The 114,071-nt window shown below is 67.6% G+C and carries 109 protein-coding genes, 3 tRNA genes and 1 pseudogene (1 of these 113 running past the window's edge); 52 read left to right on the forward strand and 61 right to left on the reverse strand.

All coding sequences use genetic code 11. From position 1 onward, the window contains the following. Positions 1–125: 125 nt before the first annotated feature. Positions 126–302, reverse strand: a complete 177-nt coding sequence (locus ABD210_RS01315) for a hypothetical protein (RefSeq protein WP_344107661.1) — start codon at positions 300–302, stop codon at positions 126–128. Positions 303–532: 230 nt separating this feature from the next. Between ABD210_RS01315 and ABD210_RS01320 the strand changes: the two genes are divergently transcribed. From ABD210_RS01320 to ABD210_RS01335, 4 genes are all read left to right on the forward strand, one after another. Further along, complete coding sequence (locus ABD210_RS01320; RefSeq protein ID WP_344107663.1) at positions 533–1,828, forward strand: NsdA family TPR-like regulatory protein; 1,296 nt, start codon at positions 533–535, stop codon at positions 1,826–1,828. A 25-nt stretch (positions 1,829–1,853) separates the two neighbouring features. Continuing rightward, entirely contained in the window at positions 1,854–2,393 is a 540-nt protein-coding gene (locus ABD210_RS01325; protein ID WP_344107666.1) for a GNAT family N-acetyltransferase, read from the forward strand. 79 nt (positions 2,394–2,472) lie between these two features. Continuing rightward, on the forward strand, positions 2,473–3,378 hold the full coding sequence (locus ABD210_RS01330; protein WP_344107669.1) for an oxygenase MpaB family protein: 906 nt from the start codon (positions 2,473–2,475) through the stop codon (positions 3,376–3,378). Between the two features lie 112 nt (positions 3,379–3,490). Further along, on the forward strand, positions 3,491–4,699 hold the full coding sequence (locus tag ABD210_RS01335; protein WP_344107672.1) for an ROK family transcriptional regulator: 1,209 nt from the start codon (positions 3,491–3,493) through the stop codon (positions 4,697–4,699). Between the two features lie 82 nt (positions 4,700–4,781). Here the strand turns inward: ABD210_RS01335 and ABD210_RS01340 are convergent, their stop codons facing one another. The 6 genes from ABD210_RS01340 to ABD210_RS01365 all read right to left on the reverse strand — a co-directional run bounded on the left by ABD210_RS01340 (position 4,782) and on the right by ABD210_RS01365 (position 11,167). After that, entirely contained in the window at positions 4,782–5,378 is a 597-nt protein-coding gene (locus ABD210_RS01340) for a ParA family protein (protein WP_344107674.1), read from the reverse strand. Between the two features lie 146 nt (positions 5,379–5,524). Further along, complete coding sequence (locus ABD210_RS01345; protein ID WP_344107676.1) at positions 5,525–6,487, reverse strand: ABC transporter substrate-binding protein; 963 nt, start codon at positions 6,485–6,487, stop codon at positions 5,525–5,527. Then, positions 6,481–8,442 carry an ABC transporter permease subunit gene (locus tag ABD210_RS01350; protein WP_344107678.1) on the reverse strand — a complete coding sequence of 654 codons (1,962 nt, stop codon included), beginning with the start codon at positions 8,440–8,442 and terminating at the stop codon, positions 6,481–6,483. Before ABD210_RS01350 ends, ABD210_RS01345 begins: the two co-directional genes overlap by 7 nt. Then, complete coding sequence (locus tag ABD210_RS01355) at positions 8,442–9,497, reverse strand: quaternary amine ABC transporter ATP-binding protein (RefSeq protein WP_344107680.1); 1,056 nt, start codon at positions 9,495–9,497, stop codon at positions 8,442–8,444. Before ABD210_RS01355 ends, ABD210_RS01350 begins: the two co-directional genes overlap by 1 nt. A gap of 245 nt (positions 9,498–9,742) precedes the next feature. Continuing rightward, positions 9,743–10,201 carry a group II truncated hemoglobin gene (locus ABD210_RS01360; protein ID WP_344107682.1) on the reverse strand — a complete coding sequence of 153 codons (459 nt, stop codon included), beginning with the start codon at positions 10,199–10,201 and terminating at the stop codon, positions 9,743–9,745. 36 nt (positions 10,202–10,237) lie between these two features. Further along, a complete protein-coding gene (locus ABD210_RS01365) occupies positions 10,238–11,167 on the reverse strand; it encodes an aminoglycoside phosphotransferase family protein (protein WP_425552601.1) in 930 nt (309 codons plus the stop codon). A gap of 55 nt (positions 11,168–11,222) precedes the next feature. Here ABD210_RS01365 and ABD210_RS01370 point away from each other — a divergent pair, with 55 nt between their 5' ends. Beyond that, a complete protein-coding gene (locus ABD210_RS01370) occupies positions 11,223–11,987 on the forward strand; it encodes a hypothetical protein (RefSeq protein WP_344107688.1) in 765 nt (254 codons plus the stop codon). A 37-nt stretch (positions 11,988–12,024) separates the two neighbouring features. On the opposite strand, the gene ABD210_RS01375 is transcribed toward ABD210_RS01370, so the two are convergent. The 10 genes from ABD210_RS01375 to ABD210_RS01420 form a co-directional block, all read right to left on the reverse strand. Next, positions 12,025–12,702, reverse strand: coding sequence for a class I SAM-dependent methyltransferase (locus ABD210_RS01375; RefSeq protein WP_344107690.1), 678 nt, complete (start codon positions 12,700–12,702; stop codon positions 12,025–12,027). A 42-nt stretch (positions 12,703–12,744) separates the two neighbouring features. After that, a complete protein-coding gene (locus ABD210_RS01380) occupies positions 12,745–13,572 on the reverse strand; it encodes a siderophore-interacting protein (RefSeq protein ID WP_344107692.1) in 828 nt (275 codons plus the stop codon). Between the two features lie 169 nt (positions 13,573–13,741). Further along, positions 13,742–14,464 carry a cation diffusion facilitator family transporter gene (locus tag ABD210_RS01385; RefSeq protein ID WP_344107694.1) on the reverse strand — a complete coding sequence of 241 codons (723 nt, stop codon included), beginning with the start codon at positions 14,462–14,464 and terminating at the stop codon, positions 13,742–13,744. Then, on the reverse strand, positions 14,461–14,790 hold the full coding sequence (locus ABD210_RS01390; RefSeq protein WP_344107696.1) for an ArsR/SmtB family transcription factor: 330 nt from the start codon (positions 14,788–14,790) through the stop codon (positions 14,461–14,463). Before ABD210_RS01390 ends, ABD210_RS01385 begins: the two co-directional genes overlap by 4 nt. A 201-nt stretch (positions 14,791–14,991) precedes the next feature. Then, the gene (locus ABD210_RS01395; RefSeq protein WP_344107698.1) at positions 14,992–15,408 is read right to left on the reverse strand and encodes a VOC family protein; all 417 of its coding nucleotides are present in this window, start codon (positions 15,406–15,408) and stop codon (positions 14,992–14,994) included. Between the two features lie 48 nt (positions 15,409–15,456). Then, positions 15,457–16,593: an endonuclease gene (locus ABD210_RS01400; RefSeq protein WP_344107700.1), complete on the reverse strand. Its 1,137-nt coding sequence runs from the start codon at positions 16,591–16,593 to the stop codon at positions 15,457–15,459. A 430-nt stretch (positions 16,594–17,023) separates the two neighbouring features. Next, the gene (locus ABD210_RS01405) at positions 17,024–17,857 is read right to left on the reverse strand and encodes a carbohydrate ABC transporter permease (RefSeq protein ID WP_344107702.1); all 834 of its coding nucleotides are present in this window, start codon (positions 17,855–17,857) and stop codon (positions 17,024–17,026) included. Next, positions 17,854–18,828 carry a carbohydrate ABC transporter permease gene (locus tag ABD210_RS01410; protein ID WP_344107704.1) on the reverse strand — a complete coding sequence of 325 codons (975 nt, stop codon included), beginning with the start codon at positions 18,826–18,828 and terminating at the stop codon, positions 17,854–17,856. The genes ABD210_RS01405 and ABD210_RS01410 overlap by 4 nt, the downstream gene beginning before the upstream one ends. Before the next feature lie 4 nt (positions 18,829–18,832). Continuing rightward, positions 18,833–20,095, reverse strand: coding sequence for an extracellular solute-binding protein (locus tag ABD210_RS01415; RefSeq protein ID WP_344107706.1), 1,263 nt, complete (start codon positions 20,093–20,095; stop codon positions 18,833–18,835). 299 nt (positions 20,096–20,394) lie between these two features. Then, positions 20,395–21,177, reverse strand: coding sequence for a PrsW family intramembrane metalloprotease (locus tag ABD210_RS01420; RefSeq protein ID WP_344107708.1), 783 nt, complete (start codon positions 21,175–21,177; stop codon positions 20,395–20,397). Between the two features lie 102 nt (positions 21,178–21,279). Here ABD210_RS01420 and ABD210_RS01425 point away from each other — a divergent pair, with 102 nt between their 5' ends. The 3 genes from ABD210_RS01425 to ABD210_RS01435 all read left to right on the forward strand — a co-directional run bounded on the left by ABD210_RS01425 (position 21,280) and on the right by ABD210_RS01435 (position 23,047). Next, entirely contained in the window at positions 21,280–21,705 is a 426-nt protein-coding gene (locus ABD210_RS01425) for a PASTA domain-containing protein (protein WP_344107710.1), read from the forward strand. 76 nt (positions 21,706–21,781) lie between these two features. After that, positions 21,782–22,207, forward strand: a complete 426-nt coding sequence (locus ABD210_RS01430) for an SRPBCC domain-containing protein (RefSeq protein ID WP_344107712.1) — start codon at positions 21,782–21,784, stop codon at positions 22,205–22,207. Positions 22,208–22,219: 12 nt separating this feature from the next. Continuing rightward, the gene (locus ABD210_RS01435) at positions 22,220–23,047 is read left to right on the forward strand and encodes a carbon-nitrogen hydrolase family protein (RefSeq protein WP_344107714.1); all 828 of its coding nucleotides are present in this window, start codon (positions 22,220–22,222) and stop codon (positions 23,045–23,047) included. A 180-nt stretch (positions 23,048–23,227) separates the two neighbouring features. Here the strand turns inward: ABD210_RS01435 and ABD210_RS01440 are convergent, their stop codons facing one another. After that, positions 23,228–23,425 carry a hypothetical protein gene (locus ABD210_RS01440; protein ID WP_344107716.1) on the reverse strand — a complete coding sequence of 66 codons (198 nt, stop codon included), beginning with the start codon at positions 23,423–23,425 and terminating at the stop codon, positions 23,228–23,230. A gap of 226 nt (positions 23,426–23,651) precedes the next feature. On the opposite strand from ABD210_RS01440, the gene ABD210_RS01445 reads away from it, so the two are divergent. Continuing rightward, positions 23,652–24,629, forward strand: coding sequence for a helix-turn-helix domain-containing protein (locus tag ABD210_RS01445; protein WP_344107718.1), 978 nt, complete (start codon positions 23,652–23,654; stop codon positions 24,627–24,629). Between the two features lie 38 nt (positions 24,630–24,667). On the opposite strand, the gene ABD210_RS01450 is transcribed toward ABD210_RS01445, so the two are convergent. Together ABD210_RS01450 and ABD210_RS01455 are read right to left on the reverse strand one after the other, a co-directional pair. Next, on the reverse strand, positions 24,668–28,354 hold the full coding sequence (locus ABD210_RS01450) for a S8 family serine peptidase (protein WP_344107720.1): 3,687 nt from the start codon (positions 28,352–28,354) through the stop codon (positions 24,668–24,670). Positions 28,355–28,598: 244 nt separating this feature from the next. Then, positions 28,599–28,682: transfer RNA gene (locus ABD210_RS01455), tRNA-Leu, on the reverse strand. A 233-nt stretch (positions 28,683–28,915) separates the two neighbouring features. Between ABD210_RS01455 and ABD210_RS01460 the strand changes: the two genes are divergently transcribed. The 6 genes from ABD210_RS01460 (at position 28,916) to pknB (ending at position 36,476) form a co-directional block, all read left to right on the forward strand. After that, positions 28,916–29,734, forward strand: a complete 819-nt coding sequence (locus tag ABD210_RS01460; RefSeq protein ID WP_344107722.1) for an FHA domain-containing protein — start codon at positions 28,916–28,918, stop codon at positions 29,732–29,734. 10 nt (positions 29,735–29,744) lie between these two features. Then, positions 29,745–30,227 carry an FHA domain-containing protein FhaB/FipA gene (locus ABD210_RS01465; RefSeq protein ID WP_344107724.1) on the forward strand — a complete coding sequence of 161 codons (483 nt, stop codon included), beginning with the start codon at positions 29,745–29,747 and terminating at the stop codon, positions 30,225–30,227. Positions 30,228–30,237: 10 nt separating this feature from the next. Continuing rightward, entirely contained in the window at positions 30,238–31,626 is a 1,389-nt protein-coding gene (locus ABD210_RS01470) for a PP2C family protein-serine/threonine phosphatase (RefSeq protein WP_344107727.1), read from the forward strand. Next, complete coding sequence (locus ABD210_RS01475) at positions 31,623–33,020, forward strand: FtsW/RodA/SpoVE family cell cycle protein (protein WP_344107730.1); 1,398 nt, start codon at positions 31,623–31,625, stop codon at positions 33,018–33,020. The genes ABD210_RS01470 and ABD210_RS01475 overlap by 4 nt, the downstream gene beginning before the upstream one ends. Beyond that, positions 33,017–34,474, forward strand: a complete 1,458-nt coding sequence (locus ABD210_RS01480; RefSeq protein ID WP_344107732.1) for a peptidoglycan D,D-transpeptidase FtsI family protein — start codon at positions 33,017–33,019, stop codon at positions 34,472–34,474. Before ABD210_RS01475 ends, ABD210_RS01480 begins: the two co-directional genes overlap by 4 nt. Positions 34,475–34,601: 127 nt before the next feature. After that, entirely contained in the window at positions 34,602–36,476 is a 1,875-nt protein-coding gene (gene pknB / locus ABD210_RS01485; RefSeq protein WP_344107734.1) for a Stk1 family PASTA domain-containing Ser/Thr kinase, read from the forward strand. A gap of 549 nt (positions 36,477–37,025) precedes the next feature. Here pknB and ABD210_RS01490 read toward each other — a convergent pair. Together ABD210_RS01490 and ABD210_RS01495 are read right to left on the reverse strand one after the other, a co-directional pair. Next, on the reverse strand, positions 37,026–37,643 hold the full coding sequence (locus ABD210_RS01490; RefSeq protein ID WP_344107736.1) for an aminodeoxychorismate/anthranilate synthase component II: 618 nt from the start codon (positions 37,641–37,643) through the stop codon (positions 37,026–37,028). A 38-nt stretch (positions 37,644–37,681) separates the two neighbouring features. Then, positions 37,682–38,452 (reverse strand): DUF881 domain-containing protein, encoded by a 771-nt coding sequence (locus ABD210_RS01495; RefSeq protein ID WP_344107738.1) that lies wholly within the window; start codon positions 38,450–38,452, stop codon positions 37,682–37,684. A 125-nt stretch (positions 38,453–38,577) separates the two neighbouring features. Between ABD210_RS01495 and ABD210_RS01500 the strand changes: the two genes are divergently transcribed. Continuing rightward, on the forward strand, positions 38,578–38,841 hold the full coding sequence (locus tag ABD210_RS01500) for a cell division protein CrgA (protein ID WP_344107740.1): 264 nt from the start codon (positions 38,578–38,580) through the stop codon (positions 38,839–38,841). Between the two features lie 258 nt (positions 38,842–39,099). Next, positions 39,100–39,708, forward strand: coding sequence for a hypothetical protein (locus ABD210_RS01505; protein ID WP_344107742.1), 609 nt, complete (start codon positions 39,100–39,102; stop codon positions 39,706–39,708). Positions 39,709–39,754: 46 nt separating this feature from the next. Here the strand turns inward: ABD210_RS01505 and ABD210_RS01510 are convergent, their stop codons facing one another. Further along, positions 39,755–40,000, reverse strand: coding sequence for a hypothetical protein (locus tag ABD210_RS01510; protein WP_344107744.1), 246 nt, complete (start codon positions 39,998–40,000; stop codon positions 39,755–39,757). 384 nt (positions 40,001–40,384) lie between these two features. Between ABD210_RS01510 and ABD210_RS01515 the strand changes: the two genes are divergently transcribed. The 3 genes from ABD210_RS01515 to ABD210_RS01525 all read left to right on the forward strand — a co-directional run bounded on the left by ABD210_RS01515 (position 40,385) and on the right by ABD210_RS01525 (position 42,835). Then, the gene (locus ABD210_RS01515) at positions 40,385–40,918 is read left to right on the forward strand and encodes an EXLDI protein (protein WP_344107746.1); all 534 of its coding nucleotides are present in this window, start codon (positions 40,385–40,387) and stop codon (positions 40,916–40,918) included. A 160-nt stretch (positions 40,919–41,078) separates the two neighbouring features. Beyond that, positions 41,079–42,047 carry an ATP-binding cassette domain-containing protein gene (locus ABD210_RS01520; RefSeq protein WP_344107748.1) on the forward strand — a complete coding sequence of 323 codons (969 nt, stop codon included), beginning with the start codon at positions 41,079–41,081 and terminating at the stop codon, positions 42,045–42,047. After that, positions 42,044–42,835, forward strand: coding sequence for an ABC transporter permease (locus ABD210_RS01525; protein ID WP_344107750.1), 792 nt, complete (start codon positions 42,044–42,046; stop codon positions 42,833–42,835). The genes ABD210_RS01520 and ABD210_RS01525 overlap by 4 nt, the downstream gene beginning before the upstream one ends. Positions 42,836–42,899: 64 nt before the next feature. Here the strand turns inward: ABD210_RS01525 and ABD210_RS01530 are convergent, their stop codons facing one another. Continuing rightward, entirely contained in the window at positions 42,900–43,583 is a 684-nt protein-coding gene (locus tag ABD210_RS01530) for a pyridoxamine 5'-phosphate oxidase family protein (RefSeq protein WP_344107752.1), read from the reverse strand. Between the two features lie 67 nt (positions 43,584–43,650). On the opposite strand from ABD210_RS01530, the gene pdxR reads away from it, so the two are divergent. Genes pdxR through ABD210_RS01545 form a run of 3 tightly spaced genes read left to right on the forward strand, consistent with a single transcriptional unit; the run spans position 43,651 to position 46,740 of the window. Further along, positions 43,651–45,021 carry a MocR-like pyridoxine biosynthesis transcription factor PdxR gene (pdxR, locus tag ABD210_RS01535; RefSeq protein ID WP_344107754.1) on the forward strand — a complete coding sequence of 457 codons (1,371 nt, stop codon included), beginning with the start codon at positions 43,651–43,653 and terminating at the stop codon, positions 45,019–45,021. A 21-nt stretch (positions 45,022–45,042) separates the two neighbouring features. Beyond that, positions 45,043–46,161: a hypothetical protein gene (locus tag ABD210_RS01540; RefSeq protein ID WP_344107757.1), complete on the forward strand. Its 1,119-nt coding sequence runs from the start codon at positions 45,043–45,045 to the stop codon at positions 46,159–46,161. A gap of 39 nt (positions 46,162–46,200) precedes the next feature. Beyond that, positions 46,201–46,740, forward strand: a complete 540-nt coding sequence (locus ABD210_RS01545) for a DUF2231 domain-containing protein (RefSeq protein ID WP_344107760.1) — start codon at positions 46,201–46,203, stop codon at positions 46,738–46,740. Between the two features lie 58 nt (positions 46,741–46,798). Here the strand turns inward: ABD210_RS01545 and ABD210_RS01550 are convergent, their stop codons facing one another. The 3 genes from ABD210_RS01550 to ABD210_RS01560 all read right to left on the reverse strand — a co-directional run bounded on the left by ABD210_RS01550 (position 46,799) and on the right by ABD210_RS01560 (position 50,152). After that, on the reverse strand, positions 46,799–47,701 hold the full coding sequence (locus tag ABD210_RS01550) for a glycoside hydrolase family 43 protein (protein ID WP_344107762.1): 903 nt from the start codon (positions 47,699–47,701) through the stop codon (positions 46,799–46,801). Between the two features lie 92 nt (positions 47,702–47,793). Next, positions 47,794–50,025, reverse strand: coding sequence for a family 43 glycosylhydrolase (locus ABD210_RS01555; protein WP_344107765.1), 2,232 nt, complete (start codon positions 50,023–50,025; stop codon positions 47,794–47,796). After that, positions 50,015–50,152, reverse strand: a complete 138-nt coding sequence (locus ABD210_RS01560; RefSeq protein WP_344107767.1) for a hypothetical protein — start codon at positions 50,150–50,152, stop codon at positions 50,015–50,017. The genes ABD210_RS01555 and ABD210_RS01560 overlap by 11 nt, the downstream gene beginning before the upstream one ends. A 124-nt stretch (positions 50,153–50,276) precedes the next feature. Between ABD210_RS01560 and ABD210_RS01565 the strand changes: the two genes are divergently transcribed. After that, the gene (locus ABD210_RS01565; RefSeq protein ID WP_344107770.1) at positions 50,277–51,278 is read left to right on the forward strand and encodes a LacI family DNA-binding transcriptional regulator; all 1,002 of its coding nucleotides are present in this window, start codon (positions 50,277–50,279) and stop codon (positions 51,276–51,278) included. A 212-nt stretch (positions 51,279–51,490) separates the two neighbouring features. On the opposite strand, the gene ABD210_RS01570 is transcribed toward ABD210_RS01565, so the two are convergent. Beyond that, positions 51,491–52,648, reverse strand: a complete 1,158-nt coding sequence (locus tag ABD210_RS01570) for an FAD-dependent oxidoreductase (RefSeq protein WP_344107772.1) — start codon at positions 52,646–52,648, stop codon at positions 51,491–51,493. Positions 52,649–52,752: 104 nt separating this feature from the next. Here ABD210_RS01570 and ABD210_RS01575 point away from each other — a divergent pair, with 104 nt between their 5' ends. Further along, the gene (locus tag ABD210_RS01575) at positions 52,753–53,376 is read left to right on the forward strand and encodes a TetR/AcrR family transcriptional regulator (protein ID WP_344107774.1); all 624 of its coding nucleotides are present in this window, start codon (positions 52,753–52,755) and stop codon (positions 53,374–53,376) included. A gap of 575 nt (positions 53,377–53,951) precedes the next feature. Here the strand turns inward: ABD210_RS01575 and ABD210_RS01580 are convergent. Both ABD210_RS01580 and ABD210_RS01585 read right to left on the reverse strand, forming a co-directional pair. Continuing rightward, the gene (locus ABD210_RS01580) at positions 53,952–54,689 is read right to left on the reverse strand and encodes a rhomboid family intramembrane serine protease (RefSeq protein ID WP_344107776.1); all 738 of its coding nucleotides are present in this window, start codon (positions 54,687–54,689) and stop codon (positions 53,952–53,954) included. Positions 54,690–54,821: 132 nt separating this feature from the next. Further along, positions 54,822–55,364: a peptidylprolyl isomerase gene (locus tag ABD210_RS01585; RefSeq protein ID WP_425552602.1), complete on the reverse strand. Its 543-nt coding sequence runs from the start codon at positions 55,362–55,364 to the stop codon at positions 54,822–54,824. A gap of 254 nt (positions 55,365–55,618) precedes the next feature. On the opposite strand from ABD210_RS01585, the gene ABD210_RS01590 reads away from it, so the two are divergent. Further along, positions 55,619–56,443: a DUF5324 family protein gene (locus ABD210_RS01590; RefSeq protein ID WP_344107779.1), complete on the forward strand. Its 825-nt coding sequence runs from the start codon at positions 55,619–55,621 to the stop codon at positions 56,441–56,443. 101 nt (positions 56,444–56,544) lie between these two features. On the opposite strand, the gene ABD210_RS01595 is transcribed toward ABD210_RS01590, so the two are convergent. Both ABD210_RS01595 and ABD210_RS01600 read right to left on the reverse strand, forming a co-directional pair. Then, entirely contained in the window at positions 56,545–56,868 is a 324-nt protein-coding gene (locus ABD210_RS01595; RefSeq protein ID WP_344107782.1) for a hypothetical protein, read from the reverse strand. A gap of 464 nt (positions 56,869–57,332) precedes the next feature. Then, on the reverse strand, positions 57,333–57,812 hold the full coding sequence (locus ABD210_RS01600) for a methylated-DNA--[protein]-cysteine S-methyltransferase (RefSeq protein WP_344107784.1): 480 nt from the start codon (positions 57,810–57,812) through the stop codon (positions 57,333–57,335). A 162-nt stretch (positions 57,813–57,974) separates the two neighbouring features. Here ABD210_RS01600 and ABD210_RS01605 point away from each other — a divergent pair, with 162 nt between their 5' ends. The 4 genes from ABD210_RS01605 to ABD210_RS01620 all read left to right on the forward strand — a co-directional run bounded on the left by ABD210_RS01605 (position 57,975) and on the right by ABD210_RS01620 (position 62,434). Next, entirely contained in the window at positions 57,975–58,817 is an 843-nt protein-coding gene (locus tag ABD210_RS01605) for a DUF4328 domain-containing protein (RefSeq protein WP_344107787.1), read from the forward strand. A 205-nt stretch (positions 58,818–59,022) separates the two neighbouring features. After that, positions 59,023–61,038 carry a DUF4328 domain-containing protein gene (locus tag ABD210_RS01610; RefSeq protein ID WP_344107789.1) on the forward strand — a complete coding sequence of 672 codons (2,016 nt, stop codon included), beginning with the start codon at positions 59,023–59,025 and terminating at the stop codon, positions 61,036–61,038. A 155-nt stretch (positions 61,039–61,193) separates the two neighbouring features. Then, positions 61,194–61,973, forward strand: coding sequence for a sugar phosphate isomerase/epimerase family protein (locus ABD210_RS01615; RefSeq protein WP_344107791.1), 780 nt, complete (start codon positions 61,194–61,196; stop codon positions 61,971–61,973). Positions 61,974–62,215: 242 nt separating this feature from the next. Next, positions 62,216–62,434, forward strand: coding sequence for a hypothetical protein (locus ABD210_RS01620; protein ID WP_344107793.1), 219 nt, complete (start codon positions 62,216–62,218; stop codon positions 62,432–62,434). 58 nt (positions 62,435–62,492) lie between these two features. Here ABD210_RS01620 and ABD210_RS01625 read toward each other — a convergent pair whose 3' ends face one another. The 4 genes from ABD210_RS01625 to ABD210_RS01640 all read right to left on the reverse strand — a co-directional run bounded on the left by ABD210_RS01625 (position 62,493) and on the right by ABD210_RS01640 (position 68,397). After that, entirely contained in the window at positions 62,493–63,527 is a 1,035-nt protein-coding gene (locus tag ABD210_RS01625) for an S-adenosylmethionine:tRNA ribosyltransferase-isomerase (RefSeq protein ID WP_344107795.1), read from the reverse strand. After that, positions 63,524–64,243, reverse strand: coding sequence for an SDR family NAD(P)-dependent oxidoreductase (locus ABD210_RS01630; RefSeq protein ID WP_344107797.1), 720 nt, complete (start codon positions 64,241–64,243; stop codon positions 63,524–63,526). The genes ABD210_RS01625 and ABD210_RS01630 overlap by 4 nt, the downstream gene beginning before the upstream one ends. Before the next feature lie 193 nt (positions 64,244–64,436). After that, entirely contained in the window at positions 64,437–66,659 is a 2,223-nt protein-coding gene (locus ABD210_RS01635; RefSeq protein WP_344107799.1) for a discoidin domain-containing protein, read from the reverse strand. Positions 66,660–66,831: 172 nt separating this feature from the next. Next, entirely contained in the window at positions 66,832–68,397 is a 1,566-nt protein-coding gene (locus ABD210_RS01640; protein ID WP_344107801.1) for an FAD-binding oxidoreductase, read from the reverse strand. A 115-nt stretch (positions 68,398–68,512) separates the two neighbouring features. On the opposite strand from ABD210_RS01640, the gene ABD210_RS01645 reads away from it, so the two are divergent. From ABD210_RS01645 to ABD210_RS01655, 3 genes are all read left to right on the forward strand, one after another. Then, positions 68,513–69,139, forward strand: a complete 627-nt coding sequence (locus tag ABD210_RS01645) for a TetR/AcrR family transcriptional regulator (protein WP_344107803.1) — start codon at positions 68,513–68,515, stop codon at positions 69,137–69,139. Continuing rightward, positions 69,136–70,677, forward strand: a complete 1,542-nt coding sequence (locus tag ABD210_RS01650; RefSeq protein ID WP_344107805.1) for a glycerol-3-phosphate dehydrogenase/oxidase — start codon at positions 69,136–69,138, stop codon at positions 70,675–70,677. The genes ABD210_RS01645 and ABD210_RS01650 overlap by 4 nt, the downstream gene beginning before the upstream one ends. 124 nt (positions 70,678–70,801) lie before the next feature. After that, on the forward strand, positions 70,802–71,989 hold the full coding sequence (locus ABD210_RS01655) for a DUF4328 domain-containing protein (protein WP_344107807.1): 1,188 nt from the start codon (positions 70,802–70,804) through the stop codon (positions 71,987–71,989). On the opposite strand, the gene ABD210_RS01660 is transcribed toward ABD210_RS01655, so the two are convergent. Both ABD210_RS01660 and ABD210_RS01665 read right to left on the reverse strand, forming a co-directional pair. After that, positions 71,986–72,744 carry a protein phosphatase 2C domain-containing protein gene (locus tag ABD210_RS01660; protein WP_344107810.1) on the reverse strand — a complete coding sequence of 253 codons (759 nt, stop codon included), beginning with the start codon at positions 72,742–72,744 and terminating at the stop codon, positions 71,986–71,988. The genes ABD210_RS01655 and ABD210_RS01660 overlap by 4 nt on opposite strands. 8 nt (positions 72,745–72,752) lie before the next feature. After that, a complete protein-coding gene (locus ABD210_RS01665; RefSeq protein WP_344107812.1) occupies positions 72,753–73,658 on the reverse strand; it encodes an NAD-dependent epimerase/dehydratase family protein in 906 nt (301 codons plus the stop codon). A 90-nt stretch (positions 73,659–73,748) separates the two neighbouring features. Here ABD210_RS01665 and ABD210_RS01670 point away from each other — a divergent pair, with 90 nt between their 5' ends. After that, positions 73,749–74,360 (forward strand): pentapeptide repeat-containing protein, encoded by a 612-nt coding sequence (locus ABD210_RS01670; RefSeq protein ID WP_344107814.1) that lies wholly within the window; start codon positions 73,749–73,751, stop codon positions 74,358–74,360. Between the two features lie 110 nt (positions 74,361–74,470). Here ABD210_RS01670 and ABD210_RS01675 read toward each other — a convergent pair whose 3' ends face one another. Further along, positions 74,471–75,118 carry a VanZ family protein gene (locus tag ABD210_RS01675; protein WP_344107816.1) on the reverse strand — a complete coding sequence of 216 codons (648 nt, stop codon included), beginning with the start codon at positions 75,116–75,118 and terminating at the stop codon, positions 74,471–74,473. 512 nt (positions 75,119–75,630) lie between these two features. On the opposite strand from ABD210_RS01675, the gene ABD210_RS01680 reads away from it, so the two are divergent. The 3 genes from ABD210_RS01680 to ABD210_RS01690 all read left to right on the forward strand — a co-directional run bounded on the left by ABD210_RS01680 (position 75,631) and on the right by ABD210_RS01690 (position 77,287). Continuing rightward, positions 75,631–76,131, forward strand: a complete 501-nt coding sequence (locus ABD210_RS01680; protein WP_344107818.1) for an SseB family protein — start codon at positions 75,631–75,633, stop codon at positions 76,129–76,131. 318 nt (positions 76,132–76,449) lie between these two features. Then, positions 76,450–76,806 carry a VOC family protein gene (locus tag ABD210_RS01685; RefSeq protein ID WP_344107820.1) on the forward strand — a complete coding sequence of 119 codons (357 nt, stop codon included), beginning with the start codon at positions 76,450–76,452 and terminating at the stop codon, positions 76,804–76,806. Between the two features lie 76 nt (positions 76,807–76,882). Next, a complete protein-coding gene (locus tag ABD210_RS01690) occupies positions 76,883–77,287 on the forward strand; it encodes a VOC family protein (RefSeq protein WP_344107822.1) in 405 nt (134 codons plus the stop codon). Between the two features lie 47 nt (positions 77,288–77,334). Here ABD210_RS01690 and ABD210_RS01695 read toward each other — a convergent pair whose 3' ends face one another. The 4 genes from ABD210_RS01695 to ABD210_RS01710 form a co-directional block, all read right to left on the reverse strand. Further along, positions 77,335–77,982 (reverse strand): class I SAM-dependent methyltransferase, encoded by a 648-nt coding sequence (locus tag ABD210_RS01695; RefSeq protein WP_344107824.1) that lies wholly within the window; start codon positions 77,980–77,982, stop codon positions 77,335–77,337. A 511-nt stretch (positions 77,983–78,493) separates the two neighbouring features. Further along, on the reverse strand, positions 78,494–79,225 hold the full coding sequence (locus tag ABD210_RS01700; protein ID WP_344107827.1) for a VOC family protein: 732 nt from the start codon (positions 79,223–79,225) through the stop codon (positions 78,494–78,496). A gap of 525 nt (positions 79,226–79,750) precedes the next feature. Further along, a complete protein-coding gene (locus ABD210_RS01705; RefSeq protein ID WP_344107829.1) occupies positions 79,751–80,581 on the reverse strand; it encodes an alpha/beta fold hydrolase in 831 nt (276 codons plus the stop codon). 347 nt (positions 80,582–80,928) lie between these two features. After that, complete coding sequence (locus ABD210_RS01710; protein ID WP_344107831.1) at positions 80,929–81,147, reverse strand: hypothetical protein; 219 nt, start codon at positions 81,145–81,147, stop codon at positions 80,929–80,931. 367 nt (positions 81,148–81,514) lie between these two features. On the opposite strand from ABD210_RS01710, the gene ABD210_RS01715 reads away from it, so the two are divergent. The 4 genes from ABD210_RS01715 to ABD210_RS01730 all read left to right on the forward strand — a co-directional run bounded on the left by ABD210_RS01715 (position 81,515) and on the right by ABD210_RS01730 (position 84,732). Further along, positions 81,515–81,901, forward strand: a complete 387-nt coding sequence (locus ABD210_RS01715; protein WP_344107833.1) for a hypothetical protein — start codon at positions 81,515–81,517, stop codon at positions 81,899–81,901. 343 nt (positions 81,902–82,244) lie between these two features. Then, positions 82,245–82,403 (forward strand): hypothetical protein, encoded by a 159-nt coding sequence (locus tag ABD210_RS01720; protein WP_344107835.1) that lies wholly within the window; start codon positions 82,245–82,247, stop codon positions 82,401–82,403. Positions 82,404–83,373: 970 nt separating this feature from the next. Further along, positions 83,374–83,592 (forward strand): hypothetical protein, encoded by a 219-nt coding sequence (locus ABD210_RS01725; RefSeq protein WP_344107838.1) that lies wholly within the window; start codon positions 83,374–83,376, stop codon positions 83,590–83,592. 456 nt (positions 83,593–84,048) lie between these two features. Further along, the gene (locus tag ABD210_RS01730; RefSeq protein ID WP_344107840.1) at positions 84,049–84,732 is read left to right on the forward strand and encodes a tyrosine-type recombinase/integrase; all 684 of its coding nucleotides are present in this window, start codon (positions 84,049–84,051) and stop codon (positions 84,730–84,732) included. Between the two features lie 94 nt (positions 84,733–84,826). On the opposite strand, the gene ABD210_RS01735 is transcribed toward ABD210_RS01730, so the two are convergent. From ABD210_RS01735 to gyrB, 6 genes are all read right to left on the reverse strand, one after another. Further along, positions 84,827–84,899 (reverse strand) — tRNA-Ala (locus ABD210_RS01735). A gap of 10 nt (positions 84,900–84,909) precedes the next feature. Next, positions 84,910–85,041, reverse strand: coding sequence for a DLW-39 family protein (locus ABD210_RS01740; protein ID WP_425552603.1), 132 nt, complete (start codon positions 85,039–85,041; stop codon positions 84,910–84,912). 33 nt (positions 85,042–85,074) lie between these two features. Beyond that, positions 85,075–85,148 (reverse strand) — tRNA-Ile (locus ABD210_RS01745). A 106-nt stretch (positions 85,149–85,254) separates the two neighbouring features. Further along, on the reverse strand, positions 85,255–85,965 hold the full coding sequence (locus tag ABD210_RS01750; RefSeq protein ID WP_344107842.1) for a DUF3566 domain-containing protein: 711 nt from the start codon (positions 85,963–85,965) through the stop codon (positions 85,255–85,257). A gap of 305 nt (positions 85,966–86,270) precedes the next feature. Next, entirely contained in the window at positions 86,271–88,922 is a 2,652-nt protein-coding gene (gene gyrA, locus ABD210_RS01755) for a DNA gyrase subunit A (protein WP_344107844.1), read from the reverse strand. 81 nt (positions 88,923–89,003) lie between these two features. Continuing rightward, a complete protein-coding gene (gyrB, locus tag ABD210_RS01760) occupies positions 89,004–91,085 on the reverse strand; it encodes a DNA topoisomerase (ATP-hydrolyzing) subunit B (protein ID WP_425552604.1) in 2,082 nt (693 codons plus the stop codon). Between the two features lie 271 nt (positions 91,086–91,356). Here gyrB and ABD210_RS01765 point away from each other — a divergent pair, with 271 nt between their 5' ends. The 3 genes from ABD210_RS01765 to ABD210_RS01775 are packed head-to-tail and all read left to right on the forward strand — an operon-like array spanning position 91,357 to position 93,115. Then, the gene (locus ABD210_RS01765; protein WP_344107848.1) at positions 91,357–91,983 is read left to right on the forward strand and encodes a hypothetical protein; all 627 of its coding nucleotides are present in this window, start codon (positions 91,357–91,359) and stop codon (positions 91,981–91,983) included. Further along, positions 91,980–92,570, forward strand: a complete 591-nt coding sequence (locus ABD210_RS01770; RefSeq protein WP_344107850.1) for a hypothetical protein — start codon at positions 91,980–91,982, stop codon at positions 92,568–92,570. The genes ABD210_RS01765 and ABD210_RS01770 overlap by 4 nt, the downstream gene beginning before the upstream one ends. Then, on the forward strand, positions 92,567–93,115 hold the full coding sequence (locus ABD210_RS01775) for a hypothetical protein (RefSeq protein ID WP_344107852.1): 549 nt from the start codon (positions 92,567–92,569) through the stop codon (positions 93,113–93,115). Before ABD210_RS01770 ends, ABD210_RS01775 begins: the two co-directional genes overlap by 4 nt. A gap of 1 nt (position 93,116) precedes the next feature. On the opposite strand, the gene ABD210_RS01780 is transcribed toward ABD210_RS01775, so the two are convergent. From ABD210_RS01780 to dnaA, 6 genes are all read right to left on the reverse strand, one after another. Beyond that, positions 93,117–94,460, reverse strand: a complete 1,344-nt coding sequence (locus ABD210_RS01780) for a hypothetical protein (RefSeq protein ID WP_344107854.1) — start codon at positions 94,458–94,460, stop codon at positions 93,117–93,119. 56 nt (positions 94,461–94,516) lie between these two features. Then, complete coding sequence (locus ABD210_RS01785) at positions 94,517–95,203, reverse strand: DciA family protein (RefSeq protein ID WP_425552606.1); 687 nt, start codon at positions 95,201–95,203, stop codon at positions 94,517–94,519. Further along, a complete protein-coding gene (gene recF / locus ABD210_RS01790; protein ID WP_344107857.1) occupies positions 95,196–96,338 on the reverse strand; it encodes a DNA replication/repair protein RecF in 1,143 nt (380 codons plus the stop codon). The genes ABD210_RS01785 and recF overlap by 8 nt, the downstream gene beginning before the upstream one ends. A gap of 1 nt (position 96,339) precedes the next feature. After that, a complete protein-coding gene (gene gnd, locus ABD210_RS01795; protein ID WP_344107860.1) occupies positions 96,340–97,257 on the reverse strand; it encodes a phosphogluconate dehydrogenase (NAD(+)-dependent, decarboxylating) in 918 nt (305 codons plus the stop codon). 46 nt (positions 97,258–97,303) lie between these two features. After that, the gene (gene dnaN / locus ABD210_RS01800) at positions 97,304–98,449 is read right to left on the reverse strand and encodes a DNA polymerase III subunit beta (protein ID WP_344107863.1); all 1,146 of its coding nucleotides are present in this window, start codon (positions 98,447–98,449) and stop codon (positions 97,304–97,306) included. Positions 98,450–98,957: 508 nt separating this feature from the next. Next, positions 98,958–100,538, reverse strand: a complete 1,581-nt coding sequence (dnaA, locus tag ABD210_RS01805) for a chromosomal replication initiator protein DnaA (protein ID WP_344107866.1) — start codon at positions 100,536–100,538, stop codon at positions 98,958–98,960. 611 nt (positions 100,539–101,149) lie between these two features. On the opposite strand from dnaA, the gene rpmH reads away from it, so the two are divergent. The 6 genes and pseudogenes from rpmH to rsmG all read left to right on the forward strand — a co-directional run bounded on the left by rpmH (position 101,150) and on the right by rsmG (position 104,544). Beyond that, positions 101,150–101,287 carry a 50S ribosomal protein L34 gene (gene rpmH / locus ABD210_RS01810; RefSeq protein WP_077018336.1) on the forward strand — a complete coding sequence of 46 codons (138 nt, stop codon included), beginning with the start codon at positions 101,150–101,152 and terminating at the stop codon, positions 101,285–101,287. A gap of 38 nt (positions 101,288–101,325) precedes the next feature. Continuing rightward, the gene (rnpA, locus tag ABD210_RS01815; protein ID WP_344107870.1) at positions 101,326–101,673 is read left to right on the forward strand and encodes a ribonuclease P protein component; all 348 of its coding nucleotides are present in this window, start codon (positions 101,326–101,328) and stop codon (positions 101,671–101,673) included. Continuing rightward, a complete protein-coding gene (gene yidD, locus ABD210_RS01820) occupies positions 101,670–101,981 on the forward strand; it encodes a membrane protein insertion efficiency factor YidD (RefSeq protein ID WP_344107872.1) in 312 nt (103 codons plus the stop codon). Before rnpA ends, yidD begins: the two co-directional genes overlap by 4 nt. 66 nt (positions 101,982–102,047) lie before the next feature. Continuing rightward, positions 102,048–102,968 (forward strand): annotated as a pseudogene (gene yidC / locus ABD210_RS01825) (membrane protein insertase YidC); the annotation flags it as partial. A gap of 366 nt (positions 102,969–103,334) precedes the next feature. Beyond that, positions 103,335–103,856: a Jag family protein gene (locus ABD210_RS01830; RefSeq protein ID WP_425552607.1), complete on the forward strand. Its 522-nt coding sequence runs from the start codon at positions 103,335–103,337 to the stop codon at positions 103,854–103,856. 52 nt (positions 103,857–103,908) lie between these two features. Then, entirely contained in the window at positions 103,909–104,544 is a 636-nt protein-coding gene (gene rsmG, locus ABD210_RS01835) for a 16S rRNA (guanine(527)-N(7))-methyltransferase RsmG (RefSeq protein ID WP_344107874.1), read from the forward strand. Between the two features lie 586 nt (positions 104,545–105,130). Here the strand turns inward: rsmG and ABD210_RS01840 are convergent. Further along, positions 105,131–105,694 (reverse strand): hypothetical protein, encoded by a 564-nt coding sequence (locus ABD210_RS01840; RefSeq protein WP_344107876.1) that lies wholly within the window; start codon positions 105,692–105,694, stop codon positions 105,131–105,133. A gap of 622 nt (positions 105,695–106,316) precedes the next feature. Between ABD210_RS01840 and ABD210_RS01845 the strand changes: the two genes are divergently transcribed. Then, a complete protein-coding gene (locus ABD210_RS01845) occupies positions 106,317–107,252 on the forward strand; it encodes a ParA family protein (protein WP_344107878.1) in 936 nt (311 codons plus the stop codon). Positions 107,253–107,768: 516 nt separating this feature from the next. Further along, on the forward strand, positions 107,769–108,716 hold the full coding sequence (locus tag ABD210_RS01850; RefSeq protein ID WP_344107880.1) for a ParB/RepB/Spo0J family partition protein: 948 nt from the start codon (positions 107,769–107,771) through the stop codon (positions 108,714–108,716). Between the two features lie 1,401 nt (positions 108,717–110,117). On the opposite strand, the gene ABD210_RS01855 is transcribed toward ABD210_RS01850, so the two are convergent. The 5 genes from ABD210_RS01855 to ABD210_RS01875 all read right to left on the reverse strand — a co-directional run. Beyond that, positions 110,118–110,891 carry a class I SAM-dependent methyltransferase gene (locus ABD210_RS01855; protein WP_344107882.1) on the reverse strand — a complete coding sequence of 258 codons (774 nt, stop codon included), beginning with the start codon at positions 110,889–110,891 and terminating at the stop codon, positions 110,118–110,120. A 76-nt stretch (positions 110,892–110,967) separates the two neighbouring features. Continuing rightward, the gene (locus tag ABD210_RS01860; RefSeq protein WP_344107884.1) at positions 110,968–111,324 is read right to left on the reverse strand and encodes a DUF3817 domain-containing protein; all 357 of its coding nucleotides are present in this window, start codon (positions 111,322–111,324) and stop codon (positions 110,968–110,970) included. Then, entirely contained in the window at positions 111,321–112,364 is a 1,044-nt protein-coding gene (locus ABD210_RS01865) for an SURF1 family protein (RefSeq protein ID WP_344107886.1), read from the reverse strand. The genes ABD210_RS01860 and ABD210_RS01865 overlap by 4 nt, the downstream gene beginning before the upstream one ends. Before the next feature lie 7 nt (positions 112,365–112,371). Continuing rightward, positions 112,372–113,319 (reverse strand): D-alanine--D-alanine ligase family protein, encoded by a 948-nt coding sequence (locus tag ABD210_RS01870; protein WP_344107888.1) that lies wholly within the window; start codon positions 113,317–113,319, stop codon positions 112,372–112,374. A 129-nt stretch (positions 113,320–113,448) separates the two neighbouring features. Then, on the reverse strand, positions 113,449–114,071 hold the 3' portion of the coding sequence (locus ABD210_RS01875) for an aminotransferase-like domain-containing protein (RefSeq protein ID WP_344107890.1). Its footprint extends 688 nt past the window's final position; 623 of the gene's 1,311 nt are visible here — the last part of the coding sequence; its start codon lies beyond the right edge, outside the window; its stop codon occupies positions 113,449–113,451.

The raw sequence follows: 114,071 nt of genomic DNA on the forward strand, positions 1-114,071 counted from the left end.
AGTGCTCCGGACCGCACCTCGGGTTTCGTCCGGGGCTGAGGAGTGCCCCGGACCTTCATTTCGCTACTCCTGGACGTGAGGAGACCCCAGGAGCAACAGCCGGGTCTGAGGAGGACCCGACGGGCTCAGTTGTCCGTGATGTCCTGCGGCCCGAGGATGTCGTTCGTGACCCGGAGACCGGCGAACCGCCTCCGCATCGCCTGCTCGTAACGCGCGGCCAGCGGCGCCTCCGCGACGTACTGCGCGATCACGTGCTCGCCGAACCAGACCCGAACTCTGCGCCGGTGCTGTCTCGACGTCATCTCCGCGATTGTCACTACTTGCTCACCCCGTAACTCTCAGGCCTTGCAACCAGTTGGACTTACTGGTTGTCATGGCAGTAATGGTGCACAGACCGAGCGTGACCGCTCTAGGACCTGGACCGGACCTTTCCCGGACCTCTTCAGGACCTCTGGCGGACAAAGGAGGTCTGCACCTTGTCGTGAGGCATTCAGTCGAGACAACGTCTGACCTGACGTGAACGGGAGGAACGATGGCGGGGAGGTATACGCCAAGAACGGTTCTTGCGCACCTGATCCAGCGCCGGAACCAGACCTACTCCGAGATCGTCGCCGAGTTCGTCGAGCTGGGTGGAACCATCACCGAGCGGCACCTGCGGCGCCTCGCATCGGGCGAGCGTGCAGGCACCACTCCACAGACCCGGCGCACCCTGCAACGCATGTTCGGCAAGCCGGTCGAGGAGCTTCTCGCCCCGTACGTCCCCGAGCAAGCCGGGCAGATGGTGCCGGCGTCTGCCTCGAGTGGACGGATCACGACAGGTAATGAGATGGAGGTTCTCGACATGGCTGCCAGCCGTGCGCGGGCATTCGCCCTCGCGGCCCAGACCGGTCTCGGTAGCGAGGCTATGGAACAGGTGTACGACGATGTGAGACACGTTGCGAAGGCCTACCCGCAGCGCCCGCTACCGGAGATCCTCGGACAGCTCGTCGAGACCCAGGACCTTGTCTTCGCACTGCTGGAGAGCCGGCAGCGCCCGGAACACCTGCGGCAGCTCTACTTCCTCGGCGGCGTGACCGGTGGTCTGCTCGCCAAGGCGTCCCACGACCTCGGCAACCCGCACGCCGCCCTGACCCAGGCCAGGACGGCCTTCCTCTGCGCCGACAACGCCGACCACCACGGGCTGCGCGCCTGGGTCCGCGGCCTGCAGTCACTGGTGTCCTACTGGGCCGGCAACCCGCACGACTCGGTGCGCTATGCCCAGCTGGGCGCCGGCTACGCCGAGCAGGCCAACAGCACCACCAGCGTCTGGCTTCCCGTCAGCGAGGCCCGCGCCTGGGCCGCGCTGGGCAATGCGGACGCCACCCGGGCCGCGCTCGAGCGGGCCGAGAACGCGTGGACCTCGGTCCAGGACGACGATCTCGACGAGATGGGCGGCCTGTGCACCTTCGGTCGCAACCGGCAGCTGTACTACGCGGCCGACGCGCTCGCGTGGTTGCCGGGTGAGGTGGACACCGCCGAGCGGTACTCCCGTCAGGCAGTGGACGCCTACACCGACCAGTCGCACCCCGAGTGGGCCTTCGGCGACGCCGCCGGCAGCCACGCCGCCATGGCCATCACCCGGATCGCGAACGGTGAGCTCGACGGGGCGGCCGACGCGATCGCGCCGGTGCTGGGTCTCCCGGCCGAGCGCCGGATCAACGGTGTCGTCCACTCGGCCCGCCGGGTGCACCAGGCCCTGCGGCAGTCCGGCCGGGCCGACGATGCCCGCGAACTGCAGGAAGAGATCGAGACCTTCACCCGGACCCCGATGCAGTCGTTTCCCCGCTAGACCTCAGGTCGAATAACCTCCACGAATGGATCCACTCATCGGCGACGGCACCAGCCTGCGCGAGTTCCGGCTCGACGACCTGGAGGCCTACCTCGCCATCGTCGGTGATGACCGGGTGACCAACTGGCTGTCCTTCGACAGCCGCGACCGGGCCGCCGCCCAGAAGGCGCTCGGCAACCTCGTCGAGCGCGCCCAGCACGAAGATCGTCCGGACTATCTGCTCGCCGTCACCCGCCCTGACGACGACCGGATGGTCGGCTTCGTCCGGCTCGGGCCAACCGGCGTCCAGGCCGCTCACCTCGGCTATGCGATCGCCGCGGACCACTGGGGACACGGTTACGCCACCGACGCCTGTCGAACAATGCTCCGGTTCGCCTTCGAAACGCTGGACCTGCACCGCGTCAGTGCCGCGATCGGCCCGGAGAACCTCGCCTCGATCGCGGTCGTGAAGCGTCTCGGCTTCACCTACGAAGGCCGCATCCGCCACCACGTCTTCACCAACGGCGGCTGGCGCGACTCCCTCCTCTATTCCCTCCTCGCCGACGAATGGGCCGGCAGAGAGTAGCGGTTCACGCCTCTACCCGGGTCCGGTGTCCTCGGACGTCCGTTGACGGGGGGCTTGGAGTGGTGGGCAGACTGGTTTCATGGCCGCCACCATTCCACCGCTGACCCAGGGCATGCTCGAGCCGCTGAGGGACGGGCTGGCCCGGATGATCCTGACGAAGGTCGCGGGACCGGATCCGGGGTCCGAGCGGGCGCGGGTTCACAACACCCCTGGCCTTAGGTGGTTCGAGCCGGACCGGCCGATCCGGCGGGTGCACGGAGACGCCTCGATGTTCGCGGGCGGACTACGCGCTCTGCTGCTCCAGTCGCTGCACCCGCTGGCGATGGCAGCGGTCTCGGCTCACTCCGGGTATCGCGGCGACCCGTGGGGCCGGCTGCAGCGGACCAGCTACTTCCTGGCGATCACGACGTACGGGGCTGCTCAGGACGCTGAGGCGGCGGTCGAGCGGCTGCGTGCAATCCACGAGCGGGTTCGGGGGACCAGCCCGGACGGGCGGCCCTATCACGCGTCGGATCCGCACTTGCTCAAGTGGGTTCACGTGGCCGAGGTGGACAGCTTCCTGGCCGCACACCAGCGGTATGGCGCTGCGCCGCTGGACGCCGCCGAGCGGGACGCGTACGTCGAGGACATGGCTCGCGTGGCTCGCCGACTTGGTGTCGTTGACCCGCCAACGACCGAGGCGGAACTCCAGCAGACCTTGGAGGAGTACCGGCCCGAACTGCGGGGAACCACCGAGGCAAGGCAAGCGGCACGCTTCATCCTGGTCCATCCACCGGTGCCGTGGGCCGTGCGTCCGGCGTACGGGGTGTTGACGGCGGCTGCGGTCGGGCTGCTGCCGCGGTGGACCCGGTGGCCGCTGCGGTTGCCGTATCTGCCACTCGCGGAGAACACGATGGTGCGGGCGGCCGGCGAGGGGCTGACTCGAACGATCCGCTGGGCGCTGGCCTCGCCGACCCTGGCAAATGTCGACATATCACCCAGTTGAGACCCGGCTTGAACGGCTGCGCGACGGGCTGATCCTGCGTCACCGGCCGCTCACCCCGGACGCGTGCCCTAGTTATCCGGCGAGTGAAGCTTCCAGGCGGTAGTTTGCTCTCATGCCGAAGCCGAACCGTCCGCTGCCGTTGGGTACGCCGGCGGGGGTCGAGGTGCTGACCAAGATCCTCACCCAGGGGCCGATACCGCGGGTGCAGATCGCGCGGCGTACCGGGTTGTCGCAGGCCGCGGTGACCAAGGCGGTCGCGCCGCTGATCGACGCCGGGTTCGTCACGGACCACCCCGCGGTGACCGAGGAGACGGTTCCGGGAAGATCCGAGCTCGGCATCGGGCGGCCTGTCAGTCCGCTCACAGTGGTCGCCGACAGCGTCTCCGTGATCGGGCTGAAGGTGACACCGACCGATCTGATCGGGGTCACGACCGACTTCAAGGCGGGGATCCGGGCGGTCCGGCACCGGCAACTGCCGGACACGTCGGTCGGAACCGTCCTCGAGCGACTCGCTGACCTGGCCTCGGAGCTGATCGGAACGCTGGAGGACAAGACCGATCCGGCCGGGCCGTTGGTCGGGATCGGCGTCGCGGTCTCCGGCGACGTGGACGCCGGACACGGCTACGTGCGGGATTCGCCGTTCATGGGCTGGCGGAACGTGCCGGTGGCCGAACTGCTGGGCGAGAAGTTGGACGTACCGGTGGTGGTCTCGAACGACGTCCGTGCGCTGACCGTGGCCGAGCACTGGTTCGGCGTGGGCGTGGATGCCGACTCGTTCGCGGTCGTGACGATCGGATCCGGGGTCGGCTGCGGGCTCTACGTCAACGGTGAGGTGGTGCAGGGGGCGCATGGCGTCTCAGGCGAACTGGGACATCTGCCGTTGGCGCCGGGCAACCTCGTCTGCACCTGTGGGCGTCGTGGTTGCGTTGAGACCGTCGCCTCGTCGGATGCGATCCTCGCGCGGATCAGGGAGACGACCGGACAACCCGAGCTGGATCTCTCGGGGGCGATCCAACTCGCTCACCGCGGTGACGCGCACGCGAGAGAGGCCTTCGACCGGGCCGGTGAGGTGATCGGCTCCGCGCTGGCCGCGATGGTGAACCTGGTCGGACCGGAGCTCGTGGTGATCGCCGGCGAGGGTGTGGCGGACTATGACCTGTACGACCAGCGGATGCGGCAGACGTTCGCGGAGCATGCGTTCGGTGCCGCGGGCGACTGCCGGTTGATGCTGCGCTCGCACACGTTCGACGACTGGGCTCGCGGCGCGGCCGCCACGGTGATCCGCTCCTACGTCCGCGGCGAATCTCCCTTCAAACGCTGACCATGCAATGAGCGGGCAGTGACCGGGCAGGGCTCAGCGTCCTTCCACCTATGAGGCTGGAAGGACGCTCGAACGAGCCAGGTCAGCTGCGGGCGGCTGCCAGGATCTTGCGCCAGACCTTGCGGTAGGCCTCCAGGCCGTCCTCGGCAAGTGGGCCCATCGGGCCGGCCGTGATCGACACCCGTTCCGGGATCGTGCCCCAGACCGGGATGCCCTCCTCGGCGTACTGCTGCATGGCTTCGGCGTAGCTGCGGGTATAGGTCCGGGCCGAACAGATCACCAGACCGACCGGCGTCCCCTTGGGGACCAGGTCCAGCACCGCCTTCACCCTGGGTGTCTCGACCCCGCCGATCCGGGTCGGGATGAGGACGATCCGGGCGCGCTCGAGGGCCTTGTTCAGGAGCCGCTCGTGCGACGGCGGCATGTCCACCACGCCGATACCTTCCGGCGGCACCTTGTCCAGCGCTTTGGTCAGGAGGCGCTCGGTCGGCGCCTCGGCGATCTCGATCCTGGCCAGGTGCTCGTCGTCGGAATTGTCGACCCAGTCGGCAGCGCTGCCTTGTGGATCCGCGTCGACCAGGGTGGCCGTGCGACGGTTGGAAGATGCCAGCGCGGCCAAGTACACCGACGTGGTTGTCTTCCCGACCCCGCCCTTCAGTGCAGCTGTCACGATGATCATGAAACCGACGCTACCCGGTTTTGTCCGAATTCCGGCGTGTCGTCGGCGTTGCTAAAGCGCGCCGTGATAGTTGCCGACGGCCTCGACCAGGCTCAACCCGAAATCCAGGCCGTCCCCTCGCCTCCGCGCGGGGACGGCTCCGGGGCCTACTTCCCGAGCCAGGCGTCGACCTTCGGCTGGTTGTCCTTGACCCACTTCGCGGCGGCGGCGTCAGGGGTCAGCTTGTCCTCGGCGATGTACTTCGCGACCTGGTTCTGGTCGGCGTTGGTCCAGTTGAACTTCTTCACCAGCTCGTACGCCGGGCTGCCGGAGTCCGCGAACTTCTTCGACACGATCTTGTCCAGGTCGTACGGCGGGTAGTCACAGGCGACCTTCTGCGGATCGGTGTCGCAGCCGGCCTTGTACGGCGGCAGGTCGATCTTCACCATCTTCAGTTCGTCGAACAACCACTGCGGCTCGTAGAAGTAGGCCAGCAAGGGCTTCTTCTGCGCCTCGGACTGGCGGAAGGCCTGGATCAGCGAGGTCTCGCTGCCACTCTGGACGACCTTGTAGTCGAGTCCGAGGTTCTTCACCAGCGCCTCGTCGTTCGTCACGTACGACGGGTCGCCGTCGAGCAACTGCCCCTTCCCGCCGGACTCGGAGGTCTTGAACATCGCCGCGTACTTGTCGAGGTTGCGCCAGTCCTTCAGGTCCGGGTACTTCTCGACCATCCAGGGCGCCACGTACCAGCCGATCACACCCTTGACCCCGGTGGATCCGGCCTCCACGGCGACCTTCTGCTCGGTGATGTACTTCTTCTTCAGGTCCTCGTGGCCCCAGTTCTCCAGGTTCGCGTCGATCTCCCCGGTGCCGAAGCCCTGCCAGGCGATCTCCTCCTTGAGGTTCTTCTTCACCACCGTGCAGCCGAGATCCTTGGTCGCCACATAGGCGACCACGGCCGCGTTCGCCTCGTACCCGACCCAGGGGCTGACGGCCAGGTTGAAGGTGCCGCAGTCCTTACCGCCGGCGGCCGGTTTGTCTGCCTCGCCCACCTTCGCCCCGCCACAGGCGGTCAGGGCCAGCGCCAGGGCGGTCAGCACCCCAGCTGAGCGGAGCTTCTTGGTCACCACAGGTTGTCTCCTCTGACTGTTCCTCTGAACTTCCGTGTACGCCGGGCCGCGGCCTGCGTGATCCGGTCGAGCATGACACCGACCAGCACGATGGCGAGCCCTGCGGCCAGTCCCTTGCCATACAGCTCGCTCTGCGCGAACCCGGCGGCCACGTCGTACCCAAGTGCACCAGCGCCGACCAGGCCACCGACGACCACCATCGACAGCACGTAGATCAGGCCCTGGTTCACGGCCAGCGTGATCGCCCGGCGCGCGACCGGGAGCTGCACCTTGCTGATCACCTGCCAGGTGCTGGATCCGACCGAGTTCGCCGCCTCCACCGTCGCGACCGGGACCGCTCTGATGCCATCGGCAACGATCTTGGTGGTCACCGGTACGGCGAACACCACCGCGGCCGCGATCGCGGTGAACCGGCTGGTGCCGAACAAGGCGAGGAACGGCACCAGGTAAACGAACGGCGGCATCGTCTGGCCCGCGTCGAGCACCGGCCTCACCCAGCTGTCCACCCGGTGGTTCCGCCCGGTCCACACGCCCAGCACCAGCCCGACGGCGACCACCACGACCGTCGCGAGCAAGGTCGCCGCGAGCGTCACCATGCTGTCGTGCCACACTCCGGTCGCGACCAGGAGGACGAGGCAAACCGCTGCGGGCACGGCAGCACGCCAGCTCCCGAGCAAGGCGGCCAACGCCACGATCACCGCAGCCACGAGCCACCAGGGGGACTCGGTGAGGAGTGCCTCCAGCGGGTTGAGAATCCCGTTGGTCACGGCGTCGCGTACGCCATACGTGAAGCCGCCGAAGACGTTCTGCACCCAGTTGGTCACGTCGTCCGCCGCCGCGGCGATCCGCGGGCCGAGGTTGATGTCGGTGGGGAACTCGGCCGCCCAGACATAGGTCCGGGAAAACCAGACCGCGACGAGTGCGGCCGCAGCGCCTGCGCCGAGGAGCACCTTGCGCCGCACACTCGCAGTACGCCAGGGTCTGTCGCCGGCCGCGGTGGTCACGCGGTCGAGCACGATCGCGAGCACGACGATCGCCAGGCCGGCGTTGAAGGCCGCGCCGACGTCAAGCGTCTGCAGCGCCTTCAGCACGGTCTGGCCCAGGCCGGGCGCATCGATCAGAGCAGCCACGGTCACCATCGACAGTGCGGCCATGATGGTCTGGTTGATCCCGACCACGACCGTACTGCGGGACATCGGCAGCAGGACCTTCACCAACGTCTGCCCGCGCGTGGATCCCAGCGATCGCGCGGCCTCGACGCTTTCGGACGGCACCGAGCGGATCGCGTGCGCGGTGAGACGCACGACGGGGGGCGCAGCGTAGATGAGGGTGGCGATGGTCGCGGCGGCCGGGCCGATCGCGAAGAACAGCGTCAGCGGCGCAAGGTACACGAACGTCGGCAGCGTCTGCATCAGGTCGAGCACGAGCGTCGCGACCTTGAACGCGCGGTTCGACAGACCTGCCCAGATGCCGAGCGGGATGCCGACGAGCAGCGACAGCAGCACGGCCGCGAGAGTGAGCGAGAGCGTGTCCATGCTCTCCTGCCACAGCCCCTGCAGGCCGACGAACGACAGCCCTGCCGCGGCCAGCAGCGCCACCTTCCAGTTCCCGAAGGCCCACGCCAGGTACGCCGAGACCGCGACCACACCGAGCCACCCGATCACGGGCACAGGACGCCCGTACGACGGCTGGGCGAGCACGTTCTGCAGGACCATGACGAGGTGGTCGACAGTGATCCGGATCCCGTCCAGAACGGCGTTTCCGCTGCCGAGGAAGTCCCGGTGGTCGGTCAGCCACCGGTGCAGCCCGGTGGTCTCCTGACCCCCGATCGTGAGCGTGTCGATCCCGCGCAGCACGAACCACGCGGCCACCCAGGCGACCAGCAGCACGCCGATGACCACGACCCGCCGCGGCCGGCGGACGCGGATCTCCACCGAGCCGGTGATGGAGGCCATCAGGCGTCCGCGACGACGGCGAGGATCTCCTCGTCGCCGATCACGCCGAGCAGTTGCCCGTCAGCCACGACCTTCACCGGGCGGTCCGACTCGAGCACCAGCCTGGTCGCCTCGCGGACGAGCACGTCCGGGCCGAGCTCAGGGCCGTCCAGCTGTTCCCCGGGGCGCGGCTCCCGGACGATCCAGCGCAGGGTGAGCACGTCGGCCCGGGGGAAGTCGCTGACGAAGTCCCGGACGTAGTCGTCGGCCGGAGCTCCGACGAGCTCGTCGCCCGTGCCGAGCTGGACCGCGGCGCCGTCGCGCATGAGCAGGATCCGGTCGCCCAGTTTGAGCGCCTCGGACAGGTCGTGGGTGATGAACACCATCGTCTTGCCGACCTCGCGGTGCAGCCGGACCACTTCGGTCTGCATCTCCCGGCGGATCAGCGGGTCGAGCGCGGAGAACGGTTCATCGAACAGCAGCACGTCGGGGTCGTTGGCCAGCGCCCTTGCCAGGCCGACACGTTGCTGCATGCCACCGGACAGTTGTTCGGGGTAGAACTGCTCGTTGCCGGTCAGGCCGACCAGGTCGATGACCTCCTGGGCACGGCGGCGGCGGTCCGGCTTGCTCTCGCCACGCACCTCCAGACCGTAGGAGACGTTGTCGATCACCTTGCGGTGCGGCAACAGGCCGAAGTGCTGGAACACCATCGAGAACTTGCTGCGCCGCAGCGTCCGCAGCCGCTTCTCGTCGGCCGCGCGGAGATCCTCGCCCTCGAACACGATGCTGCCGGCTGTCGGCTCGATCAGCCTGGTCAGGCAGCGGACGAGTGTGGACTTCCCTGATCCTGAGAGCCCCATCACGACGAACACCTCGCCGGGCGCCACGTCGAAGCTCAGGTCGCGGACCGCCGCAGTACAGCCGGTCTTGGCCAGTAACTCCGCGCGCCCGAGCCTCGCAAGATCCGCCCGGTGTGGAACGCGAGCCGGCTTGGGACCGAAAACCTTCCACAGCCCCTGAATCGACAGCAGCGCCTCAGACTCCTGTGAATCGGGGTACTCGAGCTGAGCGGTCACAGTGGTTCACCCTCGCATCCCCGTCCACCGGGTTAGTCATGAACCGCGACAATATCGAAACCCAGGATCCACAGTTCCCCCACGGTCTCTGACACTTCAAGCTTTACCCGCCCCAAACACCCCCAACACCACCACCAACCCCAGCAGACCACGCCACCAACACCACCCACAAGCCGCGCACCACAGCCAGACCAGGCCGGCGCACCACCAACCCGCAGCCGCGGGGGGCGCCACGCCGTACCGGCTCAGGGTTGGTACGGCGGCGCCTCGCCCCAGCCCCAGCGCGGCACCGGCGCCTTCGCCGGCGGGGTCGAGCCCGGCTGGGAATTCGCGAGGGCGATCCGGGTGCCCCACTCCACGTAGGCGACGAAGGCCGACCGGAACTCCGGATCGTTCGGCAACCCGGCAGGATCAGCACTGGCCGCGATCAACACCGCCCACCGGGCCCGCTGCTCCTCCGTCAGGGCCAAGCCAAGATGGTGCGACAGCATCGCCGGATATCCGCCCAGCTCTTCGGTGTACCGCTTCGGTCCGCCGAACACCTCGCCAAGCCAGGTCGCGACGTGCTCCCGGTGCTGGTCGCTCATGTGCGCGAACACCGGCGCCAGCAGCGGATCCTCCAGCACCTTGTCGTAGAACACCTCGGTGAGCCGCCGGAACGCCTCCGCCCCGCCCGCCCACTCGTACACCGTCGGTGTCGTCATCCCCAACCTCCTCAAGATTGCAGGGTAATCATGTAATCAGGTGGTCGGGTCCATCAGGGCCTCCGCGATCGCGACCTGGACAGGCTCGATCCGGTGCTCACCGTCCTCGAGGTCCCACAGCACGTTCTGCAGGATCCGCCCGAGCGTCCAGCCGACGGCCCGTTCGCGATCGAGCCCGAGCACCCCGACCATCAGCTCGAACCGCCGCCGGATCGCCTGCGGTAGATCCCCGGTCGCGACCAGGTCCTCCCACCGGTTGTTCATCGCCGCGAACAGCTCGAAGCACGGATCACCCGCCAGCGGTTTCGGGTCGATCACCAGCCAGGGTTCGCGGTCAGCGGCGAGCACGTTGTCGTAGTGGAGGTCCCAGTGCAGCAGGCGATCGCCCGACTCGGGAAGCAACTCGACCACCCGCGCCACGCACCGGCGTACGAGGGACCGCTCGGCGGGATCGCCCAGCAGCGGGATCATCCGAGGAGCCTCTTCGACCATCGCGCCGGCGACATCAGCCAGTCGCCGCAACTCGGGCGGAGCCTGTACTGCGGTCAGCCGGGCGAGGAGTTCCGCCAGAATCCGCGTGGCCTCAACGTGGTCGGGTAGCGACGACAGCGACTGCGGGTGGAGGCGTTCGAGCAGCAGCGTGGCGGTCGAGGGGTCGTCTTCGAGGACCCGGACCACGCCGTCACCGTTCCACGTGCGCAGACCGACGGCCTCCCCGACGTTCTCGTCGTTGAGCGGCTGCAGCTTCAGCATCGCGCCTGTCCCGTCCTCGCGAACCACCGGCAGCACGAGCGACGCAGCGCCGTACAGGGACTCACCGGCAAGCGTGAGCGTCCACCTGTCGAGGTAGCCCGCGGCAAGCTCGGGCAAGGAGTTCAGCCACGGCAGCGCACTCGCGTCCTTGCTGTGGGTCTCGATCAACGCGGCCGGTACGGCGAACTCGGGCGACACGGGGCTCCTCGACATGGCTGACGAATCCCGACAGTAGGACGTCAGGCGATTGTGTGCTTGGGTTTTCCCCGTGAGTTCAGTGGAAGCGCCCGATCCCGTGGGCGAAGTAGCCCGCCGGCATCGCCGGGCGCAGGTTGCGGTGGCGCTCGTCTATCTCGGGATCCCGGTGGCGCTTCTGGCGGTGACTGTGTGGATCGGCAGCGCCAGGACGCCGTTCGCCTGGCCGGCTGTGGCGTTCCCGCTCGCGTTGCTGGTGCTCGGGTGGTTCCTGCGCGGTCGGCATCGCTATCAGACGGGTCGGTGGACCGCCGTCGGTGCGTTGTTCGGCGGGATCTCCGTGCTCTACACGGCCATCTACTCCTTCGTGCTCGACGTCCCCGCACTCACGGTCGCTCTCGCGATCGGCACCGTGTTCGGAGCGTTCCTGGGCGCGTTCCTCGGGCTGTCCGCCCAGCGCGCGATCCTGGCACCGGTGCTCCCGGACCTGGCGACCACGCCGTACGAGCCGGTCTTCAATCTTCGCGGCATGCTGTTGACCACACTGACCATCGGGACCACCTCGGTCACGGTGCGCGGACGGACGGTCCGGGCGCGTGGGATCCCGGGCGCGGGCCGGCGGACCTATCCGCTCACGGCGATCACCGGGGTCTATCCGGCTTCTTTGACCGGATCCGAGCGGCTGAAGTTCCCGATCGCGCTGCCGGCGCCTCCGATCTCGTCGGCCGGACCGGCGATGATCCTGCAGGCCCAAGGCGAGGACTGGGTGCTGCCGCTCGACCAGGGCCCGGCCATCACCGAGTTTCTCAACCGCCGCATCTCCGCCGCCAAGTCCTGACTGTCAGCCGCGCGCGGGCCGTCAGCCGCGCGGTTTGTCAGCCGGCGCGTTCGTCGGTCCAGCGCATCGCGAGAGCGAAGCCGAGGTCTTCGTACTCCGCGCCCGGGAAGACGCTGTCGTAGACCTCGCGGAACTGCCGGCGGGACAGGTAGACGTCGCTGAGCAGGTGTTCGAGCCAGGGCTTGCTGTGCCAGAAGCGGAGCTCGAACCAGGCGTCGCGCAGGCCGATCCGGCGCACCTCGGCGGGGAAACCCCAGACGGCGGGCCAGGTGTAGACCTCGCGGGGAGGCGTCGGGTAGAGGTCGCAGACGTTGTCGACCAAGGCGACCGTGCCGCCTGGGCGGACCAGGGACTTCAGCTGGTCGAGGCCAGCCCGGTAGTTCGGGAGGTGGTGCAGCATCGTGTGGCTGTAGACGAGGTCGAACCCGTCGTCGTCCAGCTCGAAGAGGTCGGCGACGCGGTACTCGACGTTCGGACGGGGGCGTTTGGCGCGGGCGATCGCGATCATCGGTTCGCTGAGGTCGACGCCCAGGACGTGGTCGAAGTCGTCCGCCAAGCGCGCGGCCGCCAGGCCCGAGCCGCAGCCGACGTCGACGGCTCGTTCGCCGGTGAGACGAAGGCTGGTGATCCAGGAGCTGTTCTGGCCGGGCTGCAGGCTGACAAAGCGGTCGTAATCCTCGGCGAACCGATCGAAGAGCGCTGGATCAGCAGTCATGGTCCGTACGACGCCGCAACTGCGCGGATGGTTGAGGTTGTTCTACGCGGAGGCTTCGCGTTCCTTGCGGGCGGTCTCAGCCTTCTCGGCCTGCCAGCCGTCTTCGTTCTTGCCGAGGCGCCAGTAGCCGGACAGCGAGACCTGGGCACGCGGGAGGGCCCGGTCGGTGAACAGGTGCTTGCGGAGGCGGGCCACGAAGCCGGCCTCGCCGTGGACGAAGGCATGCACAGCGCCGGGCGGGAACTCGAGCCCCTCGACGGCCGCGACCAGGCCGTCACCGCGGGCGGCAGTGGTCCCGGCCCGGTGCAGCCAGGTCACCTCGACGTCGCCGGTACCGCTGAGCTTCTGCTCCTCCGTTTCGTCCTCGACCTCGACGAACACCTTCGCGTGCGCGCCCGCCGGGAGCACCTCGATCGCGGCAGCAATCGCCGGCAGTGCGCTCTCGTCACCCACGAGCAGATGCCAGTCCGCCGCCTGGTCCGGCGCATATGCACCGCCAGGGCCGTTGAACCACAGCTTGTCGCCCGGCTGCGCGTCAGCCGCCCAGGGACCCGCGACCCCTTCGTCACCGTGGTGCACGAAGTCGATCGTCAGTTCGTGGGTCGCCTCGTCCCAACTGCGTACGGTGTACGTCCGCATGGTCGGCCACTGCTCCGAAGGGAACTGCTCCCGGACGACGCCCAGATCCAGCGGGTCCGGGTACGTCACGCCGGCCTGGGGGAACAGGAGCTTAACGTAGTGGTCGCTGGTGCCGTTGTCCGCGAAGTCGTCGGAACCGAAGACCACCCGGATCATGTGCGGGGTGATCCGCTCCGTCCGGCGCACGACCGCCAGCTTCGCCCGGCGGCTACGGGGTGCGGGGTTGCTCACGCGACCACGGTTCCTCTCAAACATCAGCGGAGTTGTTAGGTAAACCTAAGTCAGGCTAACCGACACGCCTAAACGCAGTACGCCATGCTGCCCGACAGCGGCGCCAACGAGAGCCGGGATCACGCGATTGCGCTGCAGCTGGAGGCATTCAACCCAGCTGAGCTTGCTGCTAGTCCGCGCAGCAGCCGTCGTCGCAGGTCGGGGACTTGTCAGCGCCGGACTGAGCGGGCGCGCAGCAGCCCTCACCGCGCCAGGACTGAACGCCTTCGCGGACTGCGACGGCTGCGATCACCAGTCCGGCGACGGGATCGGCCCAGAACCAGCCGAGGGTCGCGTTCAAGACCAGCCCGACCAGCAGCACCGCGGACAGATAGGTGCACAACAGCGTCTGGGTGCCATCGGCAACCACTGCGTTGGATCCAAGAGCCTTGCCGGTACGCCTTTGCGCGAACGACAACAGGGGCATCACCACCAGCGAGGCGATCGCCAGGCCGATCCCGATCCCCGAGGCGTGGGCCGAGCTCTGGGTCAGCAGAGCGCGCACGGACTCCACCGTCACATACGCGGCGAGCCCGAAGAAGGACAGCGCGATCAACCGCAGAGCACGACGCTCGCGGGTCTCGGGTAGCGGGTGCCGGAACTGCCACAGAATGATCAGCCCGCTAGCCACCTCGACAACCGAATCAAGCCCGAACCCCACCAACGCGACCGAGCCCGCCACCGACCCCGCCGAGATCGCGACGCCGGCCTCGACCAGGTTGTAACCAACACTCGCCCCCGCCAACCACTGCGCCCGCCGACCAAGCTGTTGTCGTCTGGCTCCGGCAGTCCGGTCCGAAGAGACCAGAGGTAGGACTGGCGGTTGGTTGGCGGCGAGGGACGGCTCGTTCATCTGCAGTCGCCCTCGGCGTCCGGGCGGCAGCAGGCGGGGTCGACGGCGAGCACCACCCTGAGCAGTTCGTCGAGGGCCGTACCGAGGCTCGGATCGGCGAGCTCATAGCGGGTACGACGCCCTTCGGGTTCCCCGACGACCAGCCCGCACCCGCGCAAGCAGGCCAGGTGGTTCGACAAGGACTGCCTGCTGACGCCGATCCGCTCAGCCAGGTCGGCCGGATAGCTCGGCCCCTCGTGCAGCACGAGCATCACCTGCGTCCGAGTCGGATCAGACAACGCATTCCCGAACCGCGCCAACACCTCACCCCGACTGATCGTGTCCACAACCGGAGACAGTACATCAGCCGATGTATTCAACGGAAGCTGTACTCCGCGCCGAAGAGGCCGGTGTCTACAGACCTGCTCGACCGCAGCGCAGCGCACGGCGTCATAGCCGCGGAGCGAGCCACCCACAGCCAGGTCGGCGGCCCGCTGCGACAACTTCTCGTCGAGCTCGATGACGTCCGGGGCAGCTCTGGTCGGAGGTCAGGTGGCGAAGACCTGGGAGTCGTCGGCGAAGGCTTTGAATTCGAGGGCATTGCCGGCGGGGTCGTGAAGGAACATGGTCCATTGCTCGCCTGGTTGGCCCTCGAAGCGGAGGTAGGGGTCGATGACGAAGGTCGTGCCGGCCGCGCGGAAGCGGTCGGCGAGGGCGTGGAAGTCGGGGATGGTGAGGATCAGACCGAAGTGCGGGACGGGCACGTCGTGGCCGTCGACCGGGTTGTGGATCGCTTGCGGGCGGGCCGGCGCGAGGTGGGTCACGAACTGGTGGCCGCTCAGGTTCCAGTCGATCCAGCTGTCGGAGCGGCGGCCGCGCTCGCAGCCGACCACGGAGCCGTAGAACTCCGCGGCGGCGGCGAGGTCGTCAACCGGCATGGCGAGGTGGAAGCGAGGCAGATTCATGCGCTCAACTTATTCGCCCGGCCGCTCGCTTCGAAGCAGTGTCCACGATCAGGGCCAGATCGAGGCGACCCACTCCGGGTGGTCGATGAACGGGTTGCGGTTGTGCTGCCAGGTGTCGTAGATGACCTGGTTGCGGCGTTTCTCGAAGGCGTCCGGCGGGTCGGCCGCGCTCCAGGCCTTGAGCACGGAGAGCTTGCCGATGTACGGCGCGCTGCCGTTGTTGACCGAGTTGTTCGGCTCCAGATCGGCGAACCCGTCGCCACCCTCGTACCGCACGGCCATGTAGAAGATCATCCGTGCGACATCGCCGCGAACCGCCGCCCGCGGCGCGAACGAGTCGCCGTCGGCCGTGCAGCCGGGGCACTCGGTCACCGCGGTGCCGCCGTTGTCGAAGTCGAGGTTGCCACGCGAGGCGTTCACCGAGACGTCCTCCGGCCGGAGGTGGTGCACGTCCGTGCCGGGGCCGGTCGCAGTACCGAAGTCGCCGTGTGATTTCGCCCAGACGTGTTCGCGGTTCCAGTCGTTGACCCCGCCGCCGTTGGTCGTCTTGCTCTGCGAGCGGCCGGAGTACAGCAGGATCACGTTGTTCGCGTTGGCCGGGTCCTGGTCGGTGTCCTTCAGCGCGTTCCAGACCTGGTCGTAGGTCAGCTTGGTCTGGCTCGAGATGATCGTGTGCAGAGCCGACTTCAGCGCCGCGCCGGTCTTGCCCGCGGCGTTCGCGTAGTAGTCGCCCGGGTCAGGGGGCGTGCCGGGACCACCCGAGCCGCCACCGCTGAACGCGGTCGGATCCTTGAGTCCTGGATGCGAGAAGTACGCCGTGAGCGTCCCCGTCACGGTGATCTTCGTGCCGAGCAGTCCGGGGTTGGTCTGCAGCCCGTACTGCGCTCGGAAGGTGGCGGGGATCTGGACGTAGAGCATGGCCGACGTGCTCGTCTGGCTGCTCGAGTCGGCCAGTGCCAGCGCGGTGTCGCTCGGGAAATTGCTCCGGACCACCGTGTTGGTGGCGGTCGGCTGCCCGACGACGTAGCCCTCGACGGTGGCGACTGACCCGTCCTGGCGTGCTAGCGCGGTACTGACAGGAATGGTGGCGGTGGTCGCGGCGGTCGACGGCGTTACTCCGAAGGCGAGCAGCGCGAGGATCAGGCCGACGATCAGGGTGGGTCGCGAAGCACGAAGAAGTGGCACGGCGATTCTCCCAGGGGCGGTTGGGAACCAATGCGTCGCAGGCCAGTCTGCCCGCCCGTGGCGTCCATCGAACGTGAATGCCGGCAAAAGTTGTCCGACGATCAGGCGAAGCCCAGCTGTCAGGTGTGGTCTGGGCAGTTGAGTCGGTGGGGCGGCGGGCGCGTGCTGCGCGGGCCGCCCCACCTAGGTGTCCGGGCCCCCATCAGGCCGCGACTGCTGCCGTGACCTGCTCGCCCTTTCACCAGCGAGGCGCTACTGGCGGGCAGCACCTCACCGACCGGTGGGAAGGGACGAAATGTCCCACTCCAGGGTCTGGCGCGATGCGGACGCCGCTACGGACCGTACTCAGTTCGGAACGGATTGTCCATGGGTTCCGGAGGCCGTCTCACAGTACTGACGGGTTACTGATTCAGCAGCTGATCGTGTCGGACTAGCCCTTCACTGCGCCCGCGGCCACACCCGTGGTCACCCGGCCCTGCAGAACAAGGAAGATCAGCAGCACCGGCAGCATGAACAGGGTCGCCGCGGCCATCGTCGCGCCCCAGTCCGTGCCGAAGGTGTTGCTGAACGAGGACAGCCAGACCGGCAGGGTGCGCTGGTTCTGCTCCTTGATGATCAGCAGGTTCGCGAAGGCGAACTCGTTCCACGCGGTGATGAAACCGAACAGCGAGGTGGACAGCAGCCCGGGCGCGAGCAGCGGGAACACGATCCGCCGGAACGCCTGGAACTGGTTGCAGCCGTCGACCTGCGCGGCCTCCTCGAGCTCGATCGGGATCGCGTTCAGGAAGCCGCGCAAGGTCACGATGGTGAACGGCAGCGTCATCATGAAGTAGATCAGTGTCAGCATCGGCAACTTGTCCAGCATGTTCGTGTCGCGGGCGATCACGTACATCGGGATCAGCAACGCTTCCCATGGCGTCATCTGGGCGACGAACACCATCAGGATGAACGCCTGCCGTCCCTTCCAGCGCATCCGCCCGACCGCGAACGCGGCCAGGCACGCGACCACGAGAGCCAGCAGGACGCCGCTGATCGCGACGAACGCGGAGTTCCGCCAGAAGAGCCAGAACCCGTCCGCGTGCACCGCGGTACTGAAATGGCTGAAGGTGATGTTGGTCGGGAGGAACGACGGGGTCTCCGCCTGGATGTCCTTCGTCGGCTTGAAGGCCGTCAGCACCATCCAGTAGACCGGGAAGACGGAGAACGCGAAGACGCCGAGGGCCAGGATGTTCAGCGTGATCCTGCGGCTGAGGCGGGTCCTCACAGCTCACCTTCTTCCTTGAACATCTGCCGGAAGTAGGCCAGCAGCACCACGGTCAGCAGCAACACCGTGACCATCGAGATCGCCGCGCCCAGGTCGTAGCGGTTCAGCGACTGCGCGATCTGGTACGCGTAGACCGGCAGCGTCAGGGTCGCGTTGCCCGGGCCGCCCTGGCTGATCGCCCAGATCTGCACGAAGCACTTGAAGATCCAGATGATCTCCAGGCACAGGATCAGCCCGAACATCGGCCGCAGGATCGGGAAGGTGATCAGCCAGAACGTCTTGAAGCCACCCGCGCCGTCGATCTGGGCGGACTCGTGCAACTCCTTCGGCACGGTGGTCATCGCGGCGTACAGCGTCAGCGCCGCGAACGGCACGGACTGCCAGACGATCAGCACGACGATGATCGCGAAGGTTGAGGTGCCGTGCGCGAACCAGGCGTACCCGTCGTACTGCTTGAAGCCGAGCGCCACGAGCACCCAGTTCACCACGCCGAGCTGGGACTGGAAGAGCCACTGGAACACGGTCGTCGCCGCGATCACCGGGATCGCCCAGGCGAGCACCAGGCCACTCATCACGGCGAACCGCATCCACTTGCCGAGGGCCCCGATCAGTACTGCGACCAGGGTGGCCAGCACCAAGATCAGGCCGACGTTGATGGCGGTGTAGACGAAGGTCCGGCGGACTACGTCCCAGAACATCTGGTCGGTGAGGATCTTGCGGTAGTTGTCGAACCCGACGAACTCGGCGCCGCCGCGGATCAGCTGGCCGATGCCGAACTTCTGGAACGAGATCAGCAGGTTCCGGACCAGCGGATAGGCCAGCAGGTATGCCGTACCGAGGACGGTCGGCGCGACCAGCAGGTAGGGAAGGACTCGCACCCACAGGGGTCGCCCCCGCCGGGCCGGGACCGGCGTACCGGTCCCGGGGGCGGGGGCAACAGCTGTGGTGGTTTCTGCTTCAGCCACAGCCATGGTTCTACTTCGAGTTCAGGGCCTGGGTGATGATCTCGTCGGCAGCCTTCGCCGCGGCGGCCGGGTCACCGCCGGTCAGCACCTTGGTCTGGTACTCCTTGATCGGGTTCTTCGCCTCGACCGCGGCCCAGTTCGGCGAGTTCGGCGTCGCCTTGCCGTTCGCGGCACCGGCCGCCATCGCCGCCGTACCCTCGTCCGAGCCGACGGAGGACGCCAGGCTGGTCCGGTTCGGCACGTACTTCATCGTCTTGGCCAGATCGGTCTGCCACTGCTCGCCGGCCAGGTCCTTGATGAACGTGTACGCCGCGTCCTGGTTCGCCGAGGCCTCCGGGATGATCAGGTCGGACCCGCCGGTGAAGACAGCACCCGGCTTGTCGGCGGTCTTGCCCGGGATCGGGAAGAAGGCCAGCTTGTCCTTCAGCGCCGGGTTCGCCTGCGCGATCAACTCGGCCGCCCCCGGGACCGCGATCATCTGCGCGACCTTGCCCTGCGCGAACACGTCGGTCTGGGTCGGCTTCGCCTCGTCGGAGTCCTTCGGGCCCTTGCCGAGTGCCTGGAGCTGCTGGTAGAAGTCCATCCCCTTCAATGCCTCGGGGGTCTCCAGCGCGCCCTTCCAGGTGTCGCCGTCCTTGACCGCGAGGTCGCCGCCCTCGTCCCAGATGAAGCCGGACAGCACGTAGAAGTTCTGCCCGGGCAGGTAGATGCCCTGGTTGCCACCGGTGTTCACCTTGGCGGTGTCGGCCAGCCACTCCTCGCGGGTCTTCGGCGGGGTGGTGATGCCGGCCGCCTGGAACAGGTCCTTGCGGTAGACGACGACCCGGTTAGCGGCGTAGTACGGGATGCCGTACTGCTTGCCCTCGTAGTTGCCCGGTCCGGCCAGACCCTCGATCCAGTCGTCGCCCTTGAGGTCGGACTTCTTGTCGGTCAGGTCCTTGACGCCACCGCTGGCCGAGTACTGCGCGACCTGGGTGTTGCCGACCTCGATCACATCCGGCGCATCCTTGCTGGCCAGCGCGCCGATGATCTTCGGGCCGATCCCGTTCCACTCCTGGATCTGGACGTTGGCCTTGATGTCGGGGTGCTTGGTGGCGAAGTCGTCGGTGAAGCGCTTGAGGAAGTCGTCGGAGACGCTGCCCTTCATCAGCCACACGTCGATGGTCTTCGGACCTGCGGCGGCGTTCGTGTCGCCGCCGTCGGAACCACACGCGGCGAGCGCGGTGAGGGAGAGAGCCGCGACTGCGGCGACGGCAAGGGAACGGAACTTCATCGGATCACCTCGGGCGGAGTAGCCGGATCAGGCTCCGGCTGACTGGTATGAACCTGTCGTTCAGTGGCGCATAGAATTGCCCAGTTTCCGCAGACCCGTCAATAGTTCAGTAGGTTCCGTTACTAAGTCGTGAGAGCGTGTTCTTGGGGTAACCTGCCTGAAACCTTCCGTTTTCAGAGCACGACTCGCACCAGTCGTTGCACATCACGCAATAGACCAGTCGGCTCACTGGTAAAGAATTCAGCGGACCAGTGCAGCGCACAGGTAAGCGCTCGCCCAGCTGGGCCGGCGCGGAAGCGTCAGGCCGGGACGCTGCTGTCGAGGCGCTGAGCCCGCCTGAGGCCGATGACCAGAAGACCGATCGAGATGACGCCGACGATGGCGTAGGTGACCCAGCCGCCGATGCCGTCCCAGGCGGTGTGCAGCGCGACGGCCAGCGCGTACATGCCGAGAAAGCCGAGGAATCGCCTGCCGCTCGGGGCGACAGCGAATCGCCAGAGACCCCAGCAGGCGATTCCGGTCCAGGCGGCGTGACCCGCAGGGGAGAGCAGGCCGCGGATGAACAGCGTCTGCTCGGCGGCTCCGATGTTGCCACCCGATTGGATCAGGGCGACGAACGCGTAGCCCATGGTTTCGAGCACCGCGAATCCCGTCCCGACGGCGACCCCGATGACGATGCCGCCGGCGATCGAGCGGTACCGGTGGCCGAAGAACAGCACCAGGACGACCGGGACCACCAGCTTGGCGGCCTCCTCGATCAACCCGACGCCGAGCATGGGGAGCGCGCCGAGCTTGCGCATCGCGTCGTACTCGACCAGGCCGGCCACCACTACGCCGACAACGCCGCCGAACAGCAGCGAGACGCCGAGGGTCGGCCCGTCGATCAGCCACCGGCCGGAGCGGCCGTCGGCGAACAGGACGAAGGTCAGCGGGACGACGAGGGCACCAAGAAGGATCATCGTCGGGACGAGATTCGGGTTCCTCGTGTCAGTCACCACGGCGAGCACCAGTAGGTAGAGCCCGCTGCCGATCACGAACGTGCCGAGCCAAGCCCACCTGCGCAAAACCTGCTGAGCAGTCATGCCACCGATCCTCCACCCGCCCGTCGCCGGCCGCACCGGGATGGCGAGGCGTGTCGTCAAGGCTCAGTTGCAGCTTGTCTGGTGCTGAGTAAGGTCAGCTAGATGAGGCTGGCGCTCTGCGGTGTGGTGTTGCTGGCCGCAGGTTGCGGCGGTGCTGGGCCGGTCGCGCAACCGACTGTGACGGTGACCGACGTTCTGCCTTCGTTGAACGCCTCCGTTGGCCCCGGCACCCTGCCATCGCTTCCGCCGCCGTCAGTCACAGCCGGTACTACGGTCCGCCCGCCGCAGGCGACTCCGGCGCCCAGAGTGGGCGTGGTCCCGAACGTGGTCGGCGTGAACCATCAGCTGGCGCAGGACACGATGCAGGCGGCGGGGTTCTACTACCTGACCGAGGAAGATGCCTCAGGCAAGGGACGCTTGCTGGTCAACGACCGCAACTGGGTGGTCGTGTCGCAGATCCCCGCGGGAGGCACCACCACGTCCCTCGACACCAAGATCACCCTCCGCTCCAAGAAGGTCGGCGAGTAGGGCGGACCGGCGTACGGTGCATCTCGGGCGGCAGCCGGCCGTTGCGGTTCGGAGCCGGCGGCCCGAGGATGACGCCATGGGCTTCGAGGCGATCGTGCACGAGTACGACCTGCGGTGTGGGGCGGAGCAGGCTTTCGAGGTGTACGTCGCCGGGCAGTGGTGGCATCCGAAGTACACGCCTGACCCCGGCTCGTTCGAGAAGCTGACGATCGGGCCGGAGTCGGTGGTGCTCACGCACAGGGGACTCGGCGAATTCGTCATCGGCCAGGTGGTGGAGTCCTCGCCGCCCAGCCGGCTGGTCTACACCTCCACGCTCGCGCAGACGCCGGAGTGGCCGAGCGAGATCACTGTGGCGTTCACCCCCGGTGCGGACGGCTGCCACATCGGCTTCGAGCACGGCGGGTGGAACGACGGCAATGCGGCGGATCGGAAGAAGTTCAGCGACTGGCCGGAGATCCTGGATCGGTTCGTGGCGCTCGCGGATTCTGTCGGCGGGTCCTGAGACCGTTGGGCGATGACGGGGATTCGCATTGCCATTGCTCAGCCTGAGGTGACCGCCGACGCGCGGACGAACGGGTCCACGGTCCGCAAGCTGATGCGGAAGGCGGCCGCCGGGAAGGCCCGATTGGTGCAGTTCCCGGAAGGCCTGCTGTCGGGATACGCGAAGGAGCAGATCCAGGACTGGGCCGACGTCGACTGGCCCGCGGTTCGCGACGAGCTCGAGCAGATCATGGCGCTCGCCGCGGAGCTTCGTCTGTGGGTCGTGCTGGGCTCCGCGCATCCGTTGACACCCCCGAACCGCCCGCACAACAGCCTCTACGTGATTTCGGACCAGGGTGAGCTCGTCGACCGCTACGACAAACGGTTCTGCTCGCAGACGGAGATCACCCGGTTCTACAGCCCGGGCACCGAGCCGGTGGTGTTCGACGTCGACGGCTACCGGTTCGGCCTGATGATCTGCGTCGAGATCAACTTCCCGCACCTCTTCTCGGAGTACGAACGCCTCGGCGTCGAGTGCCTGCTCCTCTCGGCGTACCCGATCGACTCGGTCTTCGAGGTCAAGGCCCGGGCCTACGCCGCGATCAACTCCTACTGGGTGGCGATGTCGCTGCCGGCCCAGACCAACCACCTGATGCCGTCCGGACTGATCGCCCCGACCGGCACGTATGACGCCCTTCTCTCGGACACCGACCTCGCGATCGCCGACCTCGACCGAGACGCCCCCGACCTTCACGTCCCCCTCAACCTCGCCCGCCCGTGGCGCGCCGCCGCCCTCAAAGGCGACATCTACCGCACCCGCCGGGTAACAGACCCCCGCTCCGCCAACCGCACGACCACCTGAGTGATCCCGGCTACCGCTACCGGCTTCTTCGTCCGGTAGCGCCGAATTTTGCCGCCAGCGGCCGAAGAACCCGGCAGCCAACGCCCTCGGCGCGCCCGGGTGGCTCGACCGCGGATGGAAGCCCTTGAAATAGCTCGACCGCCGGCCCTGACTGCCGGCGGTCGAGCTTTTGGTGGGCGGTCAGCGGGGGCGGAGGCGGGTCAGTAGCCGGGCAGCGGGGGCTCGGTGGCGGCCGGTGCGGGTGGTCAGAGCGGGTTGGGCGGCGTGGCGGGGGTCGCCCCGGTGCGGGGTGGTGTTGCCGGCGCCCAGCAGCAGCCAGGCGGCGAGCGCGGCGGCGGCAACCAGCCCGGCGACACCGGCATAGTCGGTCCAGTTCATGGTGTTCTCTCTCGATGGCGGCTCGGGCGGGAGGTCGCGGTTGCGTCGTTCACCGGTAGTGACGGGGACCTACGGGTTTCGTGATGGCACTCCGGTGCCACGAGTGCCAGCCCGCCCGGCTGACGCAGCTGTGCCGGAGCCCGAGCCGATCGATGGACGAAAATGCTCGCCACCGCGCCGGATCGCCTGCTTAGGTTGTGCTCCGAGCACGGGGAGGTGACGCACGATGCACGACGGGTCGATGCTGGATGCCCGCGAGGAGCAGGCCTACCGACTGTTGGTCGGACTGTCCGTCGCCAGGTCGGCGGAACTGGCGGAGGTCGCGAAGCTGTCGCAGCAGGAGGCGGACGAGGTGCTGCAGCGGCTGCAGGCGAAGGGCCTGGTCGCTGTCCAGCCGGGCGAGGAGCCAGTGTTCCGGCCGCTGCCGCCTGACGTCGCCCTCGGTACGACGCTGCTCCGGCGGCAGGAGTCGCTCGAATCGGCACGCAAGACCGTCGCTTCGCTCAGCGAGGAGTTCCGCGCGAGTGCGAGCCGCCGGGACGCGCACCACCTGGTCGAGGTGATCGTCGGCGCCACCGCGCTGCGGGACCGCCTGCGCGACCTGCAGAACTCGGCCCGGGAGGAGATCCTGTGGTTCTGCCGGGCCAACCCGCTCGCGATGCCGGGTGCGGAGAACACAGAGGAGTACGGCGCACTCAGCCGCGGCGTACGGTATCGGGCTATCTATGAGCGGGCGTTGCTGGAGACGCCCGGCGAGCTCGACACCATCGCTGAGGGGGTCAGCTGGGGTGAGGAGGCTCGGACGCTCGCGTACCTCCCGGTCCGCCTGGCGATCGTCGACCGAGCTACTGCCATCTGTCCCCTGGTCAGGGATGACGAGTTGGGGATAGGAGAGCCAACAGCCGCAGTGATCGGCCGGGGCCAGCTACTCGACGCTCTGCTCGCACTTTTCGAGACTCACTGGGAGCAGGCGACTCCGGTGCGGCTTCAGTCCGATGCGGCGCCGGATCCGGAGGGCCTGGACGACTCCGAGCGGTTCTTGCTCTCCCTGGTGGTTGCAGGAGTGCCGGACAAGTCGATCGCGTCGCAGCTGGGCATCAGCCGCCGTACTGTTCAGCGCCGCCTCGACCGGATGATGTCCCTGGCCGGTGTGGATACACGCACCGGCCTCGCGTTCCAGGCGGCCAGGCGTGACTGGTTGTAGGAAGGCGCGGGCAGGTTCCACCTACCCGCGCCCAGCTACTACTTCAGCCCGTAGGCCCGGATGACCGTCTGGCTGATCTTGTTGCCTGCGTTGTCGCCGGCAACTACCCGCAGGGACACCGTCCCCTTGCCGGCCGGGACCATCGCGACGTAGTGGCCACGAGTCCCGACCGCGATGATCCGGCGCCACGTCTTGCCCTCGTCGAACGACACCTCGGCCTGCAATGAGGTAGAGCGAGGCGCAGCGGCTCCGGCCTGCTGGTGCACGTTGAACCCGACCAGATGCGGCCGCGCCGTGACCCGCCCGGTCAGATCAGTCGGCACCGAGTAGTCCACCTGCAGCAGCGGCAGCGCCGTAGTCGCCGACGTCGTCTTCGAGCGGAAGTCCCAGACCGTGCGAGTCCTGGTCCCCCAGTTCCACTCACCCTCGGGATCCACGCGCTCCGTCGACAGCTCCAGCTTGTACGCCGAGTCGGCGCCGCTGGTGATCACGTCCTGCCAGGCGTCGGGGAGCTCCGCCACGACCTTGCCGTCCTGCGAGAGCACGGCCGAGGCAGACGTGGTCTCACCGAGCGTGTAGTGCCCGGCCGCATCCACGAACGTCGGCACGCGCAGCGACAACCTGTCCGCGGTCCGGGTGGACACCACCCCCGGCGCAGCGGCCGGGCGGACCACCGGGCCGAACCAGGTCTCAGTGGAGGACCCGGGCTTGTAGCTGCGCGGTACGGAGGTCATGCCGCCCGCCAGCGGGTTCATCGAGTCCCAGGTGAAGAGGTGGTTCACCCGGTGCTGCCAGAGCGAGTCACCCGAAGTCACCCACTCCTCGCGCACCTTCGGGGTCTGGACGAACCGCTGCGAGTCGTTCCAGGAGTATTCCTGCCACGGCCGCCAGCCGAACCGCTGCTCCTTGGCCCAGTTGAACCCACCGTTGTCCGCGTACGCCGTGGTCACCCGCGAACTGTTGGCGGCAGTCACCTTGTAGGTGATCTTGCTGGGGATCTGTCCGGCCGAGACCTGCTGCACGTCGTACAGGTAGGGGCTGGAGGTGGTCAGCGTGAGGTCGATCGTGGCGCGACCGGCCCGCGCACGGTCGATCAACTTCTGGCCGTCCTTGGTGGTGGTGACCATCGCCGGGATCGGTTCACGGTCGCCGGTAGGGTTCCAGACGGTCCACGCCGACCAGTCCGGCGGCCGGACCAGGATGACTCCGGCTGCACCGGCCTTGGCGGCCGCGGCAATCTGCTCCTGCTCGCTGCCGTCCTCGCTAGTGGCCAGTACTGCGATGGCACCCTTCACACCGCGCAGGTCCGGACCGGCGGAGACCAGGCTGAACCGCTTCTTGGCCTCGAATGACGGGGACTGGTGCAACAGGTTGATGTCCAGCGGCCCGGACACCCCGGCGACGGAGGCCTGGACCAGCGGCGCGACCAGTTGCCAGCGAGACGAGAACTCGAAGCTGCCTTCGGCCACAGGCTTGGTCGGCGTGACCAGGACCTGCTTGACGGTGCTGAAGTGCATCACCCCATGGCTGATCGTGCGGCCGTTGCCGTACACACGGTGCACGTAGTAGCTCAGCACAGCCTGCTGTTCGGACGGCTTGGGCGTCTCGATCGTGATCGGAGCCGCCTTGCGAGCGTCGATGACCACCTCGATGTCCTTGGTCACGGCGATGTTGGGATCCGTGAACAGGCTCACCTTCTCGTCCTGCGGGTCGTTGTTCTCCACGATCGAGTGCAGCAGGTAGGTGCCTTCCTCGACCTCCGCCTTGTACGTCCCGCCCTCGGGGATCCAGGCGAGGGTGTCGGACCGCGAGTTGTCGCCGAACAGGGAGACGACCGGCACCCCGGCCGGCTGGCCGTCGAGGCCGACCGCGCGCAGCGTGACAGTGTGCCTCGGCCCCTGCCGCAGCGCGCCGACCGCGGTGTGTGTGACGACGCCATTGGGGCCGGTGGCAACGATCCAGCCGCTGTGCAGGCCGCGGTCGAGCTTGGCCGGGTCCAGAGCCACCGGTACGTCGGCGCTGCCGCTTGCGGGCACGGTGATCGTGCTGGGCAGGCTGAGCGCGTCCGTCTCCGGCTGGTGCGAGTCGAGGTTGTCCACGCCGACCGCGAGGTTCAGCGTCACCGGCGCGGTCGTGTCGTTCTTGTAGGTGATCGTCTTCGTCGAGGCGCCTGTCGTGGTCTGCAGGCCGAAGTCGGCGACACCGGTCGCGTAGACCTTCTGGCCAACAGCCCGGGCGACGTCGACTCGCCCGGCGCCCTGGGCATACACGCTCAGGTCCGTGGTCGTCTTGGCCGTGCTGACGAGCGCGTCCTTCAGGCGATCCGCCTTCCAGTCCGGGTGCGCCTGGGCCAGCAGGACGGCAGCGCCCGCGACGTGCGGCGCGGCCATCGAAGTACCGGATGCGGCCGTGTAGAGGGCGTCGAGCGGCTGGCCCATCGCGGTGCCGGCCGCGCGGGCGGCGACGATGTCGACGCCGGGCGCGGTGATCTCCGGCTTGAGGCCGTCGTCGCCGAGGCGCGGGCCGCGGCTGGAGAAGTCGGCCAGGGCGTCGTTACGGTCGACCGCGCCGACGGTCAGGGCCGAGGCCGCCGCACCGGGAGTGCCGATCGACTGGTCCATGCCCTCGTTGCCCGCGGACACGACGAACAGCGTGCCGGACCGGGCGGTGATGTCGTTGACCGCCTGGCTGAGCGGGTCGGTGCCGTCGGTAGCGCTGCCGCCGAGGCTCATGTTGACCACCTTGGCGCCTTGCGCCGCGGCCCACTCCATCCCGGCGATGATCGAGGACTCGTAGCCCATGCCGTCGTCGCCGAGCACCTTGCCGATCAGCAGGTCAGCCTTGGGTGCGACGCCCTTGCGGGTTCCGCCCGCGCCGGCGCCGGTCCCCGCGATGGTCGCGGCGACGTGCGTGCCGTGGCCGAAGTGGTCGACCGTGCCGGTCGGGCTGCCGGAGAAGTCCACGGCCTGCTTGACCTTGCCTGCAAGGTCGGGATGCGTCGCGTCGACACCGGTGTCCAGTACTGCGACGTCCACGCCGGCGCCTTCGTATCCGGCCTGCCAGGCAGCGGGTGCACCGATCTGCGGCACGCTCCGGTCCAGCACCGGATGGACCTTGCCGTCGAGCCAGACCTTGGCGATCCCGGTGTTCAGGGTCCGGGCGTTCTGGGCCGGCTTGATGGTCTTCCACAAGGCGGGGAGTTCGTCCTTGGTGGCGGTGATCGCTGTGGCGCCGATCGACGGGAGCTGCCTGACAGACGTAGTACCGGCCAGCGACTGGGTCCGCGCAGCGGCCTGATCGGAGTACCGGACGATCAACGGAAGGCTGCTCGCCGCTGAGTCTCCGAAGCCGTCCGCTATCAGCTCGTTCACATCGAACAGGTCCGCATCCAGGACGCCCGTAGAGATATAGGGCACAGCGTCACTCGGCAACACCCGCAGGCCGCCGTCCACCTCGATCGTATGGAATGCGATCCCCTCCCGCCCGGGCGCAGGCTGCACACTGGCGGCCTTCTTCCCGCCACCGGCATCGCTCACCTCCACCACGTCGCCCGTGATCAGCGTGACCTTGGCCGACTTCCCTTGTACTGCGGGCGCCGGGCCGGCGGTGGTCCCGGCCGAGGTGGTCGAGCTTGCGGGTGGAGCGGCGGCCGCGGGGACCACCGCGGTACTGCCGAGCGCGAGGACAGCCGCGAGGGTGGCGGCGCGTTTCACGGATGAGGACATGGGTCGGATCTCCTTCGAGAGGCAGGGGGCAGGCACCTCTTCCGAGCGAGTCTGCAGCCCCGACCCCGTCCGGCGCCCTGTCCACCCCTGCCGTCCCTGCGCCATGTCCCAACCACGCCACCCGGGCACCGCCCGGGATCCTCCGAAAGGACGAAATCCGAGCCTGGCAAGGCCACCGATCAAAGTGGCCCTGGACAAGCAAAAACTCCCGGTCAGAAAGACTGACCGGGAGTTCGAGACGCTGTGCGCGAGGGGGGAGTTGAACCCCCACGCCCTTTCGGGCACACGGACCTGAACCGTGCGCGTCTGCCTATTCCGCCACCCGCGCGCTGGTCACTTAGAGCGAGAAAAACCCGCCACCTGCGACCGAGGGAAAACATTAGCACGGCCTACGGCAGACTCTGACATTGCGGGTTGGTTCGAACCTCCCGATACGATCGATCGTCGTACCAGTGTGTCCACCGGGCTGGTGGGCACGGCGTGCGGCGAGCCTGATGGAGGCGCCGGACGGCAAGCACCATCGTTGGCCCCAGCCGACGACCCGACCGTAGAGGAGGACGCGTGCGACCGCTGCAGCGGTTTGAGCGACGCCTCGAGGGCATCGTGAGCGGTGTCTTCGCGCGCGCGTTCAAGGGTGACGTGGAGCCGATCGAGTTGGCCGCGGCGCTCAAGCGTGAGATCGACAACACCGCCCGGATCCTGTCCAGGGACCGTCGCCTGGTGCCGAACCACTTCACCATCGAGCTCGGCCCCGGTGACTTCGAGCGGCTGAATGCCTACGGACGAACCCTGAACAACGAGTTGGCCAACGAACTGCGCGACCACGCCGACATCCAGCGCTACACCTTCTCCGGACCGATCGAGATCGAGTTGACCCAGCAGGACGACCTGCCGACCGGCAAGTTCCGCGTCGTCAGCGCCACCGTCAGCAACCCCCAGCGCCGCCGCCCGCCCGAACCGCAGCCGTTCGCGCCGGACCCGAACGACGGCCAGACCGTGCTGCAGAGCGCGCCGGTCCCGCCGCCCGCCGCACCGCCGGTACGCCAGGGCCACCCACAGGTGATGCTCGAGGTGAACGGGCGCCGGCGTCCGATCAACCCACCGGGCGTCGTGCTCGGCCGCGGCACCGACGCGGACATCCAGATCAACGACCCGGGGGTCTCCCGCCGCCATGCGGAGATCCGGTTGATGCCGGAAGGACCAGGAGGTGTCAGGGTGGTCCTGGTCGACCTGGGCTCCACCAACGGCACGCTGGTGAACGGGCGCCGGGCCGCCGAGGCCGAACTGACCGACGGATCGACCGTGAGGATCGGGAACACCACCATGACGCTGCGCCTAGCGGACGAGCCGATCGCCCAGCCGCCGAGCAGCGGGTGGTGACTGACCTTCCATGTCGGAACTGACACTCACCCTGATCAAGTTGGGGTTCCTGGCCCTGTTGTGGATGTTCGTCCTAGCGGTCCTGTCCGTGATCCGGTCGGACCTGTTCGGCGCCAAGGTGGACAGCCGCGCGCTAGCCGCGCCGGCCGCGCCCACGGGCCGCACCCCGAAGGCGTCGAAGCCCGTCAAGAAGAAGAAGGGCCAGCCGGGCTCGGTGACGATCGCCGACGGCCCCCAGGCCGGCGTCGGCGCGACGCTGACCTCCGAGCCGGTCGTGATCGGCCGCGGCTCGGACTGCCAGATCCGCCTCGACGACGACTACTCCTCCACCCGGCACGCCCGGGTGTTCCAGTCCGAGGGCGAGTGGTGGGTCGAGGATCTCGGCTCCACCAACGGCACCTACCTGGACGGCCAGCGGGTCACCCGTGCGGTGCCGGCCGAGATCGGCGGTTCGATCCGCATCGGTCGTACGACGCTGAACATCGCGAAGTAGGTCGCCGCCCATGACCTTGTCGCTCGACTACGCCGCACTGTCCGACGTCGGACGGGTCCGCCGCAACAACGAGGACTCCGCGTACGCCGGCCCACACCTGCTGCTCCTTGCCGATGGCATGGGCGGAGCCGCCGCGGGTGAGGTGGCCAGTGCGGCTGCTGTCCAGGTGATCCGGCGGCTGGACAAGCCCGGCATCAGCGGCGCGGACATGATGGAGGCCCTCGCCGGCGCGGTGCACCGCGCGAACGAACGGCTCTCCGAGCTGGTCGAGGAGGATCCCGAGCGCGAGGGCATGGGGTCGACCGTGACCGCCTTGCTCTTCGACGGACAGCAGCTCGGCCTCGCCCACCTCGGCGACTCCCGGGCCTACCGGATGCGCGACGGGCACCTGGAGCAGCTGAGCCACGACCACACGTTCGTCCAGTCGCTGGTGGACGAGGGCCGGATCTCCAAGGAAGAGGCCTTCACCCATCCGCACCGGAACCTGATCCTCCGGGTCCTGGACGGCCGGCCCGACTCCGACCCGGACCTGGAGATGCTCGACGTCCAGGCCGGCGACCGGCTGCTGCTGTGCAGCGACGGACTGCCCGACTACGTGAGCGACCAGGTGATCGCCACCTCGATGTCGGACGGTACGCCGGACTCGGTCGTGGTGGACCTGATCACCCATGCCCTCGAGGCCAACTCGAACGACAACGTCACCTGCATCGTCGCGGATGTGGTCGAAACCGCACCGGCCAGCGGCGATCAGCCCCAGCTGGTCGGGGCAGCTGCCGAGCTCGCGCAAGGTGGCACCGGACGGACCGAGCCGACCATCCCTGTCGGGGTGCACGGCGACGGGGAGGGTGGCGGCAGCGGGCACTTCGATCCCGAGGAGCTGCGGTACGCACCGAGGCCACCCAAGCGGTTCCTGTGGTTGCGGCGACTCGCTGCGCTCGTGGTGGTGCTCGGGTTGATCGTCGGCGGCGGCTGGTTCGCCTACAGCTGGACGCAGAACCAGTACTACGTGGGCACGAACGGCGACTACGTGGCGATCTTCAAGGGTGTGGACGAGCAGATCCCCGGCCTCAACCTGTCCAACATCTACGAGATGCAGACGTTGCAGGTCGACAAGCTGCCGACGTACAGCCGTGAACAGGTGGAGGGCACGATCCAGGCAGACAATCTCTCGGGCGCCCGCACGATCGTGACCGAGTTGCAGCGGACCGCGGACGCGTGCGCGGCCAAGAAGACGACCCCCAGGCCCACCACGACTCCCAAGCCGAGCACACCGCCCGCGTCGGGCAAACCGGTCTCGACACCAGCCAAGCCGCCGACCAGCACAGCGACGGTCGCGCCGTCCAGCCCGGCCTCGACGCCGAGCGGCACCAGCCCCGACGACTGTGACGGGGTCCGATGAGCATCGCGTCGACCTCCGTCATCCAGATCATCCCGCGCACCCGGCGCGGGGTGGAGTTGATGCTGCTGATCGTGGCCATCGGCGTCTCGGTCGGTGCCTACGTCAACATCGGACTCACCGTCCAGGGCAAGGTGCCGGCGAGTACCGGCTACTACGCCGCGGGAATCGGCCTGCTGGCTGTGATCGCGCACATGACCCTTCGCTACCGCGCCCCGTACGCCGATCCGGTGCTGCTGCCGTGCGCGGTGCTCCTGAACGGTCTCGGGGTCGCGATGATCCACCGCATCGACCTGGGACTGGCCGCGACCGCACAGGCCAACGGAAGAACCCCGAGGTCACCGGCGGCTCCACAGCAGATCACCTGGACCGCCGTCGGGGTGATCCTCTTCCTCGTGGTCATCCTGGTGGTCCGGGACCACCGCCGCCTGCAGGCCCTGACGTACACGGCGGGTCTGGGCGGTCTGGTGCTGCTGGTGCTGCCGCTGGTCCCCGGCCTGGGTGTCGACCTGAACGGCGCGCGGATCTGGGTCCGCCTGCTCGGGATGTCCTTCCAGCCGGGTGAGTTCGCGAAGCTTGCACTGGTCATCTTCTTCGCCGGGTACCTGGTGGTGAAGCGGGATGTGCTGACGCTCGCCGGGCACCGGTTCCTCGGGCTGGACCTGCCGCGGGCCCGCGACCTCGGACCGATCCTGATCGCCTGGGGCGTCAGCCTCGGCGTGCTGGTGTTCGAGAAGGACCTCGGCTCCTCGCTGCTGTTCTTCGGGTTGTTCCTGATCCTGCTCTACATCTCCACCGAACGGGCGGGTTGGCTGCTGATCGGTGGTCTGCTCTTCGCCGGCGGCGCGTACTTCGCGTACCAGACCTTCGGACACGTGCACAAGCGGGTCGAGGACTGGCTGAACCCGTTCAACGAGGTCGGCGGGCAGGTCGCGACCGGCCTGATGGGCCAGGCCTGGGGCGGGGTGCTGGGCCGCGGGCTCGGCCAGGGGCACCCGGAGCTCACCCTCTTCGGGCAGAGCGACTTCATCATCTCCTCGTTCGGCGAAGAGCTCGGCCTGACCGGGATGATCGCGATCATCCTGGTCTACACGCTGATCGTGGAGCGGGGCCTGCGGACCGCGCTCGGCTGCCGGGACATCTTCGGCAAGCTGGTCGCCGCGGGCCTCGCGATGTCGTTCGCCCTGCAGGTGTTCGTCATCGTCGGCGGTGTCACCGGACTGATCCCGCTGACCGGTCTGACCACGCCCTTCATGGCACTGGGTGGTACATCGCTGGTCGCCAACTGGGCGATCGTCGCGCTGCTGCTGCGGATCAGTGACCAGGCCCGCCGACCGCAGACCCCCGCGGCTCCGGTATCCGACGACACGATCGCAATGGCGGTGCAGAAGCAGTGAACTCAGCTATCCGACGACTTGCCGTGGCCGCGATCATCATGATGCTCGCGCTGATGGCCAACTCGACCTACCTGCAGGCGTTCCGGGCGAGCGATCTGAACGCCCGCAACGACAACCGCCGGGTGCGCGACTCCCAGTTCTCGGTGAACCGTGGCCCGATCCTGGTCGGCAGTACGCCGATCGCGCAGAGCAAGCCGATCAACGACCAGTTCAAGTACCAGCGGACCTACCCGGTCGGCGGCGGCGCACCCTACGCACCGGTCACTGGGTACTACTCCTATCTCTACGGTCGTGGCGGCCTGGAGCTGACCCAGAACTCACAGCTGAACGGGTCCGACCCGTCGATGGCCTTCCGCCGGGTCGTCGACGTGATCACGGACCGGCGCCAGCAGGGTGCGAGCGTCACGACCACCCTGAACGCCGCGGCACAGCTCGCGGCGTACGGGGCGTTGGCCGGTAAGAAGGGCGCGGTCGTCGCGATCGAGCCGAAGACCGGCAAGGTGCTCGCGATGGTGAGCCGGCCTTCCTACGACCCGAACGAGCTGGCCGGCCATGACCTGACCAAGGTCAGCGCGGCCTGGAAGAAGCTCAACAACGACCCGAACCGGCCGATGTCGAACCGGGCAGCCAAGGAGCTCTACCCGCCGGGCTCGACGTTCAAGCTCGTCACCGCCGCGGCCGCGTTGTCGAGCGGCAAGTACACCCCGCAGACCACGGTCCGATCGCCTGCCCAGCTGGATCTGCCGCAGACCACGGTCAAGCTGCGGAACGAGAACGGCCAGAACTGCGCCGGCAGCGACAACGCGACGCTGACCGTTGCGTTGCGCAACTCCTGCAACACCGCCTTCGGTTCGGTCGGCCTCGACCTCGGCGCGCAGGCGCTCCAGCAGCAGGCCGAGAAGTTCGGCTTCGGTGAGCGGCAGCTGCCCGAGCTGGGCGCCGTCGCCAGCCAGTTCCCCCAGGACCCGAACGCGCCGCAGACCGCGCAGTCCGCGATCGGCCAGTTCGACGTCCAGGCCACGCCGCTGCAGATGGCCATGGTGGCGGCCGGGATCGCCAACGGCGGCAACGTGATGAAGCCCTACCTGGTCCAGAGCGTGAAGACGGCGGACCTGAAGACGGTGTCCGACACGAAGCCTGAGTCGCTGCACCAGGCGGTGTCGCCCGAGGTCGCATCCCAACTGACCCAGATGATGGTCGACGTGGTCCAGAACGGCACCGGCAAGCCGGGCCAGATCAACGGGATCCAGGTGGCGGGTAAGACCGGCACCGCGCAGACCTCGCCGTCGCGGCCGCCGTTCGCCTGGTTCACCGCGTTCGCGCCGGCGAACGACCCGAAGATCGCGGTCGCGGTGATGATCGAGGACGCGAACGTCGCCCGCAACGACATCGCCGGCGGCACGCTCGCCGCGCCCGTCGCCAAGAAGGTGATGGAAGCGGTGCTGGGCCAGTGATGACGATGCGATATAACCCGGTGACGGTACGTCGACCGACCGGGGGCCCATGTGTGGCCACCGCTACCGTGGGCAAATTGAGTGTGTTTCGGACAGGTTTGATCCGCGCAGGTTGGAAGGCAGAGGAATGACATCGCAGGCACGTCTCGTCGGCGGTCGCTACGAAGAGGGCGAACCGCTGGGTCGAGGGGGCATGGCTGATGTCCGCAAGGGCATCGACAACCGGCTCGGAAGAACGGTCGCGATCAAGCGGCTCCGGGTCGATCTGGCGAGCGACTCCACCTTCCAGGCCAGATTCCGGCGTGAGGCCCAGTCGGCCGCGTCGCTGAACCACCCGACCATCGTCTCGGTCTACGACACCGGCGAGGAGCCGGACCCGAACGGTTCCGGCATCACCATCCCGTACATCGTGATGGAGTACGTCGCGGGCAAGACGCTGCGCGACCTGATCCGCGAGGGCCGCAAGATCATGCCCGAGCGCGCCCTGGAGATCACCTCCGGCGTGCTCGAGGCGCTCGACTACAGCCACCGGGCCGGCATCGTGCACCGCGACATCAAGCCCGGCAACGTGATGCTGACCCCGCAGGGCCAGGTCAAGGTGATGGACTTCGGCATCGCCCGGGCCGTCGCGGACACCTCGTCCACGATGACCCAGACCGCCGCGGTGATCGGTACGGCGCAGTACCTCTCGCCGGAGCAGGCTCGTGGTGAGACGGTCGACGCGCGCTCGGACCTGTACTCGACGGGCTGCCTCCTCTACGAACTGCTCGTCGGCCGGCCACCGTTCGTCGGCGAGTCACCGGTGTCGGTGGCCTACCAGCACGTCCGGGAGGAGCCGGCACCGCCGTCCTCGTTCGATCCGGACATCCCGCCGGAGGTCGACGCCGTCGTACTGAAGGCGCTCACCAAGAACCGGGACCACCGGTACCAGAGCGCGTCGGAGATGCGGCAGGACATCCACCGGGTGCTCTCCGGGCAGCAGGTGACCGCGCCGATGGCGGCGGTCGCCGAGACCCGCGCGATCCCGGCCACCGCGGTCGCACCGGCCGCAGCCGCGGCAACCCAGGCCTACGGACGGCCGCCGGGCGACATCCAGCCGCCCGACGACGGCATGGACGAAGCCGAGGCAGCCCGGGCTCGTCGCAACCGCGGACTGGCCTACTTCCTGCTCGGCCTGGCGATCGTTGCCGTCGCAGTCGGCGCGTACGCGATCATCACGAACATGGGGAACGGCAACAATGCCGGCCCGACGGCGCCCGTCCAGGTCGCAGTACCGAGTGTGGCCGGCAAGTCGGTAACAGAGGCAACCGCTTTGCTTGCGGCGAAGGGGTTGAAGCTCAGCCAGACGTCGGCGGCCAGCGCCGAGGTGGCCAAGGGCCTGATCATCAGCCAGAAGCCGGGCCCGAACGCGATGGCCGACAAGGACTCCACGGTCGCCGTGGTGGTGTCCGCGGGACCGAACACCTTCTCGGTGCCGGACGTGATCGGCAAGTCCGAGTCGGAGGCGCGAGACCTGCTGACGAGCTCGCCGGGCAACTTCCAGGTCGCTTCCAAGTCGAACACGGTCGACAGCCAGTCGCCGGCCGGCACCGTGGTCAGCATCAGCCCCGATCCCGGCGGTCAGTACGCGCCGGGCACGAAGTTCACCCTGACGGTGTCGACCGGCAGCGTGAAGATCGCGGTTCCGGACGTCACCACGCAGATCCAGGACGACGCGACCAAGACGCTGAAGGACCTCGGCCTCAACGTCGGCTACAAGCAGGACAGCTCCGACCCGAACGCGGTCGAGGGCACCGTGGTGAAGCAGAGCGTGAAGCCGGGGACCAAGGTCGACAAGGGCACCACGGTGACGCTGACGATCGCGGTGAAGCCGCCGACCCCGACCCCGACGCCCACCCCGACCGACACTCCGACCGACCCGAACAGCCCGCCCATCACCATCGGCGGCGCCCCACCCAACGGGGGTGCTCCCGCAGGGGGGAACAGCGGGAAGAACGGCTGACCCAGCAGCACGAAGGACCGCGGGATTCTTCCCGCGGTCCTTTGTCTACGCCCCATCCGTTGCGCCCCATCCGTTGCGCCCCATCCGTTGCGCCCCATCCGTTGCGCCCCATCCGTTGCGCCCGATCCGTTGCGCCCGGCCTGTTGCGCCCGATCTGTTGCGTTCGGCCCGTTGCGCCCCGATCCGTTGGCGCTAGGTCCATTGCGCAGATCCGTGTGCACTAGAAGTACAGCCGGAGTGTTGCGGGGACGGGCCCGGACTGCCAGCGGTCCCGAAGCGGCGACCTTGAACACCAAACAGGGACCGCGGACACGAAATAAGGTGTTCAAGGTCCCGACTACCTGTCCCAGGTCCCCACTCTTGGTCAGGGCCGCACCCACCCAGCCCTCCGCGGCCCCCTGCCGAAAGGCATCATCACGAACCACGGCTGTCGTACTAGATTCGTGAGCGCTAGGTCCGTGAGCGCTAGGTCCGTGAGCGCTAGGTCCGTGAGCGCTAGGTCCGTTGAACTAGGACCGTTGAGCTAGGGCTTCCTCGCCGGGCCGGTGGTCAACTGACGACGGGCGCCATGCCGGCCGAGCGGGCGACCGCGCCGGCGTCACCGCAGATCTCCAGCCAGTTGGCGAGCATCCGGTGGCCGCCCTCGGTCAGCACCGACTCCGGGTGGAACTGCACGCCCTCGACCGCCACGTCCCGGTGCCGCGCGGCCATGATCACGCCGGCCTCGGTCCTGGCCGTCACCTGCAGGACGTCCGGCACGCTGTCCTGCTCGATCGCCAGCGAGTGGTACCGGGTCGCGGTGAACGGCGACGGCAGCCCCGCGAGCACACCAGCGCCTTCGTGGAAGACCTGGCTCGTCTTGCCGTGCAGGAGTTCGTCCGCGCGGCCGACGACCCCGCCGTACGCGACGCCGATGGCCTGCAACCCCAGGCAGACGCCGAAGATCGGCACCTCGCCGCCCTTCTCCTTGACGATGTCCACGCACGCCCCGGCCTCTTCCGGCGTACCGGGGCCTGGCGAGAGCAGGACGCCGTCGTACTCCGCGACCTGGTCAGGGGTGACCTCGTCGTTGCGCAGCACGGTGGTGTCGGCCTGCAACTGCTGCAGGTACTGCACGAGGTTGTAGACGAAGGAGTCGTAGTTGTCGACGACAAGGATCCGCGGCATGCGGTCCATTCTTGCAGGTCAGGCTGAGCCCACCGGCCCTACCGGCCGCTGGTACTCGGGCTGACCGTCGGGGTCTTCTCGAAGCCCGGCACGGTCGCGCTCTGCAGGTCTAGGGTGCCCTCGTACGCCGGCATCGCGATCGTGGACTGGTTCTTCACCTCGTACCCGAGCTGGAACTTCACTACATAGTCCTGCAGGTTGTCGATGTACTGCGAGTCGCTCAGCGCCTGCTGGAGCTTGCGCTGGTCGCCGATCGCGGTGATCCGGTACGGCGGCAGGTACGGCACGCCGTGCAGGACCACCGAGTTCCCCACGCACTTGATGCCGGTGGTCGAGATCACCCGGTGGTTCTGGATCGAGATCGCGTCGGCACCGCCGGCCCAGAGCGCGTTCACCACCGCTTGGATGTCCTGTTGGTGGATCACCAGCCAGTCGGCGTCGACGTCCGGGTTGTCCTTGACCACCTCGGGCGGAGCGTCCTTCAACGTGACGGTGAGTCCGGGACCGGTGACCGGCGTCGTGCCGACCTGCTCGGACAGGTCCTTGAGTTGGCTGGCCAGCTTCGTCGGGATCGAACCCTGCTGGGCCTGCAGTTTCTCGATGTCCTGCGTCAGGGCCGCGTGCTGCCGGGTCAGGCTCGCACTGCGACGGCTCTGTTCCTCGATCAGGCCCGCGAGCGTAGTGTTCCGGCTAGGGCGCAAATCGGTGCCGCGGGCATTGGTGGCGCTGGTCGCGAAGAGCAGACCCGCGCAAAGCAGCGCCAGCGGCGCAAGCGCGCGCCAGAGCGAAATACGCCGCAGCCTGCTCACCCGTAACCCCTTGCTCCTGTCTGCACTACGCTAACCGAGGCCAGACCCAGTGGTGTGGCTGGTGCCGGCCTCGCGAACCGAGGCGACACCACTCACCTTAGTGTCCGCTACAAGGAGTCGAAGTCGTGCCCGAGTCGAGCAGCCGCAACAAGAAGAAGTCCTCCGACAAGGTGAAGGTCGAGAAGACTCCGAAGAAGCCGCGCACCACCAGCCGGGTCTGGGTGGCCCCGCTGATGCTGGCCTGCTGGCTCCTCGGACTGGCCTGGCTGGTCGTCTTCTACGTTGCCGGTACGAACATCCCGGTGATGAACGACCTGGGCAACTGGAACCTGCTGATCGGCATGGGCCTGATCGCGGTCGGTTTCGTCGTCTCCACCCAGTGGATCTAGTCCCGGCACCGAATTACATGGGTGGAGTTATCCACACGGGTATCCCCAGCTGTGCACAGCTTTCAGCGCGGTTTTCCCCAGGTTGCCCCCAGGTTTTCGACCGAACAGGTCCGAGAGAGCACGAATCTGTGGATAAAGAAGGTTTGATCACCGCGTTGTCCACAACTGGGGAAGATCGAGGCGTCGACCGCCCCGGCCACCGGGCGTAACGTCGAATCCGCCGGTCACCCCGGCCGGGGAGACAGCGGAGGTCTCGTGATGTTCGTTCAGGTTATTCAGGGGCAGGTCTCAGACGCCGAGCAGGTGCATGCAGCGCTCGATCGCTGGGTGGAAGGGCTCGCGCCGGACGCGAGCGGTTGGCTCGGCACCACGGCCGGAGTCACCGACAACGGCCAGTTCATCGCCCTGGCCCGCTTCGATTCGGCGGCGGCCGCCCAGGGCAACAGCGAGCGGCCTGAGCAGGACAAGTGGTGGAGTGAGTTCTCCGCCCTCTTCAGCGAGGACGCCACCTTCCACGAGAGCGACGACGTGGTGGCCGATCTCGTCGGCGACCCGAACTCGGCCGGCTTCGTCCAGGTCATGCAGGGCCGCGGCACCAACCCGGACCGGGCCCGCGAGTTGATGACCGAGGACTCCGGCAAGTGGGCGGACTTCCGGCCCGACATGGTCGGCAGTATCGCGGCGATGTACGACGACGGGGACTACACGATGGCGATGTACTTCACCTCCGAGGAGGAGGCCCGCGAGGGCGAGAAGAAGGAGCCACCGGCCGAGATGAAGGCGCAGATGGACGAGCTGAACTCGCTCGCCGTCGGCATGCCGTCCTTCTTCGACCTCAAGCACCCCTGGTTGTACTCACCCCGCTGAGCCGGGAAGGAGCTGAGCCAGCCGAGCCGCGAAATCCGGCGGGAAGTCAGGGTCGAGGCCGGGTCGAGGCCGGGTAGGCGCTCGACCGTGCGAGGGTGGCCAGCTGCGCCGCCCAGGCGATGCCCTCCGCCGCGCTCTCCTGATCGGGCCAGCTCCGATACATCGGCGACATCAGCTGGGACGACTCAACGCTGACCAACGCATACCCGAGCTCCAGTGCGTCGGCCCAATCACGCGCGGTATGCGACGCCCGTTGACCTGCACCATGCAACGCAATCACCACCCCACCCATGACCACGAGGTTCGACCGGCCAGCCCCATCCGACTCCCGTGCTCGACACGCCGCTATCCACCCGACTTCCCGGCTCGACCCGCTGGCCAACCTTCACTTGCCTGCTCGACTCGCCGTAGCGGAGGCGGCGGGACGGCGGGTCAAGCCGGGAAGTGACCGCACAACGGCGCGTCAAGCCGGGAAGTGGATGCACAACGGCGCGTCAAGCCGGGAAGTGGATGCACGAGCCGCGCGTCGAGCCGGGTAGTGGATGCTCGAGCCGCGCGCGTGATGGCCGAGTCCGTTACCGGGGACCACGGCGGCCGGCTTGGTTGAGGTTCGTGGAAATGTATGTAGACATGTACGTAGTGACCTACGTATAGTTCTACGTAGGAGGAGAGAGACATGCCGAACAAGACGATCTACGTTTCCGACGACGACCTGGCGCTGTACAAGCGAGCCCAGGAGATCGCCGGGAATCTGTCCCAAGCCATTTCGACCGCGCTCCGGCGGTATGTGGAGCTGGAAGAAGGCCGACTCGAGGGCTTCGACGAGATCACCGTCCGGGTGGGTCGCGGTGCGGGCCGCAAGCAGCGGTTCTCCGGCGTCCTGCTCGCCGAGGGCGGCCGGTCCAACAAGAACGGCTACGAGGCCTTCAAGGTCTTCCGCAGCCGGACCGGGAAGTTCGTCCTGCACGCCGACCGGCGCCAGCAGTACAGCAGCGTCACCACTGTCGACGGTGAAGAGCAGAACCACTCCGGCTGGCGGAGCTGGATCGGCAGCCTCAGCAGCAACCAGACCTGGAGCATGGCGCAGGGCGAGGCCACGCTGCACGTCGTCGACACGGTCGAGGACCTGCGCGAGCTGATCCCGGCCGACCTTTACACGCTGGTCGAGGAGGCGGCTGACCAGCCCACCGTGGAGGACCTCGACATCTGACCCGTCCACCAGCCACCAACTGAACAACGCTGATCCCGCCATCGGCGGCTCGTCGATCGAGCCGGCCGGCTGGATCAGTACGCCCTGAACCTCCTCCTCCTCCAAGTCCCTTTGGCCACCCTGGGTCAGGTTCACCCTGCCCGAAAACAAGCGAGGAACCATGAACAGCTCAGCCCCCGCGATCGACGTCCGCGGACTGCAAAAGTCCTACGGCGACAAGGTCGTGCTCGACGGCATCGACCTGAACGTTGCCGAAGGCACCGTCTTTTCCCTGCTCGGGCCGAACGGCGCGGGCAAGACCACGGTTGTCCAGATCCTTTCCACCCTGATCACGGCCGACGCCGGCGAGATCCGGGTAGCCGGGCACGACCTGCACCAGAACCCCGAAGCGGTCCGTGCGGCGATCGGCGTCACCGGCCAGTTCTCCGCGGTCGACGGCCTGCTGACCGGCGAGGAGAACCTGATCATGATGGCCGACCTGTGCCACCTCGGCCGACGCGAAGGGCGCCGCCGGGCAGCCGAGCTGCTGGAGCAGTTCGACCTGGTTGAGGCCGGCAAGAAGCTGACCATGACGTACTCCGGTGGCATGAAGCGCCGGATCGACCTCGCGATGACCCTGGTCGGCAGTCCGCGGATCATCTTCCTGGACGAGCCGACGACCGGGCTCGACCCGCGCAGCCGGCACAGCATGTGGCAGCTCATCCGTGAACTGGTCGCCGGTGGTGTCACGGTCCTGCTGACCACGCAGTACCTGGACGAAGCGGACCAGCTCGCCGACCAGATCGCCGTACTGGACCACGGCCAGTTTGTTGCCCAAGGCACTCCGGCCCAGCTGAAGCGGCTGGCACCGGGTGGGCACATCCGGCTCCGGTTCAACGCGCCGGAGGAGTTCGCGCTGGCCGCCCAGGCGCTGCCGGTGGGTGCCCGGGACGACGACGCGCTGGTCCTCCAGGTGCCGAACGACGGGAGCGTGCACTCATTGCGCGCCCTGCTGGCCCGGATCGACGACGCCTCCCTCGAGGTGGACGAACTGACCGTCCACACCCCCGACCTGGACGACGTGTTCTTCGCCGTCACCGGTCAGCCGATCGCCAACGAGAACACCAACGAGAAAGTGACGAGCAGATGAGCACCGTTTCCTACCCGATGGCCGACACCGCCACGATGCTGCGCCGGAACTTGCGGCACGCCCTGCGCTACCCCGGCTTGTCGCTCGGCGCCCTCGGGATGCCGGTCATCATGATGCTGCTGTTCGGCCTCGTCTTCGGCGACACCTTCTCGGCTGGTCTCGGCGGCGGGAAGGGCTTCGACTACATCGACTTCCTCACCCCAGGCATCCTGCTGATGTCAATCGCGTCCGGGACGATGTCCCCCGCGGTCGGCGCCGCCATGGACATGACCGAGGGCATCGTCGCCAGGTTCCGGACGATGGCGATCTTCCGGCCGGCCGTTCTGACCGGACACGTGCTGGGCAACGTGATCCTGACGATCGTCAGCCTGGCCCTGGTGGTTGGCTTCGCCATCCTGATCGGGTTCCGCCCGAACGCGTCGCTCGTGGACTGGCTGCTGGCGAGCGGGTTGCTGGTCGCGCTGACCGTCGCCTTGACCTGGTTCGCGATCGCCCTGGGCCTGACCAGCAAGACCGCGGAGGGGGCGAGCAACATCGTCCTGCCGATCAGCCTGCTGCTGCCCTTCCTGAGCAACACCTTCATTCCGCTGGAGTCGATGCCGAGCGGCATCCGCTGGTTCGCCGAGTACCAGCCGTTCACCGTGATCATCGACACCCTGCGCCACCTGCTGTTGGGAATGCCGATGGACAGCGGCAACGGCTGGCTCGCCATCGCTTGGTGCATCGCCATCGCCTTGGTCGGCTACTTCTGGGCACAGAAGAGCTACAACAAGGGCACTGCTGCCTAGAACCACAACCTCGACGGGCTGGTGCAGCGGCGGTTGAAGCCGCTCACCAGCCCGTGAGAGCAATTCAAGAAGGGGCGCCGAGGAGGCTGGCCCGGGTGCGGACGTGGGCGGGGACGAGCAGATCGCAGTCGTCCTTGTTGACGGGCTCGTCGGCGACGACGCGGAGCGGGATCACGCCGGTCCAGTAGGGCAGGTCGAGGTCCTCCTCGTCGTCGTTCGCCTGGCCCGCCCGGGTCTTCACCGAGGCCTCGGTCAGCGACAGCGCCAGTACGGAGGTCTTCGCCAACTCCTTGCGGTTCGGCGGCCGGCTGCCCTTCGACCGGCCCGGCACCAGGTGGTCGACGATCACGTTCAGGCCGTGCAGCTTCTCGTCCGGGTCGGTGACGACCCGCGGTGTCCCGAAGATCACGGCCGACCGGTAGTTCACCGAGTGGTGGAACGCGGACCTGGCCAGCACGAGTCCGTCCGCGTGGGTGACGGTCACGCAGATGGTCTGCCGCGGCGCCGCGACCACGCTCCGCGCAGCCACCGAGCCGTGCAGGTAGAGCGTCCCGTCCGGCCCCTTGTCCAGATCGATCCCGTACGCCGTGGGCAGGACCACGGGGTCTCCGCCGACGATCACACCGAGGTGGCAGAACATCCCCTCACGGAGCACGTCGTGCAGCACCTCGCGGTCGGAGGCGGCACGCTCCTTCGAGCGGCGCAGGGAGGTCCGGTCGGTGGGCTGCAGTGGCGTCGTGACGGTCATGGAACCAGCGTGACGCGGTAGTGGCATGCTGGCACGATCCATTCCCGCACGAATCAGGTAGTCCACTTTGGATAGCTCGCTCCCACTCGTGCTCCGCCGGGGCGGTGCCGGGCCACTGCATCTCCAGTTGGCCGAGCAGTTCCGGGCCGCAGTGCGTGACGGGCGACTCCGGGCCGGCCATCGGCTGCCGTCCACCCGCGACCTTGCCCGTGAGTTGGGTGTGTCGCGGTCGGTGGCGCAGGCGGCTTATGACCAACTGCACGCCGAGGGATGGATCGCGGGACGGACCGGTTCGGGCACCTACATTGCGGACGTAGTACCGCTGCAGTCTGTTCAGCGGCGGCGGGTCAAGCCGGCGGTCGAACCGGACGAGCGGTTGTTGTCGCTGCGGCCTGGCATCCCGTTCATCGGTGCGGAGCCGGACGCCGGGTGGCGTCGTGCTTGGCGGGAGGTGTCGGCGCAGGTTCCGGCGCGGGGGTACGAGGACCCGGCGGGGATACCGGCGCTGAGGGCGGCGCTGGCGCAGCATGTCGGCCGGGTGCGCGGGATCGCGTGCGGGCCCGAGAACCTGCTCATCACCAACGGGACCACGCACGGCTTGCGCCTGCTGCTCGCTGTCACGCGGCGACCGGGTGAACGCATCGCGATCGAGGATCCGGGCTATCTCAGCGCCGTCGCCGCGGCGCGCGATCGCGGGCTGGCGGTGGTCGACATCCCGGTGGACGCCGATGGTCTGCGGGTTGCCGAGCTCGGTCCGGACCTGTCCGCGGTCTACGTGACGCCGTCACACCAATACCCGTTGGGCGGGCGGCTACCCGTTGCCCGACGCAACGAATTGATCCGCTGGGCAAGGAGCACCGGCGCGACGCTGATCGAGGACGACTACGACAGCGAATTCCGGTACGACGTGGCGCCGTTGCCCGCGCTGGCTCAACTGGACCTCGACCGGGTGGTCCACCTCGGCACGCTGTCGAAGATGCTCAGCCCCGCCCTGCGGCTGGGCTGGCTCGTCGCCGCGAGCCCGGTGGTGGATCGGTTGGCGGCGCACCGCGCAGAGTCGGGGGACTGGCCGGGCTGGCCGATGCAGGCGGCGCTCCTCGCGATGCTGCGGGACGGGTACCTCGACCAGGTGGTCAGGCGAGCACGCCGCCTGTACGCCGAGCGCCGCAACTACACCTGCTCCGTACTCTCGCAGTACGGGCAGATCATCGGCCAGGACGCCGGCCTCCACATCACCCTGCTGCTGGACGAATCCGTCGACGACCACACCATCGCCGCGCGCGCCCGGGCCGCCGGCGTGGTGGTCGCCCCGCTCTCCGACTACCGCCGGACCACCCCCGGCCGTCCGGGTCTGGTGATCGGCTATGCCACGCCGTCCGACGCCGATCTCCACCGAGCGCTCCACCTCCTCGCCCAGGTCCTGAAGGATCGGGCCTAGCGAGATGGGTACCTCCCCCTCGTGGAAGAGGAAACCGCCGACAAGCACGTGCTGACAGTCGGCCTGGTCGCGGCGCCCGGGCTACCGCGCGACCTGGCCGACGGCCTGGCTAGCCGGCTGACGAAGCAACTGGCCGAGCACACGCCGGACGTCGAGTGGCGGGTGGATGTCCTGACCGAGCCACTGGCCGGCGCGGCCGCGATGGATGTGGATCTCGTCAAGGTCGCGCGGGAGCACCTGGTCGACCAGGACTGGCAGTTCGCGGTCTGCCTGACCACGCTGCCGCTACGCATCGGTCGACGGCCGGTCACCGCCTATGCCAGCGTGCCGCTCGGCGTCGGGGTGGTGTCGGTACCGGCCTTCGGTGCGGTGGAGGTCGAGGACCGGGTCGCCGAGGCGGTGGTGCGCCTGGTAGAGGGTCTCGCCAGTGACAAGGGCACCAATACGCGCAACAGCGAGGGCGGCCGGAGTCGCCGGGCCAGACTCGGGGTCCGGCTGCGTGACCTGCGCCAACTGTCCTCGCCGGTGGGATACCCGGTCACGGACCGCGATACCGTCCGTTTCGTCACCGCGACGGGCCCCGGCAACCTCCGGCTGCTGCTCGGAATGGTTCGCGCCAACCGTCCCTGGCGGCTTATCATCGGTCTGTCCCGAGCACTGGTCGCCGCCCTGGGAACCGGAGCGTTCGGACTCACTTCACCCGCCATCTGGCGGATCGGCGATGCGATGAGCTGGCCGCGACTGCTCGCGCTGGGGTTCTTCTCGGTCTCGGCGATCACGATCACGCTGATCGTCGCCCATGGCCTGTGGGAACATGCCCGCTCACCCGTGGCCCGTGGTCGCGTCCGGCTGGTCAACGTCGCGACGACCACCACCATCGTGCTCGGCGCCCTGACCCTGTTCGCGGCACTGCTGGTGATCACGACCTTCTGCGACACCGCCCTGCTGCTCGATCCGGTCCTGGAACGAGAGCTGGGCCATGCGCCGACCACGCAGAACTATCTGCGCATCGCCTGGCTGGTTTCGTGTATGGCCACCCTCGGTGGTGCCCTCGGCGCGGTGGTGGAGAGCGACCTGACCGTGCATCAGGCGACCTACGGGTATCGCGCCCAGAACCACTCCGAAACCGAACGCGGGTAGTACGCGCATGTGACGAGGCGTCAGGGGTACAGACCGCACGTGGTTGACCAGCCTGTCCCGGACCGGATCACCGACCGACGCGCGAAAGTGCCGCGGACGGCAGCTCTTGCCGGCCCGTACGGGCACCCCTACCACCCGATCCTCGTCACGGTGCCGATCGGCGCGTGGGTGGCGAGCCTGGTGTTCGACGTCGGCTCGAAGGTGGCCGGTCAGTCCGGCTTCCTCGCCCGCGGGTCGCTGTGGTTGATCGGCATCGGGCTGATCGGTGCGGTGGTGGCGGCGGTCGCCGGGATCATCGACCTCTTCTCGATCCCGGCCGGTACCCCGGCGTTCCGGACCGGCCTGCTGCACATGAGCCTCAACTTCGCCGTCATCGCGATGTACTTCGTCAACTGGCTCTGGCGCAACAGTCTGTCCGACAAGGACGTCGTCCCACCGGGTCCGCTCGTCTGGTCGATCGTCAGCCTCGCCCTGCTCGGCATCTCCGGCAACCTGGGCGGCAAACTTGCCTTCCGCTACGGCGTCCGAGTCGCCGACGAAGAGACCCAGTCAGAAGGCTTCCGTCGGGGCGACGAGTAGGCCGATGCCCGACGCCCGGCGGCAATGTCTGGACGGGCCAACAGTGCTCGGTCGGGCGTCAGGGGTGGGAGGGGTTGTTGTGGAGCGGGGGTTGGACGTGGGGGGTGTCGGCGGTCCAGCTGAGTTCGGAGAGCCACATCGTGCGGCCGGGCGGGTCAGAGCCGACCGCGGCCGGGTCCCAGGCGTGGTAGACGAACCAGTAGCGGTTGTCTTTCACGAGCACCATGTTGTGGCCCGGGCCGGCGGCGTCGTCGGATGAGGTGAGGATCGGGTCGCCGGACTTGGTGCAGGGGCCTGCGGGGCTGGCGCAGAGTGCGTGGCCGACGGCGTACGAGGCCTTGTCGTAGGCGTTGGCGGAGTAGAAGAGGTGGAACTTGTCCCCGCGCTCGACCATGTACGGCGCCTCGACGAGGTCGCCCTCCCAGGGGAGTGTCTGCTTGATCAGTCTGGCGATCTCGCCGACCAGCGAGACGCCGTCGGGGGACAGGCGCGACGCGTAGATCCAGGTGTCGACCCCGATCGCGTTGCCGTCGTTCTTCCAGTAGAGCCAGCGCTGCCCGGTCGAGTCGGTGAACGGGCTCGCGTCGATCGAGCCGCCCTCGTTCTCCTGACAGATCAGGGGTTTGCTCGACTTGTCGACATAGGGACCTTCGGGCTTCGACGCGACCGCGACCCCCACACACTGGCGATGCGACTCGTCGTGGGAGGTCGTGTAGTACATGACGTACCGATCAGCGGCCTGTACTGCGACTTCGGGTGCCCACACCTTCCCCGGCGAGGTCCACGCGGGCAGAGCGGGCAAGGCATCGCCGACCTGCTGCCAGGACACCAGGTCGGCGGATTTGAGCGTCTGGATGTTGCCGAGCGGGCCGTTCGTCGCGAACGCGTAGTACGAGTCGCCGACGGCGATCACCTGGGGATCGGCGAAGTTGTTGTCGTACACAGGATTCGTGAAGCCCATAGTCGCTCCCTCAGGGGAATCAGCGCTGCCGGGGTCACCGCCACCGCAACTGGTCAACGCCAGCAACAGCAGCAACCCCGGCCAGCGCAACATCACTTGCTCGTGTAGAACCGCAGGTAGTCGAAGGTTGCGACCGGCGGCGGGTTGACGCCGGTCTGGTCGCCGTGTGCATACAGGCCGAGCTTGGGCGTCACCCCGGCCGGCAGTACCCACGAAGCACCCCAGGTCCAGTTGACGCCATCCACGCTGGTGCCGGCGCGATAGACGTGCTCACCCGCAGCGTTGCGGTGATAGGCCAGCCGCATCCACATCGTCGGAGCGGGCCGCCCGATGGCCGCACCGCCATAGCTGGTCGCTCCGTCGGCTCGCGCCACCAACTCCCGGCCGAACTCGGTCTGCCGCGTCCTCCAGATCGACACGTCCCCGAGCCGGGCGAAGTCGTTGTCGTTGAGATACGCGATCATCCCGGCCTGCTGGTAGTTGCGGATGTCGCCCTCACCGACATCAAGGTGCAGCTTGGTCTCCGCGATCCACCTGTCACCGGCGGGCGTGTCGTGGAAGAGCAGCCCGGCGTTGTTGCCCGACCCGACCAGATCCGTGTTCTGCAGCGGCCAAGACAGCTTGCCATCAGCAACAACCGCCTTGCTGTCCGGCCGGACCCAGGTCCACCCGGCGCCCAACCCATTGCCGTCGAACTCATCACCCGCCAGCAGCTTTCCAGCCTCCGGTACGGCGGCCAACCGGCGTACCGGGTCTGCCACAGCACGCACCGTCAGGTTGTCCACCTCAGCGGACCCCAGCCAACTCACTGGCGCAGACCGCACCTTCAACCCCGGTACTGCGAGCTGTGCTTCGGCATAAACGTCGCCGAGCCCCGCGTCATTCAACCTTGCAGTCACAGTGGTTCCGGAGACCTGCACACTGAGCTTGTTCCAGCCAGTCCGGTTGAAGTCGGCAGGGAGAGGTGCACTCCCAGTACGCCCGCCAGCCACGATGCTGACCTTGGTCGCCGAGACAGTCGCGACCACCGAGCCGCCGAGCACGGTCGTGAAACTGGAGCCGAGCCGGACATCGGCGTCCACCCGGAGCGAACCGCCCGGCGCCGACTGCCGCGTGGTTGCCGCGCCGGAGATGGAGGCGGTGGGGCCACCAAGCGAGTCACCAGCTTGCCTGGTCGCACCACGGAGTCCGCCTGCCGGGTCCGTCGAGTTGATGCCCGCGGCCGAGCCGGTGGCCGGAGCAGGCTGCGGCGTGTCGGACGGACCGAGTCCGGCGCGGGTCCGTGGCCAGCCGTCGATCCAGTCGATCCGGTCGATCAGCATCGGCCGGCGGTTGATGCCGAAGGGATCGGTCAGCCAGGGCGTGCCGCGATCGATGGCGTGGTAAACGATGTGGTCCTGCCCGGCGGCGTCCGTGATGAACGCGTGGTGCCCGGGACCGATCCACTTGTTGCCGTTCTGCGTGATCACGGTCGTGCCGCCGACCCTCGACTCGTTCAGGCTCGCGCCGTCCTGGTCGACGAAGGGACCGCGAGGCGAGCGGGACCGCCCGGCGAAGACCGAGTAACCAGTCGTCGGGCCCGCGCAGCAGTTCATCGACGAGCCCATCAGGTAGTACCAGCCGTCGCGATACACGACGTAGGAGCCCTCGTAGCGGTCGCCGACGGTCACCTGGGTCGGCGTACCAACCGAGTGCAGGCCGTCGGGCGACAGTTCGGTGACGGAGATGCCGCCGTAGAAGCCGCCGGTGTAGAGGTAGCGCTTGCCGTCGGCTGCGGTGAGCATGGCCGGGTCGATCGTGCCGAAGTAGCCGCCGTTGCCGTCTGGCTTCGGGGCGACGACCGGTCCATCGGTGGCGGTCCAGGGACCGGCCGGCGTCGGAGCGGTGGCCACGCCGATCGCCGGGTCACCGCCTGGATTGGCGAGGGTGTCGGTGACGGTGAAGTACATGACGTACCGGCCGCCGAAGTAGCGGATGTCCGGTGCCCAGAAGAACGAGCCCGGCGCGGCCCAGGCCGGCTTGGTGGTGTCGTTGAAGACCGTGCCGAGGTACTCCCAGGAGCTGAAGTCCTTGGTTCTCGCCATGTGCATCAGCCCGAAGGGGCCATTGGCAACAAGCGGGTCGGAGGTGGCGTACGCGTACCAGTAGCCGTCTCGGCCCTGGATGATCGACGGGTCGGCGAAAGCGTCGGCGAAGGATGATGAGATCGGGTTGAGCGTGGTCACCGGTGGCTGCGGCGGCGCGGCGGCGGTGGTCGAAGTACCGGCGACAGTTGTTATGACAGCCACAGCGAGCGCTGCGGCCAGGAATCTTCTAGGAGGCACGGGCGGAGTCCTCTCGGAACTGGATCAACGTTTTGATGCCGCTGCGGGCGACACCTTCGATGACATAGCGCTGGACGAAGATGTAGAGGATGAGCACCGGCACCGAGGCAGCGGTGGGGCCGGCCACAAAGTCCTCCAGCTAGGCCCTTACAACGTTTAATCTGGAGTTCTACAACGATTGACATTGGCTGTAAAGGGCTGGCGTGTCGTGGGCGTGGCACACTCGGGCTTCAGATCAGGAGGGAGTTGCGATGGCGACCAGGCTGAGTGACGTAGCGGCACGCGCCGGGGTCTCGGTGAAGACTGTCTCCAACGTCATCAACGACTACCCGCACATCACCTCCCACACCCGGGCCAAGGTCCAGGCCGCGATCGATGCACTCGACTACAAGCCGAACGTGAGCGCCCGGTCGCTGCGCAAGGGCCGCTCGGACTTCATCGCGCTGGCCATCCCCGAGATGGCCTCGCCGTACTTCGCCGAGCTGGGCGCCGCGATCAGCCGGGCCGCGAAGAAGCGCGGGATCACCGTGCTGATCGACCAGACCGAGGGGGAGGCCGCGGCCGAGAAGTTCATCCTGGACGGGATGCGGGGGCAACTCATCGACGGGATCATCTTCTCGCCGATCACCACCGCCCCGGCCAGGATCGGTGCCGCCGACACGGCGAAACCCCTTCTACTGCTGGGCGAACGGCACGCGGGCGGCAACCTCGACCACGTCGCGGTGGACTCCGTGCAGGCGTCGTTCGACGCCACGACGCATCTGATCTCCCTGGGCCGGCGCAGGATCGCGGCGATCGGTGTCGGTGGTGGCGCGGGCACCGGATCCGTTCGGCGCAGGGGATATCGGAAGGCGTTGAAGGCCGCAGGGATCGAGCACGACCCTGCCCTGGAATTGGCCGGGACGGGGTATCACCGTGAGGACGGCGCCGCCTCGATGAGAGACCTCCTGGCTTTGCCCGAGCCGCCGGACGCGGTCTTCTGCTTCAACGATCTGCTGGCCCTGGGCGCCTTGAGGACGCTGGCCGATGCCGGCTTGTCCGTGCCGGGTGATGTCGCGGTCGTTGGCTTCGACGACATCGAGGACGGCCGCTTCCACTCGCCTTCGCTCACCACGATCTCGCCGGACAAGGAGTGGCTGGCCGAGAACGCTGTCGCGGTGCTGCTGGACCGAATCTCCGGGAGCGGTGAGGCCGACCGCCGCGACCTCATCGTTCCGTACACGCTGAAAATCAGGGAATCCACCAGCGGCTAGAGCACCGCCGCGCAGGCGTGGAGGTTGGCGGTGAAGGTGGCGCCTCTCGTCACGATCAGCTGGCGCGTCCTTGCCGGCCGTGCAACCGGATCCGAAGTAGTGGTTCACCAGGTTCGAGAGGCCGGGTGGAAGGTGCTCCCGCCGTGCTCGAAGGTGAAGCCGAGCCCGCCGTCGCGTAGTACGGTCAGTCCTCTGTGGTGCCGGTGGCGTCTTCAGCGGTGGCCGATGGCGGCCAACTGCTCTGCCAGACCGCGCCGGAACCGCGGCAGATACGACAGCAGGTGGAGTCCCGCGTTCCGGGCCGGCTGGATGACCGCAGGCGCTGTCGCCAATTTGGTCAGCCGGTGGGCCAGAGATACGACTCGAACGGCCTCGGCCCTGCTGTTGGTGGCGTACTCGTCGAGCTTGTTCTCATCGCCACTGGTCAGCGCTTCGGCGAGAGCGTCCCCAAGCGCAACGGCGTCGCGCAGGCCAAGGTTCATGCCCTGACCGCCGGCCGGGCTGTGCGTATGCGCGGCATCACCGGCAAGCACGATCCTTCGGTCACGGTACCGGTCGGCGACCCGCTCGTGGATGCGGAACCTGGATCCCCACACCACCTCGGTCACCCTGGCGGTCGTCTCCTGCGGTCCCCGAGTGTTGAGCAGGCGCTGCGCGTAGGCGACATCCGGGTGTTCCGGCGCCTCTTCCACCTCTGCGACCAACCTGAAGCTTCCGTCCGGCAGCGGAGCAGCCACGAGCAGGCCGGGCCTGGAGAAGTACAGCAGGACCTCATCCTTCGGCAGGCCGCCCTCGATCCGGACGTCGGCCAGCGTGAAGTTCAGCGGCAGCGTGTCGCGGCCGTCGAAGCCAAGGCCCGCCTCGTCACGGATCTTGCTGTTCATGCCGTCGGCCGCGACGACGTACTGCGCCTGGATGACCTCGCCGCTGTCCAAAGTGACCTCCGCCCCGTCGGCGGTCTGCTTGACCCCGGCCGCGACGTACGGGCGGCGGACCGAGCCGCCCAACTCTTCGAGCCGATCCAGCAGCACCTGCTCGGTCACGTTCTGCGGAACCATCAGGACGTACGGATAAGCCGTCGGCAGTCCGTCGAACCGCACCGGCACCAGCGTGCGGTCGCCGTCCGCGATGTTGAACTGCTCGACGTGCAGGCCGAGCTCGGTCAGCCGCTTCGTGACACCCAGCTGCTCCAGCAGCTCGAGGGTCCTCGGGTGGACCACCGATGCGCGCGAGGTGTTCGCGCCGGCCGCCTGCCGATCGATCACGGTCACCTCGCGACCGTGCTGCACCAGCGAGACCGCGACCGCCAGGCCCACCGGGCCCGCGCCTACCACCAGCACCTCGGTCCGCTCCGGGATTCCGTTCATCATGCGACTCCTTCTGATCAGGTCAACAATTGTTGGCCAACGCTTGTTGACTTGACTGTAGGCGCGTCGGTTTCCCATGTCAACGCTTGTTGACCTACGGTTGGCCCATGACAGCAGCAGCTCGTACGCCGGGTGCCGGAAGCGCGGGGGATTCCGCGGTGCCGGCGCGGAGGTCGGACCAGACGCGGGCGGCGATCCTCACCGCGGCCCGGGAGCGGTTCGCCGCGGACGGGTACGAGCGAGCCACGATCCGGGCGATCGCCACCGACGCCTCGATCGACCCGGCGATGGTGATGCGGTACTTCGGCAACAAGGAGAAGCTGTTCGCCGCGGCCGCCGAGTTCGACCTCCGCCTGCCCGATCTGTCGGAGTTGCCCCGCGACCAGCTCGGCGCGGCGTTGATCGAGCATTTCCTGGATCGCTGGGAGGGCGACGACACCCTGATGGCACTACTGCGGGCCAGCGTCACCAATCAGGCCGCCGCCGACCGGATGCGTCAACTCTTCATGGGGCAACTCGGGCCCGCGATAGCGAAGCTGACCGGCGGCGGCCCGGACACGGCAGTTCGCGCCGGCCTGGTCGCGACGCAATCGCTCGGGCTTGCTCTGTGCCGGTATGTGCTGGCTCTCGGCCCCGTGGCCGAAATGCCGCGCGCAGCCGTCGTCGCTTGGCTCACCCCGACCATCCAGCACTACCTGACCTCGCCGGACCCGACTACCTCACCGCGCTAACGCCTTACGTCCGAAGAAGTGCCGGGCAGGACCCCCTGTGCCCCGCGGTCGTTCGGACGCAAGGCGGGGAGTCGCGGTGCGCCGGCGTGCTCGGGGTGCTCGCGGTGCTCGGGGTGCCTGCGTCCGAAGTACTGCGGGTCCTGCCCCGCGGTCGTTCGGACGCAAGGCGCGGGTCCGGGTGCGCCGGGGTGCTCGGGGTGCCTGCGTCCGAAGTACTGCGGGTCCTGCCCCGCGGTCGTTCGGACGCAAGGCGCGAGTCGCGGTGCGCCGGCGTGCTCGGGGTGCTCGCGGTGCCTGCGTCCGAGGTACTGCGGGTCCTGCCCCGCCGTCGTTCGGACGCAAGGCGCGAGTCGAGGTGCGCCGGCGTGCTCGGGGTGCTCGGGGTGCCTTGCGTCCGAGGAACTGCGGGTCCTGCCCCGCCGTCGTTCGGACGCAAGGCGCGAGGCGGAGCGCGCCGGCGTTAGCGCGGAGCGCGCCGCGGGAGCGCTCGGTTAGCGCGGAGCGCGCCGCGGGAGCGCTCGGTTAGCGCGGAGCGCGCCGCGGGAACACGTCGGTTAGCGCGGAGCGCGGCGGCGTCAGGTGCGGGCTTTGCGGCGGCGTTTGGTGCCCTGGAGGAAGAGCCAGGCGACGGCGGCACCGGTGACGAAGCCGCCGAGGTGGCCTTCCCAGGAGATGTTGGGGATGGTGAACGAGATCACCGCGGTGATGGCGACGTAGGCGAGGATCCAGGTCACGTCGAGGCCCCGGGCCCTGCTGATCACGAGCAGGGCGCCGACCAGGCCGAGCACCGCACCGGATGCACCGAGGGTCGCGCCGCCGGGGGCGCTGAGCAGCCAAACGGCCACGCCGCCTCCCAGCGCGGACAGCAGATACAAGATCGCGAACCGGACCCGGCCGAGCATCTGCTCCAGTGGTGGACCCACCTGGTAGAGCATGAAGAGGTTCGAGAAGATGTGGAAGATCTGCACGTGGGTGAAGGCCGACGTGAGCAGTCGCCACGGTTCGGTGTCCACCAGGGCCGGGACCAGCACCAGGTCGTTGACCACCCGGCTGCTGCCGGTGCGCACGGCAATGAAGACCAGCACGTTGATGGCGAGCATCGTCAGCGTGACGATCTGGGCGTTGCCGCGCGCGACGCCACCCAAAGACGTCCGGGTGCGGGGGACCGACTTCACGCCCTCGTTGAAACAGGACGGGCACTGGAACCCGACTGCCGCGCTGTTCATACAAGCCGGGCAGATGGGCTTGTCGCAGCGCTGGCAGCGGACCCCGGCGGGCCGATCCGGGTGCCGGTAGCAGACGGTCTCGGTCACGCCGTGGTCCTCCCCAGTCGTTGTCCGGCCAAGTCGTGCTCAGCCGGGTCGGTGCTCGGCCGGGTCATGTTTGGCCGACCGGTCGCGACCGGTCGTCGGGGCCGGCCCCGAGCAGGCCGGCCCAGCGGTGGATCAGCTGTTCTTGCGCTCGATCTTGACGCTGTTGATCACGATCGGCTCGATCGGCCGGTCGCCCGGCGCGGTCTTCGCGGTCGCGATCGCGTCCACGATCTTCTTGGACTCGTCGTCGGCGACCTCGCCGAAGATGGTGTGCTTGCGGTTCAGGTGCGGGGTCGGGACCACGGTCACGAAGAACTGCGAACCGTTGGTGCCGCGGCCGAACTGGATGCCCGCGTTCGCCATCGCCAGCAGGTACGGGCGGTCGAACTGCAGGTCCGGGTGGATCTCGTCATCGAAGGCGTAGCCCGGCGAGCCGGTGCCGGTGCCGAGCGGGCAGCCGCCCTGGATCATGAACCCGTCGATCACCCGGTGGAAGCCGAGGCCGTCGTAGAAGCGCTCGTTGCTGGGCTGACCCGTCTGCGGGTCGGTCCACTCCTTGGTTCCCTCGGCCAGGCCGACGAAGTTCTGCACCGTCTTGGGCGCGTGGTCGGGGAAAAGCTTGATGACGACGTCGCCCTTCGTCGTCTCCAGCGTCGCGAACAGTTCTTCGGCCACGAGACACTCCTCATCGGTTACGGCTTACGGCATCGATCCTGTCACGAGTCCCCAACCCGGCCACAATCGCCCGGCCGGACCGGCCCGGTCGGGCTTCATTCGGCCTGATCTGCTCGGCCCCGGCCGTTTATCGGCTGGGTACGTCGTACGATGCAGACGAAGCCGGATTTGTCCAGAGCCGTACCAGGTCGTCCATACCGCCGATGGGCCAGCAGAGTGGTCGTACCGACGCGGACGACCACCGAGGAGGAACCGTGGGTTTGTTGAAGTCCAAGGGCCGGGTCGAGACCGCGAAGGATCGGGTCCGGCCACTCGCCGAGTCGGCATCGCAGAAGGTCGGTCCGGTCGCCGGTCAGGTGCGGGACCGCCTCGCACCGGCAGTGGGCACCGCACGGGAGAAGGTGTCGCCGTACGCCGAGAAGGCCGTCGAACGCGGCGCGACCATCGCGAGCGCCGCGGTCGGGAAGGCCGGACCGGTGCTCGACGAAGCGCTGAGCAAGGTCGGTCCCGCGACCGAGCACGCCGCCGAGAAGGCGCGTGAGCGGCTGAACGACGACCTGCTGCCGAAGGTGACCGCCGCACTGGCCACGCTCGCGGCGGCCGCCGAACCGGTCGTCGAGGAGACCAGCCGCCGGGGCAGGGCCACCAAGGCCGCGCTGAAGGGCGAGATCGACGCACCGAAGAAGAGCCACAAGCTCCGCAAGGTCGTGCTGTTCCTCGGCTTCGGCGCACTCGCCGCCGCGGCCGTGAAGAAGCTGCTCACCCCGCCGGAGCCGGCCTGGCAGTCGACCCCGACCAGCGGCCGCGACTACAGCTCGGCCCCAGCCGGTACTACGTCGCGCCCCGCCGCCGACAAACCGGCCGATTCCGCGACGACGGCCGCGAAGCCCGACACCAAGACGGACACGTCGACTTCCAACGGGAAGACCGACGACGCGGACGCCAAGGCCGCCGACGGCCAGCCTGCCGACGGTCCCGGGGCCACGACTGACGAGGCGAGGACGACGTCGAACGGCGCCGCCAAGAAGGCGACCGGCGGCCAGCGCCGCTCGACCCCGTCGAAGCCGACCGACTCGTGAGCCGGTCCAACTGAACCGGCCCGAACACCGCAACGGCGAAGGCCGCGATCCCCTCCAGGGATCGCGGCCTTCGTCATAGCTGCCGCACTCGGTCCCAGCGGTCAGCTGGGACCGAGGCCCTGGTCTTCGTCGGCCGGGGCGCGGGTGGTCGTGATGCGGCCGGCGGACAGCAGCTGGGTCGCGTAGCGATGGGTGATGCAGGGATAGGTTCCGCCACACTCGCGGCAGACGGCATCGTTGCGATGCAACCAGGGCACCACCCCGAAGCGCTTGATCCAGGTCAGGGGCTCGCGGTCGGGCGCATGCACCCGCAACGCCGACCGGGCGGTGTCCTGGATCTCGGGCGCGGACCACTCTTCGGCACTCTTGTCCATCAGCTCGCTCAGGTCAGGGCTGGGCGAGGGGCTGGACGGCGTTCGGCTCATCTCGTTGGTCTCCGGGGGCAGGCAGGGGTCAGGGCGATGGGTACTCAGCGCTGCTACGGCAGCGGCGGACGGACCGCTGTTGCCGGACCACCTGGCCCGGGTTTCGGAGACGAACCCTTGGAAGCTGGCGGCGCTGATCGAGGAGGGCGGCTGCTGGTTTCGGGGATGCGGGTGGTCTCGGGCGTGCTGGGGGGTGGTGATGCTGTGCTGGACCGGATCAGACCGACGGGTGCGGAAATCGTGTCAGCCTGATCGCTCACCGCGACATTAGCGCTTGGATGGCCCTTTCCGGCCACCGCCCTCGCCGGTCAAGTACTGCCTTGGCAGGCAGTTGCCGGTCAAAAGGTCGCTGGGCAGGAGGTCGCCGGTCAAAAGGTCGCTGGTCAGGAGGTCGCTGGTCAGGAGGTTGCCGGTCAGGAGGTTGCTGGTCAGACAGTTGACGATCGCGTCCGGCGGTTTGTCGGTCAGGACCAGAGGGTTTCGAAGCTGACGCGGGCCTCGAGCTCGAGCAAGTGGCGTTTGCGAGGGATGCCGCCGCCGAAGCCGACCATCTTGCCGCCGGCTCCGACCACCCGATGGCAGGGCACGATCACCGGGATCGGGTTGCGGTTGCACGCCACCCCGACCGCGCGGGCCGCGCCTGCATCGCCGACCGCCTTCGCCACCTCGCCGTAGGTGTGCATCTCGCCATAGGGGATCTGGCGCAGCCGGCCCCAGACCGCGTGTTCGAACTCGGATCCGCCGGGTACCGACAGTGGCACGGTGAACTCCGTCAGCTCGCCGGCGAAGTACGCCTTGAGTTGTTCTTGCGCCTCGACCAGCAAGCGGTCGCGCTCGAGCTCCGGCTCGACGTCGACCGCCCCGAACCGCACGCAGCACAGACCCTCCTCGTCCACAGCCAAGGACAGGTCACCGATGGGCGAATCGATCACGGACCAGCGCATGGGTCCATCCTCCGCCCCGGCACCGACACTTTTCACCCGCACTCAATGTCCTCGCTCGATCACATCGGGTTGTGCTATTTGTGATGCGTCCGCCTCACAACGGCGGCGGATTCCGCCCGGTCGCTCATCCCTGGCACCGGGCCCGGCGAACGCGGGGTGCACGTGACCGGTCCTTCGGCGTACGAGCCGAACGCGTACGGCGTACCGGCGTACGGGGAGCAGGCGAACGGGGAGCAAGCCAACGCGGAGCAAGCCAAGCGGCTGGGCGGGTCCCATCGGATGCCGAGCCGGCCTCCGCAGCCACCGCTGGACCGGTGGTTCACCTCCGAGCAGGCGATGGGCCTCGGCGCGTCGATCCTGATCGGCGCGGTCACGGTCACGAGTTGGGCCACCGCCTGGTCCGACTGGTACTCCTACGAAGTGGTCCGGGCCTACCGCGACGACCAGGACAAGCTCGACCAGGCCGATCTCATCTCGGGGTCGTTCGGGATCATCGCCGCGCTCGCGCTGTTCGCGGCCGCGGCGGTGTTCGTCGTCTGGCTCTGGCGGGTCCGGTGGAACGCGGAGATGTTCTGCCGCGGCGAGCACAGGTTCACCCGGGGCTGGGTGCTCGGCAGCTGGATCGTGCCAGTGGTGAACCTCTGGTACCCCAAGTGGGTGGTCGACGACATAGTCGCGGCCAGCGACCCCCGCACGCCGCCGCAGACGGTCAACCTGCGAACCATCCCCGGCACGCCGCTGGTCTGGGCCTGGTGGATCACCTGGGTGGTCGGGCTGGTGCTCGACAACGTGGCGCAGCGAAGTGCGCTGGACGGTGCCCCGCAGCTCGCCGAGCTGCGCACCAACGCGGCGCTGTCCAGCATCTCGGCCGTCAGCATGACGGCAGCCGCCGTGCTCGCGGTGCTGCTGATCCAGCGGGTCAATGACCTGCAGATGCAGCGGCCGTGGACTCCTTGGTGGGCCTCGGATCAGGCTCGGCCGCCGTTCAAACCGCCTGCTCTGTAAAGCGAACCGTCACGGACCGTTCGGTCCGTCGTTACAAGTGGTGATGGGCGTACGAAAAGAACTCGTTAAGTCGATACCCTCCGTGCTGGGACTGACTCCACACGGGTACTTACTTCGTGGTATCAATGTGGCTCGGTCACGCGGGGGCAGGATTCGACCGAAACGCCGAACAGACGGAGTTCCAGCAACGCGAGGGACGCACGACGTGAGCCACCCGCAACCAGCACCGCTGTTTTCGCCTGCCGAAGAGCAGGAGGAATGGCAGCCGCACTCGGCCGAGGAGTTCCAGGAGGTCGGCCTCGTCGGCCGGATCGCGATCGGGCTGCTCGGCGCCTCGACCGTGACGCACCTGCTGTCCACCTGGTCCGACTGGAACACCTACGGCGTCGTCCACCAGTACCTGGGTGGCGGGCTCAACGTCGACGACGCGGACCTGAACCGCGCCGACGCGATCGCCAAGATCACCGCGATTCCGAACGTCATCATCTCCGTCACCGCCGCCGTGGTCTTCGTGATCTGGCTGTGGCGGGCCCGGGTCAACTCCGAGGTCTTCTGCCAGGCCGACCATCGCCACGGCCACGGCTGGGTGCTGGCCAGCTGGTTCTGCCCCGGACCCAATCTCTGGTACCCCAAGCAGATCGTGGACGACGTCTGGCTGGCCAGCGATCCGAAGACGCCTGTGTACGCCGACGACCTGCGCCGGCTCGGGAAGCCCCTCCTCACCAAGGTGTGGTGGTGCACCTGGGTCGGCGCTCTCGCGTTCGACGTGGTGATCCGCCGGTTCCTGATGTGGATGGAGGCGACCGTGGGGTCGCTGCGCGGGATCGCGTTGGCCGGCACGGCATCACTGGTGCTGACCGCCGTCTCCGCGGTTGCCGCCACCATGGTGATCCGCAAGATCACCGCGATGCAGACCAGCCGCGAGTGGGTGCCGTGGTGGGACCAGCGCGCGCCGAAGCTGACCGCGGTGCCGACCTACGCCGCGCTCACCGCAGGCCCGAGCTCCGCGGACGACGACACCTCCGAGCAGCAGGCGATCGCCGAGCCGATCGCGATCGCTCCCGCGCTGCGACTGGAGCGTCAGCCCGAGCCGCAGCTGCAGCTCGCCGGCGGTGGCGCCGAGGAGGCCCCGCCGCAGTGGAGCCCGTTCGCCGCCGTCGTCGAGACCTGGCAGGACAACGGCCCGGCGACCCAGCAGTTCAGCCCGGTGGAGTCCTGGCGGGAGGACACCGGCGCTGCCGAAGAGACCAGCTACCAGCAGTCGGCTTCCGCGCCGGAGAGCCTGACCTGGTCCACCCCGGCGAACCCGTACACGACCCCTTCGAACGACGACCTGCTCTCGGCTCCGCTGGACAGCTGGCAGGCCGAGACCGTCGCGCCGGCCTCGCTCTCGCTGGTGCAGACGGAGTCGTACACGCCGTCCTCGTACGAGCCGGCCGAGCCGTCGTGGGCGAGCTCCTACTCGGAGCCCTACTCGTACCAGGGCTCGTCGGACTACCTGACGTCGTCGGAACCGGTTGAGTCCGCACCCGAGCCCGAGCCGGTTGTTGCGCGCGCCGGTCGCCGGGCCGCTCGGGTCGCGGTGGACAGCCCCTCCACGATCGTCCAGTCCGCGGTCCCCTCCTCGTACTACGAGCAGGCGCCGGCGCTCCCCGAGCAGGACGACTTCCTGACTCCGTCGAAGCCGCTGCCGCCGGTCCCGTCGTACGGGCCGGAGCCGTCGTACAACTCCTCGGAGCCCACCTACGCACCGGATCCGACGTACGCCGCGTATGACGCTCCGGCGGTGTCCCCGACGTACGAGACGACGTCGTACACCTCGGACTACTCGGACTCGTCGTACCAGCGCTCCTCGCAGGAGTCGACGTACAACCCCGAGACCAACTACAGCTCGTACGAGTCGTTCACCTCGTCCGAGCCCAGCTACGACACGTACAGCTCGTCCTACGACTCGACGTCCTACTCGCCGAGCTCTTACCAGAGCACGGACTACGGCACCGAGAGCTACGACACCGCGTACAGCCCGAACTACACCCCCGAGTCGTACAGCAGCAACTACTCGACCACGGACTACAGCAGCAACTACTCGTCGGACCAGCCGTCCACCGAGTATCAGTCGCCGTACTCGTACGAGCAGCAGCCGGCCGAAACTCCTGAGAACGCCAAGGACGACTCGGAGACGACGGCTCCCCGCACCCACCCCCGCCGGCGCTGGGTCTGACCCCCTCCCTCCAGCCCCGCCGGCACCCTCCAGAAGGCCTGACCCCTCCCCCCGGGGTCAGGCCTTTCAACGTTCCGGGCGGACGGGCGCCGAACGTCCACGACGGGTGGCAAGCGCTTGCAGCGATAGCTGGGATCTGCCTAGTCTGAGCACCGATGACCAACCTCGCCTTCTCCACTCTCGGCTGTTCCGGCGCTTCGCTCGACACCGTGCTGAAGCTTGCCCGGAGCAACAACATCAAGGGCCTCGAGCTTCGAGCCGCGAACGACGAGTTCACTCACGTCGGTCTGTCCGCCGCCGAGCGACGCGAACTCAAGGCCCGGATCACCGATGCAGGGCTGGAGATCCTCGCGGTCAACAGCTACGTCCACCTCTGCGGCGTCGAGGAACAACCCCTCGACCAGCACCTGGAACTCGCCGCGGAGCTGGGCGCGCGTGGGGTCCGAGTCTTCCTGCGTGACGATGATTCAGGGACTGCGGTATCCCCCACGCCAGGGGAGCTCCGCGCGATGGACCGGGTCCTGGCCGCACCCAATGACGTGCACGTGCTCCTGGAGACCCACGACTCGCACTCCGCGGCCAGCAGGATGGCCGCCTTCTGCAGGTTGCTGGACGCCGAAGTGCCCGATCACAACGCCAAGGTGATCTGGGACAGCGCGCACACCTGGAGCCACGGCGAGACCCCGGCCGAGTCGCTCGAACTGCTCGAACCCTGGCTCGACTTCGTCCAGATCAAGGACACCGACTCCGCCCGGGACTACAGGCCGGTCGCGATCGGCGCCGGCGACTACCCCGTCCAGCAACTCCGGCAGGCCTTGCAAGGCAGGAACTACTGGCTCTCGCTCGAGTGGGAGCTGAAGTGGCACCCCGAACTGCCGCCGCTCGACGAGGCACTGCCGGCCACCTGGAACTGGATCTCCGGCGAGCAGCAATAGCTGACCCGAAGCCCCGCCCGACCGTGCCCGGTCTGCGATACAAGGGCTGTTGAAAAGCAAATCAATTCGGGCCTAGGCCACAATCTTGCGTCGGTCCGGGGTCGGGCATGACGTTGGGTACCGGTCGCTCGTCTAACCGGGTGGCGTCCCAACGGGGGACCTTTGCAGGTAAGGACATTCGTGATGGAGAGAAGTCTTTTTTTCGGCGCGGCCGTCACCGTTCATCCACAGGCGGTTTTCGGGTGGCGATTGCAGCGGTGGTGGGCGCGATGAGTCCCCGGGCCGTGGACAAGCGAGCCCGCCCGGGCAATGAGGGTGCACTGGTGGTCCAGGGCGAGATCGCGCTTCCGGTCGAGCCGGGGGGTGTGGTGGCGGCCGGGCCGTCTGCGGACCTCGCCGCGGTCGGGGCAGTGGAAAGGCCGGGCGAACAGGTGTCTGGCGCCGACGAACCGGCTGAATAGCACGGAGCTGGCAGGCGTGATGCTGGAGCTACTCCCCGGACAGACTCCGGGGAGTAGCTCAGCTCCGGAGCATCAGGGCGGTGTCGCCGAACTCGTGCCAGAGATAGCGCCGCTCGAGGGCTGCGTCGTATGCATGCTGCACGACCTCGCCACCCACCACGGATTCGAGCAGCAGAAGGTGTGATGCCTCGGGCGCGTGCATGCCGGTGATGAGGCCGTCCACAACTCGCGCCGGGCGATCCGGACCGAGCACCAACTCGGTCCAACCACCACCAGCGGCAACCGAACCGTCCAGCGCAGCAGCTGATTCGATCGCCCGTACTGCGGTGGTTCCGACAGCGATCACGCGACCGCCGTTCGCCCTCACCCAGTTCACCAGGCGCGCTGTGTGTTCCGATACGTCGTACCGCTCGGGCAGAGGTGGTTCGTGGCTCTCCTGCGAGGACACACCACAGTGCAGGAGGATCGGCGCGAACAGCACGCCGGCCGCAGCGAGCTGACTCACCAGCTCGAAGCTGAAGGGCCTCCCCGCACTCGGCATCTCCGCACTGCCGGGCTCTCGCGCGAACACGGTCTGGTAGAGCGCCAACGGCCACCGCTGCCCGACGTACTTGTAGGTGATAGGCCATCCATGCCTCCGCAGATACCCGACTACATCCGCCACTGGTGGCCGCGCTCGCCACAACCTGCTCTGCTCTGGAAGGTACGGCGACAGCAGCGTGAGCACACCTTCAGGTAGCTGCACCTGATCGCCCGAAGCCGCGCCGAACAGAGGTAAACCGCCGTTCCGCAGCTCGACCACCCAGGTGCCGTCGTCAAGCCAAGTGGAGAAGTGCACCGCCACTGGCGCGACCCCGGACCCCGTGATCCGCGAGCCGTCGACTGCGGCCGCCAGCGTGCCGGACATGTTCACCAGCAACAGATCGCCGGGACGTAGGTGATCACCGAGTCGGTCGAAGCGGGTATGAGTGACGGTCGACCCCTCCGCGACCAGCAGCTTCACCTGGTCCCTCGCCAACCCCCGGGCCTCGGGCGGCTCGGCCGCGTTCAGCTCGTCGGGCAAGGTGAATCTGGTCTGTGGATGAACTCTCACGAGGCCACCGCCGGGGCGAACTCCGCCGCCCGGTAGCGACCACTTGCCGGCCGGCTGTCCAGCAACTGCAGGAACGCCGGTACGACGCTGGCTGGTTCCGCGCGGTCCGAGATGTCCTCGCCTGGGAAGGCGGCCTGGTGCATCGCAGTACGGAGGTCGCCCGGGTCCACCGCGTAGACGGCCAAATCGGGGTGCTCCGCAGCCAGTACAGCGCTCGCGTGATCCAGAGCCGCCTTGGCCGAGCCATACCCACCCCAGCCCTCGTACGCCTCAACTGCAGCATCGGAGCTGATGTTGAGCACCGTGCCGGCCGCAGTGGCAAGCTCCGGAATCAGAGCCTGGGTCAACGCGATCGGCGCGATCACGTCGACCTCGTACACGCGCCGGAGCTCGTCCAGGTCGGCGGCAGTCAACCGCTGCAGCGGACTTGGTCCGAGGTAGCTCGCGTTGTTCACCAGCAGGTCGAGCCGGCCGAGCTCGCCCACTGCTTCCACCAGGTCGGCCCGGTGTTCGGGATCGGTGACATCGCCCGCGAGCGGGACCACGTCGGTTCGGCCAGCCAGGGCGTCGGCGGCATCCTTCAGTGCCTCGGCGCCGCGTGCGTCGATGATCAGGGCCCAGCCACGGTCGGCCAGGCCATGCGCCAGCGCGAGGCCGAGACCGGCCGATGCACCGGTGATGAGAGCAACAGGACGGGTCAGAGTATCGGGAGTCATGCCCGTCACTCTCATACTTGAAGTGAACTTGAGGTCAAGATCTCCGGATGCATTGCTGGGTGAACTTCCACAAGACACCCGGGCTCCGCTGCCGAACATTGCGGGCGGCGCGAGCCACACCGTGCTTTCAAGCACAGCTGACCCGGGGCGGAGCGGCCGGACAGGGCAGTGGCCGGCCGCTCCGGTCAGTGGGTCAGGAGCTGTAGACCTCGTACTCCGACAACTGGCCCGCCGGCCAGCCAGTGTTGCCGGTGAAGGTCAGCCGCACGTACCGCGTGTTCACTGCCGACGGCAGCGTGATCGTGGCGGCGTTGCCTGAGCCTGGGTTGAAGACGCGGCCTGCAGCGCCCGCCAGTTGGTTGTACGACGAGCCGGTGGTGCTGCCGAGCACCTCGATGGTCTGCGTCCGGGTTGCCCAGGCGGAACTCGGCGGGAGCTTCAGCACCAGGCGCTTGATGTTCTGGTTGCCTCCCAGGTCGACCGTGAGCGACTGAGGCCAGGAGTTGCTCGCGCTCTCCCAGTAGCTGTTCGCGTTGCCGTCGACGGTGTTGCCGGCGACGTACGTCTGGACCGAACTGGTCGCGGTTACGGGCCGACCTGCGGCGAGGTTGCCGGCCGGGGGTGTGGTGCTGCCGGTGCCTGGTTCCACCCAGTTGCAGCCGCTCCAGGTGGAGTCCCAACCACTGTTGCCCGCGCCACGGCTGAGCGAGAAGGTGCCGCTGGGATAGGCGCAGTTGTAGACGCCCGCCCGTCCGACGTTGCTGGCGACAACATTGCTGACAGACGCGGCACCGGCCGTCTCTGCCTGGAAGGCGAAGGTGCCGACGCCTTCGATCGAACCGCCGTCCACCGTGACGTTCTGCACGCGCCTACCGGCTCCGCCGCCATCGACGAACTGGTACGCCGACCACGGGCTCGCCACCAGCCGGTTGTTCGTCAGCCGCACGGCCGCGTTGATCTGGGTGTCGTACGCGTCCACCCGGATCGCTCCGTGCGGGTGGTTCTGACCCCAGTTCGGGTTCATCGCGCCGGTCCGGATCAGCGTGTTGCCGGAGACGTCGATCGTGCCCGCGAGCGGGTAGAACGGCGAGCCGAACGACTGGTTCGAGATCGCGATCCCGCCGCCGAGCGCGTTGGTGTCGGAGATCAGGTTGTCCCGCACGGTCAGATCGGTGCCGCCGTAGATCGCGATGCCGTTCGCCAGGTTCGGCTGCACGATCGTGTTGTTGGCGAAGGTGCTGTTCCGGTTCGCCGCGTGCAGCGACCACATCGCCAGCGCGTCGTCGCCCTGGTTGCGCAGGAAGTTGTTCCGCACCTGCACGTTGTACGCGGTGCCGTTCAGGTTCAGGCCGTCCGCGGTCATGTCGTAGAACCGGTTGTTCTCGACCACCAGGTTGTCGTTGTTGCCGGTCAGCCAGAGCCCGACCTTGAGGTGCTGCAGCCAGAGCCCGGACACGACGGAGTTCGGGCCGAGGCTGCCGTTGACGAAGTTGTCGGGCGAGGAGTCGTTCCGCTCGGTCACCTCGCCGATCACCGCGAAGTCGTAGAGCTTCACGTTGCCGCCGCCGTTCGGGCGGTCGATCAGGTGCTGGCTGAGCAGCGTGGAGTGCCAGCGCCCGGCGCCACGGATGGTCACACCGTCGGGATTGATCGTGCCGCCGACCCGGAAGCGGCCAGCCGGGATCCACACCACCCCGCCGGAACCGCGGGCGGCGTCGATCGCCTGCTGGATCGCGCCGGTGGAGTCGTTGTTGCCGTTCGGGTCCGCGCCGCGATCGGTGATCGAGATCGAGCCACCCGGCTGACCAGCCGGGCCGGCGACCTGCTCGAACTCGACGTCGTCGATCGTGTACGGCCCGGCGGTGTTCTCGCCGTCCACCTGCAGCTTGATCTTCGCGCCCGCGTTGACGGTCTGACCGAGTTGCAGCCGGGCGTGGTCGTAGAGCTTGTGCGTGCGTGATCCCGCGATCCAGCCGGTGTCGACATAGCTGTATTTCGCCGTCACCGCCAGGGACTGCGAGAGCTTCTGCCCGTTGACGTAGACCGACAGGGTGCCGGTGCGGCCATCCGGAACGGAGTACGCGACGTTGATGGCGTTGGTGGTGCCGGGCGCGGTGAACTCGACGTACTGGCCGCCGCTCAGCGTGACGGCCTGCCGGTTGGAGGCCTCGGTGGCGAGGCTGCCCTGGGTGTAGCTCGGGCCGATCTTGCTGCCGTTGGTGGCAGCGCTCTCTGCTTCGACAATTGTGAACGGTAGGGACGCACCGGCGGCCTGGATCGCGGCGGGCGCTTGGTGGAGTGCGGGGGAGTTGACCGCGGCGGCGGACAGTCCGGTACTCGCGACTGCCGTCCCGACGGTGACGACCAGGGCGGCGGCTAGTCGCCTGCCTGGGCGCGCGGGGGCGGGCAGAACCATGAACTGCACCTTCCTCGGGGCGGAGGACCGGCAATCGGGGCGCCGGCCGGAGGGGCAATATTCGCCACACCCTAAGGAAGTTGTTAACTTTCCGCAATAGTTCGACTGCGTAGCGCAAGTTATCAACAGTTGTGCATACCACTGTGGATACAGGTCTGCTTTGATCCTCAGATCACGGGATGAGGATGCCAGGGTTGAGGATGTTGTGGGGGTCGAGGACGCGCTTGACTGCTTGGAGTGCCTCGACCGCTAGGGGACCGATCTCAGCGGCATAGGCGTCGCGGTGGTCCGTGCCGACGCCGTGGTGATGAGTGATCGTTCCGCCCGCTTCGGCGATCGCCTCACTGGCGGCCGTTTTCGCCTTGCGCCATTGGGCGACCGGCTCGTCGGTCTGTGCCGAGATGACAGTGAAGTACAGCGAAGCGCCCGTCTCGTAGACATGCGACAGATGGCAGAGCACGAGCGGCGGCGTGCCTTGCTCCGAGAGTTCTTTGACGAGCGCCTCGGTGACCCCCGCCTTCAACGCGGGCAACGCCGACCAGAAGCCGGCAGTCTCAAGGGTCTCCACCAACGCGCCTTCGTCCAGCAGCGGATCCCTGAGGTAGGGCGCGCGATACCGCCCTTGCCGCCAGGTCTCGCCCGGTCCTTCGCCCAACGGCTGCCCGCCCGCTGCGGTCAGGACCTCGGCAACGCCCGGATGCCGCGGCCCTTCGAAACCGACGATCGCCAGTACGCCGCCTGTGCTGCCGCCGAGCACCTCCGGATCGGCAAGGTTCACCGCGGTCTCGGCCTCGTCGGACAACCGCAGCACGGTCGGAACTGGTCCGTCCTGCGCGAGCCGGCGAATCGCCGCCAGCCCCTGGTCGAACGACTCGAACCGCCAGCCCTCGAACGACCTCTCCGTCGGCCTCGGGCGGATCCGCACGACGACCGAGGTGATGATCCCGAGCGCGCCCTCCGATCCGAGCACCAACTGCCGCAGGTCGGGCCCGGCCGCGGACATCGGCGCACGGCCCAGCTTGATCGTGCCGCGCGGTGTCGCGAGGGTCAGCCCGACCACCATCTGGTCGAACCGCCCGTACCCCGCTGAGGATTGACCGCTCGAGCGGGTCGCGGCATATCCACCGATGCTCGCGCCCTCGTAGGACTGCGGGAAGTGGCCGAGGGTGTATCCGTGCTCCGCGAGCAACGCCTCGGCGGCCGGACCGCGTACGCCGGCGTCGATCGTCGCGGTCCGGGAGATCTCGTCGATGCTCTGCAGGCGATCGAGCCGCCGCAGGTCGACAGCGACAAACCTGCGGGCCGGCGCGAGACCACCCACCACCGAGGTCCCACCCGCATAAGGCACCACCGCGATGCGGCGCTCGGAGCACGCAGTCAGAAGAGCTTGTACGTCGTCGTGTGAGCCTGGGTAGACCACAGCGTCGGGCATGTCCGAGGTGTCACCCGCGCGGTGCCGAAGGAGATCCGGCGTCGAGTAGCCGCGGGTATGACCCCAACGCGTCTCCAGGTCGGTCCTCACCTGCTCCTTGCCGAGGAGTTCGGCGAGGAAGGTGGTATCCGTCAGGCCCGGACGGTCAGTGGGATCAGCCTGAGCAGCGGCAGGCCGTCGTACGCCAAGGTGCTTGAGTGCTTCGACAGCCGCAGCGGGAAGCTCGACCGGATGGGCAGGGTCGCCCCAGCGACCCGGCGTGAGTTGCACCACCGGAAGGTCGGACTCGGTCATCTCCGGCTTCATCAAGGCTCCCCATCGCTCGCTTTTCCGGTAGCGTCTCGCGGGAGCAGAACCCCTGATTCCGGCTCCCGCGAGACCATTCCGGGACGCCAAAGTCGCTGATACACTCTGACGCGTGATGTCTCAGCGTAGCAGCGAAGTCGACAGTGAATCCACCGGCTCGACCCGGCCCGCGCCCGCGAACGCGATCGGCGAGGAGCGGATCCTGGACGCGGCGTACGAGTTGCTGCTCGCGATCGGGATGCGCCGGATGACGATGGCCGACATCGCCCGGCATGCGGAGGTCTCGCGAGCGACGCTGTACCGGCGGTGGCCGAACGTGCAGGCGGTCGTGGCCGCGCTGATGACCCGCGAGTGGACCACCGCGCTCGTGTCGGCATTCCAGCCCGATGCGGTGGATGGACGGTCGCGGCTGGTCGAGGGTGTGGTCGAGGTGGTCGCGAAGACCCGGACCCATCCGCTGATGCGCAAGATCATCGAGCTCGACCCGGAGTTCCTCACGCCGTACCTGCTCGAGCGGCGCGGCAGCAGCACGGTGGCGCACCTGGCCCTGGTCGAGGCGGGGATCCGAGCCGGCCAGGACGATGGTTCGATCCGCGAGGGTGACCCCGACTGGCTGTCCCGGCAGATCATCCTGGTCTCGCTGGCCTCGGCCGTTTCGGGTCCCGTCCTGGCCGAGCCGAAGGAGTACGCGAGGCTCGACGAGGAGCTGCGGGTGATGCTCACGAGGTACCTGACGCCATGATGGCGGTCGGCAACGCCAGCCTGAACGCGGCCCGCCGGACGCGAGACCTGGACTGGCTGGACACGAACGGCAAGGTCGACGTGCTGGTGATCGGCGGCGGCGTCACCGGCGTCGGGGTCGCGCTGGACGCGGCAGCCCGCGGTTTGTCGGTTGCCCTGGTGGAGAAGCACGACCTGGCTTTCGGCACCAGCCGCTGGAGTTCCAAGCTCGTCCATGGCGGACTGCGGTATCTCATCTCCGGGCATGTCGGGATCGCCTACGAGAGTGCTGTCGAGCGCGGCATCCTGATGAAGACGACCGCTCCGCACCTCGTCCACCCGATGCCGCAGATCGCACCTTGGTTGCCAGAGGCAAGGTTCGCTCAAGCGGTGAGCCTGCGGGGAGCCTTCCTCGGTGGCGACGTGCTCCGTTGTGTTGCTCGCACCAGCGCCGACTACCTGCCACACTCACGCCGCGTCAGCTCCACCGAGCTCCTCCGGTATGCGCCAACCCTGCGCCTGCAGGGCCTGCGCGGCGGCTTCATGGCCTGGGACGGGCAGCTGTACGACGATGCGCGGCTGGTCGTCGCGATCGCCCGGACCGCCGCGTCGTACGGCGCTCGGGTGCTGACCCACTGCGCGGCTTCGGAGGTCACCGGTCGGGGCGCGGTGGTGGTGGACCAGTTCTCCGGGCGGCGGATCGACGTCGACGCGTCGCTGGTGATCAACGCGACCGGCGTCTGGGCGGATCAAGTTGCCTCTGGCATCAAACTCCGGCCGAGCCGTGGCACGCATCTGGTGTTGCCGCAGTCTGCCTTCGGTGGTCTGTCGGCGATCCTCACCGTGCCGGTGCCGGGGAAACTGCGGCGCGTGGTGATGGCGATCCCTGCGCCTGAGGGTCGGGTCTATGTCGGGCTGACCGACGAGGATGCGCCGGGACCGGTGAGCGACGTACCGGTCGCCACCGAGGCCGAGATCGACTTCCTGCTGAACACGATCAGTACGGCGGTGCGATTTCCGTTGACCCGGGCTGACCTGGTCGGAACCTATTCGGGGCTGCGGCCACTGCTCGACACCGGGCATCACCGGGGTGAGGACAAGACCGCAGACATCTCGCGGCGGCATGCGGTCATCACGGGGACGGACGGGCTCGTCACGATCGTCGGCGGCAAGCTCACGACGTATCGGCGGATGGCGCAGGACGCGCTCGACGCCGGGCTGGCCCAGGCTGATCGGGTCACGCGTCGCCCCTGCTTGACGCATCGGATCCCGCTGGTAGGGGCGGCTGACCAGGCGCGACTTGCTGCTGTGCGGGCTCCGGCGCGGTTCGTCGAGCGGTACGGCGTGGAGGCGGCTGAGGTGATCGCTGTCTCGCCCGAGCTGCTGACTCCGATCGCGCCGGGGCTGGCGACGACGCACGCGGAGCTCCGGTTCGCAGTACGCCATGAAGGGGCGATGACGGAGGACGATCTGCTGGATCGGCGGACCCGGATCGGGCTGTCGTCGGTGGAGCGGGAGCTGGCTGTGCCCGCGGCCCAGGCGGCGTTCGCGTCGGTCTGAACTGCTCATCGGCCCAGCCTTTCGAGGCCGCTCCAAACTGCAGCTATTGACCTGTGGACAACCTCTGGCCGCACCCTGCGCTGGGTTAACTTGTCTAGCGAGGGGACTGGGGAGGTGGGGAGCCGTGAGCCAGTATCACGGACAGGCAGGGCCGTATGCCGGGCCGCCGGCGTCTCGTCCGGTGGCGCCCGGGGGCTATCCGGTGGGGCCTGCGGGCTATCCGGTGGGGCATGCGGGATATCGGGTGGTGCGCCCGACGCCGAAATACCGGCCGTCGCGGCTGACTGCGCTGATCAGCATCGCGATGATGGGGCTCACAGCGATCGTCGCCGTGATCCAGTCGATCGCGCTCTGGTCCTCGTATGAAGGCGTCAAGCGATTCGTCTACGGGTTGCTCTCCGAGGACGAGATCGACCGCGGGGCCCGGACGATCGCCGGCACCGGGCCACTGCTCGACCTGGCCGGCTACCTGTTCGTCGCCACCGGGATCATCTTCCTGGTCTGGCTCTGGCAGGCCCGGGAGAACACGGAGGCGATCAAGCCCGCCTTCGCAGCCAGCTACCAAGGCGGCTACAACTCTCACAGCGCCGCCCATCGGCATGCGCCGGGCTGGATCGTCGGCGGCTGGTTCTGCCCGATCATCCAGTTCTGGTATCCGCTGCAGGTGATCGAGGACGTCGCCCGGGCGAGCGAGCCAGAAGTGCAGCCCGCTGGTGCCAGGTCAGGTGAGCTCCGCAAACTGCTGTACGGCTGGTGGGGTTCGTGGACGGCCTTCTGGGTGATCATCGTGGGCGGAGGCGGCTTCGCGGTCGTCAGCTTCCTCGTGTGGATGATCCGTGTTGCCGATCGCATCGATGCCGCCGACGCCACTGGCGACTATGTAGACATCTACGACCTGCAGGACTACATGGTCCGCGTCGCCCTCGCGGTGAACATCGGCTTCACCATTGCCACCGTCCTGCTGATCGCCGCCGGCGTCATGATCTCGCTACTCCTGCTCCGCATCACCACCTGGCAGGACACTCGAGCCAAAGCCCTCGGCCTCTTCCCACCGCCTCACTCCGCGGGTCCGACCCACCACGCGCCGGGCCACTATCCGCCGGGCCACTATCCGCCGGGGCAGCACGCGCCTGCATTGCCTGGTCAGGTTCCACCCGGCCCGGTCGCAGGCCAGGTTCCACTGGGGCTGCCGCCGCGGTACGCGCCGCGGCCCGGGTTCGGAGCGGGGCAACCGGCGGAACCACCTCGCTCGTTCCCGTCGTACGGGGGTCAGGAACAAGGTGGCGGCGGCGCGTGGCAGGAGCCTAACTAGAGGCGCCAGATCGCCGCGGTCGCGTCGTCGTGACGTTTGCCGCGGAAGGTGCCGTCCGCCGCGTTGGTGTCGTAGGCGCGGACGCGATCGATCAACGCCTGCGGGCCATCGGTCTCGAGCAGCGCGACCAGGTCCTGCCAGCTGTGCCCGTACCGCTCGGCATACCGTGACGCGCCGTCGGTCAACAGCGCGACCACCTCCACCTCGACGCGTTCCGTAGTACCCCTCACTGCTTCGTACGCCGCCTTGGGCGCGGTGCTCGCCACCCAGAAGCCGCCCGGCTGGTTCCGCAGCCTCCGAACCGTCTGGAACGTGTACTCCGGCAGCAGGTCGATCCGGTCGTCCGCGACAACGGTGATCCGCCGATCAGGCGAACGCAGCACGATCGGCGAGTCCGCGAGCACGAGATGCTCGACCTGATCTTCCGCGGCTCGCACGATCGACACCGTCGAGGACGGACTGTCCGGATTCGCGAGATCGCAGGTCTCCGCGTGCGCCGCGCAGACCGCGGCAATCGCGTCGGCCAGGATGTCCGCGAGCGACGCCATGGACCTCCCCAGCAACGGCACGACCAACTGGCCACCGAGCCGTCCGACCAACCAGGCGACGTCGTGCCGGCACCCGGACTCGATCCCCGGCGGCGCGGTCGCCCCGTCCAGCACGATGACGAAATCCGGCCCGCTCAGCACCAGATCTTCGTTGACCGCGGGTGGAACCCGGTCGGGGGCGGGCTGACAGGCTGAGCGGATCTCCACCCGCCCATTCAAGCGCGAGCTGCCCAGGTGTCCATCAAGGACTGGTCTAGGCCGATCTTGCTCGACCACCCGAGGTGCTTGGCGATCAGGGTGGTGTCGGCCTGCTGCCACGGCACCGCGTCGGCCGGCGATCCGGCATGCCCTGCGTGAACGGCACCCTCGACGACCTTCGTATCCGTTCCACTCAGCTCGACCAACCGGTTGACGACATCCCTGGCCAGCGCGGCCTGCCCCGATCCCACGTTGAGCACCGGCGGCAGCGTTTCGTCAGCGGTCGCCACCGCCACAACCGCTTCAGCGACGTCCCGTACATCGACGTAGTCCCGCCAGGCGTCGAGTGACCCCAGTTGCAGCGTGTCGGTGGTCCCCAGTTGCCTGATGATGCGCCCCAGCAGGGTGGTCTCGGGGGAGCCCGGTCCACTGATGTTGAACGACCGGAGCACCACCGCGTCGGCGCCGTTCCGCTGGGCCCGCAGTACGAGTTCTGACCCGGCCAGCTTGGTGAATCCGTACGCCGCACCCGGGCGCAGCTCCGCCTGCTCGTCCTGACTCGTCCCGCGCGCCGCCCCGCCGTACTCCGCGGCCGAACCGATCTGAACGAATCGCGCATTGTTCGCGTGGCTCCGCATCGAGGACAGCAGGGCCTCCACGGCGACCACGTTGCCGAGCGTCAGCGCCCGGACGTCGCCGTGGGTCGCCGCGGCCGCGTTGATGATCGCGGTCGGCTTGTACATCCCGAGTTGGGTATCCAGCGCGTAGTGGTGGTCGATGGCGAGGTCGAACCGCCTGTGTGGGTCGCCGGTGCTCCTGGTCATGCCGCGGTGCTCGATCCCGCGCTCGGCGAGCAGCGTGCAGATCCTGCCGCCGAGGAAGCCGCCGGCACCGAAAACCATCACCCGCTCTGATCCGGTCATCCTCCACATCCTGCCCGCTGCGATTGACGATCGGCTGAAATTTGTCCGTCGAGGTCGTCACAATGCAGTGAGCCGACTTGAAGGAGTGTTGTGGCAGACCGCAAGCACGGGCGTTCCGCGCCGCCGACCGAATCCACGATCCGGGACTGGGACGACGCCGATCCGTCCGGGCAGACGTACACGCGAGTGCTGTTCATCGACTCCGACCTGACCGAGGTGACGAATCGCGGCGGGGTGTTCGAGGAGTGCACGTTCAGGGGAGTCCGTTTCAACGCGTCCACCCACACCGACGCGGCGTTCGTGAACTGCACGTTCATCCGCTGCTCCTTCTTCGACAGCACGTTCACGCGGTGCAAGCTGATGGGCAGCATGTTCGACGACTGCACCTTCAACCTGCTGAAGGTGGAGGGCGGCGACTGGTCCTTCGTCGGACTCCCGGGCGCCGACTTACGCAGTACTGAACTCTCGGGCGTGAAGCTGCGCGAGGCGGACCTCACCGGCCTGCGCGCGGCCAAGGCCGTACTCCGGAACGTCGACCTCTCCGGCGCCTGGATGCAGCGGGCCGACCTGTCCGGGTGCGACCTGCGCGGCTCAGATCTCTCCATGCTCGACCCACTCACGGTGGACCTGAAGAACGCCATCATCGACCTCCCCCAGGCCATCGTCATCGCCACCGCACTCGGCCTCGACGTCCGGCCCTGACCTGTGGATATCTGCAGGCAGGTGACGGTTCATCCCCCGGTCCATCCACACCCTGTGGAAAACTATGCGGCCGTTCACTGAGGCCTCTTCACTTCTTCACCTGACGTCCGTCAGCGCACCCTTGCCGCCGGACGCAACCTGCTGGCGGACTTCGCGATCACCGGCACGGGCCGGGGCACCAACCCACCGCGCCGATGCCGCGCCGTCCCACCGCCCCGAATCACCAGTACTGCGCTGTGCTCCACGACGTACGCGGGACTCGTCAGCACCCGCGTCCGGGTGATCATCTGCAGGGCAGCCGCGAGTCCGACGCCGGCGAAGGCGCCGAGCGTGTTCGCGATCAGGTCGTGCAGCTGGCACGACCGCCCGAGCGGCGGTACCAACGCCTGGATGGCCTCGACCGCCGCCGACAATCCGATCCCCGCCGCGATCCCGTCGGCCGGGCGCCCGCTGGCGAGCGTCAACATCCCCGCCGCCGGGACGAACAGGAGCACGTTCAGCAGCCCTTGCAGCGAGGTCAGCCCGCCGGTGGTCGTCAGGTGGGTTCCGCATTGCCCCACCGCCGCGAGCCGCTGCGCGGTCGGGCTCAGTGTCGCCGCGAGAATCAGCGCGACCGACGCCGGCAACAGAAGGGATGCCAGCCGTGGGACCACGTTGCCGGGCCTCCGGGCCGACGAGATCGCGACCGGAAGGGCCATCCCGGTCAATACGAGCCACGTGTCCAGCAGGTGGGGGATGCCACGATAGGTCTCGAGCACGTGTCCGGATCCTCCGTAGTCGCACTCACGCAGGCCCGATCGGTCCCCGCATGATCACGTCGTCAGTGGGTCACTCCATGTCGCTTCCTCAACAGAGACTCAGCTGTCGGCTCACCCGCCCGCTAGGCCGATCCGGACATCTGCACGCACCCGCAAACAAACGGTGAGTAACCCGTGACAATCCGTGAACCAACTGTCACGCCCACCCGAATATTCGTAGCCAAAGGCAACAATCTCGTAGCCCTCGGCAACAGAACATCTCGTCGGCTTCATCGCTGGGCCCTCGCCACCTTCTGGCCTACAGACGCCCTCGAGCGCCACCCCGCTACCGAGAGAACTGACCGCGGCCTTTGCCCTCAGCAGCTACTGAGCGAAGGACAGCGCGCAGAATTCACCGACGTTCTGCCGCAGTCCTGCAGGCGGTGGACTGCCAGAACACGTGATGTGTCGCGCAGAGGGGGAGACCTAGCGTGGAAGTGCCGGTGAGGAACTCCGTGAGAGGAAGAACCACCATGAGCACCTCGGAAGACCAGACGGTCAGCGATGCCCAGCGTGCCGGAGGTGTGGACGAAGCTGCGGCCCAGAGGGACAGGATGAACGCCCAGAAGGTGCTCAGCGAGCTCGCCGCCAGTATCGCGCTGCTGCCTCAGGAGCCGCCGGCCGAGGGCGAGGAACGGCCCGAGGGCGCGATCACGCTGCCGGTGATCGAGCAGGGCGGCACGCAGTACATCCCTGTGTTCCTCACGGAGGACGCCCTGCGGGCCGCAGGCGCGGATCCCGCGACAGCCGTGCGACTCCCGATCGCGGAGCTCGCCGCCAACTGGCCAGGCCAGGATCTGTGGCTGGCGGTCAACCCCGCCAATGAAGACGGCTTGGCTCTGCCGCCCGAGGTAGTGCGCTCCCTGCCGGGCTATGTCCGTGGTTCAGACGACAACGAGCAGCCAGCGGCCGGTCCGGGCGACGCTGGCCAGACAGCAGCCGGTGCGGGTGACGGGCAGACAGGCGCCGGCTGATTCCGGCGTGACGCACGGCACCCTGCACCGGGCCACCCGCACCGGCCTGCAGACCTTGGGCGTGCCGTCGCTTGGACGACTTCTCTCCCGCCGATCAGACAAGCTCGTTCGCACCCAGGCTGCGTTGATCTACTTGCAGGTGCTCAAGGGTCTGAGCACCTTCTCCACGCCGGCGGAAGGCCGCGGCAGGCCCCGGCACAAGGCAACGGCACGACACAAGGTGTCCCGCGAGTCCGAGGCCCGGCCAACGGAGCCCTGAGACCGGCAGGTGCGTCATCCGGACACGGATCGTCCGCAATCGCAGGTAGCGTTTCCGGCATGGCTATCGCACGCTTTCCAAGCATCGTCATCGACTGCCCCGATCCCGGCGCCCTCGCGACCTTCTACGGCGCGATGCTGGATTGGAAGGTCGAGGTTTCCGCCGGCTGGGCTGAGGTCCGCGCTGACTACGGGCACTGCATCTCCTTCCAGCAGGTGGAGGACTACACACCCCCGGTTTGGCCGGACCAGAAGGTGCCCCAGCAGATGCACTTCGACGTGATCGTCGATGACCTCGACGTCGGCGAAGCGGCGGTGCTCGACCTCGGCGCCACCAAGCACGACCACCAGCCCGGTACGACCTTTCGGGTGTTCCTCGACCCGGCTGGGCACCCCTTCTGCCTCTGCGTGGAGTGATCCGGCCAGTGATCCGTGGCCAGGGACCAGGGCCAGGATCCGTACGGTGGTCCTGGCTGGCTGCCACACTGCCCAGGTGACCGATCAGCGAGCCATGGATATCAAGCATCGGATGATCGTCTTCGACGCTGCGGACATCGATGTGGAGACTGCGTTCTGGGCAGCGTTCCTGGATGGCACTGTCGAGGAGTGGGGCGACACATGGCGCGCCATCTGGGTCGATGGCGGGTATGCGCTTGGTGTCCAGTTGTCACCGGACCATGTGCCGCCGGAGTGGCCCGACGGGGCTCCGCAGCAGATGCACCTCGATTTCTACCTCGTCGGCATCGACGCCGTCGACGCTGCCCACGAGCAGGTGATCAGCTTGGGTGGTCGACTGTTGAAAGCTGCCGAAGATCGCGCAGCCGCTCGCGGTTTCCAGGTCTACGCCGATCCCGCAGGCCACCCGTTTTGCCTGTGCTGGATACCTGAACCCAGCTGACGGACCGTTGGATACGGGCCCCTGTTGGAGATGCCGTCAGGCATTCATCACCGGGGCTTGCGGGCCAGGAGGTAGCCCTGTGTGGTCTTCTCCGTGCCCTCACGCTCACGTACTGCCGTCAGCGACATCTCGAAGCCCGCCTCGCGCAGCAGATCGGCGACCTCGTCCGGCTGTTGCCGGTACCAGTCGAGGGAGACAGGCGTGCCTAAGAACTCAGCGCGATGCCCCCTCTCATCGCCGATCTGGAAGACCAGCATCAACAGCCCGCCTGGTGCGAGCACCCGGTGAAACTCGGTGAAGACCTGCGGCCGCTGTTCCCACGGGATGTGGATGATCGAGTAACAGGCGAGCAGTCCGCCGAGGGAGGCGGCCGGCAACTCCAACGCCAGCATTGACCCCTCCTCGAACCGCAACTGTGGGTAGGTTCGACGGGCCAACGCCAGCATCCCGGGCGACAAGTCAATGCCGAATGCGTCCAGCCCCGGGCTGGACAGCAGGATCGTCACCCGGCCCGGCCCACAGCCGACGTCGGCGACGGGGCCGTTGCCGCCGGCTCGCACCAACTCTGCGAAAGCGGCGAACAGCGCGCGGTCGAGGGGCCTGTCCTCCATTCCTGAGGCCACCACGTCGGCATGCTCGTTGGCCAAGGCGTCGTACGAGTCCCGCGTAGCGGCGACAAAAGATGCATCCGTCATGGCCACGGAGACTAGGGGACACCGGCGACACTCTGACCCTGGAAGCTGCGCACCAAGGGCTGAACACCTGGCTGAGTTCCGTGCCGCCGTGGCCGCAGGTCGCCCCCTCCTGCGTGGCCTGGCTCAGCCTCCGCTGGCCGCGCGCGCCGCCATTCCTAAGCGGGTGTCCTCGATGTTGCACAGCTGGGGAACGGATGGCTCGCCTATTGCCGGCTGCGCCCGGGGCATCCGTTTGTTAGCCGATCGGGACCCTGCGACAGTTCGCTCGAACTGGGCGGCGGCTGCCTGAAGAAGGTCCACGATCCCGGAGACTACCGGCGTCGGCTCGCGAAGTGTGTTCGAGCACCAGTGATCCGTGCCGCCGTTCGGTTCGCCGAGGGGACCCGATCTCGGCGTGATAGCACGGACAGCGGCTGCTCCGGACGTGCCGAATTGCTTGTAGGCAATGCCGGCTAGGGCGCGTCGCAAGTCCGGGCTCGTGGGCGTAGTGAGCGGATGAAGAGGGTTTGGGTCAGCCTGGGGCGAGGAGGCAGAACTCGTTGCCTTCCGGGTCGGCGAGGACCGTCCACGGGACATCGCTCTGGCCTAGGTCGATGGCGGTGGCGCCGAGAGTCCGCAGTCTGGCCGCCTCGGCCTCCAGGTCGTCACCTGGGTATGGGCGGAGGTCGAGATGGACTCGGTTCCACACGGTCTTCACGTCGGGTGTGCGGAGGAACTGCAGATATGGGCCGACGCCCTTGGCGGAGCGCAGTACCGCGTTGTGGTCGGTCACCTTATGCAGGGTCCAGTCCATGGCCTTGCCCCAGAAGCGGGCCATGGCTCGCGGATCCGCGCAGTCGACCACTACCGTGGCGATCGGTCCGGTGTCTCCATACAGCGAGTCCAGCACGCAGAACTCGTTACCCTCCGGGTCGGCCATGACCGTCCATGGAACGTCACCCTGGCCCACGTCGGCGGGTGTTGCGCCGAGACCCTTTAAGCGCGCCACCAGCTCCTTCTGATGGGCAGCCGAGGTAGCGGCGAGGTCGACGTGCACGCGATTCTTTACCGTCTTGGGTTCCGGGGAGGCGACGAGGTCGAGACAGACGGCGACGGGGTCGGGGTAGACGAAGCCCTCGGGTTCGAGGTTGGTCACGCCGGGTCCCTCGCTCGAGACTCCCCAGCCGAGCGCCTCCGCCCAGAAACCGCCCAGCACGGAATCGTCCCGAGCCTTCATGTTGATTTGAACAAGCCGCGTTGCCATGCCGACGATGCTAGCGACAGTCCGGCGTCAAGATCAGCCGTACTGATCTCGGCATGTTCGCGCTTCCCTCTCGGCGGCAGATGCGGACGTCCCACAACGACCAGGCCTTAGCTCAAACTTCTTCCGCGAAAAGGTCAATGGAGGGCGGGTCGGTAGATGAGCTCTTGGGTGTTGCCGTCGAGCGTCCGGTTCTCGATCAGCTCGAGGTCGAAGTCGGCCCCACCCCTGAGGATCGGGCGCCCCGCGACCAGCCGCCCCGGTGTAGAGCCCTCTGGCGGCTGGCCGCGGGACGGAAGCGTCGCAGCCTGGGCTACGCAGGCTGCTGGCGACAAGCCGTCCAGGGTCAAGGCGCGGCGCATGCGTAGCCATGGCGTCGCGAACCGGCATGGTGCGGTTGCTTCGACCGGCCGGGCTTCTTCGTTCATTCGAAGCGGAGCGGTGACGAGGTCTAGGGCGCGACTCCACCGCCGAGGCTTCTCACGTCCGAGCCGCTGGGAAGCCTGGGCGTGAGAACGGGTTGGGTGCTTAAGACCTGAAGAACTCGAGCAGGTCGGCGTTGATCACGTCGGCCTGTGTGGTCGGCATGCCGTGCGGAAAGTCCTTGTAGGTCTTGAGAACCCCGTTCTTGAGCAGCTCCGCCGAGCGTGGGCCCGAGGCGACGTACGGCACGATCTGGTCATCCTCGCTGTGCATCACCAGCACCGGCAGGGTGATCTTCTTCAGGTCTTCGGTGAAGTCGGTCTGCGAGAAGGCGACGATGCCGTCATAGTGGGCTTTCGCCCCGCCCATCATGCCCTGGCGCCACCAGTTGTCGATGATCGCCTCGGAGGGCTCCACGCCCGGCCGGTTGAACCCGTAGAACGGTCCCGACGGCAGCGCGCGATAGAACACCGAGCGGTTTGCCGCCAGCTGTGCCTGCAGGTCGTCGAAGGCCTCCTTGGGCAGGCCGTCGGGGTTGGCGTCGGTCTTCACCATCAGCGGTGGCACCGCTGCGATCAGGACGGCCTTGGCGGCCCGGCCTTCGCCGTGTCGCGCCAGGTAGCGGGCAACCTCGCCGCCGCCGGTCGAATGGCCCACATGGATAGCGTCGTGCAGGTCGAGATGTTCGACGACCGCGGCCAGATCGTCGGCGTAGTGGTCCATATCGTGACCGTCGCCGGTCTGGGTCGATCGGCCGTGACCACGGCGGTCATGGGCGACGACGCGATACCCGTGCTGCAGGAAGAACAACATCTGGTTGTCCCAGTCGTCGGCTGACAGCGGCCAACCGTGGCTGAACACGATCGGCTGACCGCTTCCCCAGTCCTTGAAGAAGATCTCGACGCTGTCGCTTGTGGTGATTGTTCCCGATGACATGACTTTCCTCCTTGTGCGATGGCTCGCCGTCCGCGCGTCCTCGAGCGTCAGCTGGTGTGCCTTCGATTCTGGGTCAGCCGAACCCAACGCGGCATCGGAGATGCCGCTGATTGGTTGCGGAAATCAGGAGGGAACCGGCCGCTGCCGACCAGGCCGCCACCCGTGACGACGTCAGTCCTCGATAGAGCGCGCCGGCCATGTTGCGGATCAGTTGGCAGACAGGTGGCGCGGATCTGGTAAGGCCGGGAGCTGAGGGTGACCGACTTGGGGGAAGATGCCGCGTTCAGCCAGGGCGGCTCGGGTGAGAACGAGGTTCTCCCCGGTGTTGGTGGCTCGGGGCTCGATGACTATGGCGTTCGCTGGTACGCCGAGTTCCGGGCGTGCTCGGCGTAGTGGATTGCCTCGCCTCGGGGGAAACGCTCCACTGTGGTGGGAGCGTTCGCCCTGGTGAAAACGATCAGGGGGAACATGCCCTGGTGATACAGATCGGCGGTGAAGGTCGCGACGCCAGGGTCGTGGCTACCGAGCCCGACGCCAACGTCGGTCGGACGTAGCTCGTGGTGCATGTCCGGCTCCAACCCCTGGTCTGCACGCTCATTGATACGGCTCGGAACGCGGCGGACTCGAAGTGAAAGGGCACGCGGAGGGCACGGAGAGTCAGGAGATTCTCTTGCTACCTGGCCGGTCAGGCGTCGAATGTGGCCGTGACCTGGGGAAAGAAGGTTGTGGAGACGAGGGGACTCGAACCCTAACCCCTACCTTGCAAAGGCGATCCCGTGGCGTACGCGTACCTGTGCGCAGATCCGCCGTGCGGAAGACGAGCTCGTTTGTGACCGTGACTAACCGGCTACGCCCGTCAGGGTGCGCTCCGTGTGGCACGTTTGTCGCACGTCGGTTCCCTGCAAGGCGAGGGTACGGCGTGATGATGAGGACGTGTCCGATATCGACCCACGAGTTGTGTTCCTGTTCGACGATGTGGACGTGTACATGTTCCCGTCGCTCGCATGGGCCGCAGACTGGATGGAAGCGATCGACGTTGAGTGCGGCGAGTACAAAGCGGCGCTAACCGAGACGGGTCGGGTTATCCGGACGAGGGCGGAGAACGAGGAAGTTGTCCTGGACCTGACTGACGAGGTGGACCTGCCGCGACTGCGGGAACTGCTGCGTGAACACGGTGAGCTGATCGGGCAACGAGGGATTGAGCTCGATCCTGTTGGCTTCGCTAATCGGTCGTGGAAGCTGGACTGGGAGAACCGATGGCCAAAATGGCCTCGCTGGCTAGACAGGCGTCTCCACCCCGGCGGTCCTGTTCAGGCGTAGCGGCAGTTTGGAACTGAGATTCAAAGTTGCCGCAGACCCGTCCGCACCGGTCCACGCGGGCATTCACTCGCACCGGCGTGAGCGTGGATCCGGCCCGGCTCGTGCCTGATCGTCCACCCCGATCCACACCGTTTGTTAGCAAATCCGTCAGCAAAGCCGACCTGGGGCCACGGCATCTATGATGCGGGCATGTCGTCCGAGTCGCACATCTTCCCTCCGCGTGCAGCAATCATGGCGGAAGTTCTGGCGGGCGTTCGCTGTGGCATCTGCGACGACGGTGGGCGCGGTTGTGCTCGGTCTTCTCGCCGGAGCTATGCAGGGTTGGCCTAGGCGGCTGACTGGTTTGGCGGTTCTCGCATCGCTCGTGGTCTGCATCATCAGGTGGTACGACGCTGCGGAGTACCTAGCGAAGGCGAAGGGCATCTACCACCCGATGTACGGCGTCCTGGGGCCGGTCGGACTGGTCATGGCCATGTTCACCAGGTCGAAGCACATGACCTGATCGGGGCGAGACGCACACGTGCCCGGTTCGCCGATGTGCGCTGCCCGCACATAGGTCGACCTGGCCCCGACCCGACTTCCGAACTAGCCGGCCAAATCGGACCCGTCATCCCGGAGTCGTGAGGCCCCCGCCGGAGGCAATGCCCCTTGGTCCTCAGGAAAGACACCGAGAGCGGGCGCGGCGGTGAACGGCCGGAGGCCGCACGCGCACGCCGCGCCGCGCGCCGAAGGCGCGCCTTGATCCATAAGAGCCAAATTCGGCAGAGAGCGGCCTAGCTGGCTGTCCTCCGTCAGCTGACGCGCGGATCGCGGCTACATGAGCGGGCGCCCGCCGTGCAATGGGAGGGCTGCCCCACTCGCCTACACTCTGGCCGTGCGACGGAGAGCAATCGGCAGGAGCCCATGGCGATGGGTCATCGCTGCCATAGGCCTGATATTCGTTGGCCTGGAACTGCCGTCGTTATTCGAACCGCTGCCGGACTACGCCCAGCATGACGCCTTCGAATGGGTCATGTACGGCATACCTGCAGTGATAGTCACCTTCGGCCTGGGCCTCGCCCTTCGCCCTGCGGAGCGGCGTTTTCGCGGACGGCCAGGGACTGGTTGTGAAGCCCTTCGCGGGTGTGCGAAGCCAGCGGATCCCCGTAGACACCATTCGGGCAGTCACGGTGACTCGCGAGCAGGGGGCGGTGTTCGCGTGGGTGCCCCCAGCCGTGGTGCCGATGAGCGGGGAGACCGTCGTCCTGGGGCTGGCCCACTTCGACATGTCAACAGGACTTAGGCGTGCCATGCGTCAGGCCGAAGTAGTCTCGCGAAGACTCGAATGTCCCGTTGAAGAGGACAAGGGCGACATTGGGCCCGCGGACGCCTGACGCCGTGCTGCGCCCCGACAGCGGCATGGTCGGGCTATCGTGGTCGCCCTCAGTGCGGCATGTGCGGACGTTGCCGACGTCGTTTGACAGGCTTCCGGCATGGCCGAACCGCTCTTTGTCAGTATCGAAGAACTCCGATCCGCACTGAGTCGAGCCTTGACTGCAACGGAGGAGCGGCTTGGGTCAGAGGTCGCTCTGCAGGACGACTACTACTGGCATCTCCAGGTGGACGATGCGTTCGACATGAGCAGAGATGCCGAGTCGCTGACGGTGGGCCAACTGAGTGGCGACCTGGCGAATGTTCGCGAGCGGGGGTGACGTTGAACCTGAGACCGCTTGGCATGAGCTGTCGCATCTCGTTGGTCTGCTCGGCGCCCTGGAGCGGTTCGCAGGGCGGTAGCACCAGCTCACCGGAACAACCGCTCGAGTCGCGACGGATCCGGTTACTCGTCGCGGTAGAGGTTCTCGACGAGCGGGTCGGTCCCCCGCCCTCGAGGCGCGACGAACTGCCGCCTTCCAGTCATCCCATCTCGCAGGATCGGCCTGCAAATAGTGGGGGAGTTCGGCAGTTCCTGCCTGGCTGAGCGGAGGCTCGCGGATACGACTCGGGAGCGTTACGAGGTCGCCTTCCGCGTTCAGGTGCTCCCGACGTTCGGCAAATCTCCCGGTCAACAAGGTGCGCGAGGCGGACGTTCGCCGGTGGCGCGCCGAGCTGCTCGACGGTGGACTGGTGAGGCATCCGTTGCCGCGGCTTACCGGCTCCTGCGAGCCGTCATGAGCACGGCTGTGGACGATGGGCTGATCAGGCGAAACCCGTGTCGGATCAAGGGTGCCGGCGATGACCGGAGTCCTGAGCGACCGGTACTGACGGTGCGTGAAGTTCTCCAGGTCGCCGACGTGATGCCGTCTCGTTTCCGGATGCTGGTGCTCCTAACCACCTTCACAAGCCTGCGATTCGGTGAGCTGGCTGCGCTCCGCCGTATGGACGTTGACGCTGAGGCGGGGTTTGTCCGGGTTCACCAGTCACAGGCCGAGCTGTCCAACGGGCAGTTGATCATCAAGGGTCCGAAGTCGGCTGCCGGGCGGCGTCGTGTGGCCATACCCGGCGCGCTGCTTGCTGACCTTCGGTCGCACCTGGCGAAGTTCTCTGAGACCGGTCCTGATGGTCTGGCCTTCGTGGGGGAGAAGGGCGGGAGGTTGCGGCGACAGAACTTCCGAGACATCTGGGTCGCGGGCCTTTCCGAGGCGGACGTACCGGCTGTGCACTTTCACGATCTGCGGCACACGGGCAATACTCTGGCGGCTGCCCAAGGTGCCACCCTGCGGGAGCTGATGGAGCGGATGGGTCACGCCAGCTCGCGGGCGGCGATGATCTACCAACACATCTCGAAGGACCGTGACCGGCACATCGCGGATGGGCTGAGCGCCCGGATTGAGGATGCTCGTGAGCAGGCCTGATGTGGCACGCGTGTGGCACGTGGATGGATCTGGCGGTCAACCTCGGTGGGGGAGGGAGCCGGGAATTAGGCTCTGACCAGGAGAAAGAAGGTTGTGGAGACGAGGGGACTCGAACCCCTAACCCCTGCCTTGCAAAGGCAGTGCTCTGCCAGTTGAGCTACGCCCCCGTGGGGGTGGTCAGCGACCCGGTGTGACCGGGTCGACGGCCTCGGCCCAGAGGTCCTGCTCGGCGCGGGCCTGCTGGGTCTTCTTGTACATGAAGTATCCACCGACGCCGGCCAGGAGAACCAGCAGAACCTTCTTCAGCACCGGTGACTCCTTGGATCGGTCTGGGTCAGGGGGTGGGCCTAACTGGACTTGAACCAGTGACCTCTGCCTTATCAGGGCAGCGCTCTAACCGTCTGAGCTATAGGCCCGCAACGCGGGGTCGAACCCGGGAGAGATTACCGCACTGACCGCCTCTCTCCCAAACCGGTTCCGATCGGGCCCTACGTGCGCCCGACCGGAAGCGGCGAGGGGTGGTCAGTCTTCGGAGGCCAGCGTCACTTCCAGGCCGCCCAGCAGGGTGGCCGCGATGTTGTAGAGGAACGAGCCGAGCGTCGCCAGCGCGGTGATGATGAGCACATCCGCGCAGGCCAGCAGGGTGGTGAATCCCATCACCTTGCCGGTGTTGATGTAGTTCTCGATCCGGAACGGCTCGGCGGATGGTGTGCCGAGCACCTCCGAGACGGTGTTGTTGATGTTGTCGAAGACACCGGCCGCGCCGATCGCCGACCAGACGATGAACACCGCGACCCAGGTGACGATGCCGAACGCGATCGAGAGCAGGAATGACGTCTTCATCACCGACCACGGGTCCAGCCGCGACAACCGCAGCCGTGCCTTCCGGGTCTGCGGACGCTTCGACGCCTTGACGGCCGGGGCCGTCGCGGTCTTGGCCTTGCTGTCAAGCCCGACCGAGCCTACCGAGGCAAGTGAGCCCTGGGTCGCTTCCTTGACCGCCGCCGCCTTCTCGAGCACGGCCTGCTTCGCCGCGTTCACCTTGTCCCCGAAGGTCTCCGGGGCGGAGGACGGCGTCACCACCTTCCCGGTCTGCCCGTACGCCGCGGTCACGGGCTGGCCGCCACTTGCGGGTGTCGCCGCAGGCGTGCGCGGCTCGGGGCGACCTGGCGTGCTCGGAGTCGCGGGGCGCGGCGTGGCCGAGGGCGTGGTGGTCGGCGGGGCCTGCTTCACGGCCGGACGGACCGGCGGCTGCTGCGGAGGACGCGCCGGCTTGCCAGCGGTGGACCCCGACTGGGTCGACGGGGGCGCCGGCCGCTGCGGCTGGCGGAAGTCCGCCGGCTTCTGGCCGCCCGGCGTACCGGGTCGTTGCTGTCCGCTGTTGCCGGACGAACCAGAGCGACCGTTGGAGGCTGGTGTGGCCGGTGGGGTGGACTGGTCCCTCCCGTTGGCGCCCTGGCTGTTGCGGCCAGGTGGCGTCTGGGACTTGGAGCTGTCAGCCGCCCCATCAGGCCATGTCGGCCTCGCGCGGTTGGTCATCAGGTGCCCTCCTGGCCGGCTTCGTCGTCTTCGACGGTAGCCGCGCCCTCGATGTCCGTCGAATGCTGGTCATCATTCTGGACGCTTTCAGGGGCTGTTTCGGTTGGCAGTGCGTCCACATCCTGGGCATCGGCGGGGATGCCTTCGACGGCTTCGTCTTCTTCCTCACTCACCGTGAGGTCCGTGTTGCGAGCGATTGCGACCACAGCATCAGATTCCCCGACTCCGGCGAACTTCACACCCATCGTGTCGCGACCCTTGACCGGAACGCTGTCCACCCGGCTGCGGACGACCTGTCCGCTCGACTTGATCGCGAGCACCTGGTCGGAGTCGACGACGATCAGCGCGCCGACCAGCGTGCCGCGCTCGTCGTTCAGCTTGACCGCCTTGATGCCGAGACCGCCACGGCCCTGCTGGCGGTACTCGCTGACCCGGCTGCGCTTGGCATACCCGGCGTTCGTCACGGTGAAGACGTACTGCGCGTCCTCCTCCGAGCCGGCCCGGATCACGGCCATCGACAGCAGCTCGTCGCCCGCGCGGAACTTCATGCCGGTGACGCCGGAGGTGGCCCGGCCCATCGGCCTCAGCTGCTCGTCGTTCGCGGTGAAGCGGATCGACTGGCCCTTCTTGGAGACCAGCATCAGGTCGTCGTCGGCCGAGGCGAGCTCCGCGCCGATCAGCTCGTCGTCCTCCTCGCGGAAGTTCACCGCGATGATGCCGCTCTGCCGGGCGGAGTCATAGTCGGTCAGTGCCGTCTTCTTCACCAGACCACGCTTGGTGGCGAGTAGCAGGTACGGCGCCTGCTCGTAGTCGCGCAGCGTCAGAACCTGGGCGATCTCCTCGTCTGGCTGGAACGACAGCAGCCCGGCCACGTGCGAGCCCTTGGCGTCACGAGCCGACTCGGGCAGCTGCCAGACCTTGGCGCGGTAGACGCGGCCCTTGGTGGTGAAGAACAGCATCCAGTGGTGGTTCGTGGTGGCGAAGAAGTGGCCGATCTCGTCCTCGGCGCGCATCGTGGCGCCGCGAACACCCTTGCCGCCGCGGTTCTGCACGCGGTACAGGTCGGTCTTGGTGCGCTTGGCGTAGCCGCCGCGGGTGATCGTGACGACCACGTCCTCGTCCGGCACCAGGTCCTGCACAGACAGGTCGCCGTCGGCCGCGATGATCTCGGTGCGGCGCTCGTCGCCGAACTTGTCGACGATCTCGGCGAGCTCGTCGCGGACGATGTGCCGCTGCCGGATCGGGCTGGCCAGGATGTCCTCGAGATCGGCGATGACCGCCTCGAGCTCGTTCAGCCGGTCGATGATCTTCTGCCGCTCCAGGGCGGCCAGCCGGCGCAGCTGCATGTCCAGGATCGCCTGGGCCTGGATCTCGTCGATCTCCAGCAGCGAGATCAGGCCGTTGCGGGCCTCTTCGACGTCCGGGCTACGGCGGATCAACGCGATGACCTCGTCCAGCGCGTCGAGCGCCTTCACCAGGCCGCGGTAGATGTGGGCCTGCTTCTCGGCCTCGCGCAAGCGGTACCTGGTCCGTCGCTGGATGACCTCGATCTGGTGTTCCAGCCAGTGCGTGATGAACAGGTCCACGCTCAGCGTGCGCGGCACGCCGTCGACCAGGGCGAGCATGTTGCAGCCGAAGGTGTCCTGCAACTGCGTGTGCTTGTAGAGGTTGTTCAGTACTACGCGGGGCTGGGCGTCCCGCTTCAGCACGATCACCAGCCGCTGGCCGGTCCGCGACGAGGTGTCGTCGCGGATGTCGGCGATACCGCTCATCTTGCCGGTGTTGACCAGCTCGGCGATCTTCTGCGCCAGGTTGTCCGGGTTCACCATGTACGGCAACTGGGTGATGACCAGGCTCGTGCGGCCCTTGGCGTCCTCCTCGATGTCGACCACCGCGCGCATCGTGACGGAGCCACGGCCGGTCCGGTAGGCGTCATCGATGCCCTTGTAGCCGACGATGAGAGCGCCGTTCGGGAAGTCCGGGCCCTTGATGTACTCCATGCACTTCGCCAGGATCTCCTCCTGGGTGGCCTCCGGGTTCTCCAGCACCCAGTTCGCCGCGGCCGCGACCTCGCGCAGGTTGTGCGGCGGGATCTGGGTCGCCATCCCGACCGCGATGCCGGCCGAGCCGTTCACCAGCAGGTTCGGGAAGCGGCTGGGCAGGATCACCGGCTCCTGCGAGCGACCGTCGTAGTTGGGGCGGAAGTCGACCGTGTCCTGGTCGATGTCGCGCACCATCTCCATCGCCAATGGAGCCAGCCGGCACTCGGTGTACCGCATCGCGGCGGCCGGGTCGTTACCCGGCGAACCGAAGTTGCCCTGTCCCTGGATCATCGGCGCGCGCATGACCCACGGCTGGGCCAGCCGCACCAGGGTGTCGTAGATCGCGGAGTCGCCGTGCGGGTGGTACTGACCCATCACGTCACCGACGACGCGCGAGCACTTGGAGAATCCCCGGTCCGGCCGGTAGCCGCCGTCATACATCGCGTAGAGGATGCGGCGGTGCACCGGCTTGAGGCCGTCACGCACCTCCGGCAGGGCGCGGCCGACGATGACGGCCATCGCGTAGTCGAGGTACGACTGCTGCATCTCCGTCTGCAGATCGAGGGGCTCGATCCGGTCGTGTCCCGGAGAAATGGGGGTCTCGGTCATCTGGTGCTCGTCCCGTTCAGTTCAGTACGTCGGTGAGTGCGGCGCGGCGAGTGGTCGGCCCGGGCACGGCCCGGGCCACCCTCAGATATCAAGGAAGCGGACATCCTTGGCGTTGCGCTGGATGAAGTTCCGACGGGCCTCGATGTCGTCGCCCATCAGCGTCGCGAAGGTCTCGTCGGCGCGGGCCGCGTCGTCCAGGGTGATCTGCAGCAGCACCCGGTTGGCCGGGTCCATCGTGGTCTCCCACAATTCCTGCGCGTTCATCTCACCCAGACCCTTGTAGCGCTGGGTGCCGTTCTCCTTCGGCAGTTTCTTGCCTGCCTCGGCGCCGGCCGCCATCAGGCCGTCCTTCTCGCGCTCGGTGTAGGCCAGTTCGTGCGCCGAGTTGCTCCAGCGGATCTTGTACAGCGGCGGCTGCGCGGCGTACACGTGACCGCGCTCGATCAGCGGTCGCATGAAGCGGAACAGCAGCGTCAGCAGCAAGGTCCGGATGTGCTGGCCGTCGACGTCGGCGTCGGCCATGATCACGATCTTGTGGTAGCGGAGCTTCTCCTCGTCGAAGTCCTCGTGGATGCCGGTCCCGAGGGCGGAGATGATCGCCTGCACCTCGTTGTTCTGCAGGACCTTGTCGATCCGGGCCTTCTCGACGTTCAGGATCTTGCCGCGGATCGGCAGGATGGCCTGGAACTTCGGGTCGCGACCGCCCTTGGCGGAGCCACCGGCCGAGTCACCCTCGACGATGTAGACCTCGCACTCCTCAGGGTTCGTTGACTGGCAGTCGGACAGCTTGCCCGGCAGGCCGCCGCCACCCAGCAGACCCTTGCGGTTGCGGGCCAGGTCGCGCGCCTTGCGGGCGGCGATCCGGGCACTCGCGGCCGCGGTGGCCTTGCGGATGATCTCCTTGCCCTCTTGCGGGTTCTGCTCGAACCAGGCGCCCAGCTTGTCGTTCACGACCTTCTGGACGAAGCCCTTCACCTCGGTGTTGCCGAGCTTGGTCTTCGTCTGGCCCTCGAACTGCGGATTGCCCAGTTTCACCGAGATGATCGCGGTCAGACCCTCGCGGACGTCGTCACCGGTGAGCCGGTCCTCCTTGCGCTTGATCATGCCCTGGTCCTCGCCGAAGGAGTTGACCAGAGTCGTCAGCGCGGCGCGGAAGCCCTCTTCGTGGGTGCCGCCCTCATGGGTGTTGATCGCGTTCGCGAAAGTGTGCACCGACTCCTGGTACGAGCCGCTCCACTGCATCGCCACCTCGAGGCTGAGCGAGTCCTCGCCCTGGGCCGCCTCGAAGGCGATCACGTCGCGGTGCACCGCCTCGCGGATGCCGGTCAGGTACTTCACGTAGTCGACCAGGCCGTCGTCGTACTTGAAGGACTGCTCGACCGGCTTGCCGTCCTCGTCGATGTGATCGGGGCGCTCGTCCCGGATCACCAGCTCGAGGCCCTTGTTCAGGAACGCGTATTCACGGAAGCGGGTGGACAGCGTCTCGTAGGAGTAGTTCGTCGTCTCGAAGACGTCGGGACTGGCCCAGAAGGTGATCGTGGTGCCGTCCGAGGTGGACGTGCCGGCCTCGGCCAGATCCTCGTCCGGGACGCCGACAGTGAACGACTGGGTGTAGATCTTGCCGTTCTTCTGGACGTCGACCTTGAGTCGGCTGGACAACGCGTTCACGACGGACACACCGACGCCGTGCAGACCACCGGACACCTTGTAACCGCCGCCGCCGAACTTGCCGCCGGCGTGCAGAACGGTCAGCACGACCGTGACCGCGGGCTTTCCCTCGGAGGGGACGATGTCGACCGGGATACCGCGGCCGTTGTCGACGACGCGGACGCCCCCGTCGGCCAGCAAGGTGACCACGATCTTGTCGCAGTAACCCGCCAGCGCCTCGTCCACCGCGTTGTCGACCACCTCGTAGACGAGATGGTGCAGACCGCGCTCACCGGTGGAACCGATGTACATACCGGGGCGCTTGCGGACCGCGTCGAGGCCCTCGAGCACCTGGATCGCGCTCGCGTCATACGTGCCTTCGACCGCGCCTGATTTGTGGAGGACTGATTCGGGTACGACGGTGCCGATGTCGTCGGCGGACGGGGTTGCGTCGGTCTCGGTCGGCTCGTCGGTCACCGGCTGTTGTCCTCCTCGGACCCCACCTGCGTGGGGCATCGAATCACAGTGCGGGCCGCCCATACTGTGTTATCAGCACCGGCGGCCACTTCAACGTCTCCATCTTACCCGTCGACCGAAGCAGAACCTGCCATGAGGCGGCCGAAACTGTGGACAGGGCGTGTTTTGGGACTCCCGGGTATGTCCCCCCACGCGGGAAGGGGGCTCGGAAAGCGCTCAAGGCACTCAGTGGCTTCTGGCCGGATCGCCCCTGACTGTCTGGGGTACGAGACCCGGCGCGCCGGACCCGGCGGCCCCTAGGATCATCCGCGTGGAAAGTCTGGACGACGTCATCGACGCCATGATCGCCGATCGGGTGATCCACCGGCACCGGCGCAAGTGGCTGATCGCGATCGCTCTCGTCGTGGTGCTGGCCCTGGTCATCCTTCTCACCGGTGGCTGGAAGGCGAAGCAGGGCCGCAAGGTCGACACCCTCCAGGCGCCCGTCACCGTCGAGGCCGGCCGGTTCGAGTACGGCGTCACCTCGGCCCGCATCATCCGCACCCCGAAGAACAAGTACGACCCGGCGAAGGCGCGGGTCGAGGTCTCCATCGACCTGAAGAACATCGACAAAGAGGAGCAGAAGAGCAGCTCGGTACTCGGCAGTCTGCTGCTCCTGGTTCCCGGCGATGGCAAGGACCTGATCGACTCCAACGGTGCGACCTGCCGCGGCGACTTGAACTACGTGCTGGTCTACGGACTTCCGGCGGAGACGTGCACCACCAAGTTCGACGTACCGGCGGATTTCAGCGCCGACGTGATCGAGTTGGGCATCCAGGGTGAGAAGTACGAGTCCGACGACTCGTTGCTCGGCGCGTCCGACAACTCGTACTGGCACAACGCGGAGCCGATCGCGGTGGTGCGGGTGCCGGCGACGACCACGACGGAGACCAAGTGAAGGTGTATCGGCCGGCCACGGTGGCTGTCGGCATCCTGTTCGTGCTGCTCGGCGGCCTGACCCGGCTGGCGGATCCCGACCAGGTCTACGACAGCACCGTCCGGGTGGTCGTGCACGGCACCATCGGACAGGAACTGAAGTTCGGCACGTCGACCGTCGCGGTGAGCCGGGTGAAGTTCGCCAAGTCCTACCTGCCCAGTGAGACCGACAAGGCGGTCGAGACCAACGGGGTCTTCCTCGCGGTCGAGTACGACACGGTTCGTGGCACCGAAGACCCCGGCAGCAACACCGCCACCCTGTTTGCCGACGGGGGCACCCAGTACACCCCGGTCGGTGGATCGATCGGGAACGGCGTCGAGTTCTCCGAGCCGGGCTTCGCCAAGACCGGCGCGCTGATCTACGAAGTGAACCCCGCCGACCTCAAAGGACTCGTCCTGAAGATCGCACCCGTCCAGTTCTTCACCGTCCTGGCGCAGGACGTCGAGGTCGACCTCGGCGTGCCGGACGACAAGATCGCCGCGCAACTCGTGGAGCGGGCCGGCCGTGAGTATCTGAAGCCCGCGTCGGTCACCCGGGTGGCCGAATGAACCGCACGGTCCGGCTCACCGCCCAGATCTCCTTGTTGCTCACGCTGCTGGCACTCAGCGCCTTCCTTCTGTCGCGCACCTATCTGGATGACGCGGAAAGGGTGTACCGGGACGGCGCCGTGACCGAAGTCGTGGACCAGGGGCCGGTGACCATCGGCAAGGTCCGGTGGAACCTCGATTCGCTGCAGCCGTACACGCAGTTGGCGGACTCCGAGCGCAAGAAGATCGAGTTGGAGCAGCCGGCCGGCTCGGTGGTCATTCTGGTGACGGCGTCCATCACCCCGCTGGACGGACTGAAGATGGGCTCGAGTGGGTTCACCTGCACGGCAATGCTGCGAGATGACCGCGGCAACCTGTGGAAGAGCCAGAGTGCCTACGGCTACTTCCTGCCGACGTACTGCGGGGACGACGACCACCCGTTCACCCGCAACAAGACCGGCCGGATCGCCCAGATCTACGTGGTCCCGCAGTCAGCGGTCCCGCACCTGAGCGGGATCCAGGTCGAGGACAGCGACGAGCAGCGCCGGGTCCTGCTCACCCGGTGACTCAGACGGTCGCCGCCGTGGTGGCCTCCGGGTCGGCCTCGGCCGCCGCATCGGCCTCGGCGGCTTCGGCCAGTCGCTGGGCTCCCACCGAGATGCAGAGGTCGAAAGCGGCCGCCAGCAAGGCGATCCGCAGCGTCTCGAAGAAGATGTTCGTGATCGCTTCTGCGATCTCGCTGTTCATCAGGCCCCAGCGTTCGCCATGCACACCGATCAGGCGCTGCAGCGCTATGTAGGTCCAGTCGCTGCCGAGCAGCCAGAGGGTGTAGCCCAGGCAGACCACGCCGAGGAACACCGGCCCGACCCGGACCAGCAGCCGGAACGCGTTCAAGGTCGGGTAGAACTTCTCCCGCAGACCTCCGAGCAGCAGATTCGGCGCCTGGTTGGTGATTGCGACGAATCTGTTCGGCTTCGGTGCGTCCGGATCTTCCTGCACGCTGCCCAGGCGACGCTCCAGCCGGGTCCCCCGGAACACCCCGCCGCTCGACAGCACCCGGTGCCCGAACACGACGGTGGTGATCGCGAGCCAGGTCAGCGGTTCACCGACGCCGAGCTTGAACAACGGCCAGAGGGTCTCGAAGAAGAAGCCCCAGAGGAACTCGATGCCGGCCGGGATCGGAATGTGGATGCCGCCGAAGAAGTCCTTCAGCCCTCCCCACCAGTCGACCGAGACGTACCAGAAGCTCCGTTGCCTGAACCAGCCTTTGAAGTCCTTCACCGCATACGGCACGACGACCACCGTCAGCAGCAGGAAGAACGCCTCGGCCCAGACCTGGGCGAACTTGGCGGGTCGGCTCGGCCACCGGTCGTCCACGGCCTCGATCACCCGCCGCAGGACCAGCAGGATGACGATGGCCGGCAGGTACGCCCGCCACGCGTGGCCGCCGAGGACGAAGAACCCGGAGCCGGGCTGGGTGCCTCGCTCGACCAAGTTGCTGACCGTCAGGCGCGAGACCTTGTCCTCGAGGAATCCCCAGGCCGACCAGACAGCGACCAGCGGCAGCAGCGTGACCGAGAGCAGTTCCATCAGGCCTTGCTGGGTGGGGTCCGCGGTCTCCTCGTTCTTGTTCACAGCCGCGTCGCGCCAGCGGTAAAGGGAGCTCGCGCAGGTCCGGATCATGCCGACCGTGGTCGCGATCTGAATCAGCACACCGGCGGAGAACACGCCGACGCCAAGACTCGAGTGCTGGTGCTCGGCCAGCCAGATGGCACCGTCGATCGCCGCCCGGTAGCCGACGTAGCCGGCCAGGAACCAGGTGGTCAGAGGCAGCAGGTTCCGCCACCAGAGCCGGAGGGAGTCTGCGAGCAGGTGGAGCAGGTCGCGAAAGCCGTCAACGATCGTGCGCATCGCGCCCGATCCTAGGGGATGCGGTGGGTCGTCACCGCAGGCTGATCGGTGGCTGCTCAGCCGTAGGTGTCGCGGGGACCGCGGCCGCCGCGGACGGTGCGCGGACCCTTGCGCCAGCTGGGCGCGTTCGGCCCTTCGACCTTGACGCGGGTGACCGTTCCGTCGCCGAGTTCGGCGTTCAGCCTGCGGACCAGGTCAGGTGCGAGCAGGCGGACCTGGGTGGCCCATGCGGTGGAGTCGGTCCGCACGGTGAGCTCGGTATCGGTGTAGCTCTCGGGCTTGCAGTGCGAGGCCATCTCCGGCCCGACGATGGACGGCCACCTGGCCATCACGCCGTGCACCGCGACGTCGACCTCCCAGCCCTGGTCCCGCATCAGCCGGCCGAGCGTGTTCGTCAGCAACTGCGGATCGCGGTCGTCGGGTCTGGACCCGCTGACCTGAGATCCACCGGGCCTGCGACGGCGCGTCTTCTTGACCGGCTTGACCGGGCTCATCCCCTTGAGCCGGCCCGCCAGCGCCTTTGCCAGTTCGAGGCCCTGCTTGTCGTGGTCGGGACCGCTTCGAGGCTCGTCAAGGGTGTCGGCAAGCTCGCTCTCGATGCCGCTCTCAGAGGAATTCCGGGCTTTCGGCTCGCTTCTGGGCGGCTCGCGGCGCGGCTTCGGTTCGGGTCGCTCGGGCAGTGGCTGCATGCCGAACCCGCCGAGCAGGTCCGCGTCCGGACGGAGATCCACGTCCTCAGGCACGGCGTACCGTCCCGTCGCCCACGTCGAACCGCACTCCACTCAGCTCATCTGGTACGTCGGCCCCGACCGCGGCAGTCACCAGGACCTGCTCCGCGGGCGCGACCAGCTCGGCCAAGCGGTCCCGGCGCTGGGTATCGAGCTCGGCGAACACGTCGTCCAGGATCAACACCGGCTCACCCCCGTCCGCCTTGAGCAACTCGTACGACGCCAGCCGCAGCGCGAGCGCGAACGACCAGGACTCACCGTGACTCGCATACCCCTTCGCAGGCAAGTCGCCGAGTCCGAGGACCACGTCATCGCGGTGCGGCCCGACCAGTGATACCCCGCGGTCGAGCTCGTCCTGCCGTCTGTCCTGTACTGCGGCCAGCAGCACCTCGCCGAGCTGGTCCCGACTCGTGACGCCCGGCTCCAACGGCACGGACGACTTGTACTCGAGCCGGGCATCTCCCTTGCCTCGGGCAACAGCGTCGTACGCGCCGGAAACCAACGGGCGAAGGGATTCCAGCAACTCCAACCGGGTGGCGAGTAGTTCGGAGCCGGCCCGCGCGAGGTTCGAGTCCCAGACCTCGAGGGTGCGGAGTTGTCCCTCGGCAGCACCACCGGAGCGGTTCTGCCGGCGGGCCATCGAGGCACTCTTGAGCAGCGAGTTCCGCTGCTTCAGGATGCGGTCGTAGTCCTGCCTGACGCCTGCCATCCGGGGTGTCCGCAGGGTGAGCAACTCGTCCAGGAATCGGCGGCGCTCGGACGGATCGCCCTTGACCAGCGACAGATCCTCCGGCGCGAAGAGCACCGTGCGGAGCAATCCGAGCACTTCTCGGGGCCGGGGGACCGGCGCGCGGTTCACCCGAGCCCGATTTGCCCTCCCAGGATTGATTTCCAGCTCGACGACGAGATCGCGCTGGTGGTCGCTGCGGATCTCCGTGCGCACGATCGCGCGCGCGGCACCGGCCCGCACCAGCGGCGCGTCGTTGGCGACCCGGTGCGAACCGAGCGTCGCGGTGTAGTGAATCGCCTCGACCAGGTTGGTCTTGCCCTGACCGTTCGGTCCGACGAAGGCGGTCACGCCCGGGGTGAGCTGGACCTCCGCCTGCTGGTAGGACCGGAAGTCGAGCAGACCCAGGGCGGTGACATACACCTCAGTGCTTGATCGGGGGCGTCGCGTACGACGGGTCCTCGGCGCCCTTGACCGCGTGGCCGCCGAACTGGTTCCGCATCGCCGCGATCGCCTTCATCGCGGGGGAGTCTTCCTGCCGGGACGAGAACCGCGCGAACAGCGAAGCGGCGATCGCCGGCACCGGGACGGCGAGATCGATCGCGGCCTCCACGGTCCAGCGGCCTTCGCCCGAGTCGTCGGCGTACCCGCGGAGTTTCTCGAGGTGGTTGTCGTCCTCGAGGGCGTTCACCATCAGGTCGAGGAGCCAGGACCGGATCACGGTGCCCTCGCGCCAGGACGCGAACGCCTCCGGCACGTTCTCGACGATCTCGGAGGCTTCGAGCAGCTCGAAGCCCTCGGCGTACGCCTGCATCATCGCGTACTCGATGCCGTTGTGGACCATCTTGGTGAAGTGTCCGGCGCCGACCTTGCCGGCGTGCACGAAGCCGAACTCGCCTTCGGGCTTGAGCGCCTCGAAGATGGGCATGACCGTCTTGACTGTCTCAGCGTCTCCGCCGCACATCAGGGCATAGCCGTTCTCCAGACCCCAGACGCCACCGGAGACGCCGCAGTCGACGAAGCGGATCTGCTTCTCGGCCAGCTGCGCGGCCCGGCGGGTGTCGTCGGTCCAGCGGCTGTTGCCACCGTCGATGACGATGTCGCCGGGGGACAGCAGCTCGGCGAGCTCGTTGATGACCGCGTCGATGGCCTGCACCGGCACCATCACCCAGACCACCTTCGGCTGGCCGGGTGCCGTCAGCTTGCCGACCAGATCCGCCAGGTCCTTGGCGTCGGAGATGTCCGGGTTGTGGTCGAAGCCGATCACCGTGTGGCCGGCGTTGCGGATCCGCTGGCGCATGTTGCCGCCCATCTTGCCGAGACCGACAAGGCCGAGCTCCATCGTGAATCCCCTTGTTCTGTTGGCTTTCCGGTTGTCCAGCTGGTTCTCAGCTGTTCAGGCGGACCGGCATCAGCACGTACCGGAACTCGCTGATCGGCTCGCCGTCGAAGTCCTTCACACCGGTCAGTTCGGCCGGCTTCGTCGCCTGGGTGAACGCCAGGTGCGCGACCGGTGTTCCGATCGCGTTCAGACCGTCCAGCAGGTACGTCGGGTTGAACCCCACGGTGACGGGTTCCCCAACGACACGAGCTTCAATCGACTCCGAAGCCTGGGCCTCGTCACCGCTGCCTGCATCCAGGGTGACGGTGTCGTCGGAGAAGGTGAGCCGGACGGGTGCGTTGCGCTCGGCCACCAGGGCGACGCGCTTCACGGCCTCGACCAGGGTCGCGGTGTCGATCCGGACCCGGGTCGCGATCGCCGCGTCGGTCGGGATGATGCCGCGAACCTTCGGGAACTCGCCGTCCAACAGGCGTGTGGTGGCGCGACGGTTGCCGCCGGACACCTCGCCTTCGAAGCCGACGATGCCTTCGCCGCTGCCAGGAGTCGCCAGAGACACGATGATGTCGGTCCCGGTCATCGCTTTCGCGGTTTCCGCGAGCACCCGGGCCGGCACAAGCGCGGCAGCAGAGGCATCTGGGGATTGCGGGTTCCACTCGAGCTCACGAATCGCCAACCTGTACCGGTCGGTCGCCAGCAGGGAGATCGTGGACCCCTCGATCTCGACCCGTACGCCGGTGAGCACCGGCAGGGTGTCCTCCCGGCCCGCGGCGGTGACCACCTGGGCGACGGCCTGAGCGAAAACATCGCTCTTCACGGTGCCGCTGGCCGCTGGCAGGTCCGGCAAAGCCGGATATTCCTCTGTGGGAAGCGTCTGGAGCGTGAAGCGCGAAGTGCCGCAGGTGACCTGGGCCTTCGCGCCGTCCACGGAGATGTCCACGGGCTGGTTCGGAAGGCTCTTGGAGATGTCGGCGACAAGCCGGCCGGAGATCAGGCACTTGCCGGTGTCGGCCACCTGTGCCGGCACGGTGACACGCACGGAGGTCTCGTAGTCGAAGCCGGACAGAGTGATCTGCCCTTCCTCGGCCTCGACGAGAAGCCCGGCAAGGATCGGGACGCTGGGACGACTGGGCAAGCTGCGCGCGGCCCAGGCCACCGATTCGGCCAGTACGTCGCGCTCGACGCGAAACTTCACCGCTGGGTGCCTCCTGATTCGGCTGTGTGCCAGGCAGATCCTGCCACGGACGGATGTGATGTGTGCCAACCGGGCTTGACATGGCGGTTCGGGCGGGTCGCGCCCCCGGAGTTCTGCTGGTTCCGGGGACAGCCTGACAGGTCCTTCCGACAGTGCTCCCAAAGGGGCCGAAAGTCGAGTTTTCCCCAGGTCGGGCCGCCAGACCCTTTTGTGGACTGGGACTTCCTTACAGATTCCATAGGGTTGTTCGCACCGGTGGATACTGTGGAAAAGCGGTGAAATCGCAGGTCAGAGGCCGAAACTGGCTGGGGACCGGGTGTGGACGAACTCGGGGCGATCGGGGGACGGCTGGTGACGACCCTCGCGATCCACACAGCCAATCCACAGGTGAGACGGAAGTGTCCACGGACATACCCACAGTTATCCACAGGACTGTCCCCAGGCTGTGTGGTTCGTGTGACCGCGCCGTAGCGCTTGGCGTACAAGCGGTTCGGCGCGGTCGACGGGCTCATTGCTGCTTGGCCTGGTGCTTGATCCGGTTCGTCAGTTCGGTGACCTGGTTGAAGACGCTGCGTCGTTCCGACATCAACTGCCGGATCTTCCGCTCGGCGTGCATCACGGTGGTGTGGTCGCGGCCGCCGAACTGCTGTCCGATCTTCGGCAGGGACAGATCCGTCAGCTCGCGGCACAGGTACATCGCGATCTGACGGGCCGTCACCAGCACCCGGCTGCGACTCGAACCGCAGAGGTCGTCGATGGACAGCCCGAAGTACGAGGCGGTCTGACCCATGATCATGCTGGCCGTCACCTCGGGTTTGCTGCCTTCGGGGATGAGGTCCTTCAGCACGATCTCGGCCAGGCTCAGATCGACCGGCTGGCGATTCAGGCTGGCGAAGGCGGTGACCCGGATCAGGGCGCCTTCCAGCTCACGGATGTTGGTCTGCACCTTGCTGGCGATGAACTCGAGCACCTCCGGCGGCGCGGTCAGGCGCTCGGTCGCGGCCTTCTTCCGCAGGATCGCGATCCGGGTCTCGAGGTCGGGCGGCTGGATGTCGGTGATCAAGCCCCACTCGAACCGGTTCCGCAGCCGGTCCTCCAGCGCCTCCAGCCGCTTCGGCGCGCGGTCGGAGCTGATCACGATCTGCTTGTTCGCGTTGTGCAGCGTGTTGAAGGTGTGGAAGAACTCTTCCTGCGTCTGGATCTTGCCCTCGAGGAACTGGATGTCATCGATGAGCAGCACGTCGACGTCGCGGTACCGGCGCTGGAACTGCGCGGCCTTGTCATCGCGGATGGCGTTGATGAAGTCGTTGGTGAACTCTTCGCTGGAGACATACCGAACTCGGGCGCCGGTGTAGAGACTGCGGACGTAGTGCCCGATCGCATGCAACAGGTGAGTCTTGCCCAGTCCGGAGTCGCCGTAGATCAACTGCGGGTTGTACGCCTTGCCCGGTGCCTCGGCGACGGCGACGGCCGCGGCGTGCGCGAACCGGTTCGAGCTGCCGATGACGAAGGTCTCGAAGGTGTACTTCGGGTTGAGCCGCGCCTCCCCCTGTGCCTCGGTGGCCGGCTGGGTCGGCGCCGAACCGTTCGGCGGCGGCGCGACCGAGGTCAGCGGGTGGCCGATCGGATCCGTGGCTCTGTTGACGGTCGGCTGGATCCCCGGTTGCGCCGGGGACTGCATCGGCTGACCGGACATCGGCTGACCCGGCATGGACTGGTTCGGCTGCAGTGGCTGAAACGGCTGAGCCGACTGAAGACCAGGCGCCTGTACTACGGGCTGCGCCGGCGCGGGCTCGCGGAGCTCGGGATCGAGCGACGGGTCGACCGTGACCGCGATCCGGATGTCCCGGCCGAAACTCTCGGTGAGGATGCGCTCCAGGTCCGGCCGCAGCCGGGTCTCGAGCTGTCCGCGGGTGAAGTCGTCCGGGACCGCGACGATCGCAGTGCTCTCATGCAGCGTCACCGGCCGGGAATTCGTCAGCCAGGCTCGCTGGTTCGGTGGCAGTCCGGCGAGAACCCGTGCCCAGGCCTCGGTCAGATCCTTTACTTCGGCCTTGATCTCCGCATTGGCGGACTGGTCCTCGACCACGCGTTGCTCCCCGAATCCTTCGCTGCGGTGGCCGGCGCCAAGGATCTGCGCGACCTTTCGACCCGGCCACCCGGCCACTGCTGGCGCGACCCGGAGGGCCGCAGGTTGCAGTTGCCGTTCTCCTCAGCCGGTTTCCTCATTGTCCACACCGTTGTCCACAGTTGTGAACGAAGCGCGGAGCTAGTTGGTTACCGATGTCGGGATGGGGACCTCTGGTGTGAGGGGCTGACGCTAACAAGTCCTGCCACGCTGCTTCAAGCCGTCATCCACAGGCTATGGATGCCAAATTGGGGGCAACCGTCGGCGTGTCGGGTAGACGTCGGAGCGTAGCCATGATTGGGCGGTAGCCGTGTGTAGCGGCCGGGATCAGTGGGTGACGACGTGTTTCTTCCACAGACCTGTGGAAAACTATGGGGACGGCTGGTTTGACCTGTCCACAGGCGGCCACGTACCGTGGATCGGTCGGTGTTGAACCGGCCGTTTCGTGCTGCGCTCCATGAGGGACCCTGCTTGTTGACAGGTTTCTCGGGCGATTTGCAGGACCTGCACCAGGGGCAGATCTACCAGTGGATTTGTCGACATCATGATCTCGAGTAACCGGAGTCATTCCAGTGAGCAAGCGGACGTTCCAGCCGAACAACCGTCGCCGGCACAAGAAGCACGGCTTCCGTCTTCGGATGCGCACCCGTGCGGGTCGCGCGATCCTCGCCTCCCGTCGTAGCAAGGGCCGTCAGCGCCTGGCGGCCTGAGCCGTCCGGCCGACACCGCTGGTGACGGTGACCACCTCGTGCTGCCTGCGTCGAACCGGCTCCGTCGGTCCGACGACTTCCGCCGCGCCGTCCGCTCCGGACGGCGCGCCGGTAGGCGTGCCGTGGTGGTCCATTTCCTGGTGCAGGCCGACCCAGAGGTCGAGCCTGCTCGTGTCGGATTCGTGGTGAACAAGGCGGTGGGCAATGCGGTTCTGCGGAACCGCGTCCACCGCCGCTTGCGCGCTGTGATGGCTGCGCGACTCCCGGATCTTCCGGCCGGCAGCCTGACTGTCGTTCGTGCCCTGCCAACGTCTGCTGCGTCGTCGTACGACGAACTGGTGGCCGACATCGATGGCGCGCTGCAGCGAGTTCTGGACGCGCGATGAAGATCGCACCCGTCAAGTACGGGATCATTGGTTTTCTGAAGTTGTACCGGAAGTTCGTCAGCCCGATGTACGGGCAGGTGTGTCGGTTCTACCCCAGTTGTTCTGCTTACGCCCTGGAAGCGGTCGAACGCCACGGTGCGGTGCGCGGTAGCTGGCTGGCGGCGAGGAGACTCGCCCGCTGCCACCCGTGGAACCCCGGCGGCTACGACCCCGTTCCACCAACAGATGTCGACCAGCGCGGAGACTCCGTCTCCGCCAACCAGCCCGAATCGTCAGCCGACGCCGGGCCTGTGCAGCGAGGTGCTTGAGTGACTCTTCTGGCCATCCCCGAACTCGCCTTGTGGGACGGGATCGTAAACCTGTTCAACGCCGTGATGACTCCGCTCTACTGGGCGGTGTCGGCGCTGCTGGTGGGGTGGCACTGGCTGCTGTCACAGGTGTTCGACCCGAACAGCGGTTGGGCCTGGGCTTTGTCGATCGCCGGCCTGACCATCGTCATCCGTACCCTGCTGATTCCGCTCTTCGTGCGGCAGATCCGATCCAGCCGGAACATGCAGCTGCTGCAGCCGAAGATGAAGGAGCTGCAGAAGAAGTACGGCCATGACCGGGAGAAGCTCGGTCAGGAGATGATGAAGCTGTACAAGGAGACGGGCACCAACCCGTTCTCCTCGTGCCTGCCGCTGCTGCTTCAGTCGCCGATCTTCCTTGCGCTGTTCCGCGTGCTCGATTACGCATCGAAGGGCAGGGCGCACAGCGGCATCATGGAGCCGTACGTCCAGTCGCTGCAGCACGCGAAGATCTTCGGTGCGGAGATCTCGCAAACCTTCCTGAAGGCGAACGGTCCCGGGGCCAACAACGTCAAGGCCGTCGCCATCGTGCTGATCATCCTGATGACGGCCACGATGTTCACCACGCAGCTTCAGTTGATGCGCAAGAACATGCCGAAGGAGGCCCTCGAGGGCCAGGCGGCGCAGATGCAGAAGATCATGCTCTACGTCTTCCCGGTGTTCTTCCTGATCGGTGGCTTCAACTTCCCGATCGGTGTGCTCATCTACTGGTTCGTCTCCAACCTGTGGACGATGGGCCAGCAGTTCTACGTGATCCGCCGCAACCCGGCTCCCGGCACCCCGGCGTTCGACGCGATGGAGGCCCGTAAGCGCGAGCACAACCTGCGCGCGGGCAAGCCGGCCGACGAGGGCCTGGCCGGCGCCGACGGCGAGTCGGGTTCGGTCGCTACGGATCGTCGCCCGGCGAACCGGCAGCAGCCGAAGCGTCAGTCGCGCAGCAACCGTCGGGGTGGGGGCGCGGGCTCTGCCGCTTCCACCGGCGGCGCCGCGCCGACCGATTCCAGCGATGATGGAGCGGCCGCGAACAACGGACAGACCGAGACAAAGTCGTCCAGCAACGGGCAGCAGCCGACCGCGGCGAAGAAGGCCGCCGCGAAGCAGACATCGTCGGGTGCGAAGCGTCAGCCGGCCGCGAAGTCCCGCGCCGCTCGACAGGCCGCCCAGAAGAAGGCCGCGCAGAAGAAGTCTGGTGGTGGGTCGCCGGCCAGCCGCAAGACCGACAGTTGATCGGTCCGCGCCGGTACCTCCCTGTTTTCCTCTGCTTTGTACGACCTGGGTCCCCGTGGGGCGGATCTCGAACCTGAAGGAGTGGCCGTGAGCGACGGCATGCAGAACACCGAGTCGACGACGCCGGCAACTGACGAGGCGGCTGACCGTCTGAAGGCTCTGGAGGCCGAGAGCGACATCGCGGCCGACTACCTCGAGGAATTGCTCGACATCGCCGACCTGGACGGCGACATCGACATGGACATCGACGGCGACCGTGCCGCGGTGTCGATCGTCGGGGCGGACCTGAGCAACCTGGTCGGCGAGAACGGCAAGGTGCTCGAGGCGTTGCAGGAGCTGACCCGGCTGGCGGTCTACCGCGAGACCGGCGAGCGGTCCCGGCTGATGCTGGATGTGTCGAACTACCGCGCGAACCGGAAGGCTGAGCTGGAAGAGGTCGGCCGGAAGGCGATCGAGGAAGTGAAGGCCACCGGTTCGTCGGTCCGGCTCGACCCGATGACGCCGTTCGAGCGCAAGGTCGTTCACGACGTCGTCGCGGCCGCCGGCCTGACCAGTGAGTCCGAGGGCGAGGAGCCGCGCCGCCGGGTCGTCGTCCAGCCCGCGCAGTGATCGCTGTGTTCTGCTCGTGACGGGTGACGTTTCACGTGAAACACCGCCGCTCGTGGAGGAGCTATACCCACGAGCGGCGGGGCGGCTTGGGGCCTATGCGGAGTTGCTGGCGACTGAAGGAACGCTGCGCGGCCTGATCGGTCCGCGCGAGGTGCCCCGGCTCTGGGAGCGGCACCTGCTGAACTGCGCATTGCTGGAGCGCTTGATCCCGGAGGAAGCCACTGTCGCTGATGTCGGCACCGGGGCCGGGCTGCCGGGGATCGTGCTCGCCATCGTTCGTCCCGATCTTCAGGTGTCGCTCGTCGAGCCGCTGCTCCGGCGCACCACCTTCCTGCAGGAAGCCGTGGAGCAGCTGGACTGCACCAACGCCGAGGTCGTCCGGTCGCGAGCGGAGGACCTGGCGCCCGCTTCCTTCGATGTGGTCACCTCGCGGGCAGTCGCACCGCTCGGCAAGTTGGCGGGCTGGTGCCTGCCGCTGTGTGCGGAGGGTGGTCTGATGCTCGCCATGAAGGGCTCCTCGGCAGAGGAGGAACTGGCCGGATCCGAACGCGAACTGGAGGCCCTCGGCGCGGAGGAATGGCACGTTCACCAACTCGGTGTGGATGAACTGGCCCAGCCGACGACTGTCGTGAGTATTGTGGCCGGACGTGCTGCGCGGGGATCCCAGCACAGAAGACGCGGGAGGTGAGCGGGTTCGTGAGTCGTGCCCTCGGATGGCCTGGCAAGAGCACCGGTGAACCCCGGGCGACACAAGCAATCGGTTGGCCGGCCTCAAGCCCGGCACCAATCCGCGTGGTGGTCCCGGACCCGGATCCCCTCCTCGAGGATTCGCCCCAGAACACGCAGCAGCAGTCCGGCTCGCCCACACCCCAGGTGGACCCTCCCGCATCCGGAACCGTGGCATCACCGACCCGCCAACCACAAGCCGAAGCCGCCGCGGCTGCCGCCGAAGGTGCTTCGTCCTCTTCTGCAGACAGCACCACCTCCGACTCCGCGACTAGTGGCGTCGGCGTGGGACCAGCGGACGGCGACAGCTCCAACACACCACATGCGGGCTCAATCGGCGTCGAAGGCTTTAACGCCGGTGGGGGCTCAGCGGAAGGCGTCTTGGTCGACCGGCGGGATGCTGGCGGCAACGACCCTTCGCCGCACAGGGAACGCGGCTCGGCCGGTGTCGACAGCGCGGGCCCCGGTTTCGCGGGCCCCGGTTTAGAGCGCCCCGGTTTAGAGAGCCCGGGCTTCATGGGTGCCGACGGCACCGGTCCGGCAAGCAACTACAGCGTCAGTTCGCCCTCCAGAGGTGTTGGTGTCGACGACTGGGCGGCCCGCTCACAGGCGCCGATGCCGACCGCTGATGAAGCGGCCGCTGGAAGGACTGGGGCGAGTTCGCTCGGCTCGTTGGCGGCAAGCAGCACAGCCGTGATCCAAGGCGAGCCGGACAGCGGCGTCGCCGAGCCGGCGTCGACCAGCATCGCCGGGCCGGCGTCGACCAGCATCGCGGGGCCGGCGTCGACCAGCATCGCGGGGCCGGCGTCCACTAGCGTCGTCGCCGAGTCGGCGTCCACCAGCGTCGGTGAGCCCGGGTCCACCAACATTGGTGAGGCGCCCACCGCCAGCATGGCTGGGCCCCCGTCCGTTAGTGCCGATGAAGCGCCGGCCACCAGCGTTGAGGCGCGCTCGTTCGGCAGCGTCGATGAGGCGACGACGGCCACGGTCGATGAGGCGACGACCACCACCGTCGAAGAGGCGCCGACCACAACCCTGGCCGGGCGCCCGTCCGTCAGTGTCGATGAGGTGCCGTCCACCAGCGTGCCCGAGCCCGCCACGGTCAGGGACACCCAGGGCGAGGTGGGTCTTGTCACTGAGTCGGCGACCACCAGTGGGGCTAGGCCCGTCACCGTGAGGCTCACCGAGCCCTCGGCCGATAGCGTCACTGAGTTGGCCACCGCCCCTGGCACCGACAGATACGCCGACGCCGACGCCGACGCCGACGCCGACACCGACGCCGACGCCGACACCGGAGCTGTAGTCGGCGGGGTGGGCGAGATCGACAGCGCCGGCGAGTCGGCCCGCCGAGTGAGCAGTGAGAACTCTCCGGAAGTCAGTGGGCGCGAAGACGCCTCGATTCTGGATGACAGTAGTTCGGCGGAGATGACTGCAACTCCCTCACCGCTTCGCGCGGCGGCATCGCTCGGCCTCGACCGTGAGCCGATCGGTTCCCCGTCGGAGCACGTTTCACGTGAAACGCCAGAGCCTGTTTCACGTGAAACGGCACCCACCGCGGACGCTGAAGAGGAGTTCCCCGAATCCCCACGACCTGTGGATGACTACCCCCTGGAAACACCTCCGCACGCGGGAATTCATCCACAGAAGCCTGTGGATGAACCTGGGGGCAAACCAGCCCCGACCCCCACAGACATCCTCTTCGGGCCAAGTCCCGCACCTATCGGAATGGGCGCTATGACTGCCGCACAGATCGCCGCGCGGGCCACGTCGGACGAGCTTCAGCGACGACTCCTCGAAACTCCGATCGCCGCCGCCACCGAACGGACCCTGCTCGTGAATGAAGGACGCACCATGGGCCGCGAGTTCCCGCTGCCCGCCGAGACCCGGGTCTTCGTGGTCGCCAACCAGAAGGGTGGCGTCGGGAAGACGACCACCACCGTCAATGTCGCCGCCGGCCTCGCGCTGTACGGCGCGCGGATCCTGGTGATCGACCTCGACCCCCAGGGCAACGCCTCGACCGCACTCGGCATCGAGCACTCGGAAGGCACCCCCGGCATCTACGAGGCGATCATCGAGGGGGAGTCGCTGAGCAAACTGCTCGCCCCCTGCGCCGAGCACCCCGGCATCATGGTCGTCCCGGCCACGATCGATCTGGCCGGTGCCGAGATCGAACTCGTCAGCATCGTCGCTCGCGAGAGCCGGCTGAAGAAGGCGCTCGACGCACACCTGGCCGAGACCGAGGCCGCTGGTGAGAAGTACGACTACGTCTTCATCGACTGCCCGCCGTCGCTCGGCCTGCTCACCGTGAACGCGTTGACTGCGGCCCGCGAAGTACTGGTCCCGATCCAGAGTGAGTACTACGCACTCGAAGGTCTTTCCCAGTTGCTCCGGCACATCGACATGGTGAGGTCCCATCTGAATCCGGGACTGGACGTCTCCACCATCCTGCTCACCATGTACGACGCCCGCACGAAACTGGCAGGCGAGGTGGCAGCGGAGGTCCGTGGCCACTTCCAGGACGCAGTACTGCGGACTGCCGTGCCACGCTCGGTCCGTATCTCGGAGGCGCCGAGCCACGGACAAACCGTGCTCGCCTACGACCCGGCTTCAGCTGGAGCGCTGTCCTACCTGGAAGCCTCCCGCGAAATTGCGATGCGCAACAACGCCTGACCGGCCCGCGCTTGGCCGCACCGCGGCGCCAACGCACTCCACAGGACGTGCAAGACCCGGCCGTATGGATCTCCTACGACAACCGAGCAGGACGCCGTCGGCCACCAACAGAGCCGCGGTCCGGTTTGTGAGCGCAGCGGAAGTTGGAACGGCATCGGACCGCCGTGATGTGGGCGTCCTGATTCCGAGCAGCAGACGACGAACGACATTGGTCCGAAGGTCCCGAGTGGGCCGGGGGATGCGTGTTGAGGTAGGGCGACCGGCTACGGTGGCGCAGGCTGAAAGTGCGGTCGCTGGCCGAAGGTTGTGGGTCGGCTGAAGGGTTCGAGGGCCGGCTGATGTTGACTGGGCCGACTGAAGGTCGGTGACGCTGGCTGAGATAGGCAGGGCAGCGAGGCTGAGTGGCGGTTGGTCGGGTGGGCGGGGCGAGTAGCTGAGTGGCAGAGCGAGTAGTTGAGTAGTCGGCAGGATCAGGTAGTTGTCAGTTCAAGGCAGTCGAATCTCGAGGGAGCGTCGATGAACACCCGACTCGGACGTGGACTCGGTGCGCTGATTCCCAGCACGCCCGCTCCCGGCAGCACCACGCTGGGCAGCAAGTCGAGCTCGATCCCGGGCGCACCGCCGGTGAAGGCGGAGCCCGAGCTCGCCGCGGTTCCGGGTGCCGAGTTCGCGGAGATCGACGTCGACAAGATCACGCCGAATCCGAAGCAACCGCGAAGCGTCTTCGACGAGGACGCGATGGACGAGTTGGTCCACTCGGTCAAGGAGATCGGCCTGCTGCAGCCGATCGTGGTCCGCAGGCTGGATGACGACAAGTTCGAGCTGGTGATGGGCGAGCGTCGCTGGCGCGCGACCCAACTGGCCGGGCTGACCTCCATCCCGGCGATCGTCCGTGAGACTTCCGACGACGTGATGCTCCGCGACGCCCTCCTGGAGAACCTGCACCGCAGCCAGTTGAACCCGCTCGAAGAAGCAGCGGCTTACCAGCAGATGCTCGACGACTTCGGCTGCACCCAGGAGGTCCTGGCGAGCCGCATCGGCCGCTCACGCCCGCAGATCTCCAACACGTTGCGGCTGCTGAAGCTGCCGGCCTCTGTCCAGCGCCGGGTCGCGGCGGGTGTCCTGTCCGCCGGCCACGCCCGCGCCCTTCTCGGCCTTCCTAGTGGCGACGCGATCGAACGACTGGCTCAGCGCATCGTCGCGGAGGGGCTCTCGGTCCGCACGGTCGAAGAGATCGTCGCGATGGGCGACATGTCGTCCGACACCCCGACCCCTGCCCGGCGCCGCAACAAGCCGGTGGCCCCGCGCCTGGTCGACCTCGCCGATCGCCTCTCCGACCGCTTCGAGACCCGCGTCAAGGTCGACCTCGGTAAGACCAAGGGCCGCATCACCGTGGAGTTCGCCTCCATCGACGACCTGGAACGCATCGTCACGCTGATGGACCCCAGCAAGAACGAAGGCTGACTCCACCAGTTCCCCCCACCGCGGAGTGCGGCGGCACATGAAACTGCGGCCGCATCGCTCTCGCGCGGCATGGCTCAGCGACTTGCCGGCTGGTCGCAGCCCGGCTTAAACAGCCTCGACCGCGAACCCTGAACGTCGACCGAACGATGGCCGTCAACGTGCGCCGGGGAGTCGATGGTGAGCTCGCTGGGGACGCTGCTGGCAAGGTCCGGTCGCGGAGTCGAGCGCCAACCGCCGACTCGCTCGTGGCGCCGCCGGCAGACGTCCGCCGGGAAACGTCCGCCGGGAAACGTCCGCCGGGAGTGTCTGATGTCCTGGACGACCTGAGGAACAACCGCGAGATCGCCTCGATCGTCGAGAAGTGGTCGCAGTCGCTGTCCGCCGGGCACGTCGGCGGGGAGGGTCTGCGGAGAACGCGGCCGGGAGGGTCTGCGGAGAACGCGGCCGGGAGGGTCTGCGCGGAGGGTCGGTGGGGAGTGTCTGCCGGGAGGGTGTGCCGGGCACATCGGCGGGAAGCGTCCGCCGGGATCGGCGGGGAGGGTCCGGCGGGCACGTCGGCGGGGAGCGTCCGCCGCGGAGATCGGCGGGGAAGATCCGCCAAGAGAGCCAGTTATCGACGCGCAGTCAAGGTTGCGTCGAGACCGGCCGATCTCGCGGGTGGCGGCGAGGTTGGCCTGGACCCGATGTTCGGCGTCGCCGCAGCTGGTCGGGGCTGCGGTCAGGCGCGGGCGCCTACGAGGCTAGCTGACCGCGCAGCCCTTCAGCTGCGGGACCCGACCTTGATGACGAGCGCCCGGTTCCTCGAGAGCATCGCCGACCTCACCGCAGAGCTGGCGAAGGCCGAGTTCTGCGAACCACCGCAAGCGCGGCACGTTCCCGCTTTACGGCGTCCGCCGGCACGGGTGTGGCGAACCTCGACCTCACAGCCGGGTCAAGCATCTCGGTGATCGTCAAGGGCACTCGACGTGTGGAACGTAGCCGATGGTCAGGGTGCCGCCGAAGCCGTCACGAATTGGTGCGCTGACCTTCTCGTTGATCCAGACGCGAAGATCCAGCCATGGAGAAGGCAGCTGTCAACGTCCCGACGGCCCTTCAGCCCATATCAGCGGCCTGCTAGGACTCCGGCCATCCGCTGCCGGAGCGTCGGCCGTAGGGCGATGCGGCAATCGAGACCTGACCGGCTTGCTGGTGGGTGGATGGCCAATGGCCTGGATTGTTCGGTGAGCGGCCTTCTAAGCGATTTGGTCAGGCTTGCGACCCGGGGACGGATCACCTTCCCCACCGTCGTCGGTATAGGCCAGTCAGCCGCGACCGCGAGCAAAGCAAGATTTGTCGACAAAACTACTTAGAGATCTGTCGGTCGATGTTTCACATGAAACATCGACCTGCCGACCTGGCAGGTCAGGGCTTCGTGGCTTTGATGACGTAGTAGCACGGCAGGTGTGCGGCGGTAGGGCCGAGGCCGTCGTACATGGCTGGATCTGTTCCTTCGAAGAAGGCGTCGAGTCTGAGGCCGGCTCCGATCATCGCCATGACGACGTCGCTGACCGGCCAGACGAATGCGGAGAAGGGCGGCGGGTCCGGGTTGCCTCGGGCGCCTACCGGGCGTTTGGCGTCGTCGGTGTCGGCTCGCGGGGTGGTGCGCCCGAAGTAGTCGCCGGCGACGGAGAGGTGATCGTCGCCGCGAACGGCAAGGACTTCCCAGAGCGGGTGGTGATCGCCCAGCAGGACCGAGCCGCCCGGCCGGAGGCGGTCAGCGAGGATCTGGGTGAAGGCGGCCAGGTCGGGAACCCAGCAGATGGCGCCCCAGCTGAAGTAGATGAGATCCACGGCGGTGAGATCGGCAGGCAGGTCGAACATGTCTGCCTGGCGAAACTCTGCCTGGATCGCGGCGTCAGAGGCTTTACGGCGTGCCATCTGAATGGCGACGTCCGAGATGTCAGTGCCGGTGGCGATCGCGCCAAGGTTCGCCCACGACAGGACTTCGTCGCCGGAGGAGCAGGCCAGTTGCAGGACTCGCTTACCGCGTACGTCGCCGGCTAGTTCTTGTTCGAAGTGCTCCAGCGTGAGTCCGCCGGCCTGGAAGAAGGCGGCGGGCTGGCCGTGGCGTTCGGGGGCGATCTGGTTCCAGCTCGCGCGATCGGCTTGGGTCACACGCTGGATGTGGGCGGTCATGCGCCGAACCTAGAACAGCCGATCTCCCGCGGCGACCGAATTCGACCCGCAGGCGGCGGTCAGGAGCGGACGTCGATCAGGAGCGCGTGAGCTCGTGGGTGGTCTTGCGCTCGGCGTAGAACGACAGGAACGGGATGGTTCCGGCGAGGGCGACCAGGACGAGGCGGGGGAGACTCCAGCGGACTCGGCGGGCCAGATCGAAGGAGGCGAGCAGGTAGATGACGTACAGGAACCCATGCAGCGGACCGACCACGTTCATGGCGGACGGGTTGTCGCCGAGGTACTTCAGCGGCATCGCGACGAAGAGCAGCACCAGCAGCATCACGCCGACCACGTACGCGATGACCCGGTAGCGCTTCAGAGCGCCGAGGATCGCGGGGGTGACGGCGGTCTGTGAACTGGCGGCGGTGGCGGGGTCTACGGGGGAGGTCACGCTGAAACGGTACCGCTTGGCTCCAGGCCGCTCTCGGGCTGGTCGGGGTCAGCCGAGCGGTGCGCGTCGAGGACCATCCGTCCCCACATCCAGAGGGTGAAGGCCGCGAAGATCCACCACTGGAAGGCGTAGGCGACGTTCCGGAGTCCCGCGTGGTCCGTGGGAGGACTCGGCGCCGGGACGATGATCGGGGCGGCTGACGACGCCGCGGACGTCCAGGGCGCGGATGTAGACGGCGTGGAAGCAGGGGAGCTGGATGGCGTGGAGCCTGGCGCAGGAGGCGCCACCGCGGACGATGCCAGTACGACGAAGGCGTCATAGACGCGGTAGTCGACCAGATGGACGATCGTCGGAATCCGGAGCGACTGAAGAACTCGCCCCTTCGCGGCGTCCCCAGAGGAGTCCTGGGCCTCAGAGGCGGCGACCGCGCCGATCAGTTCGACCCGGCCGGTGGGAGCCTTGGTGGCCGGATCCGAGGTAGTCGGCACCCACCCCCGCACCACCATCACCGCGCCAGCTGATTCCGCCCGTCCCGAGGCGCCGGTGTCCGAGGTGGCCCCGGTGCCGGGAGGGACGACGGTGCCGGCGGACACACCGTTGCCAGGGGTGCTGGGGGAGGTAGCGGCGCCGGGGGAGGCCCCCGGCGTACTGGTTGTGTCCAGGAGGACAGGCGTGATGACCCAGAAGCCGTCGCGGTTGTCGTAGCGGCGGTCGGAGACGTAGATCTGGTCGGCCGCCGGTCCCCAGGTGCCAGTCACGGTGACTCGTCGGCCGACCGCCTTGGAGGGCAGGCCTGAGTCGATCGAGAACAACGACTGGAGGGCCACCGGCGTGCCCTCGGCTCGTTTGGCCGTCGCGGCCGCGGTCTTCGACTGGTAGACGTCGAGCTGCCAGACCCCGAGCACGCACATCACCGCGGCGATCGTCACGGCCAACGCCAGCAGACCCGTCCAGCGGGGAGTCAGGATCGTCCGCCACAGGGGTCGCGGCGACGCCTGTGGACTCAAAGCCAACGGATCGGTGGTCGGGGCGACGGGCATCGGAACCTCAGCGGGCGGCGGCAGCGGCCAAGAGGTCGCGGCACAGTACGCCGAGCTCCACCCCGGCTGCCTCCGCGGCCAGCGGGACGAGCGACGTCTCCGTCATGCCAGGGGCGACGTTGACCTCGAGGAACCACGGCACGCCCTCGGCGTCCACGACCAGGTCGGAGCGGGACAGATCGCGTAGCCCCAGCGCCTGGTGTGCGGTGATCGCCGCAGCTGCACAGGCCGCCGCAACCGCCCGATCCAACCGAGCCGGTACGACGAACTGGGTGGCTCCGGCGGTGTAGCGGGCCTCGTAGTCGTAGAAGCCCGAGTCCGGCTGGATCTCCACGGCCGGGAGCGCGCGAGGTCCATCACCCGTGTCGACGACCGTCACGGCAACCTCGGTGCCGGCGATGTACTGCTCGATGAGCGCGACCGGGCCGTAGGCATAGCAATTCACCATGGCCGTCGGCAGTTCATCGGCGGATCGCACGATCGACGCGCCGAGGGCCGAGCCGCCGCGGGCCGGCTTCACCACGAGCGGCAGGCCGATCTCGCCGATCACGGCCTCCATCAACGCGGCTGCGCCGAGCTCGCGGAAGGTGTCATGCCCGAGCACGACGGACGGCGGCGTGCTCAGCCCGGCCGAGCCGACCATGGTGCTCGCGACCGGCTTGTCGAACGCAGTCCGGCAGGCGGCCGCATCGGCGCCGACGTACGGCACGCCGTACAGGTCGAGGACCTGACGGAGCGCGCCGTCCTCGCCGGTGACTCCGTGCAGGACAGGGAAGACCGCGTCGGGTGGATCGTTGCGCAGTCGTTCGACCAGGCTGGCATCGACGTCTCGCTGTTCGACCTCGACGCCGACGCTGCGCAGGGCGTCGGCTACTCGCCGGCCGGAGCGCAGCGAGACATCTCGTTCGTGCGACAACCCGCCGGCCAGCACCAGCACTCGACCCAGATCACTCATAGAAACTTCCCGATCACTCGTGGGCGACTCCGGCGGGGCGCCGGTCCCGAGGCCCATTCGAAAGGTACCGCTACCGTCTGCCGGCCCGCTGGGGCGGCTGCGGATCCGAACGCGACCTTTGCGCGGGCATCAACTGAGCTCCGGCCCCGGAGCGTCGTAATTGCGGCCCGCACCCGGTTGAAGCGGCCCGAAGGTCTGGCGGAGTTCGAGCTCCTCGTTGATCACGGCGGCCAGCCGGGCGACACCCTCGCTGATCCGCTCCGGCGTCGGGTGGCAGTAGGACAGCCGCATGCACTGATTGCCGAAACCATCCGCGAAGAAGGCGGTTCCGGGCACATAGGCAACTCGCGCGGTGACGGCGCGCGGCAGCATCGCCTTCGCATCCAGCCCGGCCGGCAAGGTCAGCCACACGTAGAACCCACCACCAGGCCTGGTCCACGTCGTTGCCGCAGGCATCTTTTCCGCAAGGGCCGCGAGCATCGCGTCGCGTCTCTCCCGGTACATCTCCCGGAACTGCTTCACCTGGCCGAGCCAGTCATGCCGGGTCAGGTACGACGAGATCGCGAGCTGGCTGAACACCGGCGGACAAAGCGTCGCCGACTCCTGGGCCAGCACCAACTTCTCCCGTACTGCGTGCGGAGCGACCGCCCAGCCGACGCGGAACCCCGGGGCGAAGGTCTTCGAGAACGACCCGAGGTAGATCACTCCCTCGCGGTCATCGGCCCGGAGTGCGCGGTATGGATCGCCCTCGA

This window comes from Kribbella alba, from assembly GCF_039529635.1.
GTDB classification, from domain to species: domain Bacteria; phylum Actinomycetota; class Actinomycetes; order Propionibacteriales; family Kribbellaceae; genus Kribbella; species Kribbella alba.

Coding starts and splice junctions, on each gene's coding strand:
- ABD210_RS01315 (WP_344107661.1), bottom strand. CDS start 302: ATGACGTCGAGACAGCACCGGCGCAGAGTTCGGGTCTGGTTCGGCGAG.
- ABD210_RS01320 (WP_344107663.1), top strand. CDS start 533: ATGGCGGGGAGGTATACGCCAAGAACGGTTCTTGCGCACCTGATCCAG.
- ABD210_RS01325 (WP_344107666.1), top strand. CDS start 1,854: ATGGATCCACTCATCGGCGACGGCACCAGCCTGCGCGAGTTCCGGCTC.
- ABD210_RS01330 (WP_344107669.1), top strand. CDS start 2,473: ATGGCCGCCACCATTCCACCGCTGACCCAGGGCATGCTCGAGCCGCTG.
- ABD210_RS01335 (WP_344107672.1), top strand. CDS start 3,491: ATGCCGAAGCCGAACCGTCCGCTGCCGTTGGGTACGCCGGCGGGGGTC.
- ABD210_RS01340 (WP_344107674.1), bottom strand. CDS start 5,378: ATGATCATCGTGACAGCTGCACTGAAGGGCGGGGTCGGGAAGACAACC.
- ABD210_RS01350 (WP_344107678.1), bottom strand. CDS start 8,442: ATGGCCTCCATCACCGGCTCGGTGGAGATCCGCGTCCGCCGGCCGCGG.
- ABD210_RS01360 (WP_344107682.1), bottom strand. CDS start 10,201: ATGACGACACCGACGGTGTACGAGTGGGCGGGCGGGGCGGAGGCGTTC.
- ABD210_RS01365 (WP_425552601.1), bottom strand. CDS start 11,167: ATGTCGAGGAGCCCCGTGTCGCCCGAGTTCGCCGTACCGGCCGCGTTG.
- ABD210_RS01375 (WP_344107690.1), bottom strand. CDS start 12,702: ATGACTGCTGATCCAGCGCTCTTCGATCGGTTCGCCGAGGATTACGAC.
- ABD210_RS01385 (WP_344107694.1), bottom strand. CDS start 14,464: ATGAACGAGCCGTCCCTCGCCGCCAACCAACCGCCAGTCCTACCTCTG.
- ABD210_RS01395 (WP_344107698.1), bottom strand. CDS start 15,408: ATGAATCTGCCTCGCTTCCACCTCGCCATGCCGGTTGACGACCTCGCC.
- ABD210_RS01410 (WP_344107704.1), bottom strand. CDS start 18,828: ATGGCTGTGGCTGAAGCAGAAACCACCACAGCTGTTGCCCCCGCCCCC.
- ABD210_RS01415 (WP_344107706.1), bottom strand. CDS start 20,095: ATGAAGTTCCGTTCCCTTGCCGTCGCCGCAGTCGCGGCTCTCTCCCTC.
- ABD210_RS01420 (WP_344107708.1), bottom strand. CDS start 21,177: ATGACTGCTCAGCAGGTTTTGCGCAGGTGGGCTTGGCTCGGCACGTTC.
- ABD210_RS01425 (WP_344107710.1), top strand. CDS start 21,280: ATGAGGCTGGCGCTCTGCGGTGTGGTGTTGCTGGCCGCAGGTTGCGGC.
- ABD210_RS01430 (WP_344107712.1), top strand. CDS start 21,782: ATGGGCTTCGAGGCGATCGTGCACGAGTACGACCTGCGGTGTGGGGCG.
- ABD210_RS01435 (WP_344107714.1), top strand. CDS start 22,220: ATGACGGGGATTCGCATTGCCATTGCTCAGCCTGAGGTGACCGCCGAC.
- ABD210_RS01440 (WP_344107716.1), bottom strand. CDS start 23,425: ATGAACTGGACCGACTATGCCGGTGTCGCCGGGCTGGTTGCCGCCGCC.
- ABD210_RS01445 (WP_344107718.1), top strand. CDS start 23,652: ATGCACGACGGGTCGATGCTGGATGCCCGCGAGGAGCAGGCCTACCGA.
- ABD210_RS01450 (WP_344107720.1), bottom strand. CDS start 28,354: ATGTCCTCATCCGTGAAACGCGCCGCCACCCTCGCGGCTGTCCTCGCG.
- ABD210_RS01465 (WP_344107724.1), top strand. CDS start 29,745: ATGTCGGAACTGACACTCACCCTGATCAAGTTGGGGTTCCTGGCCCTG.
- ABD210_RS01470 (WP_344107727.1), top strand. CDS start 30,238: ATGACCTTGTCGCTCGACTACGCCGCACTGTCCGACGTCGGACGGGTC.
- ABD210_RS01475 (WP_344107730.1), top strand. CDS start 31,623: ATGAGCATCGCGTCGACCTCCGTCATCCAGATCATCCCGCGCACCCGG.
- pknB (WP_344107734.1), top strand. CDS start 34,602: ATGACATCGCAGGCACGTCTCGTCGGCGGTCGCTACGAAGAGGGCGAA.
- ABD210_RS01490 (WP_344107736.1), bottom strand. CDS start 37,643: ATGCCGCGGATCCTTGTCGTCGACAACTACGACTCCTTCGTCTACAAC.
- ABD210_RS01505 (WP_344107742.1), top strand. CDS start 39,100: ATGTTCGTTCAGGTTATTCAGGGGCAGGTCTCAGACGCCGAGCAGGTG.
- ABD210_RS01510 (WP_344107744.1), bottom strand. CDS start 40,000: ATGGGTGGGGTGGTGATTGCGTTGCATGGTGCAGGTCAACGGGCGTCG.
- ABD210_RS01515 (WP_344107746.1), top strand. CDS start 40,385: ATGCCGAACAAGACGATCTACGTTTCCGACGACGACCTGGCGCTGTAC.
- ABD210_RS01520 (WP_344107748.1), top strand. CDS start 41,079: ATGAACAGCTCAGCCCCCGCGATCGACGTCCGCGGACTGCAAAAGTCC.
- ABD210_RS01525 (WP_344107750.1), top strand. CDS start 42,044: ATGAGCACCGTTTCCTACCCGATGGCCGACACCGCCACGATGCTGCGC.
- ABD210_RS01530 (WP_344107752.1), bottom strand. CDS start 43,583: ATGACCGTCACGACGCCACTGCAGCCCACCGACCGGACCTCCCTGCGC.
- ABD210_RS01550 (WP_344107762.1), bottom strand. CDS start 47,701: ATGGGCTTCACGAATCCTGTGTACGACAACAACTTCGCCGATCCCCAG.
- ABD210_RS01565 (WP_344107770.1), top strand. CDS start 50,277: ATGGCGACCAGGCTGAGTGACGTAGCGGCACGCGCCGGGGTCTCGGTG.
- ABD210_RS01570 (WP_344107772.1), bottom strand. CDS start 52,648: ATGATGAACGGAATCCCGGAGCGGACCGAGGTGCTGGTGGTAGGCGCG.
- ABD210_RS01575 (WP_344107774.1), top strand. CDS start 52,753: ATGACAGCAGCAGCTCGTACGCCGGGTGCCGGAAGCGCGGGGGATTCC.
- ABD210_RS01595 (WP_344107782.1), bottom strand. CDS start 56,868: ATGAGCCGAACGCCGTCCAGCCCCTCGCCCAGCCCTGACCTGAGCGAG.
- ABD210_RS01600 (WP_344107784.1), bottom strand. CDS start 57,812: ATGCGCTGGTCCGTGATCGATTCGCCCATCGGTGACCTGTCCTTGGCT.
- ABD210_RS01615 (WP_344107791.1), top strand. CDS start 61,194: ATGACCAACCTCGCCTTCTCCACTCTCGGCTGTTCCGGCGCTTCGCTC.
- ABD210_RS01630 (WP_344107797.1), bottom strand. CDS start 64,243: ATGACTCCCGATACTCTGACCCGTCCTGTTGCTCTCATCACCGGTGCA.
- ABD210_RS01635 (WP_344107799.1), bottom strand. CDS start 66,659: ATGGTTCTGCCCGCCCCCGCGCGCCCAGGCAGGCGACTAGCCGCCGCC.
- ABD210_RS01640 (WP_344107801.1), bottom strand. CDS start 68,397: ATGAAGCCGGAGATGACCGAGTCCGACCTTCCGGTGGTGCAACTCACG.
- ABD210_RS01645 (WP_344107803.1), top strand. CDS start 68,513: ATGTCTCAGCGTAGCAGCGAAGTCGACAGTGAATCCACCGGCTCGACC.
- ABD210_RS01650 (WP_344107805.1), top strand. CDS start 69,136: ATGATGGCGGTCGGCAACGCCAGCCTGAACGCGGCCCGCCGGACGCGA.
- ABD210_RS01665 (WP_344107812.1), bottom strand. CDS start 73,658: ATGACCGGATCAGAGCGGGTGATGGTTTTCGGTGCCGGCGGCTTCCTC.
- ABD210_RS01680 (WP_344107818.1), top strand. CDS start 75,631: ATGAGCACCTCGGAAGACCAGACGGTCAGCGATGCCCAGCGTGCCGGA.
- ABD210_RS01685 (WP_344107820.1), top strand. CDS start 76,450: ATGGCTATCGCACGCTTTCCAAGCATCGTCATCGACTGCCCCGATCCC.
- ABD210_RS01695 (WP_344107824.1), bottom strand. CDS start 77,982: ATGACGGATGCATCTTTTGTCGCCGCTACGCGGGACTCGTACGACGCC.
- ABD210_RS01700 (WP_344107827.1), bottom strand. CDS start 79,225: ATGGCAACGCGGCTTGTTCAAATCAACATGAAGGCTCGGGACGATTCC.
- ABD210_RS01705 (WP_344107829.1), bottom strand. CDS start 80,581: ATGTCATCGGGAACAATCACCACAAGCGACAGCGTCGAGATCTTCTTC.
- ABD210_RS01710 (WP_344107831.1), bottom strand. CDS start 81,147: ATGCACCACGAGCTACGTCCGACCGACGTTGGCGTCGGGCTCGGTAGC.
- ABD210_RS01725 (WP_344107838.1), top strand. CDS start 83,374: ATGGCCGAACCGCTCTTTGTCAGTATCGAAGAACTCCGATCCGCACTG.
- ABD210_RS01730 (WP_344107840.1), top strand. CDS start 84,049: ATGAGCACGGCTGTGGACGATGGGCTGATCAGGCGAAACCCGTGTCGG.
- gyrA (WP_344107844.1), bottom strand. CDS start 88,922: ATGACCGAGACCCCCATTTCTCCGGGACACGACCGGATCGAGCCCCTC.
- gyrB (WP_425552604.1), bottom strand. CDS start 91,085: ATGCCCCACGCAGGTGGGGTCCGAGGAGGACAACAGCCGGTGACCGAC.
- ABD210_RS01775 (WP_344107852.1), top strand. CDS start 92,567: ATGAACCGCACGGTCCGGCTCACCGCCCAGATCTCCTTGTTGCTCACG.
- ABD210_RS01780 (WP_344107854.1), bottom strand. CDS start 94,460: ATGCGCACGATCGTTGACGGCTTTCGCGACCTGCTCCACCTGCTCGCA.
- gnd (WP_344107860.1), bottom strand. CDS start 97,257: ATGGAGCTCGGCCTTGTCGGTCTCGGCAAGATGGGCGGCAACATGCGC.
- yidD (WP_344107872.1), top strand. CDS start 101,670: ATGAAGATCGCACCCGTCAAGTACGGGATCATTGGTTTTCTGAAGTTG.
- ABD210_RS01845 (WP_344107878.1), top strand. CDS start 106,317: ATGACTGCCGCACAGATCGCCGCGCGGGCCACGTCGGACGAGCTTCAG.
- ABD210_RS01850 (WP_344107880.1), top strand. CDS start 107,769: ATGAACACCCGACTCGGACGTGGACTCGGTGCGCTGATTCCCAGCACG.
- ABD210_RS01855 (WP_344107882.1), bottom strand. CDS start 110,891: ATGACCGCCCACATCCAGCGTGTGACCCAAGCCGATCGCGCGAGCTGG.
- ABD210_RS01865 (WP_344107886.1), bottom strand. CDS start 112,364: ATGCCCGTCGCCCCGACCACCGATCCGTTGGCTTTGAGTCCACAGGCG.
- ABD210_RS01870 (WP_344107888.1), bottom strand. CDS start 113,319: ATGAGTGATCTGGGTCGAGTGCTGGTGCTGGCCGGCGGGTTGTCGCAC.